Origin of the sequence: Streptomyces sp. NPDC049627, from assembly GCF_044465645.1 — a bacterium.
Classification (GTDB): Bacteria; Actinomycetota; Actinomycetes; order Streptomycetales; family Streptomycetaceae; genus Streptomyces.
Genome location: NZ_JBITLW010000001.1, coordinates 1 through 114283 on the forward strand (window position 1 = coordinate 1; position 114283 = coordinate 114283).

Consider the following 114283-nt stretch of genomic DNA (forward strand, 5'->3'; position numbering starts at 1 on the left):
GGCGGTGTGCTGCTGCCGTTCTTCGCCTTCATGACGTTCCTCATCGCCGTCCCGACAGGCGTGAAGTTCTTCAACTGGATCGGAACGATGTGGAACGGCTCGTTGTCCTTCGAAACACCCATGCTCTGGGCCTTCGGTTTTCTGGTCACGTTCGTGTTCGGCGGCCTGACCGGCGTGATGCTGGCCTCACCGCCGCTGGACTTCCCGACGTCCGACACGTATTTCGTCGTCGCCCACTTCCACTACGTCATCTTCGGCACCGTCGTCTTCGCGATGTTCGCCGGATTCCACTTCTGGTGGCCGAAGTTCACCGGCAGGATGCTCGACGAACGCCTCGGAAAGATGACGTTCTGGACGCTGTTCATCGGCTTCCACGGCACCTTCCTCGTCCAGCACTGGCTGGGCGTGAACGGAATGCAGCGCCGGATTCCCGACTATCTGGCAGTGGAAGGGCTGACGCCCCTCAACACGCTGTCGACGGTCTTCTCGTTCGTGCTCGGGCTGTCCCTCCTGCCGTTCTTCTACAACATCTGGAAGACCGCGAAATACGGCGAGAAGGTCGAGACCGACGACCCGTGGGGCTACGGCCGCTCCCTGGAATGGGCGACGTCCTGCCCGCCGCCACGCCACAACTTCCTCGTCCTGCCGCGGATCCGGTCCGAATCCCCGGCGTTCGATCTGCATCACGCCCCTGCGCCGGAGAGGGAGTTGACCACTCTGTGAGCATCACGGACAAGTTCGTGAACGATGTCGAGGGGCATCTGCTGCTCGCCGCGACCCGCGAGGAAGGCCGTACGGCCGCCGCCCGTTTCAGCGCGCCGCTGCACTGGCTGACGGACGCTCAACGGCGTGAGGTGGAGCGGCGGTTCGAGGCGGAGTACCTCGCACTCGCCCGCGCCTCCTGGCAGCGCACGGCGGCGCGTGCCGGGAGTCTGCGGGACGAGTACGAGGCGGCCTACCGCGGCCTGCGGCGCCGTCTGCTGGCCGGCTGGCTGCTGACGTGCGCCTTGGCTCTCGGTTTCCTTGTCGTGTGCCTTGCCTAGGCCTGCGCTAGTTCACCGTCCACTTCTGGTTGCTCTGGCCGTTGCAGTCCCAGAGCACCAGCTTGGTGCCGTTGCCGGTGGCCGCGCCGTACGCGTCGAGGCAGCGTCCGGCGGCCACGTTGGTGATCGTGCCGTCGCTTCCCAGGTTCCACTTCTGGTTGTTCTGGCCGTTGCAGTCCCAGATGACGACCCGGGTGCCGTTGGCGGTGCCCCCGTTGTAGGCGTCGAGGCACTTGTTGCCGTAGACCACGAGTTCCTTGCGGGTGCTGTTGTACTGCCACACCTGGTTCTGGCCGCCGTTGCAGTCCCACAGCTGGGCGTCGGTGCCGTTGGTGATGGTGTTGTTGTTGATGTCCGCGCACCGGCCGGATCCGGTACCCGTGATCAGCGTGCCGTTCGTGCCGGGCAGCGGACGCACGACGATGCCTTCGAGGGTCGGGGCGCCGGAGAAGGAGATCGTGTTGGCGCTGCCCTTGGCCAGGGAGACGTTGACGGAGATGTTGCCCGGGCCGGAGCCGGTCGGCGGGAAGGAGACCTTGGTGGCGTTCTGGCCGTTGACGGTGAGCGTGGCGGTGCGGGCCGCGTTCGTGTTGTTGGTGTAGGAGACCTCGACCGTCTTCAGACCGGCGCTTTCGGCGGCCACCCCGGAGAAACCCGACGTGCCGTTGTACGTGCTCGCCGCCTGCTCGGTGCCGCCGGTGACGGTGAGCATCACGGAGCCGCCCGCGGGGACGCTGGTGGTGTAACCGGTGCCGGTGGTGGCGACGTTCTGGCGGGCCCACAGGTCGCGGACGGTCGCGGTGGCGTTCGTCAGGCCGAGGTCGGACCAGCGGACGGTCATGTTCTGGGTGGCCGACGTGCGGTTGAGGAGCACGACGGCGCGGTTGCCGGTGCCCGACAGGACCTTGCCGTAGACCTGAAGGCCGGTGGTGTCCTCGGCGACCTTGACGCCCTGGAGGCCGCGCGCGTCCTGGTCGACGGCGATGACCTCGGGGTTCTTGAGGATGTCGGCCGTCTCGGTGGTCATGGTCGCCAGGTTGTTGCCGGCGAGGAGCGGGGCGCCGGAGATGGCCCACAGGTTCATGTGGGTGCGGTTCTGGGCGGCGTTGAAGCCGTTCATGCCGACGATCAGCATGTCGGCGTCGTTGTAGTAGCCGGTGTGCTGGGCGGTGGGGTGCAGGTTCCTGTCGTAGTTGGTCAGGAGCCTGCTCATGGACGCCTGCTCACCGTAGAAGATGATGTCGTCGTTGGTCCGCCACATCGCGCCCTGGCCCGGGGCCCAGTTCCACGTGTTCTGCCGGCCCCAGTTGCACAGCGACAGGGTCATCGGGCGGCCGGTGGTGGCCGTGGCCCTGGCGATCGCGTCGCTGATGGCCTGGTACGTCGACTTCGCGTCGAGTCCCTCCTTGTCACCGCCGCACCAGTCGACCTTCACGAAGTCGAAGCCCCACTTGGAGAACTGCAGGAAGTCCTGGTCGTAGTGGCCCTCGCTGCCCGAGCCGGGGGCGGCGGGGCGGCCGGTCGGGAAGTAGTAGCCGCAGCCGTCCTTGCCGGCGTCGGTGTAGATGCCCGCCTTCAGGCCCTTGCTGTGGATGTAGTCGGCGATGGCCTTCATGCCGCCCGGCCACTCCGTCTCGTCGACGGTGATGTTGCCGGCGCTGTCGCGGGTGCCCTGCCACCAGCCCTCGTCGATGTTGATGTACCGGTAGCCGGCCGCCGGCAGGCCCGCGGCGACGAACGCGTCGACCTGCTGCTTGATGACGTTGTAGTCGATCTTCGCCGCGAAGGTGTTCCAGGACGCCCAGCCCATGGGCGCCGGGGGCACCGGTATCTGACGGGTCGTCGTCGCCGCTTGGGCCGGGGCGATCCCCGCGAACAGCAGGGCGGCCGACGCGACGAGCGCCAGGGCGAGAGCGCGTGCGACCGCGGATCTGAGACGGCGCACGAAAGGCATTGGGGGCGGGGGGTACATGCGGCTCCTAAGTGCGGAAGGAACACCCAGCTTTGTTCGCAATCTCGAACGCTATTCGTGAATCCGAACGTTTGCCGCTGAAAATAGGGCCACGAGTGAGTGAAGTCAACGGACGGCACAGCATTGAATTCGCCCTGTTCTCCCGTGCGTTGACACACAGTGCGCCCCGCGCCGCCATACTGGCCGATGTGCGCGTAGCGATCATGACGGCGGGCTCCCGGGGCGACGTGGCCCCCTACACCGGCCTCGGCCACGCCCTCTCCGCGGCCGGACACGACGTCACCCTGGTCACGCACGGGCGCTTCGAGCGGCTGGTGGCGGGGTCGGGCGTACGTTTCCATCCGCTGCCTCTGGATCCGCGGGCGGAGCTGGAGTCCGCGCGGGGGCGGAGTCTGCACCGCAGTGCGACCGGCGTCGGCAAGCTCGTGCGCGTGGTGGCGATGGCGCGGGCCCTGGCCGGGCGGATGACCGACGACATGCTGGCGGCAGCCCGGGCCAGCGACGTCCTGCTGCTGGCAGCCTCCACCGCACCGCTGGGGCGGGCCATCGCCGAGGGCCTCGCCCTGCCCGGCATCGAACTCCCCCTGCAGCCGCTCGCGCCCACCCGGGAGTTCGGGCCGCCCATGCTCGGCGGCCGCTCCTGGACAGGCCCAGGGAACCGCATCGCCGGACATGGCGTGAACCTGGCCATTGAGCGCGTCTTCTCGGCGGCCGTACCTGATGCGCGGGCGAGGCTCGGGCTGCCGGACCGTCGGGCGCGCGGCACAGGGGCGGGCCGCGTACTGCATGGGTTCAGTTCCCTGGTGGTACCCCGGCCGCGCGACTGGCGGCCGCACCTGGAAGTGGCGGGCTACTGGTGGCCGTACGACGGCGAGGCCCCTCTCCCGTCCGAGCTGCGGGACTTCCTGGACGCGGGCCCGCCGCCGGTCTACGTGGGCCTGGGCAGCGCGACCGTGCCCGACCCCGTGGGGCTGAGCGCCGCGATCACGGGCGCCCTGCGCCGGGCCGGGCTGCGCGGGGTGATCCAGCGCGGCTGGGGCGGTCTGGAGGTGACCGGGGACGACGTCCTGACGATCGACGACGTCCCGCATTCGGCGCTGTTCCCGCGGACGGCCGCCGTGGTCCACCACTGCGGTGCGGGCACCACCGCGGCGGGCCTGCGCGCCGGGGTGCCGGCCGTTCCGGTGCCGGTCCAGTTCGACGAGGGGTTCTGGGCCGCACGCCTGGTCGCGCTCGGCGTGGCGCCCCGGGCCCTGCCGCTGCGGACGTTCACCGCCGAGGCACTGGCGGCGGCCCTGCGGCAGGTGACCGCCGACCCGTCCTACGGCCGTCGCGCCCGGGCTCTTGCCGACGGGCTGCGCGCCGAGGACGGCGTGGGGCCCGTCCTCGATGCGGTGAACAGGCTCGCCTGAATCGGCGTTCAGCTTCGTTCAGCAGGTGTTCAGCGGACGGACCGCATGCTGGAACCGCAGGTCGGACCGCTCGACAGGGCGGGCACCGCACCGCGCGGCACAGGGAGCGGACATGAAGCGCAAGGGCACGTGGATCGTCGCAGGTGTGATCTCGGCCGCGCTCGTCGGCGGCTGCCACGGACTCGCCGTGGCCACCGCGGGCGGCGACGACTCCGAGTCGCCCATCACGGGCAGCGCCCTCGGCAGGGCGAGCGCGGCCGCGCTGGAACACACCGGGGGCGGCAAGGTCACGGACACCGAGGTCGGTGACGAGGACGGGTACTACGAGGTCGAGGTCACGCTCGACCACGGCAAGCGGACCGACGTCCACCTCGACAAGGACTTCAAGGTCATCGGCAGCTCGGCCGACAGCGGCGAGGACGACACGAACGACGACTGACCTCGGCGGTGCCCGCCCCGCCGTCAGGGGCCGGCGAGGCGCGGGTCCGCCGGCTGGAGGATGCCGAGGAGGAGGCGGACGAGTTCGTCGACGACCTCGTCGAGGGTCGCGTCCACCCATCCCGCGCTCCAGTCGTGCAGCAGCCCGTTGACGCTGCCGATGAACGCGGTCACGGCGAGGCGGTAGTCGCGGGGTGCCGCCTCCCCGCGGGCCACGGCGGCCGCCACCTCGGCACAGACGAGGTCGATCCACTGGGCGCGGCGGGCGAGGCGCTGCTCCTCCAGGCGCGGGCTGACGCCGACGATCTCGACGAAGGTGATGCGGATGCGGCGCGGGTCGGCGGTGACGTTGGCGGCGTAGGCGCGGAAGATCGCGGTGGCGCGCTCGGCGAGCGGCAGGTCGGCGGCGTCTGCCGCCACGGCCAGCACCGCCTCCTGCGCCCACCCGTTGACCTGGAGGTGGAGGGCGGCCAGGACGTCCTCCAGGGTGCGGAACTCCTCGTAGAACTGACGGGTCGACAAGCCCGCGGCCTCGCTCAGCGCCGCGACGGTCGTAGCGCGGTAGCCCGGGCTGTCGCCGAAGAGTCGGAGTGCCGCGTCCAGGAAGCGGCGTCGCCGCTCGGCCTGTCGTTCCTCGGCCGACTTGCCGCCGTAGCGACCGGTGGGCGCCTTCAGCCTGCCCGCCACGCTGTCCTCCCGCCACTTCGCCGACTCGACGGCCAATTTTGTCGTGTCCGCGGTCTTGTGGAGAAGGGCACCCCTTCCTTACTTTGCAGTAAGTTGATTCTGAAAGCGCTTGTGTTCAGATCCATCGCGCTGTTCCCGGCATGCCCCACTCATGACGCCCACCTCAGAGGAAGGGAGCAGTCATGCCTGCCATCAGACCCAGGCACCTGTTCTCCGCAGCCGCCGCCCTCGCCCTGACCGTGACCGCCCCCGCGACCGACGCCACCGCAGCCGGCTCCTCCGCCGCCGCGCTGCGGGAGGTGCTGTTCGTCGGCAACAACTGGGACGGCACCGCCGAAGTCATCAAGTCCTCCGGCGACTTCGCGAAGATCGGCCGGGTCGATGTCATCCCCGACAAGGACGAGCGGATGGCGGAGATCAACGCCGATCCGATCAAGTGGATCTACTTCATGGCGATCCGCAACAGCGTCGGCGAGGGCCACGACCAGTTCGTCGACGACATGTACTCCACGCCCGACGGCACGTCGATGGTCGTCTCCCGGCCGAGCTTCGCCGACGTGGTGTCCATCGACCTGACCACGGGTGACCTCAACTGGCGCTTCCCCGTGTCCGGTTACCGCGCCGACCACATGGCGGTCTCCCCCGACGGCAAGCGGGTAGCGGTGTCGGCCTCGACGTCCAACACCGTGCATGTGCTGGACATCGTCACGGGCAAGGAGCTGGGGAAGTTCGCGACCGGCGACAAGCCGCACGAGAACATCTTCACCCAGGACGGCAAGTACATCTACAACATGGCGATCGGCGACGTGAACACGCAGACCGACGCCCCGTGGCTGGACTGGACGAAGGGCGACCGGCGCATCACCGTCGTCGACGCGACGACGTACCAGCAGGTCAAGGTCATCGACATGCGCCAGCGTCTCGACGCGATCGGTCTGAGGGACCACTCGGACGCGGTCCGTCCCGCGGTGTTCTCGCCGGACGAGTCGAAGCTGTACTTCCAGGTGTCGTTCTTCAACGGCTTCTTCGAGTACGACCTGGCCACCGACAAGATCACCCGTACGAAGACGCTGCCGAAGAACCCGGCGACCAGCGACGACCGCACCACTTTCGTCAACGACTCGCGTCACCACGGCCTTTCGATGAGCCCCGACGGCAGCAAGCTGTGCGTGGCGGGCACGATGGACGACTACGCCACCGTCGTCAACCGCACCACCCTCCAGGAGGGCCCGCTGGTCACCGCCTCCAAGCCCTACTGGGCCACGGTCAGCGGTGACGGCAAGTCCTGCGTGATCTCCGAGAGCGGCACCGACCAGGTCACGGCGATCGACTTCGCCACGGGCCGCAAGACGGTGTCGGTCCCGGTCGGCGACCATCCGCAGCGGGTCAGGCTCGCCCACGTACCGGCCAACTGGTCGAGTCCGTCGGCCGGTTGACCGGGCCGTCGGTCAGCCCAGGGCCTTGAGCACAGCGCCCACACCGTCCTCGGTCGCCATCTGCCGCGCGGCGGCCGAGGCGGCACGGGCGTACGTCTGCCGCCGCACGACCTGAGCCAGCGCGTCGGCGAGCCGCTCGGCGGTGAGGGACGCGAAGGGGACGGGTGCGGTGGCCGCGCCGATGGACGCCAGCCGGCCCGCCCAGAACGGCTGGTCCGCCGTCACCGGCACCGGGACCGCGGGCGCTCCGGCCCGCAGGGCTGCCGCCGCGGTGCCCGCCCCGGCGTGATGGACCACCGCGGCCACCCTCGGGAACAGCAGCGCATGCGGTACGTCGCCGATCGTCAGGACGTCGTCGCCGTCGGCCGCGAGTCCGGCGCTGCCCGCCTGGACGAGGCCGCGCAGCCCGGCCCGGCGCAGCGCCTGGACGGCGATCCCGCTCAGCCGCTCGCCGTGACCGGCCGCCATGCTGCCGAAGCCGATGAACACCGGGCGCGCTCCGGCCGCGAGGAAGTCCTCCACTTCTGCGGGCAGCCGCCGGTCCGGCGCAACGTACGGCCACCAGGTGCCGACGACGTCGAGTCCCGCGCGCCAGTCGGTCGGGCGCGGCACCAGCGCCGTGCTGAAACCGTGCAGGACGGGCCAGTTGGTCCGCTCCTGTCGGCGGCGCATTCCGGCGGGTCTCAGCGGTGGCAGGTCGAGACGGGCGCGCAGTTCGGTGACGGCCTCGGTGTAGAGGCGGTCGGCCATGCGCAGCGCGAAGCGGCCGGCGATGCGGTTGCCTGCGCGGCCGAAGGAGCGGACGCCCATGACAGTGGGCGGGAAGTCGCCGGTCGGGGCGGTGGGCTGGAGGTGGGCGCCCATCGTCGGGATGCCCGTGGCCTCGGCGACATGCCAGCCGAGCGGTGCCGTGGTGGCTGACAGAAGGAGCAGATCCGTCCCCTGGTCCACCGCGTCGGCGAATCCCCGGCCGATCTCGGTGACGAACGCGGCGGCCGTGCGCAGGAGTTCCCGTCCGCCCTCGGCTCCGCCCTGGGCCTGCGGGCGCGTGGGCAGACTCCTGAAGCCCAGGCCCGCTTCTCGCGCGAGGGGCGCGAAGGCGTCGGTCGTGGCGAGGGTGACGTCGTGTCCGGCCTCGCGCAGGCCCGCCCCGAGCCCTGTGTACGGCGCGACGTCGCCGCGCGATCCGGCGGCGGCGATCAGGATCCTCATCCGTCCTCCTCACGGTCGGCCCGGCGGGCCGCGTTCCCGTGGACTGCCTTGCGGAGATAGGCGGCGAGGCCCGGCCGCTGCTGCGACGGCGGTACGACGAGCGCGAAGGCGCGCGGGTCGGCGGCGAAGTCGTCCGCGATGCGCCGGTGCATGTCGGGCGGACAGGTGGTGAACCAGCGGGCGATGTGCAGCCGGTGCTCCTCGGCGAGGTCCATGGCCCGCTCGGCGTCGGCGGGCTCCCCCTCGTCGAAGGCCGCGAGCAGCTCCGCACGCCAGGCGGCGGCCTCACCCATGAGCTGCTTCCAGTCCTCCTTGGTGTGGGCGGCGGCGCGCGCCATCGACTCCTTCTGCCCCGCCGAGTCCTGCCACTTGAGCTGTGCCTCGGTGGCATAACTGAGGTCGAAGTCGATCTCGCCGAAGACCTCGAAGCGTTCCTCGGGCGTCAGCTCCACGCCCGTCTGCTGGACCTCGATGGCCTGCTCGGCCACCTCGGCCAGGCGCCGGAGGCGGTCGATCTCCTCCGTCAACCGCCGTACTCGGTCCCGGAGATACTGCAGGGCGTTCGCCTGCGGGTCCTTGAGGATGTCGGCGATCTCGTCGAGGGAGAAGCCGAGTTCGCGGTAGAAGAGGATCTGCTGGAGCCGTGCCAGATCGGCGTCGCCGTACAGCCGGTAACCGGCGCCGCTGCGGCCACTGGGCGAGAGCAGTCCCGCCCGGTCGTAGTGGTGCAGCGTGCGCACGGTCACCCCGGCGAAGGCCGCGACCTGGCCCACGGAGTAGCTCATTCACCTGCCCTTTCGTCGGAGTACAGCGTGCAGCCTGACGTAAGGGGAGGGTCAAACGGCGGTTACTGTCCGGCGCTCCGCGCGGCCCAGGCGGTGAGCTCGGACTTGGCGGCGTTCAGCAGAGCGGCCGAGGGGGCGGTCGCTCCGTTCGTCACCAGCGCGTAGTGCAGGGCCCCGGAGTCGGAGTCGGTCAGCAGCAGTCGGCGGCTTCCCGTACCGCCCGGTTCGGCGGCCACGCCGATCGGGGTCGTCGAGGTGTACGACGGGGGCGCGTACGCCGTGCCCAGGTCGGAGACGACGGTCGTGGAGGCGGTCGGGAAGGACGCCGGGAGGTGCAGTTCGGTCGGTGCCGTGCCGCTGTTCGAGCGCCACAGCAGCAGCCCGTACTGACCCGATCCCACCAGCTGCGCGACGTTCGGCAGCGAGCTGGGCACCGGGTTCCAGGTCAGGGTCGTCGAGCCGTCCCGGGAGCGGTCCTCGTAGGTGAAGGCGACCGTCGTCCCGGAGGTGGCGCTCGGGTAGATCCGGTCGAGCAGCCTGGCGTCCTGCCGCAGTGCCGGGGCTCCCGAGTCGTCGAGGCGTACGGCGGACAGGTCCTCGCCGTTCCAGGCGTCGCCGCCCGTCTGCACCTTGTCCGGGTTGTCGTTCATCAGCTCGTGGTGGCGGCCGTTGTAGATGTCCCACTGCCACTGGGAGCCGGACAGGACGGGACCCGAACCCGCGGGGTCGGACCACCAGTTCGCGCCCTTCACGCGGGAGTCGAGGGCCTGGTACATCGCCTTGTAGACCGTCGGCGCCTTGTCGGAGACGGAGCCGGTGAGCGGGTGGCCGAACTCGCTGACGACGGCCGCCGTCCCGGTGGCCGAGGCCCGGTCGCGTACGGTTCCGAAGTCGCCCGCGTACTGCCCGTCCCCCGCCTTGCCCCACATGAAGACGCCGGAGATGGCCTTCTGGTCGTAGAAGTGGGTGTTGAAGACGTAGCGCGGGCCGAGCGTGCCCGCGTCCAGCAGTCCGCCTTCCTGCTTCTGGAAGTCGAGGTTGGCGTTCCAGAAGAGGTTCGGCTCGACGAAGGCCGGCTTGTCCTGCCAGCCCGCCGCGTCCATACGGGCGCGGAACTTGACGTAGAACGGCCACAGCACGTCCTTCTCCCAGGCCCGGCTGCTCTGGCCCGAGTCGTAGCTGCCCGCGTGCGGCTCGTTCCACGGGTCGAATCCGACGACGCCCGCGAACTGGGCGGCGGTGAGGTTCTGCTTCACGTACGTCATCGTCTTGCGGGCGGTGTCGAGGAAGGCGTCCTGGAGGCCGTACGCGTTGTGCCAGAAGTCGTGCGTCGCCTGCTTCACGGCCTCGTTCGACGTGATGTTCTGGCCCCAGAACGGGCAGATCCCGCAGTACTCGTCCGGGTAGTCGCCGAGGTCGACGGCCCACTTGGGGGCGCCGTCGCCGGTGTACCAGCTGTCCGGGTCGAACAGCCAGCGGGAGTAGAGGTCCTGGTGGAAGTCGGGGTACACGCGGATCCCGGCGTCCAGGAACGCGCGCATCTGGTCGGTGGCCTTCGCCAGGTAGGCGGTGTCCACCTGGCCGCGCACGGGCTCCGCGTAGGCCCAGGAGAGCAGGAAACGCACCGAGTTGCCGCCGCCCAGCGCGCGCAGGGCGGTCGCGGACTTCTTCGCGTCGGCGGTCGACGCGAAGGGCAGGCCGTTGTTCTCCTTGAGTTTCGTCTCGCCGGAGACGTTGTAGCCGCGCAGCACGACCTCGCGGCCGTGGCCGTCGACGAAGCGGCCGTTCTGCACGGTGAGGGGCGTTTCGTCGAACCAGAGGGAGTCGGGAAGGGTGGCGGCGGTGGCGGAAGTGGGGCCCGCCACCGTCAGGGATCCGAAGAGGACGACCAGGACAACCAGCAGACGTGTCCGAATGTTCGGCATTCCACTACCGTCCGGTGATATCAGGACACAGTCAACACCCCTGACTCTTGAGTAAGTTCCGTCTCGGCCAGCTCAGTTGCCCACTCTGCGCGTCAGATTCAACAGGTACTCCTTGCGGTTCAGCGGGTTGAGGTCGGTGCGCCGGCGCTCCGGGACCGTGCCGCGCGGTGCGGGCGCGTAGTGGTCGAAGGCGCTCTCCAGCTCACCCTCGCCGCGCGTCAGCCCCGGCAGGTGCTGCTCCAGTTCGTGCACATGGGCCGCGGGCACCGGGCCCTCCAGCACGCAGGACGCGCCGCGTGTCTCCGTGGTCTGCGGCACCGCGCGCAGCCTCGCGAGCACCGGCAGCAGCGCCGCGAGGGTGTCGGTCGGGGCCTCGATGCGGAAGCGGTGCAGGGGCTCGTGGACCTGGGCGCCCGCCCGGCGCAGGGCCTCGATCAGCACCAGCGGGGTCAGACCGCGGAAGTCGTAGCCGGTGCTGGACATGCTCTTGTCGAAGCCCTGGTGGGCGTGGCTCTGCCGGGGCGAGTAGCCGGAGTGGGTCATGGTGACCGCGCAGTCGGGGATCTGCCAGCCGTGCAGCCCCTGGCCGAGGGTCTCGCGGACGGTGTCCTCGACGGCCTTGAAGAAGGCGTACGGCATGGAGCCCAGCTCCACCTCCAGGCGGAACTCGACGCCGGAGCCGGGCGGCGCGGGGTCGACGCGCAGGCCGACCGTGGCGAGGAACGGGTTCGCGTCCTTCTTGTTGAACTCGACCGCCGCTCCCGAGCCGACCGGCCGCTCGATGCACAGCGGTGTCGTCTCGCGGAAGGTGACGTCGACACCGAACTCGTCGGCGAGGGTGGCCTGAATGACCTCCTTCTGCACCTCGCCGTAGAGGGAGACGAAGGTCTCCTGCCGTACCTCGTCGTGGCGCAGGTCGATCAGCGGGTCCTGCTCGGCGAGCCGGGTGAGAGCGCGGTGCAGGGCGCGCCGGTCGGCGCCGTCGGCCGGGACGACGACCGTTTCGAGGGTGGGCGGGGCGAAGAACTGCCCGTACGCCTTGCGGGGTTCGCCGATCGCGTCGCCGATCCTGATGTCGGCCAGACCCCAGAGCTTGGCGATCCGGCCCGCCGTCACCAGGTCGTCCCGGATGTCCGTGCCCTGGTCGAAGACGCTGATCGCGGTGACCCTGCCCTCGGCGCGGGTGTCACCTTCGGTGCGGGTTGCACCGTCTGTGCGGGCTTCACTGTCGGTGCGGACTTCACCGTCGGTACGGGCGTCACCGAAGGGGATCCGGTCGCGGGTGCGCAGGGTGCCGGAGAACATCCGCGCGTACGCGACCTTCTCCCCCGCCGGTCCCCGCTCCACCTTGAAGACGGTGCCCGAGACCGGCCCGCCGGGGTCACCGCCCGCGGCGGGCAGCAGCTCCCTGATGCCACCGATCAGCGCGTCGACGCCCGCGCCCGTGATGGCGGAGCCGGCGTAGACGGGGTGGACCAGGGCCCGCCGGGTCTGGGCGGCGAGGGCGGCGCGCAGGCGGTCGCCCGAGACCGTGTCCTCGACGTACGCCGTCAGCAGCTCGTCGTCGTGGTCGGCGAGGACGTCGAGGGCCGACGGTGCGAGGGCGGGGACGAAGCGGGCGGCGCGGGTTCCGGCGTCTTCGGCCGTCCCCATCGGCACGACGGCCGCCGTCAGCCGTTCGGAGATCGCTCGCAGGACGGCGTCGTAGCGCGCCCCGCGTCGGTCGATCTTGTTGACGAAGACGAGCGTGGGGATGCGCAGCCGCTGCAGCGTGCGCATCAGGACGCGCGTCTGGGGCTGCACGCCCTCGACGGCGGAGACGACCAGCACGGCCCCGTCGAGCACGCCGAGCACCCGCTCCACCTCGGCGATGAAGTCCGGGTGACCGGGGGTGTCGATGAGGTTGACCGTCACGTCGTCGAGCGCGAAGGAGACGACGGCGGACTTGATGGTGATGCCGCGCTGCCGCTCCAGCGCGAGGGAATCGGTCTGCGTGTTCCCGGCGTCGACGCTGCCGATCTCGTCGATCACGCCGGCCGAGTGCAGCAGGCGCTCGGTCAGGCTGGTCTTACCGGCGTCGACATGGGCGAGGATCCCGAGGTTGAGCAAGTGCACGAAGCGTCATGTCCTTCGATGAGGGGGTCGTTCCTTCCTGGGGGGACATGAACGCAGTGCGCATCGCTGCTCCTTGTGCGTGACGGGACGTGAACCCGTGCAGTGCAGCAGGACCCACCCCGCTCGGGCAATGGATTAACGTTCAACGAACCGTGCCGCAGCGCTCGCCGCCTCCCCGGTGCCGCCATGGCATGACGTACGTCACGCCCGGCCGATGTTTCCCTCTCTCATCCACCCGATCGGCCTCTGCAGGGCAGGGAGCCCGTCTCCTCCTGATCCACTACCTGCGCGACCGCCTCGGTGGCCGCGGCCGAGGGGGACGCCGACCCGGCCGTGGCGACGCTGCTGACGGTGCTGAAGTACCGGGAGGACGCGGAGCGGGCACGGGGGCCGGACTTCACGGCGGTGCTCGCGGCGTGAGGGGCGTGCTCGCCGCCGATGCCGCGTTCCTCGGCTTCGCCCGTGCCTGCGTGCGGCAGGCGTCGACGCGAGCGCGGAGCGGGTGCACGCCTTCCTGTCCGCGGTGGACGTACTGCGGCCGGGGATGCGGGCGGACGTGTACTTGGCGGGGCGGCTGACGCTGTGCGGCGACCGGGACGACCTGGAGCGGTACGACCTGGTGTTCGCGGCGTGCTTCGGCGCCGGGGAGTCCGCCGGACGGCAGGGGGTGTCGGCTTCCGTACCCCGGCTTCGTCGCCGGCGTTGACGCGGCGGTGACGCAGCGGTGACTGGGGCCCGGTCACCATTCCTGGCACCGTCCGGCGGCCCGATGCCGTCGGGTGAGGGGGGGCCGACAGCGCCATGACGACGCAATTCTCCTATCCCGGTGTGTACATCGAGGAGATCGAGAGCCCGGTCCGGCCGATCGCCGGTGCGGAGACGTCGGTGACGGCGTTCGTCGGGCTCACGCTGTACGGGCCGAGGACGCCGACGGCCGTGGAGAGCTGGGCCGACTTCGAGGAACGGTTCGGCGGGCTGTGGACCGGCAGCGAACTGGGCTACGCCGTCTACCAGTTCTTCCTCAACGGCGGCAGCAAGGCGCTCGTCGTCCGCGTCGGCGAGGACGTCAAGTACGCGGAGGCCGATCTGGGCCACGGGGTGAAGCTGAGGGCGAAGCAGCCGGGCAAGGCGGGCGACGGCCTCAAGACGACCGTGACGCACGACGCCAGTGACACCCAGCGCTACACCCTCGCCTTCACCGACGGAACCGTCTCGGAGTCGTACGACGTCTCCGTCGACCCGGCCCTGCGCAGCCGTTGGCCGGACCGCCTGCTCGCGACCTCGCAACTCGTCGAGCTCGCCGCCGACAAGGCCGACCAGCGGCCGGACGCCGTGGCGGACAAGGCGTTCACGCCCGGCACGGACGCCGTCCTGAAGACCGACGCCGTGCTCGGCGGCCTGAAAGCCCTGGCCGAGTCGGATGTCTTCAACCTCCTCGTGATCCCGAACCAGCTGCCGAAGCCCGCGGCCGACCCGGACACCCGCGACAGCTTGTGGGCGCCCGTCGTCGACGCCGCCGTCCTGCTGTGTGAGGAGCGCAGGGCGATGCTGCTGCTGGATCCGCCGTTCGCGTGGGACAGCCCCGCCGGCGCGGCGACCGGCGCGAAGGCCGGACTGCCGGTGGCCGGTGTGGCGGGGCGCAACGCGGCGGTGTACTTCCCGCGGGTCCTGATCTCGGACCCGCTGGGCGGCGCCGACCGCAAGGTCGGCCCCGCCGGCACCGTCGCCGGGGTGATCGCCCGCACCGACACCCGGCGCGGGGTGTGGAAGGCACCGGCGGGCACCGACGACGGAGGGATGCGGGGGGTGCGCTCGCTGCAGTTCCGGCTGACCGACCCGCAGAACGGCACTCTCAACAAACTGGGCGTCAACTGCCTGCGCACCTTCCCGGTCTACGGCAACGTCGTGTGGGGCTCTCGCACCTGCCGAGGCGGTGACGTCCTGAGCGACCCCTGGCGGTACGTCCCGGTGCGGCGGGTGGCGCTGTACATCGAGGAGTCGCTGTTCCAGGGCACCAAGTGGGTGGTGTTCGAGCCCAACGACGAGCCCCTGTGGTCCTCGATCCGGCTCAACGTGGGCGCGTTCATGGACCGCCTCTTCCGCGAGGGCGCCTTCCAGGGGCGGACCGCGAAGGACGCGTACCTCGTGCGCTGCGACGCCGACAACAACCCGCAGGCCGGCATCGACCTCGGCATCGTCACGATCGACGTGGGCTTCCAGCCGCGGAAACCCGCCGAGTTCGTGCACATCCGCATCCAGCAGAAGCGCGACGACGCGCCGGCCCAGGGGAGCTGAGATGGCGCAGTTCACGGTCAATGCCGCCCGCCTGGACCCGTACAAGAACTTCAAGTTCCGGGTGAAGTGGGACAACCGCTATGTCGCCGGAGTCAGCAAGGTCAGCGCCCTCAAGCGCACCACCGAGGTCGTGGAACACCGCGACGGCGGCGACCACTCCAGCGCGCGCAAGTCGCCCGGCCGCACCAAGTACGAGCCGATCACCCTCGAGCGCGGGGTCACCCACGACCCGGAGTTCGAGCTGTGGGCGAACAAAGTGTGGAACTACGCCAACGCCCAGGCCGCGCCCGACCAGCGCAGCCGCGAGGTCGCCCTGGCCGGGTTCCGCAAGGACCTGGTCATCGAGGTCTACAACGAGGCGGGTCAGAAGGTGCTGGCCTACCAGGTGTTCCGCTGCTGGGTGTCGGAGTTCCAGGCGCTGCCGGACCTCGACGCCAATGCCAACGCGGTCGCCATCCAGCATCTGAAGCTGGAGAACGAGGGCTGGGTGCGGGACCTGAGCGTCACCGAACCCGGTGAGCCGAACTTCTGATCTGTGACGTGTGACGGGGAGGGGCTGGTGGCCACATGAGCGCGGTGAGCGCCGCCGAGTTGCTCGACGCTTGGGAGGCGGGCTGGGACCGCGATCCGCTGCGGCGCGGCCTGACCCTGCTGGCCACCGCCCGGCGCACCACGCCGGCCGCCGTCGCGGAGGTGCCCGTGGCCCGCCGGGACCGGGCCCTGCTCGACTTCCGCGCGGCTCTGTTCGGCACGGTGATCGACGCGGTCTCACGCTGTCCCCGCTGTGAGACCGAGGTCGAAGTCGTCTTCGACCAGCGGGAGTTGACTGTGGCGGCCGGGGAGACCCGCGACATGGTGACCGTCCGGGACGGGCACCGGGAGGTGTGCGTCCGTATGCCCACGAGCGCGGACCTGGCCGCCGTACTCGACGCCGGTGTCCCGGCTCCGGAGGAGGCGCTGGTACGGCGGTGCGCTCCCGCCGGGGAACCGGTCCCGTCGGCGGCCCTGGTCGCCGAGACCTGGGTGGCGGCCGATCCGCTGGTCGACCCGCAGGTGGGCGTCGGCTGCCCGGGCTGCGGGACGTCCTGGGAGGAGCCCTTCGACATCGTCGCCTATCTGTGGGCGGAGCTGGACGCCTGGGGCCGGCGGACCCTGCTGGAGGTCCACGAACTGGCGCGGGCGTACGGCTGGACGGAGGCGCAGACGCTGGCGCTGAGCCCGTGGCGGCGGCAGTGCTACCTGGGAATGGCGGGCACGTGAGCGGCCCCTTGGCGCGCCTCGTCGGCCGCAGCCGGTCCCCGGTCGCCGGGCTGCGGCCGCGCCCGGCATCGCGCTACGAACGCCGAGCCCCGGCGGCAGGGCCTCGCCCGCCGGTCCTCGACGCCGGACCGGACGACCGGCACGCTCCCGGCGAGGTCGCGGAACCGGTCCCGGGCGGCGAAATCCCGGTCGCCGACGAGGAGTTCGGCGCAGCGCCGGCATCCCGAGCCGTCGATCCGGTCGCAGCGCCGGCACCGCAAGTCGTCAGCCCGGTCGCCATCCCGAAGGCCGAGCGGCCGACTCACGCCGGTTCCGACGTCGTAGCGGCCGCGGCGCCACGCCCCGAACGGCCCGTCATCAGCGCCCTGGACGCCGAACCGGCTTCGCCCGTCGTACGACAGGATCCGCCTTCGCCCGGGATCGCCGCCGCCGACAGCGACACCGACACCGACCCGGGGCGCCCGGCGACAGATCCCCGCCTGAGCGTCGTACAGGACCCGCCCGAAGACATCACGGTCGCCGCCCGGCTCGACGTCCCGCAGCCCGCCCTCGTCCTCCACCGTGCTCCCTTGCTGCGCGCACCGGAGCCGCCGCCCGCGGTCCCGGCGGCGGAGCCGGAGGTCGTGGTCGAGGTCTCCATCGGACGGCTGGACGTCCGTACACCGCCCGCGCCCACGCCTCCCCGGACCACACCGGTGGCCGTGCAGGCGGACCATGCGAGGGCGCTGGAGAACTATCTGCGCCGGCGTGCGGAGGGGGAGCTGGGATGAGCAACTCCCTCGCCGTCGCGGCCGTGACCCTCACCCTGCGCGCCCGGCTGTTCGCGCGGCTCGGCGGCCCCCGGGTCACCGTCGCCCCGCCGAACAAGGCGCCCGACGCGGCGACCGGTGACCATGTGAACCTCTTTCTGTACCGGGCGGACCTCAACCCGGCCTTCCGCAACGCCGATCCGGCCGGCTGGCAGCCCGGGGAGTCGCCGAAACCCGTGCTTCCGCTGGTGCTGCACTACCTGCTCGCCGTGTACAGCGACGACGAGGCCAAGGCGCACGAACTGCTCGGCGCGGCGATGCTCGCCCTGCACGACGCTCCGATGCTGTCGGGGGACGAGATCCGGGCCGCGACGGCGGCGGCGCTGCCGGGCAGCGATCTGCACCTCCAGCCGGAGCGGGTGAAGATCAGTCAGGAGACGCTGAGCCAGGACGACATCACCAAGATGTGGACGGCGTTCGGCACGCCGTTCCGGATGTCGTCCGCCTACGAGGTGACGGCGGTCCTCATCGACAGCGCCCTGCCCGGCGGCTCGCCGCCGCCCGTGCTGCGCCGGGGCGGCGACGACCGGGGGCCCGGTGTGCGACCCGACACGGGCTCGCCCGCGCTGCTCGGGATCCGCTACCCCGCTCCCAGGCAGGTCGCCGCCGCGCCGGGCGAACGGGTCACGCTGCTGGTGGAGTCCGTGCCGGCGGTCGCGCTGACCGCGCGGTTGCAGCATCTGCGTGTGCGGCAGAGCGTGAGCGTGCCTCTGCCGGCTCCCGGCGCCGGGGCCGCCGAGGTGGCGCTGACGCTGCCCGGCGCGGGGCTGCCCGCAGGGCCGTGGGCGGTGGATCTGGGTCCTGCGGCGGGCGATTCGCCTCGTACCAACGCGCTCGCCCTGGGCGTCGCGCCGGTGGTCACCGCGCTCGCGGCGGGGGCGGCGGGCGGCACGCCGGCGAGGACCGAGGTGACGGTGACGGCCGCGCAGCCGGTGCTGCCCGGGCAGCAGGCCGCGGTGCTGGTCGGGGCGGTGCAGTTGCCCGTGGGGCTGCTGACGGCGGCCGGCCGGTCGGTCGCGGTGACCGCGGTCCTGCCCTCCGGAAAGGCTCGGGTGCGGCTGCGGGTGGACGGCGTGGACAGCGAGATCGTCGACCGGGCGCAGGGCACGTTCCGGACCGGGCCGACGGTGGAGGTGACGATTCCGTGAGCATCGGCGCTCCGGCCGACCTCCGCTGGGAGGAGGCCAACAACCGTTATCTGAAAGCGTCGTTCGCCTGGTTGAAAGCCCGGCTGGAGGCGGTGGCGCGCAGCGCCCCGGAGGACCGGGCGGAGGACGTTGTACGGCGCCGGACACGGCGCAGTCGCCAGCCCGAACTGCTGCCGGCGGCAGCGGACTCGGCGCAGCCGGAGCGGCTGGCCGCCGACCGGCGGGAGGCGGCCAGCCCCGGAGGGTGCGCGCCGCCCGCGCTGGTACAGCTCGCACGGCGGTTCGGGCTGACCGACTTCGAGCGGGACGTGCTCCTGCTGGTGACCGCCCCGGCCGTCGACCCGGGTGTGGGCGCCGCGATCGCCTCCGCGCACGGCGATCCGCGGGCCTCGGCGCCGACGTTCGCGCTGGCGCTGCGGCTGTTCGACGACGCCCGCTGGGACGTCCTGTCCCCGCTGCGGCCGCTGCGGCGCTGGCGGCTGGCCGAGGCCGTACCGGCCCCCGAGCAGCCACTGCTCACAGCCTCGCTGCGGGCGGACGACCGGATCGCCCACCTGATACGGGGCCTCAACCACCTCGACGAGCGGCTCACCACGGTCCTGGAGCCGGTGACCGACCCCGCGGCCGGCCTGGACTCGCCCGCCTCCGTCCGGCGCGCCGAGGACGCGCTGGCGGCGGCCGTGCTCGCCGACACCCCCGACGGCCGGTTCCCCGTCGTCCACCTGACCGGGAGCGACGCGGACAGCGCCGCGCTGGTCGCCGCGCGGGCGCTGGCCCGGCTGGAGCGCGAGGTGTACCGGCTGCGGGCGGGGCTGCTGGTGCGGGGCGGGCCGGATCCGGACACGCTGGCGCTGCTGTGGCATCGCGAGAGCCTGCTGCTGCCGGTGGCGCTGCTGCTGGACGCCACCGACGCCGATCCGGACGAGCCGGGGCTCGCCGACGCCGTACGGCGCCTGCTGTCGCGCACCGGCGGACCCGTCGTGCTGGCCGCCCGTGAGGTGTGGCCGCTGGACGGGCGGTCCTCGGCCGTCGTCGACGTGACCGTGCCGCCCCCGGACGAGCAGCGGGCGCTGTGGGCCACAGCCACCGGTCTGGAGCCGGACGGGGTGCCGGCCGCGCTGGCGGGCCAGTTCCGGCTGGGCCTGCCCGCGCTGCACCGCGTCGCCACCGCCCACCGGCCGGAGCAGGCGGGACTGCCGGCGCAGGAGGGGGCCGGGGACCGGCTGTGGGCCGCCTGCCGGGACACCGCGCGGCCCCGACTGGAGTCGCTGGCGCAGCGCATCGTGCCCCGGGCGCGCTGGGCGGATCTGGTGCTGCCGCAGGACCAGATGGACGTACTGCGGCGGATGGCCGGCCACGTGCGGGACGGCGCGGCTGTGTTCGGGGACTGGGGGTTCGCCGAGCGGACGCACCGCGGGCAGGGCGTGACCGCGCTGTTCTCCGGTCCGAGCGGCACCGGCAAGACGTTCGCCTCCGAGGTGCTCGCCCACGAACTCGGCCTGGACCTCTACCGCGTGGATCTGTCCGCCGTGGTGAGCAAGTACATCGGCGAGACCGAGAAGAACCTGCGCCGGGTCTTCGATGCCGCCGAGTGCGGCGGCTCGCTGCTGCTGTTCGACGAGGCCGACGCGCTGTTCGGCAGGCGCAGCGAGGTGCAGGACAGCCACGACCGCTACGCCAACATCGAGGTGAGCTATCTGCTCCAGCGTATGGAGGCCTACCGGGGCGTCGCCGTGCTGGCCACCAACCTGCGGGCCGCGCTGGATCCGGCGTTCCTGCGGCGGCTGCGGTTCGTGGTGGAGTTCCCGGTGCCGGGTGAGGACGAGCGGCGCCGGCTGTGGGCGGCGGTCTTCCCGGACGCGGTGCCCCTCGCCGACGACCTCGACCTCGGCCCGTTCGCGGAGCTTCCGGCGACCGGCGCGGCCATCCAGGCCATCGCGCTGGGTGCCGCCTTCTCCTCGGCGGCGGCCGGGCGTCCGGTCGACACCGCGATGCTCCTCGCGTCCGCCCGCGCCGAGTTCCGCAAGCTGGACCTGCCGCTGCCCGTGCTCGCCGGGGAGGCGCCATGGGGGTGAGGCGGATCTCCGTGCGCATCGAGCGGGTGGTGATGGACGCGGGGGCGGCGGAGGGCCGCTCGGCGCCGGAGGCGGCCGAGTCGCTCGTCGCCGCGCTGCGGGAGGTACTGCCGGCCCTCGGCGCGGTGCGGGGCGGTGAGCCCGGCGTGGTCGATCGGATGCGGGTGACGGCCCAGGGCAACGGGCTGGACGCGGTCGCCCGGGCAGCGTCGCAGGCGGTCGGGCAGGTGGTGGGGGGCGGTGCCGGAGCGGGCCGTACCGCGAGCAGTGGGCTTGACGCGGTCGCTCGCACGGCATCGCAGGCGGACGGACAGGGGACGGCGCCCGGCGTCGCATCGGACCGCACCCCGGGCAGTGGGCTTGACGCCGTCGCTCACGCAGCACCGCAGGCGGACGGACAGGCGGGCCGTGCCGGAGCGGGCCGTACTGCGGACAGCGGCCTTCACACGATCGCGTCCGCGGCATCGCAAGTGGTGGCGGACGGCCCCGGCCGGTCGCGTGAGCGTCGGGTCGGTCCTGGAGGCGGTGGGCCTCGATGACCTCCTCCTTCCTTCCTGGCACCCCGGCCGTACCCCGCGGAGCGATCGCGCTGCTGGATCCCGCCACGGGCACCGTGCGACGGGTGATCGCCCTGCAGTACAACCCCGACACCGTCACCCGCACCCTCCAACCACAGGGCGTCGGCGCGGAGGCCGGGGAGCGCGGTGAGGCGCTGCGGCTGAAGGGGCCCGCGCAGGAGACGGTGAAGGTGGACGTCGAACTGAACGCCACCGACCAGCTCGAGGACCCGTCCGCCGCGGACGCGGTGGCGCGGCACGGGCTGCTGCCGGTGCTGGCCGCGCTGGAGCTGCTGGTGAACCCGACGGCGCGGGCGCTGCTGGACCAGGACACGGCGGCCCGCTCGGGGGCGTTCGAGATCGCGCCCGTGGAGTCGCCGCTGACGGTCTTCGTCTGGAGCCGGGACCGCGTGGTGCCGGTGCGGATCACGGAGTTCACGGTCACCGAGGAGGCGTTCGACTCCCGGCTGAACCCGATCCGCGCCAAGGTCTCCCTCGGCCTGCGCATCCTCACCGTCGACGACCTGGGCTTCGCCCACCGCGGCGGTGCCCTGTTCCTCGCCCACCAGCGGCGCCGCGAACAGCTCGCGGCACTGCACCGCTCGGTCCCGACGTTCCTCGGTGGAGGCGCCTGATGTTCACTCCCACGAGCCGCTATCACGGCATCGAGGTCGCCCGGTACGAGCCGCCGGACGGCGCGGACCCGGTGCCGTACGTCCGCCGCAGGCTGCTGCCCGACCCGTGCGCCCTGACACCGGCCGGGTTCCACACGGTGGTGGAGGGCGACCGGCTGGACCGGATCGCCGCCGCCGCGTTCGGGGACCCGGAGCTGTTCTGGCGGCTCGCGGACGCCAACCCCGCACTGGACCCGGAGGAGTTGACGGCCCGGCCCGGCCGCCGGCTGCTGATCGCGCTGTCCGCCGCGGCCGCCGGGAGCACGCATGGCTTCTGAACTCCTGCTGGCGCTGCGGCTCGGGCCGGTGCGTGCGGAACCGGTGCCGCGTGAGGTGGCCGACGCGCTGCTGTCGGTCCAGGTCACCGAGGGCGTGGGCCGCTCCGGCGGCTTCCAGCTGCAGTTCGCCGCCGCCAAACGCTCCCCGCTCTTCGCCGAGTTGCTGCCGCGGGGGGCACTGGACCCGCCCGCTCGGATCCAGCTCGTGCTCACCGTGCGCGGCCGGTCGACCGTGCTGATGGACGGCGTCGTCACCCGCCACGAACTCGCCCCCTCCGGCGACCCGGGCCAGGCGAAGCTGACTCTGACCGGCGAGGACGTCTCCCGGATGATGGACGTGGTCGACTTCAGCGGCGTCCAGTACCCGGCCATGCCGCCGGAGGCGCGAGTCGCCGTGATCTGCGCCAAGTACACGGCGTACGGGCTGGTCCCGGTGATCGTGCCGAGCGTGTTCATGGTGGTGCCGGACCCGCTGGTGGAGGTGCCCAGCCACCAGGGCACCGATCTCGCCTACGTCCGGCAGCTCGCCGCGCAGGCCGGCTACCAGTTCTTCGTGGAGCCCGGTCCCGAGCCGGGCGTCAACCTCGCCCACTGGGAGCCGCCGAACCGCCTCGGCCTGCCGCAGGAGCCGCTGCTGGTGAACTCCGACGCGGCGAGCAACGTCGACAGCCTGTCCTTCTCCTTCGACGGCTTCTCCGCCACCCAGTACGTCGTGCTGGTCCAGGACCCGCGGACCAGGTTCCCGGTGCCGGTGCCCGTTCCGGACGTCACCCCGCTGTCCCCGCCCATGGGCCGGCGCAAGCCACTGCCGCTGAGGACCGAACCGATCCGCGGCCTCGCGAAGTACACCCCGCAGCAGGCCGCGGGCGTGGCCCTGGCCCGGGCCGCCGACAGCTACGAGGTGATCTCGGGCCAGGGCAGCCTCGACGTCCTGCGCTACGGCCGCCCGCTGCGGGCCCGGCGGCCCGTGCCGGTGCACGGAGCGGGCGAGGCGTACGACGGGACGTACTACGTCAAGAGCGTCACGCACTCGATCAGACGCGGTGCGTACACCCAGCAGTTCACCCTGACCCGCAATGCCTTCGGACCGCTGTGACGCGGAGGGAACCTGCCATGACCGGCATGAACGACATCGGCCGCGGGGAGTCCCCGGGCTTTCTCACCCCGGCCCAGCGCGCGGACGCCGAGCCGCCGGGCGCGCGGCGCTTCTACGGCAAGTACCGGGGTTCGGTGGAGAAGAACGCCGATCCGCTGGGCATGGGCCGGCTGCTGGTGAGTGTGCCGGATGTGTTCGGGCAGTCTCTGAGCAGTTGGGCGATGCCGTGCGTACCGCTCGCCGGGTTCCAGTCGGGGGTGTTCGTCGTGCCACCCCAACGGGCGGGCGTGTGGGTGGAGTTCGAGGGCGGCAACCCCGATCACCCCATCTGGACCGGCTTCTTCTGGGGTCGCTCGGAGACCCCGGCCACGGCCGGCACGCTGGCCCCCGGCTCGCCCGCCTTCGTGGCGGAGAGCGCGGGCAGGCGCAAGGTCGTCGTCAGCGACACACCCGTCGCCCCCATGAACGGTGGCGGGGTGCTGCTCCAGGTGCCGGGCGCGTCGATCACCGTGGACAGCGGGGGCGTGACCATCAAGGCGGCGAAGATCAACCTGGTCGGCCATGTGGACATCAACAACGGCGCGCTCGTCGTGACGACGGCGTGAGGAGGCCTGCCATGCCGGGGTTCGCCCTCACCACGGCCGCCGCGCTCACCTGCGCGCACCAGGGGCAGGTCACGCTGAATCCCGGGCAGCGACAGGTGCTGGCCGGGGGCGCTCCGGTGCTGACGACGGCCGATCCGAACGCCGTCACCCCCTGCGCGCTGTCCTCGTCCCAGACCCCGTGTGTGAAGGTCGATTTCACCGTGGCCGCCTCCTCGCGGGTCTTCGTGCACCGCCGGCCGCTCGTGGTTCAGCCCACGGGCCCCGGCTCGGGCGTCTGCCAGTCCGCCGCCCAGGTGCCGCAGGGGCCGCCCGTCGTGTCGACGGTCCAGCAGCGGGTGGTGGCCAAGTGAGCCGCCATCTGGACTTCCCCTTCCGCATCGACGCGCGGGGCCGCTCGGCCGGCACCACCGACGAGGACCATGTGCGCGACCTGATCGAGCAGGTGCTGTTCACCGTGCCGGGCGAGCGCGTCAACCGGCCCGACTTCGGCTCCGGCGTCCTGCAACTCGTCTTCGCACCGGGCGGCCAGGAGCTGGCCGGCGCGGTGGAGTACTCCCTCCAGGGCGCGCTCCAGCGCTGGCTGGCCGACCTGATCCAGGTGGAGCGGGTCGAGGTGGCGAGCGAGGAGGCGGAGCTGCGGGTCACCGTCCGGTATGTGCTGCTCTCCACCGGGGAGCCGGGCACGGCGGTACTGGAACAGGGGGCCGGGCCATGACCGACATGTGTCTGCCCGGCGAGCGGGCCGACCGCACCCGGGAGGCCGGGCTCGACGCGGTCGTCGCCGTGGACGTGGACCGCGCCGGGCGCACCTTGCGTGTGCTGCTGCTCGGGGCGGCACCGGATCCGCTGCCCGGCGTCGAGTGCGTACGGATCGACGGGCCGGGGCCTGCGGTCCGTGCGGTGGCCGTACGGCTGGAAGGGGCTCCGCCGCCGACGCGGCAGGCCACGCTGCTCGTCACGCTGGACCGGCTCGGCGACGGCTCCCCGTACACGCTCCGGCTGGTCGACCCGGACCGGCCGGACGCGCCCCTGCCCGGCTTCGATCCCCGGCACAGCGGCGCCGAGTTCACCTTCGCCTGCGCGACGGAGTCCGACTGCGCGCCCGTCACCGACGGTCCGGTCCCGGCGGGCCCTGCGCCCGCCCTCGACCACCTGGCCAAGGACTACGCGAGCTTCCGCCGCCTGATCCTCGACCGGCTCGCCCTCATCTCGCCGGAGTGGGCCGACCGGGAGGTCCCGGACCTCGGGGTCACTCTGGTCGAGCTCCTGGCCTACGTCGGTGACCGGCTGTCCTACCGGCAGGACGCGGTGGCCACCGAGGCGTATCTGCACACGGCACGGCTGCGCACCTCGGTCCGACGCCATCTGCGGCTGGTCGACCACCGTCTGCACGACGGCTGCAACGCCCGCACCTGGGTGCATCTGGAGGTCGAGGAGCGCGCGGTGCTGCGCGCCGGGACGTACTGGTTCGCCACCGCCCTGCGCGGGCGCGGCCCGCTCGTCCCGGCGGCCGAACTCCGGGGCTCCGCAGCCGACTTCGAGCGGTACGAGCCCATGGTCCCGGGCGATCTGACCCTGCGCCCGGCGCACAACCGGATCCGGCTGTGGACCTGGGACGGCGAGGAGTGCTGTCTGCCCGCCGGGGCGACGTCCGCGACCCTGATCGACCCCGGGGACCTGGCCTGCGGCGACGTGCTGATCCTGGAGGAGGTGCGCGGACCGGTCACCGGCGCGCCCGGCGACGCCGACCCGCGTCACCGGCAGGCGGTGCGGCTCACGGCCGTGGAGGAAACCACGGACCCGGTGCGCGAGCAGCGGCTGCTGCGGGTGGCGTGGTCGGACGAGGACGCGCTCGCCTTCCCGCTGTGCCTGGCCGCCGTCGGCGGTGACGGGTGTCTGATCGAGGACGTGAGCGTGGCCCGCGGGAACGTCGTGCTGGTCGACCACGGCAGCAGCGGCACAGCGCCGGTACGGCTCACCGCTCCCGCCGACGCGCCCGTACGGTGGCTGCCCCACCTGACCTCCGAGCCGCTCACCCGGCGCTCGCCCCACCCCGCCCCGGCGCGTACCGCCGCCGCGCAGGCGCGGACGCTGGAGGCGATCCCGGCACGGGCGGCCGCAGCCGTCGCGGACATGCGGCGGCGCGTCACGGCGGGCGAGGCACTCACCGCGGACGATCTCTCGCTGGCCCGCACGCTGTGGGGCGAACGGCAGGTTGCGGAGGCGGACTTGCCCAACCCTGCCGGGCAGAGCGCGGCGCTGACGCTGCTGCGCTCCCGCTCCGCCGCCCTGCTGGCACGCCGCACCGCGCGGCTGGCCCGGCTCGCCGCGCGCGCCCGCCTCGGCACGCCGCTCGACGCCGACGCGGCCGCCGAGGTGACGGCGGGCTGGGGACCGGTCCTCGCCGCAGGGCTCGACCCGACCGACCCCCGAGCCGCCGGGCCCGCTTCGGCCGCGCTCACCCAGGACCCGCGGGATGCGCTGCCGCAGCTGACACCGACGTCGGTCGGCGAGCGCTGGGCGGTGCGCGCCGATCTGCTCGACAGCGGCGGCGACGATCCGCATGTCGTGGTCGAGGCCGAGGAGGACGGAACCGCCCGACTGCGGTTCGGTGACGGGACGTTGGGGCGGGCGGTGACGGGCGGGCAGGAGTTCGTGGCGGCGGTGCGCGTGGGCAACGGGCCCGCGGGCAACGCCGGGCCGGAGACAGTGCTGCACCTGGTGGTCACCGCGCCGACCGACGCCCGCATCATCGCCGTACGCAATCCGCTGCCCGCCGTGGGCGGCACCGCGCCCGAATCCGTCGCCGACGCACGGCGGTTGGGCCCCACGCAGTACCGGCACCGGCTGGTGCGCGCGGTCACCGCGGACGACTACAGCGCCTTGGCCGGGGAGGTGTCCGGTGTGCAGCGGGCCGCCACCGACCTCGCCTGGAACGGCAGTTGGTACGAGGCGGACGTCGCGGTCGCCGCCCTCGGCCGCACGGAACCCGCTGCCGTACTGCTGGACGCCGTGCACGACCGGCTCCAAGGCGTCCGGCGTATCGGGCACGACCTGCGGGTGGACGCGCCGCGCACGGTCGCGGTGGAGGTGCGGCTGCTGCTGTGCCTGGCTCCGGACGCGCGACGGGCGGCGGTGGAGCGGGCGGTGGGCGCTCGGATCACCAGGGGGCTGCTCCATCCGGACCGGCTGACCTTCGGCAGCGACCTCTGCACCGGGCGGCTGGTCGCCGAGGCGATGGCGGTGCCGGGGGTGGTGTCGGCGACGGTGGAGCGGCTGCGCCGTGCGGGGGCCGCCGTACCGCTCGTGCCAAAGGACGGGGTGCTGGCCTTCGGGCCGCTGGAGATCCCGTGGGGCGCCCTGGATCTGGACGTGGTGGGGGGACGGTGACCTGCATGTGCGCCACAGGCGACTGCCGCTGCACGGCCGAGGCGGCGACTCCGCTGCCGACGGACAACCCACCCGGCGCGGCGGCGCTGCGCGCCCGGGTCGGCACGCACGCCGCCTTCCTCGCGGCGATGACCCGGGAGCTGGCCGGCTCCCCGCTCACCACGCGGGACCCCGCCGACCCGGCCCTCGCGCTGCTGGACGCGTGGGCCTGCGTCGGCGACGTCCTGACCTTCTACCAGGAGCGCATCGCCGACGAGGGCTACCTGGGCACCGCCACCGAACGCCGGTCCCTGGTCGAGCTGGGCCGCCTCGTCGGGTACCGGCCGCGGCCGGGCCTGGCGGCCGACGGCTGGCTCGCGTACACGCTGGAGCCCGACCCGGCCGATGTGGAGATGAGGGTGCCGGCGGGCTCGCAGGTGCAGAGCGTGCCGGATCCGGGGCAGCGGCCGGTGGTGTTCGAGACGGCCGCAGACCTGGTGGCACGGCCGTCCTGGGGGGTGCTTCGGGTGCGGACGCGGCGGCCCTCGCCGATGACGCGGATGTGCGCGCGCGGACTGCGGCGGGTGCACCTCGACGGCGTGAGCACGGGCGTCGCGCCGGGCGACCGGCTGCTGTTCCACTTCGCCGGGAAGGAACCGGTACTCAGGATCGTGCAGTCCGTCCGCACCGACCCCGTGACCGTGACGACCGCGGTCGACCTGGTGACGATCGCCGAGGACTACGAGGCGGAGTGCAGGGACGAGGCCGGCAAGACGGAGCTTCCGGTCTTCGAACGGCTCGACGTGCTGCGTGTCAGGACGGCACCCTTCGGCGCCGCCACTCCCCTGCCTCCGCGGGTCGACGTCGAGGCCCAACCGGACTGGCCCTTGGACCCCGACCTGTACGACGTGGACGGCCAGGAGCGACGGCTGCTCCCGCTGGACGGGGACCATCCGCGGATCCTCGCCGGCAGTTGGATCGTCGTCGACCGGCCCGCGGGCGACCCGGAACTCCACCAGGTGCAGGCCGTGCGGAGCAGTGGCCTCGCGTACTACGGCATCTCCGCGCGCTCCACCCTGCTCACTCTCGCGAAGGAGTGGTTCCCCGTCGGGGCCACCAGCCTCAGGGACCACCGCCCCTACACGGTCCACGCCCAGCCCGAGCCCCTCACCCTCGCCCCCGAGCCGTTCACCGACCCCGTCCAGGGCGCCTCCGTGGACCTGGACCGCGTGATCACCGACCTGCCTCCGTCCCGTACGGTCCTGATCACGGGAACGCCGGACGACGGCACCACGCCCACCGGCGAGGTGGCGCGGGTCCGGGCCGTGCACACGGTCACCGACCCCCACCGTCCGGGCGCGACCCCGTACACCGTCCTCGAACTGGCCGCCGCTCTCCGCACCGCCTACCGCCGCGACACGGTGACCGTCTGGGGCAATGTCGTACGCGCCACGCACGGCGAGACCAGGGAGGAGACGGCGCTCGGCAGTGGCGACGCGTCCCGGCCGGGCCAGACCTTCCCCCTCGCCGCGCATCCGCTCACGTACACAGCGGCGCCGGACGCGGACGGCGAGCAGGCCGAACTGACCGTCAGGGTCGCCGAGTCGGCCTGGCACGAGACGGCCGAGATCGCGCGGAGCGGACCGGCCGACCACGCCTATGAACTCCGTACCGACGACACCGGCCGGGCCACCGTCACCTTCGGCGACGGCCGCCGCGCCGCCCGCCTGCCCTCCGGCACGGCGAACGTCGCCGCCCGCTACCGGGTCGGACTCGGCCGGGACGGCAATCTGCGGGCCGGACAGCTGAGCCAGTTGCGCACCAAGCCCCTCGGCATCAGCGCCGTGACCAACCCGCTGAGCACCGGCGGCGGCACGGACGCCGACACGGACGCCGCGCTCCGCGCCCGGGCCCCGCTGCCGACGCTGGCCATGGACCGCCTCGTCGGCCTGCGGGACTACGCCGACTTCACGGTGGCCCGCGCCGGCATCGGAAAGGCGGCGGCCACCCGGCTGGCCGTCGGCGGCCGTGAGGTCGTGCACGTCACGGTGGCCGGAGTAGAGGACGCCGTCATCGGCCCGGACGACACGGTGCTCACCTCTCTTCTCACCGCGTTCCGCCGCTACGGCGACGCGGGCGTCCCGGCCGTCGTGGCACCCCGTATCCGCTGGACCCTCGTCGTCGAGGCCCGCGTCGGCATCGAGGCCGACCGCTCCCCCACGCTGATGGAGCCGCGCCTGCGGACGCGGCTGGAGCGTGTCTTCGGCTTCGCGGCACGGGAGTTGGGGCAGAGCGCGTACCTGGCGGAGGCCGTGGCCGCGCTGCAGGGCGTGCCGGGTGTCGTCTTCGTGGACGTGCGGAGGTTCGGCGCGACGCGGACGGGCACCGTGGAGGAGGTCACGGGCGTCGCACAGCGCGTTCCGGCGCTGCCCGCGCGCGTCAAGAACGACCGGATGCACCCGGCTGACCTCGTGATCGCAGCCCCGGAACTGTCCCGTTCGATCGTCCTGAATCCGGAGGTGGCGCGATGAGCACCCCACCCGTGGACCGCCTGTACGACCTGCTCCCCGCCGTCCACCGGATGCGCGACGAGGAACAGGGCTTCCCGCTGCGGGCGTTGCTGCGCATCGTCGAGGGGCAGGTCCGGGTGATCGAGGAGGATCTCGACGCCTGGTACGCCAACTGGTTCATCGAGACGTGCGAGGACTGGGTGGTGCCGTACATAGGCGCCCTGGTCGGCACTCGCCCGCCGCCGCCCGGCAGTTCGCCCGGAGCCGTCCGCGCGCTGTCCCCGCGCCGTGCCGTGGCGGACGCCGTGGCGAACCGGCGGCGCAAGGGCGGCGCGGCGGCGCTGGAGGCGGTCGCTGTCGACGGTGCCGGCTGGCCGGCGCGGGTGGTCGAGCTGTACCGGCACCTGGTGCGCGCGCAACACGTACGGCACGTACGCCCGGACCGTCCCGCCACGCTCGCCGTACGGGACACGCTCGCCTGCGCCCGGCTCGGCGACCCCTTCGACGAGGCGCCGCACCTGGTCGACGTACGCCGCCCGAACAGCACGACGACCCGCGGACTGCACAACATCCCGAGCCTCGCGCTGTTCGTGTGGCGACTGCGGGCGTTCCCGGTTACTGCGGCGCCGGCCTTCTGCATCGACCAGCGCTACAGCCGCTACCTGGTCAACGTCCTGGGCATCGACACCCAGTTGTTCACCCCGCCCGCGCAGGCCGGCGTGCCGCAGCCGCTGGGGCGGGAGGAGTTCGCGGACGCGGTCACCGAGTACTACGGTCCCGGCAAGAGCCTCCAGATCTGGCGGGACGCCCCCGACACCCCCGTACCGCCGGAGCGGATCGTCGTGGCGGACCTCACAGCCTGGCGCTACCGGCCGCGCCCCGGCCAGGTCGCGGTCGATCCGGTGCTCGGCCGGATCGCGTTCCCGGCGGACGAGGCGCCGGAGGACGGTGTGTGGGTCAGCTGGCACTACGGCTTCGCCGACGCGATGGGCGGCGGGGCGTATCCGCGCCCGGTGAGCCCGGCGGGCGAGCGCCGGGTGTACGCGGTGGGCGGCGCGGACGGCCTCGGCTCGATCACGGCCGCGCTGGAGCGGTGGCGGGCGGACAAAGCCGCGGACCCGTCCCCGCACTCCCTGCACCGGGCGCTGATCGAGATCCGCGACTCGGCCGACTACACGGAGGCGCTGCGGATCGACCTCGACGAGGACGACCGCCTGGAGCTGCGCGCCGCGCCCGGCGTACGCCCGGTCATCCGCCTCCTCAACCGGAAGGCCAACCGCTTCGACGCGCTCACCGTCCGAGCGACGGCGAAGCGGCCGCCGCCCGGCACCGTGGTCGACTGCCCGCCGCCGGCCGCGCGCCGCCCGCGTCTCGTCCTGGACGGCCTGGTGGTGAGCGGCCGCAGTCTCGACGTCGTCGGCCAGATCGGTGAAGTAGTGGTAAGACACTGCACGTTGGTCCCGGGCTGGGAGCTGGACCACGACTGCCGGCCGCGCTGGGGCGCCGAGCCGTCCGTCGAACTACGGCGTACGACGGCCAGGCTGCGCGTCGAGCGATCGGTGATCGGCACGATCGTGGTGGACCAGGACGAGACGAAGGGCAACCCGCTGGACATCGGGATCGAGGACTCGATCGTCGACGCGACGGCGGACGACCTGCCGGCGGTCACGGCCCCCGAGGACAGCTTCGCGCATGCGGCGCTGAGGTTGCGCCGCTGCACGGTGCTGGGTGAAGTACGCGTGCAGACCCTCCCCCTCGGCGAGGACAGCATCATCACCGGCTGCCTGCGCACGGTGCGTCGGGACACGGGATGCCTGAGGTACTCATACGCACCGGAGAGCCACTCGGGCCCGCCCCGCCACCAATGCGCGGCCATCCGCCCCCTGTTCACGAGCACCCGTTACGGCCATCCGGCCTACGCCCAACTGCACGCCGCCTGCGACCCGTCGATCTCGGCGGGTGCGGAAGACGGCTCGGAGATGGGCGCCTTCCACGACCTCTACCAGCCCCAACGCCTCAGCAACCTGCGCGACTTGCTCGCCGAGTACGTGCCGCTGGGCGTAGAGGCAGCCGTCATCACCGCCACCTAGGGGGACGCCGTGCACGGAGACTTCTCGAACATCACCTTCTCGCCGGACCGCGGCTACTCGACGGTGTTCGCACTACAGGGCCGGGTAGGCCTGGACGCCAACCGCAACGAGCAGACGGCCATTCTGCTGCACTACCTGCGCACGGCGATGACCGACCTGGTGGGCCCGAGCGCCGGCCCCGCCGGCCACCTGGGCTTCGAGATCTCCGACATCGGCACCGGCGGCTTCTCGATCGGCCCGGGCCGCTATTACGTCAACGGCATCCTCGTGGAGAACCCGGCCAAGGTCACGTACGCCGAACAACCGTACGCCTACATCGACTTCGACGGTGACGACAAGCTGCCCACGGGCAGTTACGTCGTCTACCTCAAGGTCTGGGAACGCCACGTGACGGAGATCGAGGACCCCTCCCTCCACGAACCGGCGCTGGGCCTGCACCACCCGGACTCGGCGAGCCGCGCCCAGGTGGTGTGGCAGGTCCGCGCGCTCCCCCTGAAGAGGGGCCAGGACGCCCTGACCCGCCTCGCCGCCGAGACGACACCGGACCGGGGCACCGGCATCCTCGACGTCCGCACCAACCGCGACGACGGCACGGCGGACGCCCCCTGCACGGCGGCACCCGACGCCTCGTACACCGGCGAGAACCAGCTCTACCGCGTGGAGATCCGCCGGGGCGGCACGGCGGCGGACGGCGCGACGTTCGTGTGGTCCCGGGACAACGGCTCGGTGATCCACCCGATCAGCCGGATCGACGGCACGAAGGTGAAGCTGACGTCTCCGCCCCGGGACCGGCACATGGCACTGGAGCCGGGTCAGTGGGTGGAGGTGGTCGACGACGGGGTCTGCCTGCGCCGCGAACTCGGCCTGCCGGCCGGGGCGGCTCCCCTCCACCGCATCACGGACGTGGACCCCGAAACCCTGACGATCACCCTGGCCACGGTCCCTGCCCCTCTCCCCTCCCTCGACCGCCACCCCTACCTGCGCCGCTGGGACCACACCGACGCCGAGTCCGACGGCGCCCTCCCGGTAACCGAGGGCACCTGGATCCCACTGGAACACGGCGTCGAAGTCCACTTCCACAAGGCGGCGGAGAGGGGCCCCGCCCACGAGTACCGCACCGGCGACTACTGGACGTTCGCGGCCCGCCGAACGCTCGGCGACGTCATCTGGCCGTATCGCGACGGCAGTCCTCCGCATGGGGTGGAGTATCACGTGGCGCCGTTGGCGGTGGTGGCGCGGGACAAGCTGACGGGCTTGCGCACCTCGTTCGCGGTGCCACTCTCTCCGGGGACGTGAGGAGCATGCCCGAACACCCCCGCCTGCACGGGCTGCGCATGACACATGCGCAAGATCCTGTGGAGCAGCAAGCGGCAGGATTCGCCAGCGGTGACCGGATCCGAGGGGCCCACGTATCCGGCGGCAGGCCGTTGCGGCGGGATGAGCGGCAGGCGGTGCGTGAGGGGACGTACGACGCGGGACAGCCGCTGAGCCCCGCCCTGCGTTCCCGATTCGAGGAACCACTTGGGCTGGACCTCGGTGACATCCGCGTACACAGCGGCGATTCGGCCGCGGTTTCGGCAGCGGTGCTCGGCGCCTCCGCCTATGCGGTGGGCCCGCACATCGTCTTCGGCCGGGGCCGGTTCGAACCATGGAACGCACGCGGGCTCCGCCTTCTCGCCCATGAACTGGCCCACACAGCCCAGCAATCCGCGATGGGCCAGCCGGCAGTGGCGCGGGAAGTGGACACGGCCTCCCCTGGTCCGGCCGATCAGGCGTCGCAGCCGGCGGATCCGGACGCAGAGGTGTCGCTCGGTCCACTCGACGACCGACTTGTCGGACTGGCCGCAGAGCAGACGCTGGGCGAGACGGAATGGACGCTTCTCAGGGAGTTCATGCGCGGCATGTGGGGCGGCATCCAGTCAGCCCCGCCAGAGCAATGGCAACGCATTCAGAGTAAGTGGGAGAGCTTCGGGCCCGGCAACGCGGGACGCTACGCGGCAGGATACGGCCTCGGTCTGGTCGAGGGCCTGTGGATCTCGGTCAAAGGCCTCTTCGAAGCCGTGCTCACACTCGTCAAACTCCCCTACGACGTCAACCGGTTCCTCATCGAAAGGGTCCCGGCACTGGCCGCGAAATACGGTCCGCGGATCGCACAGTTCCTCGCGGAGGGCGATGCCGAGCAGACACGCCTGGCGAAGATGCTGGACGCATTTCTGCGCAACCCCCTCGAATCCGTCCGACAGTTGCAGGCCTTGATCGAGTCGGTCAAGGGAATGGCTCTGGCACAGGTTCGAGCCCTCGGTCGCAGCGCGGCCAACCGACTCCTGGCCTTCGTCGAGGAACCCTGGTTCGAGTACGGCCGGGACATCGGCAAGGTTGTCGGCCAGATCTTGTTCGAGGTCGTCCTCGCTCTCGCATCCGACTTCATCGCCAACATCGTCAAGGAAGCCCTCGCCGTCGCCGCGCGCCTGGGGACCCGCATTCTGGCCGGTACCGTCGAACTGCTCCGCAGCATCGGCCGCCTGCTCGGCCAGTGTCTCGACCTGCTCGAAGGGCTGGGCCGTCGCGCGGTCGGCGAACTGAACGAAGCGATCGCAGGCAGCAAGAACTTCCTGGCCCGTCTGGCGAAACTCTTCGACGAACTGGCACAGGAAGGCGCCCTCGCGGACACCGGCCTGGGCGCCGGCCTCCGCGTCCCGGAAACGAAGGCGGCGACAGTTCTCGAATCCAGGGCTGCCCGGCCTGGATCGGCCTCGTCTGTGACCGCGGCGGATTTGAGGCCACCTAAGGTGCATCCGTCGAAGGCTCAGGCGAAATCCCGAGCCGCAGAAGCACGGCCCGAACTCGATGAGCGTCAGAGGGAAATTTTGGAGGAGTTCGCCGAGCGTCAGCGGGGGGCGAGAGCGGAAGGGACGCTGAAGTCGGAAGCAGCAGAAGGTCACGGTCGGCGTGAGACGGCGCGTCCCGGGCGCTCGGTTCCCGCACAGCTGGAGCGCGGGCAACTCTCTCACGAATATGCAGAACTTCTGATTCCCGAAAGTCAGTTGCCCCGCGGCCTGGCCCGCGAGGTGACCGCGAGGCTGCCCGGCGGCACCGTCAGGCTCGATCGGGTCGACTTCTCGCGGGGTGTCTACTACGAGATCAAACCCTCGGGGGAGCGGGCCCTGGCGATGGGGAAAGAACAAATAGCGCGCTACGCCGAGTACATGAACACCGAGTTTCCGCTCCCCGGGGGAAAGAGCTGGATCGGGGTCGTCGTGCAATACGAAAAGGGGGCAGCCGTAGGCATGTTCGGCATCTGAGCCGTGAACTCAGGGCCGCTGTGGCTCGCACACCGCCAGCCAGTCCCGCACCGACGCCAGCACCGCGTCCGCACCTGCCACAACCGTGGACTCCCCCGGTGCTCGTACGTCCGTGACCCGGGTGACGCGAGCGCGCAAGGTGGGGGTGCAGGGTTCGAGCCACACTGTGATCAGCAAGATGGCGGTGAGAGTCTCCGGGGTGTCGCTCATGTCCGTCCGCTCGTCGGAGGGTCCCGTGGGCCGGCTCCCACACCATGGCACATTCCTGTCACATGGCCGTCAGTCGCAGGTCAACGCGCACGCCGGGAGCATCGAAGTGAAATCCGAGGAAGGAGCAATCCCGAGCTCGGTACGCAGCAGGTCCCGGAACGCCCCGTAGTGCCGCACCGCCTCCCCCACATTCTGCTCGGCCAAATGCACGGCGACCACCGCCCGATGCGCACTCTCCCGCAGCGGCTCGATACGCACGCTCTCCAAGGCGGCCTCAAGGGCCAGAGCATGCCGACCCTCTTCCAGGAGCCGGTAGGCCAGAGCATCCAGGGCATGGAGCCGGAGCTGGCGCAGGCGTTCGCGTTCGAAGAGGAGCCAGTCGTCGTCCCAGCCGGGGAGGAGGTCGCCTGCGAAGAGGAGGTTGGGGACCGGGTCGAGGGACGGCCCGCCGACCACGTGCAGGGCCGAGTCCATCAGGGTCCGGGCGTCCACCGTCACGCCTTCCGCCAGTGCCAGTGTGTCCCCCTCGCTGCACACCAGCGGCTCCCGTCCCCTGTTCAGCCGCCACAAGGCCGTACGGAGGCTCCCGTGGGCCCGTTCCTCCGTGACGTCGGGCCACAGGGTGCCCGCGACGACCGTTCGGGTGCCGTGCCGGCGCAGGCCGAGGTAGGCGAGGAGGCGTTGGGCCGCGATTCCGACGTCCACGGCGGTCGGGCCGTATGTCAGAGCGAAGCGGCCCAGTAGGGACAGACTGAGGACGGGTATGTCGGCGGTGCTGACGGTGCCCATGACGCCTCCCCCGGCGCGTCCTGCGGATCCCCTGATGCAACTGCACGGCGGCGCCCGAGCGCATCAGGGAACTCCCCATATCTGTACGGCCCTTCACGAAGCTCCGAAGCCGGACAAGGATGCTCAATCACCCACGCCGATCACCCCGGCACGGGCACTCTGGGGGCAGTGGGGGCGCGGTGTGGGGCTTCGGGGGGCGTCATGGACGAGACGACGGTCACGGCGGTGTGCAAGCCCATCGGGCGAGAGCGTGAACGTACCCTGATCGACGGCCTGTTGAGCGGCCTCGACGACCGTGGCGGCGCCCTGCTGCTCAGCGGAGACCCCGGAATCGGGAAGAGCACGCTCCTGCGCTACGCGGCCGACCGCTGCCGTACCACCGTCCTGCGCGCCTCCGGCGTGGAGTCCGAGGCCGTGCTCCCCTACTCCCTCCTCGCCGACCTCCTCCTTCCCCTGCGCCCGCACTTCGCCGGACTCCCGACCGGGCAGCGGCGGGCCGTGGAGGGCTGCCTGGCGATCTCCGACCGCGGCGAGCCGAATCCGTACGCCGTGTGCGCGGGCGCGCTCGGGGTGCTCGCCGCCGCCGGAGAGCAACGGCCGCTGCTGCTCGTCGTGGACGATCTGCACTGGGCGGATCCCTCCTCGCGGCAGGTGCTCCAGTTCATGGCGCGCCGGTTGACCACCGAGCGGGTGGCGCTGGTGATGGCCGTACGGTCCGGGGGCGAGGACGAAGGGGCCTGGGAGAGCGTGCCGCGCGCGGCGCTGGGACCACTCGCCGACGACGACTGCTGGGCGCTGCTGCGGCGGCACGGGCTCGACCGGGCAGACGCAGCGGCAGGGCGGCTGGTCCGGCTGTCGTTGGGGAATCCGCTGGTGCTCGTGGAGTACGCGGCGGCTCTCGCCCGGGCAGGCTCCGCGGGAGCAGAGCCGTGGGAGGCGCCCGGACCGTTGGTGGAGCGGGCCTGGAGCGGACAGCTGCGCGCTCTGCCCCGCCGTACGCGCGAGGCACTGGTGTATGTCGCCGCCTCCCGCACCCCCGACCTCTCCCTGCTGGCAAGGGCGTTGGAGCTGGACGCGCTGGATGCCGCCGAGGAGGCCGGGCTCGTACGGATGCGCGACGGGGTCTGTGAGCTCCGGCATCCCGTCCTGCGGCCGGTGGTGCTCGGCCAGTGCTCCACCGCCCGCCGGCTCGCCGTCTACCGGCACCTGGCCGCGCTGTCGTCCGGCGAGCTGCAGACCTGGTATCTGGCCGCCGCCGCACCCGGCCCGGACGAGACGGTCGCCGCGCGGCTCGCCGCGGACGCCGGACAGGCCCGTCGGCGCGGCGCGTTGGCGGCGGCCGCACACGCCTGGCACCGTGCCGCCGAGCTCTCCCCCGACCCCGCCGACCTCGCCCGCCGGCTGTTCGAAGCCGCCCGCGACGCCTTCTACGGCGGTACGACGCGCGACGCCGCCCACTGGTGCGAGCAAGCCCTCGCCCACAGCCGCGACCCTCGCCTCACCGCCGACATCGAGCTGCTGCGCGGCCAGGCCTGCACCTGGCTCGGCGACCCTGCCCGCGCCCACCACCTCCTCGTCGCCGCCGCACGCGCGGTGGAGCCGGTGGACCGCTCCCGGGCCTGTCTTCTGTACGGCGCCGCCGTGGCCCCTGCCACGATGGACGGCCGGCTGCGGCACGCCTCCGACATCGCCGCCCGCTGTGAGGAGCTCGCCGACGACGGCCGGGACCCGCAGCGCCGCCATGCCGCCGTGATGCGGGCCAAGGCGCTGGCGCTGGGCGGTGACGTGCCCGCCGGGCGTGCCGCACTGCTCGCGCTGCTCGACGAGGGCGCCGCGGGGCCCGAGGAACGCCAGGTGGCCACGGACGTGGCCCAGGGCCTGTCCTGGACGGACGAGGGAGAGGTCGCCCGCCGGGTGCTGGACGGTGTGATCGAGGGGACGCGGCGCGACAGTTCGCCGACCCTGCTGCCGTTCGCGCTGCTGGGGCGGTGCGAGGTGGAGATGTGGAGTCGCTGGCCGATGGCGCGCGCGGACGCCGTCGAGGCGCTGCACTGGGCCGAGGAGTTCGGGCATCTGGCGATGGCGGGCTACGCGCTGGTGCAGCTGGCCCGGTTGGAGGGCCTGCGCGGTGACCTGTCCGGCTGCGAGGAGCACATCGCGCAGTACGAGCGGTGGTGCGGCGAACGGCTGCGCGGCCTCGGCATGTTCGCCCGCGGCGCCCTGGGGACGGCCGCGCTCGGCGCCGGGGATCCGGAGGGCGCTCGTACGCATCTGGAGGCCGCGTTCCGGACGGCCGACGAGATGGGGCTGGTCAACCCCAGTCTGATGCCGTGGGTGGCGGACCTGGCGGAGGCGTGTCTGCGCACGGGCGCCCGGGAACGGGCCGTGGCGGTCACGGACTGGCTCGCCGAGCGCGCGGCGGCCACGGCACTCGCGTGGCCCGAGGCCGCACACGCCCGCTGCCGGATCATGCTGGCCCGCACGGGCGAGGAGGCCGCCGACTGGCTGACCACCGCCGAGCGCGCCCACGCCCGCCGGGAGATGCCCTTCGAACGGGCCCGCACCCACCTCGTCGCGGGTGAGGTGCTGCGGCGGTTCCGGCGCCCGTCGGCGGCCCAGGAGCCCTTGCTCGCCGCACAGCGGACGTTCGCCGCGCTCGATGCAGCGCCCTGGGCGGCCCGTGCCTGGGCGGAGATCGCGGCGGCCGGCCACCGAACGCTCCTGCGCCGGGCATCCGGACCACCCTTGGTGGAGCTGCTCACCCCACAGGAATTCCAGGTGGCGCGCGCCATCGGCGGCGGCCTGAGCAACGTCGAAGCCGCGGCGTCCCTGTTCCTGTCCCGCAAGACGATCGAGGCGCACCTCACCCGCATCTACCGCAAGCTGGGCGTCCGCTCCCGCGCGGATCTGGCCCGGTGCCTGGCGCACGCCGGGCTTGTCGGGTGATCACTCCGCGGGAGGCATGCGCGGGTCCCTGCTCCGCCGCCGCACATGACCGTCGCTGGCGCAAGGTCGATACTGCCAAGTGCAGGGGTCCGACGACGTCCGCAGAAGGACGGGCTCGTCTCCGGTCTCACCAGGAGGTACCGGCGACATGCGTGACATTCTCCCGGTGCTCGGCGGCTGGTACGCGGCCCACGTGCCGTTCGGCCTCGCCACAGTCGTCGCCACGAGCCGCAGCGCGCCGCGCGATCCGGGCGCCGCGATGGCCGTCGGCCCGGACGACGAGGTCGTGGGCAGTGTGTCGGGCGGCTGTGTCGAGGGGGCGGTGTTCGAGCTCGCGCAGGAGGTGGTGGCGAGCGGGGAGGCACGTCTGGAGACCTTCGGGTACAGCGACGAGGACGCGTTCGCGGTGGGGCTCACCTGCGGCGGCGAGATCACTCTGCTGGTGCGGCCCGTGACACCGCAGAGCGATCCTGCGTTCGGGGAGGTCGCGGAGTCGGTGGCCGCGGGCCGCCCGGTCACGGTGGCCACGGTGACCGACGGGCCCGCCCCGCGCGGGGCGGCCCTCGCCGTGTGGCCGGACCGGGTCGCCGGCACACTCGGCGCGCCCGGTCTGGACGTGGCGGTCACCGCCGACGCCCGCGGCGAACTCGCCCTGGGTGCCACGGGCCTCAGGCACTACGGCCCGCGCGGTGAGCGCCGCGAGGACGCGGTCACCGTCTTCCTTCATTCCTTCGCGCCGCCGCCCCGCATGCTGGTCTTCGGCGCGATCGACTACGCGGCGGCAGTCGCCCGGATCGGCGACTTCCTCGGTTACCGGGTCACGGTGTGCGACGCGCGTCCGGTCTTCGCCACGCCGAAGCGGTTCCCGGAGGGCGTGGAGGTGGTCGTGGACTGGCCGCACCGCTACCTGAGCGGCACCGGCACCGACGAACGCACCGTGATCTGCGTGCTCACCCACGACCCGAAGTTCGACGTGCCGCTGCTTGAAGAGGCTCTGCGGCGCCCGGCGGCGTACATCGGGGCGATGGGCAGCCGCCGTACGCACGACGACCGGATGAAGCGGCTGGTCGAGGCCGGGCTCGGCGAGGGCGAGCTGGCCCGGCTGCGCTCTCCGGTCGGGCTGGACCTCGGGGCCCGCACGCCCGAGGAGGTCGCCGTGTCCGTCGCCGCGGAGATCGTCGCGCTGCGGTGGGGTGGCACGGGCGCCCCGCTGACGGCCACGGCGGGCGCGATCCATTCATCGTCGTAGCGGCCGGCAGGAGGGTGTCATGGAGCTGCACCCCGAGTCCGCCGTCCCCGCCGGGCCCGGTCGACGACGCACGCTCCGAGGAGTACGACGGCAAGACCTTGACCGGCGCGGTGGCCCGATCACCGTGCCGCACAAGGGCACCGTGGTCTTCGAGGAGCAGGACGAGGCCGCGCACCGCCATGGTGCTGCTCACGAGCGGCCGGTAGACGCGCGGCAAGGGCACCGCACGGGCCAAGGTGACCGGCACACTCGGCGAGCGCGACGGTGGTACGGCGGTGTCGGTGCGCACCGACCTGACCGTGACGGGGCGCCCGGCGCAGTTCGGGCGCAGGGTGATGGCCGAGGTGCGCGACCGGCTGGTCGGGCAGAGCGCCGCGTGCCTCGCGGAGCGGCCGGCCGAGCCCGCGGGGAGTGCGGCGGCGGGCGACCGGCAGCCGCAGGAGCCGCTCGATCTGTTCCGCACGGGCGGAGTGCCGGTGGTCAAGCGCGCCGCGGGGGCGGGGGTCGGTCCGGTGCTGGTGACGGTGTGCGTACGGCGGTGGCGACGGGCCCCCGTGCGTGATCGCGGCGACGATCGCTCACGCATGGCTCGAATCCGCTCGAATCCAGGGGTGTAGGGCGCGCGAGAAGGGGTAGTCGCGGCAGAACGGAGGCCTACGTGGCCCCCTCACCTCACCTCGGAGTGGGAAGGAGGTCCGTGAGAGCGCATTACTCGCAGCGCCCGGGCCGCTTCCCTGCGTATGGAGCGGCCCGGATTTTGTTGCAGTGCACCACCCTTCACTCTCCGGACGTCCCGGGCGCCCGGCGCGGGTGATCCGAAAGCGGCGCCTGGCGCGGCGGCAGCCGGTGCAGTTCCACGTCCGTGAGGCCGCCCTCGGCCACGGTGGCGGTCATGTAGGTGCAGTGGGGCTGACGGCGGCGGTCCGTCGGCGAGCCGGGGTTGAGCAGGCGCAGACCCGAGGGGGCCGTGGTGTCCCAGGGGATGTGGCTGTGGCCGAACACCAGGACGTCCAGGTCGGGGAAGCGGGCGGCGCAGCGCGCCTCACGGCCGTGGGCGGGGCCGGTCTCGTGGACCACGCCGAAGCGCAGGCCGCCGAGTTCGGCGTATGCCACCTCGGGGAGCCTGGCGCGCAGTTCCGGTCCGTCGTTGTTGCCGTACACGCCGACGAGCCGGGCGCAGCGGTGCTCCAGCAGGTCGAGCGTGGCCGTGTCGACCCAGTCCCCCGCGTGGAACACGACGTCGGCGCGCGGGAGTTCGGCGAGGAGCCGGGCGGGCAGTTCCTTGGCGCGTTTGGGCAGGTGGGTGTCGCTCATCAGCAGCAGGCGCACCTGGTCAGGCTACCTGCGCAGCAGGGCTTCGACCGAGGTCGGCACCGCCTGGCGGCTGTGTCGGCCGGGCGCGGCGACTGTGGTTGAGCGGTGGACAAAGGCGATGACGTGGTTAGGATTTGGCCACGAGCGCCGTAATCTGACGCAAACGCACAGCGACCCCTAGGGGGCTCGGACCCGGATGCCGGTCAAGGTCAGCGTCGTCGTCCCCGTGTTCAACCCCGGGGTCTATATCGAGGACTGCATCGAGTCACTGCTCGGACAGTCGCTGCCCCCGGACGAGTACGAAGTGATCTTCGTCGACGACGGCTCCACCGACGACACGCCGGCCCGGCTCGACGCCCTCGCCGCCGCGGACCCCCGGGTGACCGTCGTCCACCAGGAGAACTCCGGCTGGTCCGGCAAGCCCCGCAACGTCGGCATCGCCGCCTCCCGCGGCGAGTACGTGATGTTCGTGGACAACGACGACCACCTCGGCGACGAGGCCCTGGAGCGGATGTACGACTACGGCGTGGCCCACGCCGCCGACGTCGTGGTCGGCAAGATGGCCGGCAAGGGCCGGGCGGTGCCGGTGGAGCTGTTCCGCCGCAACCACCCGCGGGCCACCGTCGAGAACGCGCCGCTGATCGACAGTCTCACTCCGCACAAGATGTTCCGCCGCGCCTTCCTCGACGACATCGGTCTGCGCTTCCCGGAGGGCAGGCGCCGGCTGGAGGACCACGTCTTCGTCACGGAGGCGTATCTGCGCGCGAGCAACGTCTCGGTGCTCAGCGACTACGTCTGCTACTACCACGTCCGGCGGGACGACTCCTCGAACGCCGGTTTCCAGCGCTTCGATCCCGGCGGCTACTTCAAGAACCTCCGAGAAGCCCTGGACGTCGTCGAGCGGTACACCGAGCCGGGACCGTTGCGTGACCGGCTGTTCCGGCGGTGGCTGCGGGTCGAGATGGTCGAGCGGATGCGCGGGCGGCGTTTCCTCGCGATGCCGGCGGACTGGCGCCGGGAGCTGTTCGAGGAGATCCACCAGGTCGTCGTGGAGCGCTTCGGCCCCGGTGTGGCGGCCGGGCTGCAGCCGACGCAGCAGGTCGTCGCCGCACTGATCATCGCGGGCCGGTACGCCGACGTCGAGGCCTTTGCCGAGTGGGAGGCCGGCATCGCCCTCACGGCCGTCCCCGAGCGCGTGGCCTGGGACGACGGCACGCTGCGGGTCGGTTTCACCGCCGAGTACACGTCCGCCGGCGAGCCGATGACCTTCGCCGCCGACCCGGCCCGTACCCCGCCGGCCGGCCCGCCCGAGGACCTGGCCGCCGCCCTCGCCTGGGTGGGCGCCGACACCGTCGCCCGGTTCGGCCGGGCGACCGCCGACCTGCTGCTGCGCGAGCGTGCCAGTGGGGCCCAGTACTTCCAGCAGGTGGAGTTCACCCGGGAGGAGCTGCCGGAACCCGGCGACGACGGCCGCGTCCGCCTGGTTCTGCGCACGGCCGCCGCCGTGGACCCCGCCACCCTCGCGGGCGACGGCCTGTGGGACGCCCACGTCCGCGTCAAGCTGGGCGGCTGGACCAAGGAGTGCCGCCTCGGCCCCGCCCCGCGCGGGGACCGTCCCGCGCCGTACGCCGGTGTGGTCGGCGGCCACGTGGTCCTGCCGTACTGGACCGCACCGCACGCGAGCCTCGCCCTGGACGTCGACCGGGCGACCCACCGCGTCGGCCTGGGCGCGCTCACCCCGGACGACGTCACGGTCTCGGGCAACCGTCTGCACGCGCCGCTCCCCCTCCACGTCCCGGACGCCGGCACCGAACTGCCCCTCCGCCTCACCTCCTCCGGCACCTCGCACGAGGTGCCCGCCACGCTGTCCCCGCACGGGTCCGGCTCCCTGCTGGAGGCGGTGCTCCCCCTCGGTGAGCTGAGAAGAGCGACCTGGCGGCCGGCGCTGGGCATGCCCGGGTCGCGCTTCCTCACCCTGCCGTTCGCCCTGCGGGTCGGGGCGGGCGGGGTACGAGTGGTGCGGGCTCCCCGTGTCAGTGCCCTGCGACGCCTGGTCCGCAGGGCGAGGCGCCGTATGGGCAGAGCCCGATCGGGAGGGAGGTGACGGCATGCGATCCCTCGGCATCGAAGGCGCGTGGGCACTGGAGCCCAAGGTCTTCCCGGACGAACGGGGCACCTTCCACGAGTGGTACCGCGGCACGGAGTTCCGCGAGGCGACCGGCTACGACCTGTCCCTGGCGCAGGCCAACTGCTCGGTCTCGCACCGGGGCGTACTCCGCGGCGTCCACTTCTCGGATGTGCCGCCCGGCCAGGCCAAGTACGTCACCTGTGTGCGCGGCGCAGTCCTCGACGTGGTCGTCGACATCCGCGTCGGCTCCCCCACGTTCGGCCGCTGGGAGGCACTGCGCCTCGACGACACCGACCACCACGCCGTGTTCCTCGCGGAGGGACTGGGCCACGCCTTCATGGCGCTCACGGACGACGCCACGGTGGTCTACCTGTGCTCGACGGGCTACGCGCCAGAACGCGAACACGGGGTGCACCCCCTGGACCCGGAGTTGGGGATCGTCTGGCCAGAGCACATCACGCCCGTACTGTCACCCAAGGACGCACAGGCACCGTCGCTGGCCGAGGCTCGAGAGTCGGGCCTGCTCCCGTCATACGAGATCTGCAGGGCCCACTACGAGCACGGCCGACGACAACGCCCCTAGGGGCGCGGGGAACTGCGCGACCGACCACGACGGCGCCGCAGACGCACAACGACACAGCGCGGCACTACGGATGGCCACCAAGCACTCCCTCAACTGCTTTCCGCAACGGCTCCCACCCCCGAGACCGCCCAACCCCAAGCCGACGAGCCCGCGCCAACGGCCGCCAGAAACTCGCTCCCAGCAGCGCCTCCGGTGCCACCGCCCCCGCCCGATCCAGAATCGTCTCCGGCACCTTCTGCGGATCCGGCACCTCGTACTCGGCCACGATCTCGTCGTACCGATCCCGCAGCACCGTGCTGCGAGGATCGGCACCGAACACCACGAGCTGCCCGGTCGGCTGCGTGTCGACGAGCACGGTCACCAGGTCAGGCCGGTAGCGACCGAGGATCTCGGCGATCTTGTACACGTCACCCGTCCACGCTCCCGTGTGCCGGTCCCGCGCCGCCTCGTCGACGTTCCGCGGCAGCATGTCGTCGAAGACGATCACGCTGGTCCAGTCGGAGTGCCGCTCGATGTTCATGAAGTCGCGCAGCGCGTACTCGAACAGGTGCATGCCGTCGATGAAGGACAGGTCGAGCACGGTACGACGCCAGTACCCGAGCGGACTGCGCCCGCGGCGCAGGTTGCGCAGCGGATGACGCCCGCCCTTGAGATGGATCAGCGGATTGTCGCGGGCGAAGAAGGCGTCGCTGGTCGCCTTGACCAGATGGACGTCGCAGCGGATCTCCGTGACGACCTTGAAGGCGGGGTCGACGGCGATGGTGGGGACGCGGGAGAGCCTGAGACTGCGGCCGTCGTTGACGCCGATCTCCAGGTAGTTGCGGTTGCCGCTGACCTTGTGCAGCTCCTTGAGGAATTCATGGCGTTTCACGAAGGGTCTCCTTGCGGATCCGGGGCAGTGCTTCGTGCAGGGCGGTGCGCCAGTCGCGCGGTGGCGCGAGGCCGAGCCGCTGCAGGCGGCCGTGCGCGAGGACGCTGTACGCGGGGCGGGGCGCGGGACGTGGGAAGGCCTCGCTGGTGACGGGGCGCACCCGGTCGGGGTCGGCGCCGAGCAGCCGGAACACCTCGCGGGCGAGGTCGTACCAGGTGGCCTCGCCGGAGTTGGTGGCGTGCAGGACGCCGGTCGCGTCGACTCCGACGTGCGGGCCGAGGTCGGCGATCGTCGCGGCGACATCGGCGGTCCAGGTGGGCTGACCGCGCTGGTCGTCGACGACGTCGACGGTGTCCAGGCGGGCTTCGAGGCCGATCATCGTGCGGACGAAGTTGCGGCCGTGGACGCCGTACAGCCAGGCGGTGCGTACGACGGCGCTCGCGGCGGGGAGTTCCTCCGACACGCCTTGCTCGCCCGCCAGTTTGGTGCGGCCGTAGACGTTGTGAGGGGCCGGGGGGTCGTCCTCCGTGTAGGGGGTTCGGGCGTCCCCGGCGAAGACGTAGTCGGTGGAGACCTGGATCAGGCGGGCCTCGTGCGCGGCGCAGGCCCGTGCGAGCAGGCGCGGGCCGTCGCCGTTGACGCGCAGGGCCCGTTCCTCGTCCTTCTCGGCGTCGTCGACCGCCGTGTACGCGGCGCAGTTGACGACGAGTCCGGGGCGGTGGGCCGCGAGGGCACGGGCGACGCCCGCGGGGTCGGTGATGTCGAGGGCCTTGCGGTCGAGGCCCGTCACCTGCTCGCCGCGGGTGCGGAGCTCTGCGACCAGATCGCGCCCGAGCATGCCGCCTGCACCGGTCACCAGCCACCTCATCCGTGCTCCTCGTCGACGCGCCGCCTGAGGGGCCCCCACCAAGCCCGGTGGTCGCGGTACCAAGCGACCGTGGCAGCGAGACCCAAGACCAAGCCGTGGCGAGGGCCGTAGCCGAATGCCGAGCGGACCCAGGCCCAGCGGAATTCCTCCACCAGATCGCGCCCGAACATGCCGCCCGCACCGGTCACCAGCCACCTCATCCGTGCTCCTCGTCGACGCGCCGCTTGAGCGGTTCCCACCAGGCCCGGTGGTCGCGGTACCAGGCGACCGTGGCGGCGAGACCCGCGGCGAAGTCGTGGCGGGGGCGGTAGCCGAGTTCGGTGCGGGCCTTGGTCCAGTCGACGGAGTAGCGCAGGTCGTGGCCCTTGCGGTCCTCGACGTGCCGTACCCGGTCCCCGTCGGCTCCGCAGGCCTGCAGCAGCAGCGCGGTGAGGTCCCGGTTGCTCAGCTCGGTGCCGCCGCCGATGTTGTAGATCTCGCCGGGGCGGCCCTGGGTGCGGACGAGTTCGACGCCGTGGCAGTGGTCGTCGACGTGCAGCCAGTCGCGGACGTTGAGGCCCTCGCCGTAGAGGGGGACCTGCTCGCCGTCGAGGAGGTTGGTGATGAACAGCGGGACGACCTTCTCGGGGAACTGGTGCGGTCCGTAGTTGTTGGAGCAGCGGGTGACGCGGACGTCGAGGCCATGGGTGCGGTGGCAGGCGAGGGCGAGCAGGTCGGAGGAGGCCTTCGAGGCGGAGTACGGCGAGCTGGGCCGCACGGGATCCTCCTCGGTCGCCGAGCCGGTCGCGACGGAGCCGTACACCTCGTCCGTCGAGATGTGCACGAAGGGTTCGACGCCGTAGCGCAGGGCCGCGTCCAGCAGGGTCTGGGTGCCGACCACATTGGTGAGGACGAAGTCGTCGGCGCCCGCGATCGAGCGGTCCACGTGGGACTCGGCGGCGAAGTGCACGACTTGGTCGGCCTCGGCCATCAGCTTGTCGACGAGCTCGGCGTCCCGGATGTCGCCGCGCACGAACCGCAGCCGGGGGTGTCCGAGTTCGAGGTTGTCCAGGGTGCCGGCGTAGGTGAGCTTGTCGAGCACCGTGATCCGTGGCGCGTCGGGTGCGTCCGGTGCGTCACGGGCGAGCAGATGGCGGACGTAGGTCGAGCCGATGAAGCCGGCGGCGCCGGTGACGAGAAGGTTCATGTGTGGATCTGCACCTTGCTGTGGTCGCCGAGGACGAGGCGGTGGGCGCTGGGAACGCTGGGGGCCGGGGTGACCTGGACGTGCCGGCCGATGAGCGAGGACTCGATGCGGCCGACCCCGTCGATGGAGGAGTCCCGCAGCACGATGGAGAACTCCAACTCGCTGTCGGTGATACGGCAGTTCTCCGCGATGGAGGTGAAGGGGCCGACGTAGGAGTCCTCGACGACCGTCCCGGCGCCGACGACGGCGGGGCCGACTATCCGCGAGTTGACGATGCGCGCCCCCGCCTCGACGACCACCCGGCCGACGGTCTCCGACGCGTTGTCGACGTCGCCGTCGATGCGGCGCGCGAGGCTCTCCAGGACGGTCCGGTTGACCTCCAGCATGTCGGCGACGTTCCCGGTGTCCTTCCAGTAGCCCTTGATGACCGTGCAGCGCACGTCGGCGTGCGAGTCGATCAGGTGCTGGATGGCGTGGGTGATCTCCAACTCGCCGCGCCAGGACGGTGTGACGGCGCGGACCGCGTCGTGGATCGCGGGCGTGAAGAGGTAGACACCGACCAGGGCGAGGTCGCTCTTGGGGTGCGCGGGCTTCTCCTCGAGGCCGATGACCTGGCCGGTCTCGTCGAGTTCGGCGACGCCGAAGGAGCGTGGGTCCTGGACGCGGGTGAGCAGGATCTGGGCGTCGGGGCGGTTGTCGCGGAACTCGTCGACGAGGTCGGTGATTCCGCCGACGATGAAGTTGTCGCCGAGGTACATCACGAAGTCGTCGTCGCCGAGGTAGTCGCGGGCGATGAGGACGGCATGGGCCAGTCCCAGCGGCCGTTCCTGCGGGATGTAGGTGATGTCGAGGCCGAATCTGGTTCCGTCGCCGACCGCGTCCTGGATCTCCGCGGCGGTGTCGCCGACGATCACGCCGACCTCGGTGATGCCTGCTTCGGCGATGGATTCCAGGCCGTAGAAGAGCACGGCCTTGTTGGCGACCGGCACGAGCTGTTTGGCCGAAGTATGCGTGATCGGCCGCAGGCGTGTACCGGCGCCGCCGGACAGCACAAGAGCCTTCATCTGCTTCACCATAGCCCGGATCCGGCCGATTTGAGGATGGCGGGAATGGCCTGTTCGTCACCGCCGTGCCGCCGGGCGTTCACCGGACTGTGGCCTCAGCCGCCCAGCGCGATCTCGCTCCACACCTGTTTTCCGCCACTGACCGGCACCGTTCCCCAGGCCGCGGACATGGCTTCGACCAGGAGGATGCCGCGGCCGCCGGTGGCCTCCCAGCTGATGCTGGTGGGCTTGACCGGAGTGCGCGGTGAGGCGTCGGCGACGGCGACGCGCAGCCGGTCGTGGACGAGGGTGAGGTCGAGGCGGACCCGGCCGTCGGTGTGCACGAGGGCGTTGGTGACGAGTTCGCACACGACGAGCAGCACGGTGTCCAGGTCCGCGCGCGGCACGCCCCAGGCGCGCAGGGTGCGCCGGGTGAAGCGGCGGGCGTGGCCGACGGCCTCCGGGACCCGCCAGACGGTCCAGGTCTCGCGCAGCGGGCGTACGGCCATGCCGTCGTAGCGCATCAGGAGCAGGGCGATGTCGTCGCTGCGGCGCGCGTCCACGAGCAGGGTGTCGGCGACGAGGCCGAGGTGGGCGGGGTCGGAGCGGGCGAGGTCGTGGGCGAGCCGTTCCAGGCCGGTGTCGATGTCGGCGTCGGCGGACTCGACGAGGCCGTCGGTGGTGAGGGCGACGACGGTGCCGGGCCGGAGCCTGAGCGGGCTCATCGGGAAGTCGGCCTGCCGCATCACGCCGAGCGGCGGTCCGCCCTCCGCCTCCGCGATCTCCGTGCTGCCGTCGGGGTGCCGCAGCACCGGCGGGAGGTGGCCCGCGCGTACGCACCAGGCGGAGCCCTCTTCCAGGTCGACGTCGACGTAGGCGCAGGTGGCGAAGAGGTCGGTCTCCATGTCCATCAGGAGGCGGTTGGCGTGGTGGACCACCACGTCCGGCGGGTGTCCCTCGGCGGCGTAGGCGCGCAGGGCGGTGCGCATCTGGCCCATGAGGGTGGCGGCGGCCGCGCTGTGGCCCTGGACGTCGCCGATGACGAGGGCGACGTGGTTGTCGGGCAGCGGGATCACGTCGTACCAGTCGCCGCCGACCTCAAGACCCGCGGTGGTGGGCAGATAGCGGGCGACGGCCTCGGCGCCGGGCAGCTTGGGCAGGCGGCGCGGCAGCAGCTGGCGTTGGAGCATGCCGACGAGTTCGTGTTCGGCGTCGAAGGCGCGGGCGCGCAGCAGGGCTTGTCCCGCCAGGCCGGCGGAGGCGGTGAGCAGGGCGCGTTCGTCGGGGCCGAACTCGTGCGGGGCGTCCCAGCCGATCAGGCAGGCGCCGGCCATGCGGCCCCCGGCGGGCAGGGGCAGGACGGCCAGGCCGCCGGGGCCGACGTCGGCGAGGGCGGGTTCCAGCGGGGTGCCGGCCGGCCAGATCTGGGCGCGGCCCTCGCGCAGGGCGGAGGCGAGGGTGGGCATGGCGCGCACGGGTGCGTCGGGCCATTCGGTGCGCCACTCCAGGCGCCACAGCTGCGGCCAGGACTCCGGTTCGGGCGGGTCGAGGACGGTGACGACGAGGCGGTCGTTCTCCAGCTCGGCGAGGGCGATGCGGTCGGCGCGCAGCGGCTTGCGCAGGGCGGTGACCACGGCGTGGCTGACGTCGCGGACGGTGCCGGCGGTGGCGAGGGCGGCGGCGAGACGCTGGACGCGGGCCACGTCGGTGATCTCGGCGCGCAGGGTGGAGGCGTCGGCGACGGTGCCGACGAGGCGGGCCGGGAGGCCCTCGCCGCCGGGCAGGAGACGGCCGCGCAGCCTGAGCCATCGGGGCGGGCCGGCGGGCTGCAGGACCCGGAACTCCAGCTCGCGGTCGCCGATGGACATGTGGCCGGACTCGACGACGGACATCAGCGACGGCAGGTCCTCCGGGACGGTCAGGCCCAGCAGGGTCTCCACCTTGCCGTCGAAGTCGGCCGGGCCGAGGCCGAACAGCGCCAGGATGTCGTCGCCCACCTCGACGCGGCCGGTGTCCATCGCCAGGCTGAACGCGTTCGCCGGCAGCTCGCCGCCCTCGGCGACCGCGGCCCGGCCGGGGAGGGCGACGGCCTCGGCGACCAGCTCCAGGCACGCGCGGTCGTCGGCGCCGAAGCCGCCGGGGTTCTCGGTCACGGCCAGCAGACAGCCCCCGTCGGCGCCGTGGGCGGGAAGGGCGGCCAGGTGGAAGTCCCTCGACGGGGCCCGGCGCGACTCCGCCGAGTCGGCGAGCTCCTCCGGGGCGAGCCACACGGGACGGCCGGTGCGGTGGGCGGCGGCGACCGGGGACCGTCCGGCCAGGGCGTAGCCGTCGCGCAGCCCGTACAGGGTGCGGGGCACGCCGGCCGACTCGATCAGGCACAGCAGGTCGGCGTCCTCGCTCGGCGTGTACACGGCGGCGAAGGAGGCGCCGCCGAAGACGAGCGCCTGTTCCAGGACCCGGCGCAGCCGATCGGGTGAGTCCGGCTCGACGGAAAGCGCCTTCAGGGCGGCCTCGGCACGCGGACGCCTCGTCCTGCGTCCCGCAGCGCCCTCACTCACCACGTCCGCCATTACAGCGCTTGTGGGCCACGCGCGCAGCCCCTGTGACCGTTCGATGGAGTCTTGACGTGGGCAGTGCTCGAAACTCTCCGAACATTTCTTGACGCATGCGTTCCGCACGGCGATCTCGTGACAGCCATGACTGTTGATGCCCGCCGGGCCGCTGGAAGTCTCGGCAGCGGGCCAAGGAGGGGGAGGCATGGACAAGCGGTACGAGGTGTACGCGCTCGCCGACCGGCATTTCTACGAGTCGCCCGACCGCATCTCCGCGGGCACGCGGGGCGCCGAGCAGCTCTACGGGACGGCGCGGCGGGCGGTGCCGGAGGGCTGGGACGCGGCGCGGATCGGTGACTGGCTGGCGCTCACGCCGCTCGGCCCGGACGGGGCGCCGGTACCCGGTCCGGCCCAGGGCTGGAAGGTCCATGCCTCGGCCACCCGGGCGAACGCGGAGCGGATCGCGGCGATCGTGTGGGACTACTGCGTGCCGCGCCGCATCCCGTTCAAGTTCGTGCCGGGCCCGCATCTGCTGCATCTGCGCAACACCAAGTACGCCGCCCGGGACAGCAGCGGCAAGTTCGTCACGGTCTACCCGGCCGACGAGGAGCAGCTGCACGTGGTGCTGCGCGAGCTCGGCCGGCTCCTGGAGGGCTTCGAGGGGCCGTACATCCTCACCGATCTGCGGTGGGGCGACGGCCCGCTGTATGTCCGCTACGGCGCTTTCGCGCGCACGTTCGTCGTCGACGACCGGGGTTCGCTCGTGCCGGCGGTGCTGGACGGCGAGGGCAGGCGGGTGCCGGACCGGCGGGCGCCGTCCTTCCAGGTGCCGGAGTGGGTGACGCTGCCGGCCTTCCTGGAGCCGCATCTGGCGGCGCGCAACACGACGACGGTGGGCGACCTGCCGTACCGCATCGAAAAGGCGCTGCACTTCTCCAACGGCGGCGGGGTGTACGCGGGGACCGACACCCGCGACGGACGCCGGGTCGTGCTGAAGGAGGGGCGTCCGCACGCGGGGCTGGCCGCCGACGGGGCGGACGCGATCACGCGCCTGGAGCGGGAGAAGGCCGCTCTGGAGCAGCTGGCGGGGACGGGTGTGGTGCCGGAGGTGCGGGACTGGTTCACGCTCGGCGACCACCGGTTCCTCGTCATGGACTTTCTGGAAGGGCGCCCGCTGAACTCGTTCTTCGCCGAGCGGCATCCGCTGCTCACCCCGGACCCCGATCCGAAGGCGGTGGCCGACTACACGGCGTGGGCGGTGCGCATCCACGGGGCGGTGGAGCGGGCGGTCGAGGCGGTGCACGCGCGCGGGATCGCCTTCAACGACCTGCATGTCTTCAACATCATGGTCGGCCCCGACGAGGAGTCGGTGTCCCTGCTCGACTTCGAGGCGGCGGCGCCCATCTCCGAGCAGGGCCGGCAGGTGGTCGCCCACCCCGGCTTCTTCGCCCCGCCGGACCGCACGGGTGCCGACGTCGACCGCTATGCGCTGGCGTGTCTGAGGCTCGCCCTGTTCCTGCCGGTCACCACGCTGTTCGTGGTCGACCGCGGCAAGGCGGCCCATCTCGCCGAGGTGATCGCCGAGCAGTTCCCTGACGTGCCCCGAGAGTTCCTGGACGAGGCGGTCACGGAGATCACCCGCGGCGTCCCGCTGCCCGCACCGTCCCTCGTGGTGCCCGGGGACTGGCCGTACAGCCGCGACTCCATGGTCAAGGCGCTGCTCGCCTCGGCGACGCCGGAGCGCGACGACCGGCTCTTCCCCGGCGACATCACGCAGTTCTCCGACGGCGGCGGCCTCGGCCTCGCGCACGGTGCGGCGGGGGTGCTGTATGCGCTGGACGCCGTCGGTGCCGAGCGGTACGAGGAGGGCGAGCGCTGGCTGCTGGCCCGGACCGCGCCGCCGCCGACGGGTACGCCGCTGGGGCTGTACGACGGTCTCGCGGGCGTCGCCCACGTCCTGGACCGGCTCGGTCACCGGCAGCGCGCCCTCGACCTGGTCGAGGGGATCCTCGCCGAACGGTGGCAGAACCTCTCCTCCGACCTGCACGGCGGGCTGGCCGGACTCGGCCTGGTCCTGGCCGGGTTGGCGCAGGCGACCGGCGAGACGGAGCTGCGGGACCGTGCCGCCGAGGCCGCCGACATCCTCGTACGACGACTCGCGCAGCCGCTGCCGGACACGCCCCGGCGACGGCGGGCCGGGCTGCTGCGCGGTGCGAGCGGTCCCGCGCTGTTCCTGCTGCGGCAGTACGAACGCACCGGTGAGCCGGGACTGTTGGCGGCGGCCGGCGTGGCGCTGCGGCGGGACCTGGAGTGCTGCATGACGCATCCGAGCGGCTCGCTGGAGGTCGACGAGGGCTGGCGCACGCTGCCGTACCTCGGCGACGGCAGTGCGGGCATCGGGATGGTCCTGGACGACTACCTCGCTCACGCCGCCGAGCCGGACACGGAGTTCGAGCGGGCCCGCGCCGGGATCCTGACCGCCGCCACCAGCCGCTTCTACGTGCAGCCGGGCCTCTTCCAGGGCCGCGCCGGGATGATCCTGCACCTCGCCCGCACCACGGCGCCCGGCGCGACCGGTGAGCGGCTCGCCGGGCAGATCGCCGGGCTCGGCTGGTTCGCGATGGACTACCAGGGCCAACTGGCCTTCCCAGGACACCAGATGATGCGGCTGTCGATGGATCTGGGCACCGGAACGGCAGGGTGCCTGCTCGCGCTCGGCGCGGCCCACGCGGCCCCCGGCGATCCCGCCGCCCCTCACCTGCCGTTCCTGCCGCCGCTCGGGCGGCCCCCACAGCGCGGTTCCGCGAGCTGACGGAGCCGTGACCCAACCCCGTCCCCACGGGTGGACGACACCGATAAGGAAGGAAGACGTCATGGCACTTCTCGACCTGCAGACGATGGAGTCCGAGGACCGCACCGAGGGCGGCGGCGCCAGCACGCTCAGCCTGCTGTCCTGCGTCAGCGCCGCGAGCCTCACGCTCTGTCTCTGACGAGCACCGTGCGTCCACGGCTCCGGGCGGTCCGCTCCCGCGAGGGACGGGCCGCCCGGGGTCCTGCACACGCTCGCGCACACCGAGGGTGAGGGGACAGCGATGGGTGAGGGACGGGCCGTATGACACAAGCCGTCAGGGCGCTCCCCGGACCGCTGGGTCCGGCTCCCGCCCGCTGTCTGGCCCTGTGCCTGGTGAGCACGGCGGCGACCGGCGCCGGTCTGCTGCTGCCCGCCGCGCTGGGCCACACCCTGGATCTGCTGCTGACGCGGGACCCGGCGACCCGATGGGTGCTGTACTGCACCGCGATCATCGTGCTCCTGGCCCTGCTCGACGCGTGCGAGACCGTGCTGGGCGGCACGGTCGACGCCCGCACCACCGCCTGGCTGCGGCGGCGCCTGACCGGGCATGTCCTGGCCGTCGGCCCGCGCGCCGCCGCCCGCTTCGGGCCCGGAGACCTCGTCGCCCGCCTCGTCGGCAACGCCGCCCAGGCCGGCACCGCGCCGACCGCCCGCGCAGCGCTGCTCGCCGCCCTCGCCGGACCGGTCGGCGGCGTCGTCGCCCTCGCTCTGATCGACCCCTGGCTCGCGGCCGTGCTGCTGGCGGGAGCGCCGGTGCTGGCCCTGCTGCTGCGGGCCTTCGCCCGCGACACCAGGGACTGCGTGGCCCGGTACCAGAAGGCACAGGGCCGGATCGCGCAGGCGCTCTCCGAAGCCGTCCGCGGGCACCGCACCATCGAGGCGGCGGGTACCGCCGACCGGGAGACGGCGCGGATCCTGCGGCCGTTGCCCGAACTGTCCGAGGCCGGGCACCGCATGTGGCGGGTGCAGGGTCGGGCCGCGGGCCGGTCCGTGGCCGTGGCCCCGCTGCTCCAGCTCGGCATCGTCGCCGTGGCCGGGGTGCTGCTGGCCCGGCACCGGCTGACGGTGGGCGAGGTGCTCGCCGCCTCGCGGTACGCGGTCCTCGCCACGGGGATCGGCGTGCTGGTCGGACAGCTCGCCGGACTGGCCCGGGCCCGGGCCGCCGCCGGGCGCCTGCACGAGGTCCTGACGGAACCCGCCCCCGGCTACGGCGACCTGGCGCTGCCGCCCGGTCCGGGCCGGCTGGAGCTGCGCGGGGTGACCGCCCGGCGCGGCGGGCGTGCCGTGCTCGACGGGGTCGACCTCGTGGTGCCCGGCGGAACGACACTGGCCGTGGTGGGCCGGTCGGGCACGGGCAAGTCCCTGCTCGCCGCGATCGCCGGACGGCTGGCCGAGCCGGACGCGGGCGAAGTGCTGCTCGACGGGGTCCCGTTGCGCGACCTCACCCACGACGCCCTGCGCCGGGCCATCGGCTACGCCTTCGAACGCCCCGCACTGCTCGGCGGCACGATCGAGGAGGAGATCGCCCTCGCCCTTCCGACCCCCTCCCCCGCCCGCGTCCGCGCGGCGGCCCGCACGGCCCACGCGGACGACTTCGTACGCCGCCTGCCCCAGGCGTACGCCACGCCCGTCGCCGATGCCCCGCACTCCGGCGGCGAGTCCCAACGCCTCGGCCTCGCCCGGGCGTTCGCCCATGCCGGCCGTCTCCTCATCCTCGACGACGCCCTCTCCAGCCTCGACACGGTGACCGAGACCCGCATCACGACGGCCCTCATCGCCAACGGCGCGCACGAGGGCACCCGCCTCCTGATCGCCCACCGCCCCGCCACGGCCGCCCGCGCGGACGCGGTGGCCTGGCTGGACGGGGGGCGGGTGCGGGCGGTGGGGCGACACGCGGAGCTTTGGCAACTCCCTGCGTATCGGGCGGTGTTCGGGGTCGGGGAGCAGCCGTGACCGGGGTCATCGACCGACACGGGCTCCGCCACCCCAGGCTCCGCTGCCTGTTGGGGCGGTGGGGGGCGCCGGCCGGGGGACAGCGCGCGGAACTGTGGGAGCTCCCGAATTACGAAGGACATCGTCGCGCACGGGGCCCAGCCATACCCGAGGACATCCACCGGCCCAGCCTTCGCCTCCCGTCGGACCGGAGGCAGGTGCGGAGCGTGTGGGCGACACACGAAACCACGCCAACTCCCCCAATACCCGCCGGGATTCACACACGCGGGCCAGCCGTCATCGACGACACCCACCGGCACGAGGTCCGCCTCCCAACGGACCGGAAGCAGGCGCGGGCCGTGCGGCGGCACGCGGAGCCGTGGGAACTCCCGGAGGACCGGCCGGTGTTCACACACGGGGAGCAGCCGTGACCGGGGGCATCCACCGGCACGGACTGCGCTTCCTGCGGGACCGGTGGCGGGTCTTGGTGAGGCTGGGCGGCTGGTCCGTGCTGGAGACCGGGCAGACCTTTCTCACGGGGTTCGCACTCGCCCGCGCCCTGGACGAGGGGTTTCTGGCCGGGCGTCCCGAGGCCGGGCTGGCCTGGCTCGGAGTGGCCGGACTCGGTGTGCTGGTCGGGGCGTACGGCACCGCGCGGGTGTACGGCGCGGTCGCCGCGCTGGCCGAACCGCTGAGGGACCGGCTGGTCACGCGGGTCGTCTCGCGTGGGGTGCGGGAGGCGGACGCCGGGGCGCTGTCCGGGCTGACCCAGCAGGTCGAGATCGCACGGGACACCTTCGCCGGGCTGGTGATGGTGTCGCGTTCCTTCGTGTTCACCGCCGTCGGAGCCGTCCTGGGCCTGGTGTCGCTCGACCCGCTGCTTCTGCTGGTCGTCGCACCGCCACTCGCCGCGGGTCTGGGCCTGTTCACGGCGACGCTGCGCCCGCTGGCCCGCCGGCAGGAGACGTTCCTCGTGGCCGACGAGGCGCTGGCCGACGATCTGGGCGCGGTATGCCCGGGGCTGCGGGACATCACGGCGGCCGGGGCGGAGGACCGGGTCGCCGCATCGACGCGGAGCCGTGTCGACGCCGAGCTGCGGGCCGCCTGCTCCCTGGCCCGGTGGGGTGTGCTGCGGGTGGCCTCCCTCGCGCTGGGCGGCCACCTTCCCATCCTGCTGCTCCTCACCTGCGCACCCTGGCTCCTCGACCGCGGCGTCACCCCCGGCGCCCTGGTGGGCGCCCTCGCCTACGTCACCCAGTCCTTGCTCCCCGCCCTGCAGAACCTGGTCCACGGCCTGGGCACGAGCGGCTCACGGCTGGCGGTGGTCCTACGGCGACTGACCCGCCAAGCGTCCTCCGGGGGAGGAGCGGGAGCTGGGGCTGGGGCCAGGTCCGGAGCTGAGGCCGAGGCTGGGGTGGATGCCGGGGCCGGGGCCGAGGCTGACACCGGGGCTGGACGTGAGGCCGGAGCCGAGGCCAAGGCGGAGGGCGGGGGCGAGACCGGGACCGAGGCCGGGGCTGGCGCCAGGGCCAAGGCCGATGGCGGAATCGGGGCCGGAGCCGAGGGCACGACCGATACCGGAACTGATGCCAAGACCGCGGCTGGAGCCGGAGCAGCACGGGATTCGGCGCCTCGCACACGCCCCACCGACGGAACGCCCGCGCTCCGCGAACGCCCCAGCGACGGAACGCCCGCACACCGCCCCGTCGCCGGCCCACACGCACCCTCACCCCACCCCTCCGACGAGCGCAGCCCAACGCCTCCCCACCCCGCCGCCACCCCCTCCGCCCCGCCCGCCCTCTCCCTCACCTCCGTGACCTTCGCCTACGGCCCCGCCGCGACCCCTGTCATCGACGATCTGGACCTCACGCTCCGGCCCGGCGCCCACCTGGCCGTCGTGGGCCCGAGTGGCATCGGGAAGTCGACGCTCACCGCGCTGGTGGCCGGGCTGCTGGAGCCGGTCCGTGGCGCCGTCCGGCTCTTCGGGCGCCCGGTGCCCGGGCCGGAGGCCGCCGCGCTGCGGGTGCTGATCCCGCAGGAGGCGTACGTGTTCACCGGCACGCTCGCCGAGAACCTCGGGCACCTGCGGCCGGACCCCGTGCCCGAGGCGGAGTTGCTCGCCGCGGCCGAGGCGGTGGGGCTCATGCCGCTGCTCGAAGCGCTCGGCGGGCCGGCCGCGACGGTGGACCCGGCGGCACTGTCGGCGGGCGAGCGGCAACTCGTCGCCCTGACGCGCGCCTATCTGTCCCGCGCCCCGCTCGCCCTGCTCGACGAGGCGACCTGCCACCTGGACCCACGAGCGGAGGAGTGCGCGGAGCAGGCCTTCGCGGCCCGGCCGGGCAGCACCCTGGTGGTCGTCGCCCACCGCATCAGCTCCGCCCGCCGGGCCGACCGCGTGCTGGTCATGGACGGCCGGCGCACGGCGTACGGCACCCACGACGACCTCCTGCGCCGCTCGCCGTCGTACCGCGCTCTCGTGGGCGACTGGACACCCATGCAGTCCAAGACGCCCGTTCCCTGAGAGGCCCCCGCCCCGTCAGACCAGTCGGGCCGGTCGGGCCGGTCAGAGCCAGCCCTCGCCCTGCGAGATCCGGATCGCATCGATCCGGTTGCGCGCACCGGTCTTGCGGGTGATGGCCGCCATGTAGTTGCGCACCGTCCCGTGGGACAGGTGCAGGCTCCCCGCGATCTCCGCCACCGAGGCTCCCTCGGCGGCGAGGGATAACACGCTCAGCTCCCGCCGGGTCAGCGGTATCTCGGCGGCCTTGAGGAAGCCGAAGCCCAGCGAGTCGTCGACGAAACGTTCCCCCTGGGCGACGCGCCGGATCCCGCGCACGAGGTTCTCGGGCGACCCCTCCTTGTCCACATAGCCGAGCGCCCCGGCCTCGGCGGCCCGCTTCAGCAGGCCCGGTCTGTTCGCGCTGGCCAGTACGAGCAGCCGCGGCGGTGTCCGTCCCGACTCGCGTGCGCAGAGGTCGCCGAGCGGCGGGATGCCATAGGCGTCCGAGCAGTCGAGGTCGGCCGCGCACACGTCCGGACGCACCGATCGCAGACGGGCGGACGCACCGTGCCACGGGGCGTCGAACACCCCGAGGTCCGGTTCCCGGCGCAGCCACTCCGCCAGGACCGACCTGACCAGACATGCGTCGTGCACCAGCAGCACACGGATCACTGTCCGTCCTCTCGACTCGTCGTGCACCGGTTTCTTGGTGAAGAGCGCGTGCCCCATTGTTGGCGTCCGGCACCGGCACCGGGCGCGAAGAATCGGCCATCAGGGTGCGCGGGGGCGCACGCGAGGCGCCCGTACGCTGCCGCACGCTTCGACTGCGGGGGCATGGTTCGGGGGCACGGGGGTACGCGGCGGATCTCCCCGTGTCGTGGGTACCCGTGCGTCGGTACCCGGACCGGGCCGGTGTCGCCGAGCTCCTCCGGGCCGCTCGCCGTGCGCGAAGCGGCCCGAGGGGGGAGATTTGAGCCCTGGGGCCCGGCGCGCGCGAGCGGCGCGGGTCGCCTCGGGACGCGCCCGTGCGAGGAGGTGGTCGGCGTGTCCGACGGGCAGACGTCCGCCCAGGCACCGGCGGCCGCACGGACGCGGGTCGGCCGGCCCCTGCTGTCGCTGGCACTGGCCTCGATGATGGACGAGGTGAACGCGCACTCCGGCGCGGTGTACCTGCTGGCGGCCGACGAGCCCGTGCTGGAGATGGCGGTCATGGCGGGGCTGCCCCGGGCGTTCGCGGCGCCGTGGGAGCGGGTCGGCCTGAGCGCGCCGATCCCGGTCGCGGAGGCGGTGCGTGAGCGGCGGCTCGTCTGGGTGGCGGGCGAGGAGGACATGGCGGCCCGGTATCCGCGGATCGCCGTCGTCCTGCCCTATCCGTTCGCGCTGGCCGCGCTCCCCGTGGCCACCGAGTCCACCGCCTACGGTGCGATCTTCGTGACCTGGCCCGGTTCGCATCCGTCGGAACTGTCGGACCGGGACCAGGAACACCTGACGGCCGCCTGCCGGCGGCTCGCGGTGCGGCTGGAGCGCGCGAGGGAGGGCAGCCGTCCGCCGCTTCCCGAGCCCGATCTGCTCGCCGGTCCGGCGTTCGGCGGCGCGGCCGGCACGCTCGGCACGGTGGAGGCGGCGCGGATGGTGTCTCGGCTGCCGTACGGGCTGTGCTCACTCGATCTGCACGGCCGGATCAGCTTCGCCAACCCGGCGGCGGCCGAGCTGATCGGCGTCCAGGCCAGCCGGCTGCTCGGCAATCAGCTGTGGGCGTGCGTGCCGTGGCTGAACGACCCCGTGTACGAGGACCGTTACCGGGCCGCGCTGATGAGCCAGCAGACGACGTCGTTCGTGGCGCTGCGTCCGCCCGGCGACTGGCTGTCGTTCCGTATGTATCCGAGCACGACCGGCCTGAGCGTGCGCATCAGCAGGGCCCGCGCGGTGGCCGAGATGGCGCGCGGCGGGCCGCGTCCGAGTGACGCGCCGGCCCGGCTGGTGACCATCTCCCAGGTGCTGAGCCTGGCCGGTGCGCTCACCGAGGCGGCGAGCGTGCAGGACGTGGTGCAGCTGGTCGCGGACGAGATCGTCCCGGCCGTCGGCAGCCAGGCGCTGGTCGTCCTGGGATCGCGGGCGGGTCGGCTGCACGTGCTCGGACACCGGGGCTATCCGGATCCGCAGATCGTGGAGCGGTTCGACGGCATGCCGCTGACCGAGCAGACCCCGGGCACCCGCGCCCTGACCACGGGGGTGCCCGCGTTCTTCGACTCCCGGGAGGAGCTGGAGCGCCTGTATCCGGTACGGGGGCCGGACGGCTTCTCGGCCTGGGCGTATCTGCCGCTGATCGCCTCCGGCCGGCCGGTCGGCACCTGTGTGCTGTCCTACGCCGAGCCGCATCCCTTCCCGGCGGACGAACGCGCGGTCCTGACCAGCCTGGGCGGGCTGATCGCGCAGGCGCTGGAGCGGGCCCAGCTCTACGACGCCAAGCACCAGTTGGCGCACGGTCTGCAGGCCGCGCTGCTCCCCCACTCGCTGCCGGCGCTGCCCGGCGTCGACGCGGCCGCACGCTATCTGCCGGCCATGCAGGGCATGGAGATCGGCGGCGACTTCTACGACCTGGTGCCGACCGAGCAGGGTATGACGGCGGCGGTGATCGGGGACGTGCAGGGCCACAACGTCACCGCGGCGGGCCTGATGGGCCAGATCCGTACCGCCGTACGGGCGTACACGACCGTCGGTCAGGCGCCCGAGGAGGTCATGCGCAGCACCAACCGGCTGCTCCTCGACCTCGGCTCCGACCTGTTCGCCAGCTGCCTGTACCTGCGCCTCGATCCGGCCCACGGGCGGGCGGTGATGGCCCGCGCCGGACATCCTCCGCCGCTGCTGAGACGGCCGGACGGCCGGGTGCGGGTGCTCGACCTCGCCGGTGGGCCGCTGCTGGGCATCGACGGCTCGCCCACCTATCCGACGACGGAGGTCGATCTCACGCCCGGGTGTGTGCTCGTCCTCTACACCGACGGGCTGATCGAGTCGCCCGGCGTCGACATCGAGGACGCGCTCGCCGACCTCGGCCAGGTGCTCACCGAGGCCGGGGAGCGGCCGTTGGACGAGCTGGCCGATCTGCTGGTCCAGCACAGTGCGTCGATGCGGGAACGGGTGGACGACGTGGCGCTGTTGTTGTTGCGGGCGCGGGGTTGAGGGCGCCGGCGCCGGCTCCGGGTCTGGACGCGCGAGTGGTCCGGTCCCCGCCGGAGGACCGGACCACGTGCGTGCGGATCACCGGGATCCGTGCGTCGGGGTGGTGCGTCAGTTGTTCCCGACGCCGTTGCCGACGATCTCGCCCAGGCCGTTGCCCGTGCCGTCGGCGTTGCCGTTGCCGACCTCCTGACCGGCTCCGGCCTCTTGACCTGCACCGGCCTCCTGACCTGCACCGGCTTCGTCGCCGGCCCCGGCCTCGTCGCCTGCGCCCGCCTCGTCACCGGCACCAGCCTGGTCACCCGCGCCCGCGCCGCCCGCGGCGTCGCCGCCGAGAGTCGCGCCGACCGCCTCCAGGGCGGTGGTCACCGGCTGGAAGAACGTCTCGCCGCCGACCGTGCAGTCGCCGCTGCCGCCGGAGGTGAGGCCGATGGCCAGCCCGTCCTGGGTGAACAGGGAGCCGCCGCTGTCGCCGGGCTCGGCGCAGACGTCGGTCTGGATGAGCCCGGTGACGGTGCCCTCCGGATAGTTGACGGTGGCGTCGAGCCCTGTGACCTGGCCGTCGTTGAGCCCGGTGGTGCTGCCCATCCGCAAGACCTGCAGACCGACCTCGGCGTCCGCGGCCTGGCTGATCGCGACGGTCTGGTCGCCGGTGTTGACCTCGCTCGGCGCCTCGGTCGCCGGGTCGTCGTACTTGACCAGCGCGAAGTCGCCGGCGCCGGGGAAGGTGGCCTGGTCGACGGTGGCGATCGGCTGGCCGCCCTCGGCGTCCGACCACTGCTCGGCCGCGACCCCGCAGTGACCGGCGGTCAGGAAGGCGGGGGTGCCGTCACCCGCGGTGACGTTGAAGCCCGCGGAGCAGCGTGCGCCGCCGGCGAAGATGGCGTCGCCGCCGGAGAGGAACGTCTTGAAGGTACCGGCCGACTTCTTGACGGTCGCCATGCCGGAGCCGAGGCTCTGGACGGTCGACTCCAGCTTGTCCCAGTTGTCGCCGGTGACCGTGCTGTCGGCGGTGACGCGGATCTTGTTCGTTCTGGGGTCGACGGCCCACGCGGTGCCCGGGATGGTCGCCTCGGACTTCAGGGTCTGCGCGCCGGCCGCGAGCTCGTCCAGGCTGTTCTCGACCTCGCGGACCTTCGCGCCCGCCTTCTTCGCCTGGACGACGACGTTGTTGTCCTCGCCGTTCACCACGTTGACGACGAGCTGCTTGCTCTCGGCGTCGTAGTACGAACCGGCGAAGGCGTCGCCGAGCAGTCCCGCGAGCTGCGAGGCGAGATCCGGGGCGTCCTGCGCCTTCAGGGTCCTGGGGGCGGCGGCGCCGTCCGACGCGCCGTCCTGGGACGCGTTGGCGTTCGGCAAGAGGATCGCGGCCGCTCCGAGCGCCACCACGCTGCCCGCGGCTATCGCGGCCTTGCGCTTCGGAATTCGCTTGTGACTCAAACTTCTCGACCTCCTGGGGGACGGGGTCTGTGCCGCCTTTGTCCGGCAGCTGTTCGGGGCGCCTGGTTGGCAGTTGGTACGCACGGGTCCGGTGGGGCGTTCAATTCCGTTTGCAAGTGCCCCGTTCGAAACACCGAATCGGCCAAGGAGCGCACCCGAGGGCGCGGCGGCGGGAAGAATCCCCCATATGACGATGACCACCGCCGAAGCCGACAAGATCCTCTCCGCCAACTTCGCCCCCTGGGTCCTTCAACTCGGCCTGGCCGTCGAGGCCGTGGAGGACCGCCGCGCCGTCCTGCGCATGCCCTGGTCGGACGGGCTGGCCCGGGAAGGTGGCGCCCTGTCGGGCCAGGCGCTGATGGCCGCCGCCGACACCGCGACCGTGATCGCCGTGTCGGCGGCGCGCGGGGCGTACGGGCCGATGACGACGGTGCAGCAATCGACGTCTTTTCAGCGCGCGGTGATCGGTTCGGATGTCCTGATCGAAGCGGTCGTGACCAAGCTGGGCCGCCGTATGGCCTTCGCCGACATCACGATGACCGACGAGGCGTCGGGGGACATCGCCGCCCGCGCGAGCACGGTGTACGCGCTTCTGGGCTGACACGATCCGCTACCGGTCGGTAGCAGTCGGTTGTGAACACCGATCGGAATCCTGGCTTCAGCGAATCTGCACATTCAATACTCAACGAAGTCACCGTGGGCCGGGGTTCTCCACAGGGTGCTACCGGCGGTCACCCCCTTGGGGCGGGAGTGTCGGATTCGCCGCCGCAGCGGCCCGCGCACCCCGTAACAGACGCAACAGCTCGCCTGAGCCGATGCTGTGACGCATGTGAAGAAGTCGCCGACGAGACGTGCGCGCGTCTGCACGGATCGATGCCTGTGGGGCTCAAGTGTGCTGGTGAGGGCGTTGGTTGATTGGAAGCGCGCGCCCGCAGCGTGCTTTGATCCATCGCACCGCGGGGGCCGCGAACGGCTTCCGGAAACGGGCGCCGGGCGCCTGCGGTCGCGGCCGTCATCTGTCCCCAGAGGGGGCCGCTCCCCCTTATGAGATATCCATTAGGAAGGGAAGTTCCATCATGAACTCCACCCCCCAGGTTGAGACCGTCGAGATCTCCGACGCCGAGCTCGACAACGTCTCCGGCGGCCTGCAGGTCAACGCCGTGAACGGCGCCCTTGACGCGGTGAACGGCATCGCCCCGGTTTCCGGCCTGGTGGACACCGTCGTCGGCACGGTCGAGGGCACCACCGGCCTGAACACCGCCCCGGTCCAGGGCCTGGTCGCCGGTCTCTGATCGCGCCTTTGCGCCACTGAGTCCCGGAGCCGCAGCCGGCGGTTCCGGGATTCTCCCGTGCTGTGACACCCTCCGACACGGGTGCTGTAACGACCTCTTCTACGGGTGAGGGAAGTTCCTTGCAGTTCCGCCAACAGGCCCTCGCCAAGCTCCAGTCACCGGAGGAGCTCGACCTTCCGGTGCGCTTCGCCCGTCCGCAGGGCTGGCTGGTGCTCTCCGTGACGCTGGTGGTCATGGCCGCCGCGTCCGTGTGGGCGGCGACCGGCTCGGTCACGTCCACGGTCGGCGCGCCCGCCATCCTCACGCACGGTCAGGGCAGTTACCTCCTGCAGAGCCCGGTCGCCGGGCAGGTCACCGCCGTCCTCACCGAGCAGGGCGAGCGGCTCCCGGCGAACTCCCCTGTGCTGAAGGTGCGTACGGCCGAGGGCGAGACGGTCGTCCGTACGGTCGCCGCGGGCCGGGTCACCGCGCTCGCCGCCACCATCGGGCAGATCATCTCCACCGGCGCGAACGTCGCCGCCGTGGAGAAGGTCGCCCATGCCGAGGACCCGCTGTACGCCACGGTGTACGTCCCCGCCGAGAATGCGGCGTCCATCCCCGACAAGGCCGCCGTGGACCTCACCGTCTCCTCCGTGCCGACCCAGGAGTACGGCGTCCTGCGCGGTCATGTGAAGTCGGTGGACCGCTCCGCGCAGTCGGCGCAGCAGATCGCCGCGTTCCTCGGGGACAACCAGCTGGGCGAGCAGTTCACCAAGGACGGCAGGCCGGTCGCCGTCCTGGTGAGGCTGGACCGGAAGGCGGGTACGAAGAGCGGCTACAAGTGGTCGTCCGCGGACGGGCCGCCGTTCGCGCTCACCTCCATGACCATCGCCAACGCCTCGATCCGGCTCGCCGATCAGCGTCCCGTCGATTGGCTGCTGCCGTGAGCGCCGCGCAGGAGACCCGCGGCAGGCGCCGCGCCGCCCCGCCGAAGCGCCCGGTGCCCAAGGGCAGGGCGAAGACCGTCCGCACACCCACCGTGCTCCAGATGGAGGCCGTGGAGTGCGGCGCCGCCTCCCTCGCGATGGTGCTCGGCCACTACGGCCGCCATGTCCCGCTGGAGGAACTGCGCATCGCGTGCGGTGTCTCCCGGGACGGCTCGCGGGCCAGCAACCTGCTGAAGGCGGCCCGCTCCTACGGTCTGACGGCCAAGGGCATGCAGATGGACACGGCCGCCCTCGCCGAGGTGAAGACGCCGGCCGTGCTGTTCTGGGAGTTCAACCACTACGTCGTCTACGACGGCATGGGCCGCCGCTTCGGCCGCCGGGGCGTCTACATCAACGACCCCGCCAAGGGCCGCCGCTTCGTGCCCATGGAGGACTTCGACGGCAGCTTCACCGGCGTCGTGCTGGTCATGGAGCCCGGCGAGGGCTTCAGCAAGGGCGGGCGCAAGCCGGGTGTGCTCGGCGCGATGCCGGCCCGGCTGCGCGGTACCGCGGGCACGATGCCCGCCGCGGTGCTGGCCAGCCTGCTCCTGGTGCTGGTGGGCGCGGCGGTGCCCGCGCTGAGCCGCACCTACATCGACATGTTCCTCATCGGCGGGCAGACGTCCCTGCTGGGCGTGCTGTTCGCGTCGATGGGCACCTGTGTCGCGCTCACGGTCGTGCTGACCTGGCTCCAGCAGGCGAACCTGCTGCGCGGCCGCATCATCTCCTCGACCCTGTCCAGCGCCCGCTTCCTGCGCCATCTGCTGCGCCTGCCGGTGACGTTCTTCTCCCAGCGCAGCCCGGCCGACCTGGTGCAGCGCCTCCAGTCCAACGACGCCGTGGCCGAGACCCTGGCCCGCGACCTCGCGGCGGCGGGCGTGGACGCGGTGGTCGTCGTCCTCTACGCGATCCTGCTGTACACCTACGACCCCCAGCTCACGTTCGTCGGCATCGGCGTGGCCCTGCTGAACGTCGTCGCCATGCGGGTCGTCGTACGCCTGCGCGCGACCCGCACCGCCAAGCTGCGCGCGGACAGCGCGCGGCTCACCAACACCGCCTACACCGGTCTCCAGCTGATCGAGACGATGAAGGCGACCGGCGGCGAGGACGGCTACTTCCGCAAGTGGGCCGGTCAGCACGCCACGACGCTGGAGGAGCAGCAGCGCCTCGGCGTGCCCAGCGCCTGGCTGGGCGTGGTCGCGCCGACGCTCGCCACGCTCAACAGCGCGCTCATCCTCTGGATCGGCGGCATGCGCGCGGTCGAGGGCCACATATCCGTGGGTCTCCTGGTCGCCTTCCAGGCGCTGGTCACCCGCTTCACCGCCCCGATCACACGCCTCAACGGCGTCGCGGGCCGCATCCAGGACTTCGCCGCCGACGTCGCCCGCCTGAAGGACGTCGAGAACTTCCAGGCCGACCCGCTCTACGGCCGCCCCGGCGCCGGTGACTCGACGCGCCGCCTGCACGGCCATGTCGAACTGCAGAACATCACCTTCGGCTACAACCCGCTCGACAAGCCGCTGCTGACCGGCTTCGACCTGACCGTGGGGCCCGGCCGGCAGGTGGCGCTGGTCGGCGGCTCGGGCAGCGGCAAGTCGACCGTCTCCCGCCTGATCTCCGGTCTGTACGCCCCCTGGGAGGGCGTCATCCGCATCGACGACCAGCGCATCGAGGACATCCCGCGCGGCGCGCTCGCGGCGTCGGTGTCCTTCGTGGACCAGGAGGTGTTCCTCTTCGAGGGCACGGTCCGCGACAACGTGGCGCTGTGGGACCCCTCGATCCCGGACGACGCGGTGGTGGACGCGCTGCGCGACGCGGCCCTGTACGACGTGGTCATGCGCCGCCCGGGCGGCATCCACAGCAAGGTGGAGCAGGACGGCCGCAACTTCTCCGGCGGGCAGCGCCAGCGCCTGGAGATCGCCCGGGCGTTGGTGCGCAGGCCCAGCATCCTCGTCCTGGACGAGGTCACCAGCGCGCTGGACGCCGAGACGGAGCTGATCGTGATGGACAACCTGCGCAAGCGCGGCTGCGCCTGTGTGGTGATCGCCCACCGGCTCAGCACCGTGCGCGACAGCGACGAGATCGTCGTCCTCCAGCACGGCACGATCGTGGAGCGCGGCCGGCACGAGGAGCTGGTGGCGCGCGGCGGCGCGTACGCGGCACTGGTCAGGGAGCGGTGAGATGACCTCCGTCCACGAGGGTGACCTCGTCCTCAACGCGCTCGGGCAGATGGGCACGCCCATCGACTGCACCGGGTTCAACCGCCTAGACCTCGAAGGGCCGCAGGTGCTGTGGCTCGTCGCGTCCGGGGCCGTCGACCTGTTCGCGGTGGACGCCGGGCAGCAGGGCCACTGGCACCACCTCGGCCGTCTGGAGGCGGGCTCGCTGCTGCTCGGCCCCGTCGCCGGACCGCAGCACACCCTGGTGGCCCGCCCGCTCAGGGACTGCGTCGTGCACCGCATCGGACTGCGCGAGCTGTACCAGCCGGCCCAGACCCAGACGTGGTCGTACGACGAGTACGGCAACCCGCAGTACGTTCCCCCGACGACGAGCCCGCTGGAGTACGCCCTCGCCCTCGGTGTCGGCCGCAGCCTGTCCATCCTCTTCCAGGCGCCGATGGCGACCGAGGGGTCGGCCGCCGAAGTGACCGACGACGACGTCTTCTGGATGCAGGTCCCGCCGGGCAGCGTGCAGTACGGCTCGCTGTACGGCGCGGAGGCGGCCGCCGACCTGCTGATGGACCCGGCGGTCTGGCAGTCCATGGTCGACCAGCAGTACCGCCTGCTGACCACGCTGGACCGCTGGATCGAGCAGCTGGAGCGCACCCACGAGACGCGCACGGCCGAGGGCATCAAGGCGGGCGAGGCGGTGCGCGCCCAGGCCGACCGGACGCTGCTGGCGTCCATCGGCAAGCGCAGCGACAAGCGGACCACGACCGCCGACGCCGACGCCAGCTACGCGGCCTGCAAGCTGGTCGCCCGGGCGGCCGGGATCACGCTGGCCGAGCCCGCGCAGAGCGGCACCGAGAGCGACCGGCTCGACCCCGTCGAGCGGGTGGCCATCGCGTCGCGGGTGCGCACCCGGGCCGTACGGCTGGACGGGCGGTGGTGGCGGGACAACGTAGGGCCGCTGGTGGGGCACCGGGCCCTCTCGGGCGCGCCGGTGGCGCTGCTGTGGCGGCGCGGCGGCTATGTCGCCGTCCATCCGTCGACCGGCCGTGAGACGCCGATCGAGAAGGCCAACGCGGAGGAGTTCGAGCCGCGTGCGGTGATGTTCTACCGGCCGTTGCCCGACCGGGCGTTGAGTCCGCTGCGGCTGCTGCGGTTCAGCATGCGGGGCACGGGCGGCGATCTGACGAACCTCATGATCAGCGGCCTGGTGACGGTCGCGATCGGCGCGCTGGTGCCGATCGCGACCGGCAAGGTGCTCGGCGAGTTCGTGCCGAAGGCCCAGACGGGGCTCATCGTGCAGTTCTGTCTGGCGGTGATGATCAGCGGCGTGGTGGCGGCGGCCTTCATGCTGTTGCAGAACCTGACGATCCTGCGCCTGGAGGGCCGTATCGAGGCGACGCTCCAACCGGCGCTGTGGGACCGGCTGCTGCGGCTGCCCACGAAGTTCTTCACCGAGCGCTCGACCGGCGAGCTGGCCAGCCAGGCCATGGGCATCAGCGCGATCCGCCGCCTGATGGCCGGAGTCGGCCCGGTCGTCGCGTCGTCGGTGACGGTGGGCGCGATGAACCTGTCGCTGCTGTTCTGGTACAGCGTGCCGATGGCGATGGCGGCGATCGGCATGCTCGTCGTCATCGCGGCCGTGTTCCTGGGGCTGGGGCTGTGGCAGGTGCGCTGGCAGCGGCGGCTGGTGGTGCTGAGCAACAAGCTGAACAACCAGGCGTTCCAGACGCTGCGCGGGCTGCCGAAGCTGCGCGTCGCGGCGGCCGAGAACTACGCGTACGCGGCCTGGGCGGACCGGTTCGCGCGCAGCCGCGAGCTCCAGCAGAAGGCGGGGCGGATCAAGAACCTCACCACGGTGCTGGGTGCGGTGTATCTGCCGCTGTGCACGCTGCTGATGTTCATGCTGCTGGCGGGTCCGGCGCGCGGGTCGATGTCGGCGGCGGCCTTCCTGACCTTCAACACGTCGGTGACGATGCTGCTCACCTCGGTCACCCAGCTGACAGGCTCGTTCGTGTCGGTGGTGGCCGCGCTGCCGCTGTTCGAGGAGATCAAGCCGGTGCTGGAGGCCACCCCCGAGGTGCGCACGGCGAGCACCCGGCCGGGCCCGCTGACCGGGTCGATCGAGGCACGCCGGCTGTCCTTCCGGTACTCCGACGACGGTCCGCTGGTCCTCGACGACGTGTCCTTCGACGTCCGGCCGGGCGAGTTCGTGGCGATCGTCGGCCCGAGCGGCTGCGGCAAGTCGACGCTGCTGAGGCTCCTGATCGGCTTCGACAAGCCGGTCTCCGGCAGTGTTCTCTACGACGGCCAGGACCTGGCGGCGCTCGACCAGTCGGCGGTACGGCGGCAGTGCGGGGTCGTGCTGCAGCACGCGCAGCCGTTCACCGGGTCCATCCTGGACGTCATCTGCGGAACGGAGCCCTACACGCCGGAGGAGGCGATGGCGGCGGCCGAGATGGCGGGGCTCGCGGAGGACATCAAGCGGATGCCGATGGGACTGCACACGATCGTCTCGGGCAGCGGCGCGATCTCCGGCGGCCAGCGGCAGCGCCTGATGATCGCCCAGGCGCTGATCCGGCGCCCGCGCATCCTGTTCTTCGACGAGGCGACCAGCGCGCTCGACAACGAGACCCAGCGCATCGTCATCGAGTCCACCAAGGCCCTCAACGCCACCCGCATCGTGATCGCGCACCGCCTGTCCACGGTGCTGGACGCCGATCGCGTGATCGTGATGGAGGACGGCAAGGTCGCCCAGCAGGGCCCTCCCGCACAGCTCCTCGCGGACACGAACGGGCGGCTGCACGAGTTGGTGCGGCGCCAGATGGCGTGACCGGCCGCCCGGCCGGCGCCGCATCGAAGTCCGGGGAAGTCTCAGGGGTTCGGGCGGCAACCCCTGAGGCACCACCCCGAGGGCGACCCGGACCGTGTCCCGGTGCCTTCCCCGATTCCTGTCCTGACCGGTTGTGGGGCCGGTTGGATCACTGCGAGGTTCGATCATGCGGGCAACGCCCGTGATCGGACGCGCACGATCCTCGGAAGGGACTTCATGCGACCACTCTTCAGGGCGCTCACCGGAGTGCTCACCGCCGGATTACTCGCCGGGTCGGCGACGCCGGGCATGGCGGCGGACGCCGGCCCTCCCGGCGGAAGCTCGACGGCACAGCAGGCGATCGACTGGAAACCATGTCCCCAGGACGCGACGGCGGAGTGCGGGACCCTGCGCCTGCCCGTCGACTGGGCACGGCCGTCGGGCGAGGCGTTCGACCTCGCGGTGGCCCGTCGCAAGGCGACCGATCCGGATCGCCGGGTCGGCGTGCTGCTGGTCAACCCGGGTGGGCCCGGCGACTCGGGTGTGGACTTCGCCGTGCGGCGCGCCCAGGCCCACTTCAGCACGGACATCCAGGAGCGGTTCGACATCGTCGGTTTCGACCCGAGGGGCGTCGGCGCCAGCCATCCGGTGAAGTGCTCCACCGAACTGCTGCACCAGCAGCCGTCGGTCCATCCCCGCGACCAGGCGGAGTTCGACGAACTCGCCGAGTACAACCGCGCGTTGCGCGACGACTGCCGACGGCACACCGGTCCTCTCTTCGACCACGCCGACACCTTGAGCGTCGTGCGGGACATGGACGCGTTGCGCCAGGCACTGGGCGAGCAGAAGATCAACTACTTCGGCCACTCCTACGGCACCTTGATCGGCGAGCAGTACGCGGAGCAGTACGGCGACCGCATCCGGAGCATGGCCCTCACCGCGAACATCGACCACAGCCTGGGCGCCCGGGAGTTCCTGGTCTCCTCCGCGGCCGCCGCCGAGGACTCGTTCCACCAGTTCGTGAAGTGGTGCGACCGCTCCAGCTCCTGCGCGCTGCACGGCCGGGACGTCACCGCCGTATGGGACCGCCTGCTCGCCAGGGCGGACCGGGGGGAGATAACCGATCCGGACAGCCCGGATCGGCTGCTCACCGCACACGCGATCGCTCTGTTCGCCTTCAAGAGGTTCTACGGCCCGGACTGGGACGAACTGGCCACCTATGTGGCGGGCCTCGACGCGCAGGAACCGAGCGAGCGGCGACGGTCCGACGACGCGGACCAACAGACGACATCGGAGCCGTTCTACGCGGTCTTCTGCCAGGACTGGCGCATCCGGCCCAAGGACCACCGCGAGTACGCCGCCCTGACTCGGGCCGAGCTACGGGCCGCACCGCACATGCGCGGCTCACCTCGCGTCCACGCCGCCGTGGCCGGCTGCATCGGCTGGCCCGACGAGGTGAACAACCCGCAGCACCGGCTGCGCATCACCGAGGCACCCAAGATCCTCATGCTGCATTCGCGGCACGACCCGGCGAACCATTTCTCGTGGGCGGCCGACGTGCACCGGCAGACCCGCGGAACGACGGTCCTGGTGCCGTACGAGGGCGCGGGACACAGCGTCTACAACCGCAGTGACTGCACCCGTGACGCCGTGGACGACTACCTCACACAGCTGAGAATCCCGAGCGCCGGGAGCAGCTGCGCCCCGGCCGGGACGGGCTGATCGGGCTAGGCCCTGTCGTCGAGGCCCGGGACCGGGGCGCCGGAGGGGACGCCGGCGGCCACATAGCCGTCGTAGAGCTCCTTCCAGGGCGCCCCGGCCCCGGCATGCGGCCCCTCGAAGCGCTCCCCGCGTGCGTGCGCGTCGAGGGCGGCCAGGCAGACCTCCCAGCCGGCGCTGTTGCGGGCGGCGGTGTTCTCGGCGACGAGCACGTTGGTGAGCGTGAAGCGGGTGCGCTTGTCGTCCAGGGCCTCCAGGTCGAAGTGCAGCTCGTCGCCGCCCCACTCGAAGGAGAGGTGGCGGGGTTCGTCGACGGCGATGACCCGGCCCGTCGAGTCCTCCATGTTCGGATCGCCGGCGAACTTGATCGCGCCGCCGGGGCGCAGGTCGATCTCGGCGCGGGACGGGAACCAGTGGGCCAGTTCGTCGGCGTCGGTCACGAACTGCCAGACGCGCTCGACGGGATGGTCGTAGGTACGGCTGAAGCGGACGGCCGGGCGGCCGTCGTCCAGGGTCACATAGGTGCCGGTGAGGTCGGCGGTCATGGGGATCAGTCCTTCGTGGCGGGTTCCTCGGGACGGTCGGACGCCTCGTCGAGCCGGCGGCCCAGCTTGTCCAGGCCGGCGTTCCACAGCCTGCGGTACGGGGCCAGCCAGGCGTCGAGTTCGGCGATGGGTGCGGTGTCGAGGGCGTAGACGCGGCGCTGCGCGTCCTGCCGGACCCGCACCAGGCCGGCCTCCCTCAGCACTTTCAGGTGCTTGGAGGTGCTCGGCTGGCTCAGCCCGCATGCCTCCACGATCTCCCCGACGGGCCGCGGCCGCTCCAGGAGCAGCGCGACGATGGCCCGTCGGTGCGGATCGGCGAGGGCGGTCCAGAGCGAGGCATCGGCCATGAAGCCAATATGCCTCGGCAGTTATATGCCAGTCAAGGAATGTACACATCCACCCCATCGAAACGTTGCCGTTTCGCTCACGCGGGTCTATCTTCGAAGTGAACGAAACAGTTTCGTTCGCATCCGCAGTACCTTCGTCCGGCTCTCCCTGGAGTTGAATCCCGATGCCTGAGAAGACCCTGACCGCCGACGCCCCTGAGGGCGCGGCCGAGGCCCCGGCGGCGGCCTCGCCGAAGCGATGGTGGATCCTCGCGATCATCGCGCTCGCCCAGCTGATGGTGGTGCTGGACGCCACCATCGTGAACATCGCCCTGCCCTCGGCCCAGGCGGACCTCGGCTTCTCCGACGGCAACCGGCAGTGGATCGTCACCGCCTACGCACTGGCCTTCGCGTCCCTGCTGCTGCTCGGCGGCCGCATAGCCGACCTGTTCGGCCGCAAGCCCGCCTTCCTCATCGGCGTCGCCGGCTTCGCGGGCGCGTCGGTGCTGGGCGGTGCCGCGACCGGCTTCGAGATGCTGGTCGTCGCGCGCGCCCTGCAGGGTGCCTTCGGCGCGCTGCTCGCGCCCGCCGCGCTGTCGCTGCTCAACACCACGTTCACCGACGCCCGGGAGCGGGCCAGGGCGTTCAGCGTGTACGGCGCCATCGCCGGCGCCGGCGGCGCCGTGGGTCTGCTGCTCGGCGGCATCCTGACCGACGCCCTCGACTGGCGCTGGACGCTGTTCGTCAACGTGCCGATCGCCGCGGTCGCCCTGGCCGGCGGCTGGCTGCTGCTGAGCAGCCACCGCGACGCCGCGAACTCCAGGCTGGACGTGCCGGGCACGCTTCTGGTCGCCGGTGGTCTGTTCGGTCTGGTCTACGGCTTCTCCAACGCCGAGACGCACGACTGGGCTTCGCCGCAGACCTGGGGCTACCTGCTCGCGGGCGGCGTTCTGCTGGCGGCCTTCGCCTGGTGGCAGACCCGGACCGCGCATCCGCTGCTGCCACTGCGGATCCTGCTCGACCGCAACAGGGGCGCTTCCTTCCTGGCCGTCCTGGTCTCCGGTGCGGGCATGTTCGGTGTGTTCCTCTTCCTCACGTACTACCTGCAGCTGAACCTCGGCTTCAGCCCGACCAGGACCGGTGTGGCGTTCCTGCCGATGGTCGGCGCGCTGATGGTGGCGGCCCAGCTCGGCACCACGGCCCTGCTGCCACGCATCGGCCCCAAGGTCCTCGTCCCGCTGGGCTTCGGGATCGCGACGGCCGGCATGGCCTGGCTGACCGGCATCGGGGTCGGCTCGTCGTACGTGAGCGCGGTGCTCCCGCAGCTGATCGTGATCGGCCTCGGCCTCGGTCTGGTGATGCCGGCCACGATGCAGCTGGCCACCGGCGGAGTGGCCGCCGAGGACGCCGGAGTCGCCTCCGCGACCGTCAACGCCATGCAGCAGGTGGGCGGTTCGATCGGTACTGCGCTGCTGAACACGCTCGCCGCGAGCGCGGCGACCGACTACCTCGCCGGCAAGGACGCCACCAGCAAGCTGGTGCAGGCCCAGGCGACGATCGAGAGCTACACCACCGCCTTCTGGTGGTCGGCGGGTCTGTTCGCCGCGGGCGCGGTGATCGCCTTCCTGCTCTTCCGTCGCGGGGTGCCCGAGGAGGACGCATCCGCCGCACCGGTCGTCCACATGTGACCGACCCGGTCCGGCGAGACGCGAGGGGCCGCCGTCCGCAGGGAGACGGCGGTCCCTTTGCGCTGCCATGGGGACCGTATGCGCCGTGCGAGCTCCGTGGGCGTGCGGTGCCGTGCCGGTTGCCTCGGCGTGCACCATGGCGCGGCGGCTGATCCTGTTGGCCCGGTCCGAAAACGGGTACTCACGGGCCCATGCGAATCAGCGTGGTGGATGTGGGGTCGAACACGGTCCGACTGGTGGTGGCCGACGCGGAGGACGGTGCACCGCTGCCGGTTCACACCGCGAAATGGCGGCTGAGACTGTCGGAGCAGGTGAAGCCCGGGGGCAGGATCCCGGAAGAGGCCGTCGAGCGGCTCGTCGGCGCGGTCGCCGAGGCGAGCCGCACCGCCGCCCATTGGGGCGCGGCCGAGCCGATGGCGTTCGCGACGGCCGTGGTACGGGCCGCCCCGAACCGTACGGAGGTGCTGCGCGCCGTCCGGGACCGGACGGGGGTGGAGCTGTGCACCATGCCGGGCGAACTCGAGGCCGAGCTGACGTTTCTGGGGGCGCGGCAGTGGATGGGGTGGCGGTCGGGGCCGCTCGCGCTGCTGGACATCGGGGGCGGCTCCCTCGAAGTGGCCTTCGGGCGCGGCCGGTTGCCGGGCTTCGTGGCCTCACTGCCGCTCGGCGCGGGGCGCCTCACCCATGAGTTCTTCGACGGGGAGGACCCGCCTGCGCCGGAACGGGTGCGGGCGCTGCGCCGCAAGGTCCGCCATCAGCTGCGCGACGTGGCGGCCCGGATCCGCTGGGAGGGACCTCGTACCGCGGTGGCCACCTCGCGCACGTTCCAGCAGCTGGGCCGGCTGTGCGGGGCGCCGCCCGGGCGCCACGGACCCTTCGTGGAACGGCGGTTGGCCCGCTCGGACCTGCGTGAGGCGGTGAGCCGGCTGGCCGCGCTGCCCGCCGCCGAACGCTCCCGCCTGCCCGGCATCTCCGCGCCCCGGGCCGCGCAGAGCCTGGCCGGCGCGGTCGTCGGGCACACGGTGATGAAGCTGACCGGTCTGCGGACGGTCACCATCTGCCCCTGGGCGATCCGCGAGGGAGTCCTGCTGCGGCACATCCAGGACGGCCCGTCCTGGTGGGCGGAACTGACCCGGCTGGACGAGGCGCCCGCTCCCCCGGAGCCGGTGCCGCTGCGCATCGCGGCGGCCGGCGTGACCGAGGCGGCGACGGGCCGACGGAGGGCGCGCGATCGCGACCGCGCCCGCTGAACGACGGAAGGAGACAGCCATGGCCGACCACGACAAGCGTCACCGGCAAGAGCCCCGGACCGCCGCTGAGGAAGTACTGCGCGAGTTCGCCGACGCCGAGCACCGCACCCGGGACACCGCCGAGCAGCGCGAGCGCAGGGGCGAGGCCGGCGAGGCCATCACCCCCAACACGCGCGCCCAGGAGGAGTCCGAGGGCGAGTGACCGGGCGAGCGCCCCGGCCGGGCGTGCCCGGTGAACCGCCCTGCGGAGTACAGCGCTGCGGACGGTCCTGGTGGACGGGGCGTCGGGCGATGCGGGCCCGTACGCGGTGCAGATCGCCAAGGCGTACGGCGCGGTGAGCGCGGTGAGCGCTACCAGGAACGCCGACCTGGTGCGCTCTGCCGGCGCGTCCGGGCGACGCCGCTCACGCGCCGCTCCGCCCGGGCGCGCGACCACGGAATCCACAAGGGCGGGTGGCCCGGCGCCCCACGGGTACTCGGCCGCCATGACAGACGACGTCCGCATCGCACGCAGCGGAGAAGGACCGGGGCTGCCGCCCGCGCGGGGCCGTGTCTCCGCCGCCGTCGAGGAGTATCTGCGGGGTGCGGGCCCGCCGCTCGGGCCGGCGGACGTCGCGGGGGCGCCCGTCTACGGCGACGACCTCCAGCTGGCCCTCTACCTCTGCTACGAACTGCACTACCGCGGCTTCGCCGGGGTGTCCGAGGCCCTCGAATGGGACCCGGACCTGCTGCGCGTCCGGGCGGCGCTGGAACACCGTTTCCTGACCGCCCTGCGCGCGGACGCCACCGTCCACGACACCGTCGAGGACTCGCTGGCCGACCTGCTGGTCGAACCCGTCGACGGCACCGGTGTCAGCCACTACCTGTGCGCCGAGGGTGAGTTGTGGCAGCTGCGCGAGTACGCGGCCCAGCGCTCCCTGTATCACCTGAAGGAAGCGGACCCGCACGCCTGGGTGCTGCCGCGGCTGTGGGGCAGGGCCAAGTCCGGCATGGCCGCGGTGGAGTTCGACGAGTTCGGCGGCGGCCGCCCCGACCGCGTCCACGCGCGCCTCTTCGCCGACCTGATGACGGACCTCGGCCTGGACACGACATACGGGCACTACCTGGACGAGGCGACCGCGGAGGCCCTGGCCACGGTCAACCTGATGTCCCTGTTCGGCCTGCACCGGGAGCTGCGCGGCGCGCTCGTCGGCCATTTCGCGGCGGTCGAGATCACCTCGTCACCGGCCTCCCGGCGACTGGCCGAGGCGATGCGCCGCACGGGCGCCGGGCCCGCCGCCGAGCACTTCTACGACGAGCACGTCGAGGCGGACGCCGTGCACGAGCAGGTCGTACGCCACGACGTCATCGGCGGTCTCCTTGCCGAAGAGCCGCATCTCGCCCCCGACGTCGCGTTCGGCATCGACGTCACCGGGTATCTGGAGGACCGGTTCGCCGGCCGGCTGCTCGGCGCCTGGCGCGCGGGACGGTCGTCACTGCACACACCCCCTAGGTCCGAAATCTCCATTAAGTCCTGAATGCCGGGGTACCCGGCCGCCGTGAAACCACTGGTGCCACCGGGCGTCTACGGCCCTCAGGAGGACACCGACCTGCTCGTCGGTGCCCTGCTCGACGAGCCGCTGCCGCACGGCGCGGACGTGCTCGACGTCGGGACCGGCTCGGGCGCCCTGGCGCTCGAGGCCGCGCGGCGCGGCACGCGCGTGACCGCGGTGGACGTGTCCTGGCGGGCGGTGTGCACGGCACGGCTGAACGCCCGGCTGGCCCGGCTGCCCGTCCGCATCCGGCACGGCAACCTCTTCGCGCCGGTGCGAGGGCAGTCGTTCGACCTCATCCTCGCCAATCCGCCGTATGTGCCCGCGCCCGACACCGGCCGCGCGCCGCACGGTGCCGCACGGTCCTGGGACGCGGGCCGGGACGGACGGCTCGTCCTCGACCGGATCTGCCGGGAGGCCCCCGCCCTGCTGCGCCCCGGCGGTGTGCTGCTGGTCGTGCACTCGGGGCTCAGCCGCCCGGGCCGGACGCTGGCCCACCTGCGCGACGCAGGCCTGAAGGCATCCGTGACCCGGCGCCGTGTGATCCCCTTCGGCCCCGTACTGCGCTCGCGCCAGGCCTGGCTGCGGGAGCGCGGCCTGCTGTCCGCTTCGGATCAGTCCGTTCAGAGGGAAGAGCTGGTGGTGGTCCGTGCCGAACTCCCCGTCTGACGAGCCGCGCCGCATCAAGGTCCAGCGTCAGGGCCCCCTGCTGGTCGAGGGCCCGGTCGAGGTGGAACTGGAGGACGGCACGCTCGTCTCGTCCGACCGTTTCCGCGTCGCCCTGTGCACCTGTCGCCGCAGCCGCCGCTACCCGTGGTGCGACACCAGCCATCGCGAGCGCGCGAAGGACCGGTGAGCCGGTCGGCCGGCCAGCCGGTCATGATCATGCCTATGGCCGGCCCGTCGGCAGGACCCCCAGCCGGAGCGTCAATCCCTCTCGGGTGAAATTCACCAGGTCGAGTGAACCAGATCTTGCCCGCGGCGTGGCGGGGATGCTCACGCCCGCCGCCGGGTAACTACCCGGATCAAATGCGCCCTTGCCGAGGTGGAGCGGACATGACGCCGGACGCCGACGACCGCGCCCCCCATCCGACCGAGGACCTGGCCGCGAGCACCTCCCGGTCCGCGCCACCCCCGGCGAACGCCCATGCCCGCACCCGCAGATGCGGCCCGTTCACCGTGGTCGAGGTCCTGGGCGAGATCGATCTGGCCACGGAGGCGCTCCTCGCCGAGCATCTCTACGCGGCGACCGCGAGCGCACAGTCGGATGTGCTGGTCGATCTGCGGCAGGTCGACTTCTTCGACTGCTCGGGACTGCGTGTGCTGTGCCGGGCCGAGACGCGGGCCAGGGACCACGGCGGCCGGCTGCGCGTCGTGGCGGACGCTCCACGCATCCGGCGACTGCTGGGCGGTGCCGGACTGCTGGGTCGCTTTCCCCTCCTGGCCGGGATCCCCGGGGAGGGACCATGAGCCCGTAGCGGTACGAGGTGTCGGCCGGGCGGCCCCACTCCGCCCGGCCGACCCCCGGTGCGAGATCGCGGGGCCCCTCGGCAGGACACACACTCCCCATTCTGTGTGTCACCGCCGAACTGCCACGGGGCCGTGCGATCCCGGTCCTTTAGAACGCGAAGAGGCTCGTCTCGTAGGAGCTCTTCACGCACTCGTTGGCGAAGGTGCGCTCATAAGAGACGCGCTTGCCCTGCCAGACGCCGTCGACCGTGACCAGCACGGGGTCGTACTGCTTGGTGCACAACATGCCGCCCGTCGCCTTCAGCGCATCGAAGTTCCCGCCCACACCGCGCAGTTCGGCACAGGCCGACGCGGCGTCCGGGTGCGTGCCGGAGGCCGTCGGGGCGCAGCTCAGGGTGACCGCACGGACCGGGGTGGCCGTGGCGGCGTCGTCGCCGTAGGCCACGGTGAGCACCAGGGCCGAGGGGGCGTAGAGCGAGGCGGGGGCGGCGTCCTGGGCGGCCAGGGCGGATCCGGTGAGGGGTCCGCAGACGGCGGTGGCCGTGAGGCCGAGGGTCGCTGCCCAGCGCGCGGTGTTCCGCATTGTGTGCATCCTTCCGCTCGAGTTGAGGGTGTGCCGACTCCGGCGCGATCGGTGCCGGAGCGACGAGCGGGAGTCTGCCGAGTCCGCCGCCGAAACTCACATCGACACCACGGGTTTCAGTAACCTTGCGTATTGAATCAGTGGCTCGAAGTAACGGACTTCGAACGTTCCAACGCCGGAACTTGGCGGCTCTTGATCGTTCCAAGTCCGCGAGTGGCCGGATTTCGCACACTGATTAATAGGCCTGAAACATTCCGGTTGGGCCCTCCGGTTGAGCTCTCAGCTGACTCGCTCCAGGCCTCTTGCGTCCACAGAGCTGGCGAGTAATCGTCATTACATGATTACCAGCGAGCAACGAGAGAAGCTGCGCGGCTGGTTCGCCGGCCGCCTGCCCGACGACCTCTTCGAGGAACTGACCGAGGTGACGGTCGACCGCGAGGAGATCACCGTGATCGGCCGCATCCCCGCACCCCACCTGGCCGAGGACGTCTCGGCCGCCGAGCGCGAGGCGGCCGTGGAGGGCCGGATCCAGGAGTTCCGGGAGCGCACCCGGGAGACCCGGATCGGGGTGGCCCGGGAGGCGGAGCACCGGTTCCGCCGGAAGGTCTCCTGGGGCGTGGAGTGCGGTGGTGAACGCGCTCTGTTCACGCACATCGCCGCCCCGGTGATGACCCGGCTGCGTCAGCCCGAGCGTCAGGTCCTCGACACCCTGATCGCCGGCGGCGTCGCCCGCAGCCGCAGCGACGCCCTCGCCTGGTGCGTACGGCTGGTCCAGCGGCACACGGACGACTGGCTCACCGAGCTGCGCGAGTCCCTGGAGAACGTCCAGCGGGTGCGGGCCCAGGGCCCGGACGCGGAGCCTCCGGAGCCGGAGGACGCGCCCGCGGACAACGACTGATGGAGGTTTCGTCCACACACGGCACCGAAGACGGGGAACCGTCCTCTGATACGGATCTTGACCGCCGCCGTACCGTCGGCGCCGCCGTCAGCGCGGCGGCCGTAACTGGTTCGCGCGCGGCTGGAACTGGCGGGGGATGACCTCCTGGTGGGTGGCGGCGCTGATCGGGGTGCCGTTCACCGACATCCCGGGGCAGTTCGCGGGCCCGCTGGGGGATCTCGCGGGCGGCGTGGACATCAGCCTGCCGTTGTCGCTGGTCGTGGCCGCCGTCCTGTTCCTTGCGCTGCTGCGGCTGTTCCCCGAGCCGCGGGCGGTGTACGGGCCCGAGGGGGCGCGGCCGGCCCGGACCGCGGAGATTGCGGTGTCGCCGGTCAGGGGGCCGGGGGCGTTGTCAGTGCCCTCGACTACCTTGCTCTCATGACCAATTACGTTCTGGTGGCGGGTGCGAAGCTGGGTGCGTGGGCGTGGGACAAGGTGGTGCCCGACTTGCGAGCGGCCGGGCACGAGGCGTATGCGCTGACCCTGTCCGGGCTGGCCGAGAAGCGGGGAATACCGGCCGGGCTGCAGACCCACGTGGGGGACATCGTCGAGGAGGTGGAGCGTCTCGACCTGCGGGACGTGGTGCTGGTCGGGCACAGTTACTCGGGCGTACCGGTCGGACAGGCCGCCGAGCGGATCGGTGACCGGCTGGCGCGGGTGGTGTACGTCGACGCGAACGTCCCGCTCGACGGGAAGTCGTTCCTGGAGGGCTGGCCGAGCGACGAAGTGCGGGCGGCGATCGAGGCGAACGGCGGCTTCTGGGCGCCCTTCTCGGCCGAGGATCTGTCGGACCAGGGCCTCACGGACGAGCAGATCGCCCGGATCGTGCGGGGCGCTACGCCCCACCCCGGCGCCACGCTCACCGAACCGGCCGTCCTGACCGGCTCGCTCGCCGAGATACCGACGACCTACGTCAAGTGTCTGCTGGACTGGCCCGAGCCGAGCGACGACGTCGCCGAACTCCTCAAGAGCGACCACTGGAACCTGGTGACCATGGACACCGGCCACTGGCCGATGTTCTCCCAGCCCCGCGAACTGGCCCGCATCCTGCACGAGTCGGTGACCGCCCCCTGATCCACTCCCCCGCCTACCGGTCGGTATGGTCGGCGTACAGCGCGTTCTCAGTGACGAGAGGCGGGGCGTACGCATGGGCAAGCACTGGGCGGACTTCCAGTACGAGATCTATCTGAACGGGATGACGGGTGCCGTACCCCGGCTGCCCACCGATCTGACCCGGCTGGAGGAGCTGACCGAGCAGCGCCTCGGTCCCGGTCCCGTGGGCTATGTGGCCGGCAGCGCGGGCGACGGCAGCACCGCCCGCGCCAACCGGGCGGCCCTGCGGCGGCGCCGGATCGTGCCGCGCATGCTGCGGGACGTGCACGAGCGGGATCTGTCCGTCGAGGTGCTGGGCCGCGCCCTGCCCGCTCCGCTGGCGCTGGCCCCGGTCGGGGTGCTGTCGATCATGCACCCGGACGCCGAGTGCGCGGCGGCACGGGCCGCCGCCGCGCAGGGTGTGCCGTTCATCCTGTCGTCGGCGTCCAGCACCCCCATGGAGCAGGTCGCGGAGGCGATGGGGGACGCCGAGCGCTGGTTCCAGCTGTACTGGCCGAAGGACCCGGAGGTGGGACGGAGTTTCCTGAACCGGGCGAAGGCGGCCGGGTTCACCGCGCTCGTCGTCACCCTGGACACGCCCATGCTGGCCTGGCGGCCACGCGACCTCGACCAGGCGTATCTGCCGTTCCTGCACGGTGTGGGCACCGCCAACTACTTCTCCGACCCGGCCTTCCGGGCGGGCCTGGCCAAGCCGGTGCAGGAGGATCCGAACGCGGCCGTCATGCACTTCGTCGGCATGTTCGCGGACCCCGCCAAGACCTGGCCGGACCTGGCGTTCCTGCGGGAGAACTGGGACGGCCCGATCGTTCTGAAGGGCATCCTGCACCCGGACGACGCCCGCGCGGCCGCCGACGCCGGGATGGACGGGGTCGTCGTCTCCAACCACGGCGGCCGCCAGGTCGCCGGGTCCATCGGGGCGGCGGACGCCCTGCCCCGGGTCGTGGAGGCGGTCGGCGACCGGCTGACGGTGCTGTTCGACAGCGGCATCCGTACCGGCGACGACGTGTTCAAGGCGCTCGCCCTCGGCGCGCAGGCGGTGCTCCTGGGACGGCCGTACGTGTACGGGCTCGGCCTCGACGGCCAGGCGGGCGTCGAGCACGTCATCCGCTGCCTGCTCGCCGAACTCGACCTCACCCTCGCCCTGTCCGGGCACGCCACCCCCGCCACGCTCGGCCCCACCGACCTCACCGAGGAATCCGTATGACCGCCCCGAAGAACGTCCTCGCCGTCATCTCGCCGCACGTGGGCGGCCGTGCCATCGGGGCCGGACTGGCCACCCTCTTCCCCGAGGGTGCGCACGTCACCGTCGTCGAGAGGACCGACGAGAACCCGGCCGCCCTGCGTTCCGCGCACGCCGTCATCACCGCGCTCGCCCCCGTCACGGCCGAACACCTCGCCGCCGCACCGGAGGTGGAGCTGGTGCAGTGCGCCAGCCACGGCTTCGACTACGTCGACGTGGACGCGGCACGCGAGCGCGGGGTGCGCGTGTGCAACATAGGCTCCAGCGGCGCCGAGGCGCAGAACGTGGCCGAGCAGACCTTCGCCCTCATGCTCGCCCTGGCCAAGCAGCTGATCCCCGCGCACACCGCACTCGTCGACGCGGACTGGGCACTCCCCCGGCTGCAGCACTCACTGACCGAGCTGTGCGGCAAGACGCTCGGCATCGTGGGCCTGGGGCAGATCGGACGGCAGGTCGCCCGCCGCGCTGTCGCGTTCGACATGAACGTCGTCTACGCCGGGCGGCGCCGCCTTCCGCCGGAGACGGAGGCCGAGTTCGGCGGTGCCCGCCATCTCCCGCTCGACGAACTGCTGCGCACCGCCGACTACGTCTCCTTGCACGCCCCGCTCACCGACGAGACCCGGCACCTGCTGGACGCGGAGCGGCTGGCCCTCCTCAAGCCGACGGCGTTCGTGATCAACACCGCCCGGGGTGCCCTGATCGACCAGGACGCCCTCGCGGACGCGCTGGAGAAGGGCACCCTCGCCGGGGCGGGCATCGACGTCTTCGACCCCGAGCCGCCCACCCCGGCGCTGCGCCTGCTCCGCGCCCCGAACGTGGTGCTCTCGCCCCACGCCGGCGGCGTCACCCGCGAAACCCTCGTCCGCATCGCTCTCGCCGCGGTCGGGAACGTGACCGCCTTCCTGTCCGGCGGAGCGCCCCAGGACGTCGTGAACTAGGACCGGTCCGGACTACACCCTCTCCTGCACCGACCGCACGGCCCGCGCCCCCGGCGTCCCCCTCTCCCCGCTCGAAAGGGACCCGGGGTTCGCCGAGGTCACCGGATCGGTCGGCCAGCGCTGTGCGTCGGAGCCGTCGCGGACCTTGACGACGATGTCGGCGCCCGCGTCGGCGGTGGTGGCCGCCAGAGCGAGCCGCTCGTCCCAGCGGGGCAGGAACTCGCCCTGCACGGTGAGGTCGTAGCGCACGTCGTCGGCCCGCTCGGAGTCGTCGTCGGCGCACTTGCCGAGGATCACCACACCGGCGTCGACGTGCGAGTCCAGGCACAGATCGGGATCGGCCGCGCTGCGCAGCAGGCCGTCCTTCTCGTACGACCACTGCTGGGTGTCAACGGCCGAGCACTCGGCCAGTTCGGTCCCGGCGCCGGCCTTCGGCTCACCCTGGATGTCCAGGCACAGGCCGGCGGCCGCGTTGCGCAGCCGCGACTGCAGGGGTGCGGTGGGGAGTTGGGCCGTGCCGGGCGGTGAGGCGGACACCGCGGGCGGTACCGGGGATCCGGTGCCGCCGCCGGTGGCGGAGGCGGCCGGGTCGACCCCGTCGTCGTCCGAGAGCAGGCCCGCGGCGAGCATCGCCGCGATCAGCCCGGCGGAGACGAGACCCACACCGGTGAGCAGGGTCCGGGGGGACCGGGGTCCGCCCGGCATCCGTCTGCCCTGGGCGGGGATGCGCGGCAGGAGACGGCGTCGTCCTCGGCCGTGCCGGGCCGCGCCGCGGGGGCCCGTCCCGCCGCTGCGGGTACGGCCCGGACGCGTCTCCAGATAGCGGCGCGCGCCCCAGCCGAGGACCGCCTCGGCGATGAGCACTCCCAACCCGCCCTCGAAATGGCTCAGTTGTTCGGCGGCGTTACGGCAGTAGCGGCACTCCGTCAGATGCTGCTGGACATCCGGCAGCAGGGCCCCGCCGCGGCGAATGGGGACGTCGAGGAGACGGTTGTAGAACCGGCAATCCTTCGTCGGCGCGAGTTCACGATGGGCATGTACACAACCTTCGCGGAATTTATCACGCGCTTGTTCGAGAGCGGCCGAGGCGGTAACGGTATCCATGCCCAACAGTCCGGCGGGGACGCTTAACGGCTCGGCCTCGACCTCGGTATGCCAGAGCAGGCATCGAGCAAGTCCCGGAAGCGCCTGGAATGACCGATCGGCGAGCTTTGGATTTTCGGGCGTCATCGACTTCGCCGTACGCATACCGCGACCGCCCGCGGGTTTCGCCAGCTCCGGCAGAACGCCCGCTATTCGCTCCTCGGCCGACCACTGCCGGACCGTGTCCCGGACGGCGACGAGAAGCCGGGGCCGCAGCGCACCGGCCGGTTCGCCCAGCGCCAGACGGTCGAGGACCTGATGGAAGGCGGCGGCGGTGACCATGTCGGCGATGTCCGCGGGGGAGGCGAGACAGATCACCGCGTATTCATGGACCGGTTGCCAGTGCCGCGCCATGAGCAGCGCGACGGACGGAGCGGCCTCACCGTCCGGGCGGCCCCGCAGCCGGGCGGCGAGGCCTTCGTCGGATTCCTCGGGAACCCCGCCGGGCGGGGGGTAAGGCGGGCGAGGGGGGTGGGGGGTGGGCACTGAACGGATTCCTTCCCGCGCATGGCACAGAAGTTCTGATCGCCGAAAAGGACCGAGCGGCTTGGTGCGCACCTCTTCGGCACGAGCGCGGGGAGCACGAATTCACCCACGGCCATCCGTCCCGGTTCCCCACGGAACGAATGAACCCCGGCCTTTTCCGCCCCCCACGGGTGGTTCACCCTTGCACAGCGCACTCATGGCCAACAAGGCACTTGGGCAACATCCGCACCTTTGAAAGAAAGTCAGATGCGGCAGCAACTCTCCGCACCTGCGCGAGCTTTCGTCATTCCATGCGCCCCGTGTGAAACTCACGCACACGCCGGAGCACCACGCACGCTCCCCGGCGCACGCGCCCGCGTAGTCCACTGGAGACGGCCCTCTCGGAAGGCCCCGCGCAGAACGGCGGCTCTTCTGCGCGTCACGGGCCGCCGACCCCGTTCCTCCCGCCCTCGGTCGGCGGCCCAGAGGGCTGGTGGAACGGGGGCGTCAGATCTGCCAGGAGCGCAGCCGGTCGGCGGCGCCGTACACGTCGGTCTTGCCGGACATCAGGTCACGGGCGAGGTCGACGAGGGCGCCGTAGGGCGGGTCGATGCCCACGCCGCTGACGAACATGTAGGCGACCGCGGAGGCGCAGGCGAAGCGCGCGTTGGCCGAGGGCAGCGGCTTGAGCAGGGCGAGGGTGTGCAGCAGCGCGGCGGCACGCCAGGCCGGGTCGGAGTCGACGCCCAGGCGGGGCGGATCCACGCGATGGCGGGCGACGGCGGCGACCAGCGCGGAGAAGTCGTTGATCGTGGGCTGGTCCGGCAGGACCTCTTCGTGACGCTGGAGCAGCCAGGGCACGTCGATATGGAGGACGGGTGCCATCGGTCAGGCGGCCCGTCCCTCGCCCTTGGCGGACGGTTCGTCGTCGGGGAAGGCTTCCGCGAACTCGTCCGCGTGTGTCGCGAAGAACCGGCGGAACGCCTCGGCGCCCTCCTGCAGCGCCCGGTGCCGGGCTATGTCGGCCGCGGCGGCCTCCCGCACGAGCGCCTTCATCGACGTACCGCGTTCCTTGGCGATCTGCCGCAGGTCCTCAAGCTCGCGGTCGCTGAACTCCACGTTGAGAGCTGGCATGCCCCTCACGGTACCGCTCGGGTACTTGCGCGTAAATACCCGCAGGTCAGATGCGATGCAGGACGGTACCGAGGGGGGCGGAACGCGCAGCCGGACGCGGGGCCGCTCGCGGGATTTTCCGAGACGTGGGTCACATTCGACCGTGGGATGTCACACTCCCGCCCCCGCCGCGCCTCGCAGTGGTGAGCGCGCACTGGGAGGCCCCCGTATGTCCGACAGCCCCGTACCCGTCACCGACGACGCGACCGGTGTCTTCGTCGAGCACCGTGAGCTGATGTTCGGCGTCGTCTACCACATGCTCGGCAGTGTCGCCGACACCGAGGACGTCCTCCAGGAGACCTGGCTGTCGTGGACGGCACGGGGCGGGGGCGTGCCGCTCGACGGGGTCGCCAACCCGCGGGCGTACCTCGTGCGGATCGCGGTGAACCACGCGCTGGCGCGCCGGGCCGCGATCCGCCGCCGCCAGGAAACGTACGTGGGCCCGTGGCTGCCCGAGCCGCTGGTCGCGGACGGCGAGGGGGCCGACGCCGACGATCCGGTGCTGCGCACCGAGTCCGTGTCGCTGGCGATGCTGGTCGTCCTGGAGTCGCTGACGCCGCTGGAACGCGCTGTGTTCGTGCTGCACGAGGTGTTCGGGTACCCCCACACGGAGATCGCGGAGATCATCGACCGCAGCCCGGCGGCCGTACGGCAGCTCGCGCACCGGGCCCGGGAGCACGTGCATGCGCGGCGGCCGCTGTACGAGGCGCATCCGCGGGTGCGGCGGGAGGCGACCGAGCGGTTCGTGCGGGCCGCGCTGGGCGGGGACATCGCCGCGCTGATGGAGATCCTCGCGCCGGACGTGACGGTGTGGACGGACGCCGGCGGCAAGCGGAAGCGGGCGGGGGGACTGCGTCCCGTGCACGGCCGGGACAAGGTGGTCCGGCTCCTCGGTTCGTACGCGAACCGGGGGCGCGGGGGCCACCTGGACCTGCGGTACCGGCGTGTCAACGGCGACGACGCGGCGGTGCTGTTCGAGGGCGAGGAACCGTTCGCCGTCATGGTCCTGGACCTGACTCCGGACGGCGACCGGGTGTCCGGCGTCTACGTCGTGACCAACCCCGACAAGCTCACCCACGTGCGCAGGGAGGACGCATGAGCGCCCGTGTCCTCCTCGACCGCCCGCGCAACCGCCCTGTCCGCACGGGCATCGGCGCGGCCTGGATCAGCCTGTATCTGATCCTCCTGGCGGGCGGCGGCAACGACATCGTGGCGACGCGGCTCCATCTGTCGATCAACACGGTGACGTGGGCGGTACGCGTCGCGGTGTTCGTGGTCCCGGCGATCGTCTTCGTCGTCACCCGCAGGATCTGTCACGGGCTGCAGCTCCGGGACAGGGAACTGGTGGCGCACGGCCGGGAGACGGGGGTCGTCAAGCGGCTGCCGCACGGCGAGTACGTCGAGGTGCACCGGCCGCTCAGCCGGGCCGAACTGCACACCCTGACCGCTCACGAGCGGCCCGCGGAACTCGTGGAACGCGAGCCGTAGCGACCGGCGGACGACCTGGCGCCGAACGCCAGGTGTACGGCCCGTGCATTCCTGGTGGCACCTACAACCCCCGGTGAGGCCCCCGTGTCACACCCCACGACAACAGGCCCCACCACCCACGGAGTCCACGTGCACATGCGCTTACCGGCCGCCCGGCCGACCGCCGTCGCCGCTCTCGCACTGGCCGCCACCGCCGTCGTCGTCGCACCGCCCGCCCACGCGGCGGACGGCGACGACTACCGGGTCACGCTCACCAGCAGCACCGCCACGACCGACTACAAGAACCGCACGGTCGACCTGACCGGCACGCTGACCCGCACCGACGGCACTCCCGTCGCGGGCGCGCCGGTCCAGCTCGAGGAATCGGTTCTCTACAACACCTGGAACCCGTGGGGCGACCCCATCGACCCCACCGAGTGGGAGACCCGCGGCGTGGGCACCGTCCGCACGGACGCCGAGGGGCGGTTCACCCTGGAGGACGTCCCCGCGGACCGCGCGGACGACCGGCCCAGCCCCTATCTCTTCCCCCGTCACCAGGTGATGTTCCGGGCGGTCTACGACACCGACCCCACCGACTTCCACATGGCCTTCGCGGACACCACGGTCAAGGTGCAGCCCGTCACCAGCGCCCTCACCTACCGGGTCAACAAGACCACGGTGCGCGAGGGCGACACGCTCGTCGTGAAGGGCAGGGTCGTCTGGCCCGCCGGGCACGGCCCCATCGCCGGCACCCGGGTGTTCCTGCGGACGTACTTCGAGAGCGCGTACAACGCGCAGACCACCACCGACGCGCGCGGCAACTTCACGGTCCGCGCCAGGATCCGGGACTACGACAACGAGTTCGCGGTCTTCTCCGCGCCCAAGGACTACTACATCGCGGGCGCGAGCAAGAACCTCCCCGTCAAGAACGTGACCCCGTAACCGGGTCACCGGGCAGCAGGAGGCCCGCTGCCGCGGAACCCGGCAGCGGGCCTCCCGACGGTTGTGCTCCCCGTCAGCCCTGGTCGGCCACGAAGGAGGCCATCCGGGTCAGGGCGGAGTTCCAGTTGATCGTGTGCTCGTTCGTCGACCAGGACTGGATGTCGTCGATGTAGCAGAACTGGCCGACGCAGCCCTTGAGTTTGCTCTGTGCGTAGGGGTCCTGAATACCCGAGTTCGGCCCGCCGGCGAGGGTGCCGGCCGGCGGGTTCGGCTGGCTGGGGTCGAGCTGGTGGGCGTACCAGCGGGCGTGCTGGTTGTGGGAGTTGACCTCGCCGTAGCCGGTCACGTACGAGATGTTCAGCGCGTTGCGGCCGAGGAGGTAGTCCATGCTCTGCAGCGCGCCGTCACGGTACTTGGAGGCGCCCGTGATGTCGTACGCGGAGGCGATGACGACGGCGTTGTGCAGGATCTGGTGGTTGGAGCCCCAGTCGTAGAGGTTGCCCTCGGGGGCGTACGGCATCCCGTACGGGTGTGACTTCAGCGTGGTCAGGTAGCGGTCGGCGCCCTTGATGACGGACTGGCGCACCTTGTCCCGGCCGGGCAGCCTGCTCGGCACGGTGGCGAGGTCCAGCCTTGCCGCCGCCGCGGTCCTGGCCCAGTCGTAGCCGATGGGGATGAAGACGTCGGCCCTGTGCACCGGGGAGTTCAGGACGTAGTCCGCGAACTCCTTCTCGCCGGTGCTGAGATACAGCTCCGCCGCGGCCCAGTAGAACTCGTCGGTGACGTTGTTGTCGGCGTACGTGCCGCCGCCGATGCCGTCGCTGTCGGAGGCGTACCGGTCGGGGTGCGCGAGCGCCGCCGACCAGGCCGTGCGGGCGGCGGCCAGGGTCTTCGCCGCGAACTCCCTGTCATACGGCCTGTACAGGCGCGCCGCCTGCGCCGCCGTCGCCGCCAGGTTCAGGGTCGCCGCGGTGGACGGCGGATGCAGTTCGCGCTTTTGCGGGTCGTCGCTCGGCAGCAGCGGCAACCCCGTCCACTGCTCGTCGTGGATCTTGTGGTGGGCCATGCCGGCCAGTGGCCGGCCCGCGGGCACCTGCATCTTCAGCAGGAACTCCAGTTCCCAGCGGACCTCGTCCAGGATGTCCGGCACCTTGTTGCCGCTCTCCGGGATGGCGAGCGTGCGGTCACCGAGCTTCTCCGGCTCGCCGGTGCGGGCCAGCCGTTCGCGTTCGTAGGTGCTCAGCAGTTCCCACACGGAGATGCCGCCGTTGACGACGTACTTGCCGTGGTCGCCGGCGTCGTACCAGCCGCCGGTGACGTCGAGCTTGTAGTCGCACACGCCCGGCTGGCAGGGCACGACGCCGTCGCCCTGGTTCGGCGCGGCGTCGACGTGTCCGGCGGGGCGGGCGTAGCCCGGGCGCAGGTCGTCGCGGATCGCGATGCCGCTGCGCTGTGTGTAGTAGTACTTCAGGGCGTCCACGCGCAGCCGCTCGTAGGCGGCCGTGCCGATGTCGAAGGGACGGCTCGTCTGCCCGTCGGCGACCAGCGTGAAGTCCTTGCCCTGCTTGCGGTAGGCGCCGAAGTCGATGGAGTGGACGTTCTGCCCGGAGGAGACGTCGGTGCCGCGCGGCACGGTCCAGCCCTGGGCGACCACGGCGCCGGACGCGTTCTTCAGCTGCCAGGGCAGCTTCTCGGTGGCATCGGTGACCAGCGTGGCGTTCTTGGGGCCGGCGGGCAGATAGGCGACCTGGTTCACCCGCACCCGCGGCCCGGTGTCCGGCTCGTACACCTCGGGCGGCACACCGCCCAGCAGCGAGGCGTTGTCCATGCAGAAGCGCCATGCGTCCGCGCTGCCGCCGAGTTGGAAGGCGACCTGGCCCTGAGACGTGTCGACGGGCGAGGTGAAGGTGTACGAGTACGAGTTGCCGGAGACGCTCAGCTGAGGCGTCACCTCGAAGTAGGTGTCGTACGGGGCCGCCGACAGGCCGACGACCGCCCGCACGACGTGCCCCTCGGGCGAGCCGTTGGCGGTGAAGGAGAACCGGTACGTCTCCCCCTTCGCCAGGGCGATGTCGTTCTGGCCGACGGCTGCGTCCCACCGGTTGGTGGTGCCGCCGGGCACGTCGGCGCAGAGCTTGCCGTCGGACAGGCCCGCGGTGACGTTGGTGGTCGACCACCAGGGGGCGGTGGTGGTGTCGAAGGTGCCGTTCTTGAGCTGCTCGACCTCGTCGGCACCGGCCGGTGCGGCCGGGAGTGCGGTGAGGCCCGCCGCTAACAGGGCCGTCAGGGACAGCAGGGTGGTTCTGCGTCGTTTCACGTCTGGGCTCCTCGGGTGAGGTGCGGGCGACGCTCGCGGTGGGAGCGCTCCCAGAGGCGGACGCAGCCATGCTTGTCGGCGACATGACACTCCGTCAACGGTCCGGGCAGGACTGGTTTCCGCCCGGACCGCCGATCCCCGGTTCAGCTCGCGGGCACCTCCAGCTTGCTGATCCGCACAGCCCCGCGGGCCTCCCCCGGATGAGCGCTGGTCAGCGTGAGCCGCACCCGGGAGCCGCGTACGGCGTCGAAGGTGAGGACGGTCGGCGCGTCCGAGGCGGCCGCCCAGTCGACAGCCGTACCCGTCACCGGCACATACCGGCGGCCGTCCCACACCTCGGCTTCGACGGACGCCGGCAGGGTGTGCGTGGCGTCCACGGTGAAGGAGACCTCCACCCGGTCGAAGGTCCGCGCCCGCCCGAAGTCCACCGAGACCCAGTCCTCGGGCCGGGCTCCGCCGAAGGCCGGCAGCAGGGCCGTGGCCGCCTTGAGGAAGCCGTTGGACCAGCCGGTGGCCGGGTCGCCGTCGAGCATCGCGGCCGGGAGGGTGTCCGGGCGGCCGGAGTAACTGGCGTCCGCGAAGGGGTGGTCGGGCGGCGCGGGATGGTCCGGTCCGAACACGGCGGCAGGGGTGAGCGCGCCCGACCGGGCCGGAGTCGTCCGCACGGTCACACTTCCCGCCCGAAGCCCTTCGGCCCGTGCGGTCACCTTCAGGGATCCCGCCTCCGTGCCGGACCGTACGATCGCCAGCGCCTTGCCGTGGAAGGCCGTACGCGTACTGGCCTGGTAGCGCTCGGCGCTCTCCTCCCGTCCGTTGTCGAGCCCGGCGAGCGAGCCGCCCGTCACTTCGAATGAGATCAGGTCCTCGGCTTCAGGGACCACCACACCACGGGCGTCGACGACCTCGGCGGTGACGAAGACCAGCGAACGGCCGTCCGCTGCAAGGGACGTGCGGTCAGCGGTCAGGCGCAGGGCCTTCGCCTCCCCGGCCGTGCGCAGTACGTCGGTCGCGACCACCTTGCCGTCCCTGCGGGCCACCGCCTTCAACTCCCCCGGTTTGAAAGGCACCTTCCAGGTGAGGTGGAGTTTGCCCGCGCTGCCGTTCGGGCTGGTGTAGCTGCCGGGATACGGGCCGTCGGTGAAGGTCCTGTCGTCGCCGGTCGCCTCGGTGGTCTCCAGGTAGACCCGGCCGTCGACGGTCTTCTTGGTGTCGAAGGTCCGCGCGCCGAGGGACTTGCCGTTGAGGAACAGCTCGACGGTGTCGACGTTCGAGTACGCCCACACCTCGACCGTGTCGCCCTCCGCGTGGTTCCAGGTCATCGGCAGCAGGTGGACCATCGGTTCGCTGATCCACTGGCTCCGGAACAGGTGGTACATGTCCTTCGGGAAGCCGGCCGTGTCGACCGCGCCGAAGAAGGACGCCTTGACCGGGAAGACGTCGTAGGGCGTGGGCTCGCCGATGTAGTCGATGCCGGACCACAGGAACTGCCCGGCGAACCACTTCCGGTCCCGGTCCTTCTTGTGCCCGTACTCGCCGCTCATGGTCCAGGAGGCGAGGTTGTTGTCGTAGGAGGAGGTCGCCCGCCTGCCGGGCGTGTGGTTCTCGCCGGTGTTCAGGTGCTCGGGTTCCTGGTACGTCCCGCGCGTGGAGGTCTCCGACGACGACTCGGACTCGAAGAGGAACAGGTGCGGGTACGCCGCGTGCAGCTGGTCCACCGACTTGGCGGTGTTGTAGTTGAGGCCGAGCCCGTCCAGCTTGGCCAGCATCAGGTCGGCGGCGGAGCCCTTGGCGGGCGGGCGTCGGTACTTGTCGGAGCCGATGACCAGGGGGCGGGTGTCGTCGGCGGCCTTGATGGCGTCGATGATCCGGTCGGCCATGGCGAGTCCGGCGGTGGAGGTGGAGTCGGGGATCTCGTTGCCGATGGACCACATCAGCACGGCGGGCGAGTTGCGGGCCGCGAGCACCATCTCGGTGGCGTCCTGCTGCGCCCACTCGTCGAAGAACCGGCCGTAGTCGTAGCGCGTCTTGCCGGTCCTCCAGCAGTCGAACGCCTCCACCAGCATCACGATGCCGAGTTCCTCGCAGACCTGGATCATCTCCGGCGAGGGCGGGTTGTGGGAGGTGCGGAAGGCGTTGACGCCCATCGACTTCATGATGGTCATCTGGCGTCGGATCGCGTCGATGCTGACGGCGGCGCCCAGGGCGCCCAGGTCGTGGTGGAGGTCGACGCCCTTGATCTTGTGGTGCTCGCCGTTGAGGTGGAAGCCCTCGTCGGGGTCGAAGCGGAAGGTGCGGAAGCCGAAGGTGGTGCGGTAGGTGTCGGTGGTCCGGCCGCCGACGCGCAGTTCGGTCTTGAGGGTGTAGCGGTGGTGCGGGGTGGCGAAGTCCCACAGCTTCGGTTCGGGGACCGTGAGCTCATGCGGCTCGGTGGTCTTGTCGGTGACCGGGACCGTGGAGGACGTACGGGCGACGGTACGGCCCCTGGGGTCGACGATGCGCGAGACGATCTCGACGTCGGTGCCGCCGCCGGAGGCGTTGACCACCGAGGTCCGCACCCGTACGACGCCCCGCTCCCCGGTGATCTCGGGCGTGCTGACGTACGTGCCCCAGCGCTCCACGTGCACCGGCTCGGTGACGACGAGGCGGGCCTCGCGGTAGATGCCGCTGCCCGAGTACCAGCGGCTGCTGGGCAGCCGGTTCTGCACCTTGACCGCGAGCACGTTCTCGGTGCTGCCGTCGGTGTGCACCAGATCGGTGAGGTCGAAGGCGAAGCCGGTGTAGCCGTAGGGGTGACGGCCGGCCTCCTTGCCGTTGCAGTGGACGTACGCGTCCATGTAGACGCCGTCGAACTCCACCGATATCCGCTTGCCCGCGAGGGCGGGCGGCAGGGTGAAGGCGAGGCGGTACCAGCCGAGGCCGCCGGGGAAGAAGCCGGTGCCGCTGGTGGTGCCGTGCTCGGTGGTCGGGGCGAACTCGATGCTCCAGTCGTGCGGCACCGCGACCTCGCGCCAGCCCGAGTCGTCGTAGCCGGGCTCTGCGGCGCCGGCGTACGCGCCGGTCGGGTCGGTGATGCCGCCGGGGTTCACCAGGGCGAAGCGCCAGCCGTCGCGCAGCGGGACCGTGCGGCGTCCGGACGCGGCGCCGGCGGCCAGTTCCGCGGCCTGCGCGGTCGGCGTGCTCAGCAGTGCTCCGGCCGCCGGGGCGGCCGTGGAGGCGAGCAGTAACGATCTTCGTGTGACGGCCATGGCGGCTCTCCCTCATCAGGGCGCAGAAGTACTCACAACTGATCGTGAACAAACAGATTCTGACGTGGTGGCACGCGGATCAGTCAAGGGTGCGCCCGAGGTTCCGGTACGAGGGGGTGGCCGAAGCACTACGCTGGGGCCCAGCTGACACGCTTGTTCACCGTGAGTGTGCGCGTTGGAGTGGCGACCATGAGCCCGGAGTATCCGTTCGACGAGGCCGCGACGGCCCGGGCGGTCATCGACGCCGACGGCGTGCTCGTCGAGTGGAACGCGGGCGCCGAGCGGCTGCTGGGCCACCCGGCCGCCGAGATCCTGGGGCGCCCCGCGGCGGACCTGCTGGCCGACGGGGCCCGCCGCTCCGGCGCACCGGCGGGCGACCGCTGGGACGGCATCCTCACGCTGCGCCATCGCGACGGCGGCACGGTGGCGGTATGGCTGCTCGCCCACCGGGTGCGGCCCCAGGACGACGGCCGCGACCACTGGCTCGTGGTCACGCCGCTGGAGGGGGACGCCCCCCGGCTGCCCGGCGACCCTCTGGAGAACATCGGGCTCCTCGACTCCCCCTGCGCCATCGCGATCTACGACGACCGGCTGCGCCTGCGCAGGATCAACGGCGTCATGGCGGAGGTCCTCCAGCTCTCCGACGAGCATGTGCGCGGGCTGCGCGCACCCGAACTGAGCGGCAGACGTCAGAGCGTCGACATCGAGCGGCAACTCCTGCGCGTCCTCACCACGGGCCGCGGCACGGACGTACGGACGTACGTGCCGGTCGGCGGTGACAGGACGTACACCTGGCTGGCCCGGATGGCTCCGATCACCGACGCCGAGGGGCGGGTGCGCGGCGTGTCCGTCGCCGCGCACGACTTCACCGAGCAGTACCTGGCCCGGGAGCGGCTGCAGCTGGTGAACGAGGCCAGCGTGCGCATCGGCACCACCCTCGACGTGTCCCGCACGGCCCAGGAGCTGGCGGACATCTGCGTCCCCGCCCTGGCCGACTTCGTGAGCGTCGACCTGCTGGATCCTCCGGAGAACGGCGGCGAACTGCCCACCGGCCGGCTGACCGCCCCCGTCAGTCTGCGTCGGACCGCCGTCCGGTCCGTCAACGCGGGCACCCCCGAAGCCGTGGTGAAGCCGGGACAGGTGGATGTGTATCCCGCTCCCTCACCCCAGGCCGATGCGCTGCTCGCGAGCCACACCATCGTGGCCTCGACGTCGACGGGCGACCTGGAGCAGTGGCTCTCCTGGGATCCGGTACGCGCCGAGCGGATCAGGGCGTACGGCATCCACACCACGATGTCCGTGCCGATCCAGGCCCGCGGGACCACCCTCGGGGTCGCCGTGCTCACCCGGTTCAAGAACCCCGAGCCGTTCACACCCGACGACGTGCTGTTGGCCGAGGAGATCACGGCCCGCGCGGCCGTCTGCATCGACAACGCCCGCCGCTACTCCCGGGAACGCGAGACCGCCCTGGCCCTGCAGCGCAGCCTGCTCCCCCGGTCCCTGCCGCGCACCGCCGCGCTCGAAGCGGCCTCCCGCTATCTCCCGGCGGCGCGGTCGGGGGTGGGCGGCGACTGGTTCGACGTGATCCCGCTGTCCGGGCTGCGGGTCGCGATGGTCGTCGGGGACGTGGTCGGCCACGGCATCCAGGCCTCCGCCACCATGGGCCGGCTGCGCACCGCCGTACGCACCCTGGCCGACATCGACCTCGCCCCCGACGAACTGCTCACCCATCTCGACGACCTGGTCGTGCGGCTGTCGGAGGAGACGGGCCACGAGGGCAGCCCCGGCGAGGTCGGCGCCACCTGTCTGTACGCGGTGTACGACCCGGTCTCCCGGCGCTGCACGCTGGCCCGGGCCGGGCACCCCTCGCCGGTCATGATTGCGCCGGGCGGGGAGCCGGAGGAGATCGAGCTGCCCGCGGGGCCGCCGCTGGGCCTGGGCGGGCTGCCGTTCGAGTCCGCCGAGATCGAGCTCCGCGAGGGCACGGTCCTCTCCTTCTACACCGACGGCCTGATCGAGACCCGTGAGCGCGATGCCGACGCCAGCCACGCGCTGCTGTGCGAGGCTCTGGCGGCCGGCTCCGGCTCGCTGGACGAGACCTGCGACCACGTCCTGCGCGTCCTGCTCCCGCCGGGCGGCGCCCACGACGACGTGGCGCTGCTGCTGGCCCGCACTCAGGGGCTGCCCGCCTCCCGGGTCGCGACCTGGGACATCCCGGCGGATCCGGCGCTGGTCGCGCCCATCCGCAAGCAGGTCGTGGAGCAGCTCGGCACCTGGAGCCTGACCGAGGCGTCGTTCACGGTCGAACTGGTGGTGAGCGAGCTGGTCACGAACGCCATCCGCTACGGCATTCACCCCATCCGGCTCCGGCTGATCCACGATGCGGCGACGCTGATCTGCGAAGTGTCCGACACCAGCCACACGGCACCGCATCTGCGCCGCGCCAAGATCTTCGACGAGGGCGGCCGCGGACTGCTGCTGGTCGCCCAGCTGACCCAGCGGTGGGGCAGCCGGCACACGGCGGACGGCAAGACGATCTGGGCGGAGATCGGGCTCGTCGACGAGCGGGACGAGGGGTGAGTATTCCGCCGGAAAACGGGGAGGCGTGACAGACATGGGACGTGCACGGACACTCCATGCCTTACACCGAGCGACTCCCGTCGTGAGTGCCGTCGCGCTGCTGGGCCTGCTGGCCGCATGCGGCAACGGCGCCGATTCGTCGGGCTCCGTCCGGACACCGGCCGGCACGAGCAGCCGTACGACCGAGTCGGTCACGGCCGGCACCCAGAGCCCCACGAGCCCACCGGGCACGACCGGACCGGCCACGTCCGGCACCGGGAGCCGCACGACCGGACCGGCCGCCTCCACCACCCGCTGTCACACCTCGGAGCTGCGCGCGTCCATCGGCCGCCCCAGCCCGGGTGCCGGGCAGCGCAACTTCCCGATCGTGCTGACCAACACGGCCGGCCGTACGTGCACCGTCCGCGGCTACCCGGGCGCCGCCTTCGTGGACGCGTCCGGCAAACAACTCGGCCCGGACCCGAAGCGCTCCCCCGCCACCCGTACGACCGTCTCGCTGGCTCCGGGCCGGAGCGCCTGGGCGGGGCTGAGCTTCGCCAGCCCCGAGATCAGCGGGGCCCGCACGGCCGAGCCGGAGGCGCTGCTCGTGACGCCGCCGGACGAGCGGGATTCGCTGAAGGTGGCGTGGACGTACGGCGAGGTGCCCGTGGCCGGGAACGAGTCGTCGGTGCGGCTGACGGTGTTCCAGCCCGGCACCGGCGGCTGACCGGCGGTCAGCGGCTGCCGCCACCGCCGTACCCGTAGCCGCCGTAGCCGTACCCCCCATAGCCGCCGTAGCCTCCGTACCCGCCCGAACCCCCGTACCCGCCACCGGACCACCCGTCCTGGCCGCCCCCTGAGCAGTAGGCGGAGCACGGGTCGGTCGGGTACGGGCTCGAGGGCGTCGACTGCGCGGCCGTCGGGGTCGCGGACGGCGTCGGAGTGGGGGTCTTCGACGGCTGGGGTGTGGGGGTCGGGGTCGGCGCGGGTGTCCTCGGTGTGTCGGACTCCTCGACCCGCGCGGCCCAGTTGACCACCTCCATCTGCAGCTCAGTCCTGGACGTGTCGATCACCCAGTGCTGCGCGTCACCCTCGTCGTCGCGGGTCTTGACGACCAGGGCGCCCGAGCCGTCGGTGGCGGCCGGGCTGAGGGCCAGGTCCTGGTTGAGGCGGGGCACCAGCATGCCCTGGAGGGTGAAGTCGTAGCGGACGCTCTCGGTCTCGGAGTCGGAGGAGCCCGAACACGGGGCCAGCCGGACCGAATAGCCGAGTCGGGAGTCGAGGCAGAGGTCGGGGGCGGCGGCGCTGCGCAGCAGTCCGTCGGTCTCGTACGACCACTGTTGGCCTTCCGCGTCGGAGCACGCGGTGAGTTCGGCCTCCGCGTTCTTGACGGCCTTCCCGCCGGCGAGGCCGACGCACAGCCCGGACCCGATGTTGTGCAGCCGGCCCCGCAGATCGCCCTTCGCCGCCTCGGCCGCACCCGCCCAGGACGGGTTGGCAGGGGTGGCGCCCGCGTCGGGGCCGGGCGTTTCGGAGGGGCGGTCTTCGGCGGCCGGCGCGGGGGCGTCTCCGGATCCGAGGGCGGACCAGACGACGAGCGGGATGACGACGAGGGCGCTTACGGTCGCGACGGCCGCGGTGAGGTTGCGGCGCCGGGCGGCACGGCGGGCCGCCTTGAGGGCCGAGCGGCCGGAGCAGGAGCGGGTGTCGCCCGGGCGGGCGGCTGCGGTGGGGTCGCCGGGGCCGGAAGCGGTGGCGGGGCTGGTGCGCGAGGCGGCACGGCGGGCGGCGCGGCGGGCGCTGCGGGGGCCCGGCACCGCGGGCAGGGAGGCCGCGTCCGCGGCTGTGTAGGGCCCGCCCGCGGGGACGGCCGTCCCTCTCGGGGCGGCGAGTGCCTCACCCGTGGGCGCGAACGACTCGGCGGCGGGCGGGAAGCCTGTGCCCGCCGGGACATGTCCCGTGGGAGCGTGTGTCGCGGGACCCGGTGCGGCGCCGTCGGCGAAGAAGGACTCGCCCGCGATCGCCGCCGGGGCCGGCGCCCTCTCCGCCGGCTCCTGCGCCCGGCGTGCTCTGGACTCCACATAGGCGCCCGCGCCCCAGCCGAGCACCGCCTCGGCCAGGGCGACGCCGAGCCCGGCATTGAAGAAGTTGAGCTGCTCGGCGGCGTCGCTGCAGTGCCCGCAGCGGTTCAGGTGGGCACGCAGGTCGGGGTCGATGTCGACGCCGCCGCGCCGGTAGGTGACGTCCAGCATCCGCAGGTAGCGCCGGCACTCCTGCTCGGGGGCGAGTTCGCGGTGGACCTGGAGGCACTCCTCGCGCAACCGGTCGTGGGCGCGGCCCAGTTCGATGCCGGCGGACTCCTCGTCGAGGCCCAGGAGTCCGGCCGGTACCGCCGCCGGCTCCGCCTCGACCTCGGTGTGCCACAGCAGGCAGCGGGCCGACTGGGGAAGCCGCTGGAAGGCCCCGGTCAGCAGCCGGCGGTTCACCGGCGGCAGCAGACGGGCGGCGGCGCGCTCGGCACCGGCCGCCTCGGAGCGCAGCTCGGGGTGGAGCAGCTCCCGTCTGTGGTCGGTGTCCCACTCGGCCGCGATGCGCCCCACGGTGACGAGCAGTTGGGGGCGCCACGCGGCCGTCGGTCCGGTCTGTCGCAGTGTTTCACCGAAAAGCCGGGTGAATGCCGCGGTGGTGAGCATTCCCGCGGACCGGGTGTCCGCGGTGCACAGTCGCGCGTAGGCGAAGCCCGCTTCCCAGTGACGGTCGAGGAGTTCACCCACGGGATGCAGCGCCGGTGTCGCCCCGGTCCACCTCTTGAGTTCGGCGCTCAGTTGAGCGTCGGTCGATTCAAAGAGACGGGCGTCGCGAGGGGAATTCGACTGGCCAGCGTCATGCACGGTGGCATTCCTCCGGAGGGCATGCGGCATTGAAGGTCCATACCAAGGGGTATGCTCCGGGCGTGGCTCTTGTGAAGCGTGGGGCCTGTGGGAGCGTGGCACACCTTTGCACAGGTCAGGGGCAGGGAACAAGGGATTCCGGGTTTTTGTGCATTGCGTAGCCGACCAGCGGCAATTGACGACCGGTCAATAGGCGGGCACGGCCATTGCGACGCATCCGCGAAGGCCATCGGAAATGGTATTCACTCAGCACTCTGCGAGCTCTTCCGAAACCATTGACGGGCCGCACTCACGCTTTTTCGCCTGGTCATGCGCGGGCACCCGCCTTCACCGGGCCTTCACAGGTCATGCGCCAACCATTGAACCTCCCGCCCGGTACGCGCCGGGTGGCATCCCGTAGCGTTCGCGGAACACCCGGTTGAAGTGAAACGGGCTGGCGAACCCCGAGGCGGCGGCCACGCGCTCCACGGACAGATCGGTGCTCTCCAGCAGTCGGGCGGCATGCCGCAGACGCGCCTCACGCAGCGCGCGCATCGGTGACTGTCCGATCTGCCGGGTGAAGAGGTGGGCGAACCGGGAGGGCGAGAGCGTGACGTGCCCGGCGAGCGACCGGACGCTGTGCGGGGCCGCCGGGTCGGCGGTGATCAGCGCCTGGGCCCGGCGGACCCGCGCGTCGACACCCGGGCGGGGCTGGGGTGCCCGTGCGGTACCGGCGGTGAGCAGGACGACCTCCTCCAGTGAGCACAGGGCGAGTTCGCGGGCCGCGGTGCCGTGCGCCACGGCGACCGACTCCTCCCCCGGCACTCTCTCGGGCGGCGCCTCCGTCCCCGTCCAGCGGGCGTCGGCGAGCATCCGGCGAAACGCGGCCTCGACACGGCCGTGCACCGACTCCGGGGTCGGTGTGACGACGTACATCCCCTCACCGGTGTCGTACGGGCGCAGCCAGGTGCGCCAGGAGGGGCGGGCCTCGCAGTGCACCCACCAGAACTCCCAGTGCCGTGCGCCCCGTTCGACGCCGTAGCCGTGCGGGACGCCCGGCGCGAGCACCACCAGGTCCCCCGCCCCGGCCCGCGCCTCGGCGCCGCCGTGCCGGAGCCGGCCCTGCCCGCCGGTCGTCCAGGTGAACAGCCAGCTGTCCGCGCCGCGCGGCCGTTCGATCCGGTAGCCCGGCGGCTGATCGAAATGCCCGACCACCACCAGGCCCGGCGGCGGGGCGGGAACACCCGCTGCAGCAGTCTCGGGCAATTCGTCAGCGCTCACGGTCATCCTCCTGGAAGGCGCAACTGCCTAGCGTTGTGGGGCGAGGACACCTGACCGAGGAGTGGACACATGACAGCCACGGATATCGGCGCCACCGGCGCACCCATCCTGCCCGAGACCGGGCTCGACCAGTTCCGCGAGGACGGCTTCACGGTCGTACGCGGGCTGTTCGGGACCGACGAGATCGACCGCCTCTGCGACCGGTTCACGGCGCTGCACGCGTCCGGGCCGGTGCCCGGGCATTTCGAGCCGCGTCCCGCGGACCCCGACCCTCTGCGCGCGTATCCCCGGGTGATGCAGCCGCACGAGATCGACGAGCTGTCGTTGCGGGTGCTGCTCGACCCCCGGCTGCGCGGTGTGCTGGAGGCGCTGCTCGGAGAGGAGGTGCTGGCGGCGCAGAGCATGTTCTACTTCAAGCCGCCGGGAGCGCGGGGGCAGGCGCTGCACCAGGACAACTTCTATCTGCGGGTGGAGCCGGGCACGTGCGTGGCGGCGTGGATCGCCTGCGATGTGATCGACCGGGACAACGGAGGGCTCGAAGTCGTCCCCGGCACGCACGCGATGGACCTGTTCTGTCCGGACCTCGCGGACGCCGAGGTGTCCTTCGCGCGGGAGTACGTTCCGCCGCCGCCCGGGCTGGCGGCCGTGCCCGTCGACATGGAGCCGGGGGATGTCCTGTTCTTCAACGGGAGCGTGGTGCACGGCTCGCAGCCCAACGGGACGCCGGACCGCTTCCGCCGCTCGTTCATCGGTCACTACGTGGGCCGTTCGGCCGAGAGGATCGGCGCGTACTACCGCACGCTGACGATGAGCGGCGACCGCGTTCCCCTGCCGCGCAGCGAGGGCGCGGGGCCGTGCGGCACGGAGTTCGAGCCGCACGGGCCGCACTGAGCAGGACCGTCGGGATCAGTGACCGATGATCGGATGCGGCGCGTAGGGCGCCTGGAGCTGCTCCAACTCCTTCTCGCTGAGCTCCAGTTCGACCGCTGCCGCCGCGTCCTCGATGTGATGCGGCTTGGCGGCGCCGATGATCGGGGCGGCCACCGTGTCCTGGTGGAGCAGCCAGGCGAGGGCGACTTGGGCGCGCGGGACGCCGCGTTCCTCGGCGACGCGGGTGACGGCCTCGACGACGACCCGGTCGCTGTCGGCGTACAGCCGGCTGCCGAAGGCGTCGGTGTTGCTGCGTTCGGTGACCGTTCCCCAGTCCCGGGTGAGCCGGCCACGCGCGAGCGGGCTCCAGGGCAGCACACCGACGCCCTGGTCGGCGCAGAGCGGCAGCATCTCGCGCTCCTCCTCGCGGTAGAGGAGGTTGTAGTAGTTCTGCATCGAGACGAACTTGGTCCAGCCGTGCCGCTCGGCCGTGTACTGCATCTTGGAGAACTGCCAGGCGTACATCGAACTCGCCCCGATGTAGCGCACCTTGCCCGCCTTGACCAGGTCGTGCAGGGCCTCCATGGTCTCCTCGACCGGGGTGTGCGGGTCGAAGCGGTGGATCTGGTACAGGTCGACGTAGTCGGTGCCGAGGCGGGCGAGGCTGTGGTCGATCTCCGTCATGATCGCCTTGCGGGAGAGTCCGGCGCCGTTGGGTCCGGGCCGCATCCGGCCGTTGACTTTCGTCGCGAGCGCGATCTCGTCGCGGCGGGCGAAGTCACGCAGCGCCTTGCCGACGATCTCCTCGCTGGTGCCGTCGGAGTAGACGTTGGCGGTGTCGAAGAAGGTGATGCCGGCCTCCAGCGCCTGCCGGATCAGCGGCCGCGACGCCTCCTCGTCGAGGGTCCACTCGTGCGCGCCGCGGTCGGGCAGCCCGTACGTCATGCAGCCCAGACAGATCCGCGACACGTCCAGGCCCGTCGAACCGAGCTTCACGTACTGCATCGTTGCTGCTCCTGCCTTCGGGGTGGGGGGTACCAAGGGGAGCGTACGTGCTCTGTTCGTCAACCCGGCCGGGCGGAGGTCACCGCCGCAGCAGTTCCAGCGCCCGCTCCCAGCCGAACTCCGGCCGCCCGCCGCCCTCCCCCGCCTCGCCGGTGTACGGCTCCCCGAAGCGCACGCCCATCCCCCGCAGCCGTATCAGGCTGTCCTGGTACGCGGGATGGGCGGCGAGCGCCTCGGCGACGCAGGGCAGGACGGCGATGGGGACGCCGAGGCCGTGCGCCTCGCACAGGGTGCCCAGGGCGAGGGTGTCGGCGATGCCGGCGGCCCACTTGTTGAGGGTGTTGAAGGTGGCGGGGGCCACGATGACGGCGTCGGGCGGTGGGAAGGGGCGGGGATCGGCGGGCGTGCGCCAGGCCGAGCGGATGGGGCGGCCGGTGAGGGCCTCGACGGCGGCGGTGTCGAAGAAGCCGTTCATGGCGACCGGCGTCGCGATGACGCCGACCTCCCAGTCCCGCTCCTGGGCGGCGGTGATCAGCTTGCTGACGTCCGCGGCGATCCCCGCGGCGCAGACGACGACGTAGAGGAAGGGCGTGCGGGCCTGTTCGGTCACTCGCGAACCCTACTCAACGGGCCTGGCGCAGCGGATCAACAGGCCTGCCGCACCGGACTGAACAGGCTTACCGCACGGGGAAGGACAGCCCGCGCTCGTTCTCCGGCCGCGGACCGAAGATACGCCGCTGCTTCTCCTCGATCGGCACGTCGTTGATGCTCGCCTCGCGGCGGGTCATCAGACCGTGCTCGTCGAACTCCCACAACTCGTTGCCGTACGACCGCCACCACTGCCCTTCGGTGTCCCGGCACTCGTACTGGAAGCGGACCGCGATGCGGTTGCCGTCGAAGGCCCACAGGTCCTTGCGCAGCGCGTACTCCTGCTCGCGGGCCCACTTCGCGCTGAGGAACCCGACGATCTCGGCGCGCCCGGTGACGAAGGTGTCGCGGTTGCGCCACACCGAGTCCTGCGAGTAGGCGAGCGCCACCTTGTGCGGATCGCGGGTGTTCCAGGCGTCCTCGGCGGCCTGCACCTTCTGCGCGGCGGTCTCACGCGTGAACGGGGGCAGCGGCGGGCGGTCGGTCATGGCGTCCTCCAGTTTCCGGAACGGCGGCGAGAGCAACGGAGAACGAGCGTTCTCCACTTCGCTGCTACCGTAGGAGAACGCTCGTTCTCACGTCAAGGAGAGGTCGTCCATGGACAGCGCAACCGCCCGGGAACAGGCACTGGACGCCGCGGAGAGGCTGTTCTACGGGCGCGGCATCCAGTCCGTCGGCATGGACGACATCCGGGGTGCGTCCGGGGTCTCGCTCAAGCGGCTCTACCAGCTCTTCCCGGCGAAGGAGCAACTGGTCGAGGCATATCTGGAGCGGCGCGACGTGCGCTGGCGCGGGCGGCTCGCGGCGTATGTCGAGCGGCAGGCCGACCCCGAGCGGCGGATCCTGGCGGTCTTCGACTGGCTGGAGGAGTGGTTCGGCGAGGAGGACTTCCGCGGATGCGCCTGGATCAACGCGTACGGCGAGCTGGGCGCCCGCTCGGACCGGGTGGCCGGCCAGGTGCGGGCGCACAAGCGGGCGTTCCGCGACCAGCTCGCCTCGCTGGTGGCCGGGGCGGGGCTGCCCGACGCGCTCACCGGGCCGCTGTATCTGCTGGCCGAGGGCGCCATGGTCACGGCGGGCATCACGGGCGAGGCGCGGCCTGCGACCGAGGCGCGCGAGGCGGCACGGGCGCTGCTGGCGGGGCACTGATCCCGGATGTGGTGCGCCGGGCCGGCCCCGCAGCTCCGCCGCCCGGTGTGACGGCGGAGCTGACGGGCGCCCAGGCGGTGCTCGACGCGCCGGGCGTCAGCTTCCCGCTTCGGACACGGTGATGGCGCTGACCGGGCAGGCCCGGGCGGCCTCCCGCACCATCGGGTCGCCGCCGCCGTCCTCCCGGCCGGGGATCAGGGCGCTGAAGCCGTCGTCGTCCTGGGTGAAGACGGACGGGGCGGCGAGGGCGCACTGGCCGGCGCCGATACAGAGGTCGTGGTCGATGTGGATGCGCATGTCGAGCGTTTCGCGCTTCTCGCCTGTTGCGTGGGTTCCGCTTGTTTCGGGGGTTTCGCGGGTTTCGCTTGTTTCCTGCGCTTTGTTGTCCATGACCGGAGCCTCTTACCAGGTCACGGGGAGTTCCAGCATCCCCTGGATCGTGTCGCCGGGTTTGAAGGGGATTTCCTCCGCAGGGACGGCAAGGCGCAGGGTCGGCAGCCGGTCGAAGAGGGTGTGCAGGGCGATCTCCAGCTCGGCGCGGGCCAGGTTCTGGCCGAGGCACTGGTGGATGCCGAAGCCGAAGGCGACGTGATGGCGGGCCGGGCGGTGCCAGTCCAGGCTGTCCGGGTCGGCGTAGACGGCGTCGTCGCGATTGATGACCGACGTCGCGAAGAGCACCCCCTCTCCGGCCCGGATGGTCGCCGCGCCCTCCACCTCGATGTCCTCGACGGCCACCCGCAGCAGTCCGTCGGCGATCGACAGCATCCGCATGAGCTCTTCGACCGCGGCGGGCACCAACCCCGCGTCGGCGCGCAACTCGGCCAGGCGGTCGGGGTGCTGGAGCAGGGTGAAGGTACCGAGGGAGATCATGTTGGCGGTGGTCTCGTGGCCGGCGACCAGCAGGATGGTCGCGAGGGCGATGAGCTCCTCCTGGTCCAGGTCGCCGTCGCGCAGCTGCTGGTGGACGAGTTCGTCCAGGACACCGTCGCCGGGCTCCGGCTGCTTCTGTTTCCGTTCGATCAGTTCGGCGAAGTACGCCTCCAGCCGGTCCCGGGCGTCCATGGTGTCGGCGGCCGTGGGGCCGCGCAGCAGGCGCCGGGACTGCCCCTCGAAGTACTCGTGGTCCTCGTAGGGGACGCCCAGCAGGGCGCAGATGAGCATCGAGGGCACGGGCAGGGCGAAGGCGCTCACCAGCTCGGCGGGCGCCCCCTGGGCGATCATCGCGTCCAGCCGCTCGTCCACGATCCGCTGGATCTGCGGGCGCAGCTCGACCGCACGCCTGAGGGTGAAACTGGGGACCATCATCCGCCGCTGGACCCGGTGTTCGGGGTCGTCGACGCCCAGCAGCGCGCTCCTGCGGTTGCGGAACCCCGCGAACCGCTCGGTGGGCGCGGGGAAGTCGGGTCGGGTGCGGTCGGAGGACAGCCGCGGGTCGGCGAGCAGAGTGCGGGCGAGGGAGTGGCCGGTGACCAGCCAGGCCGGGCGGCCGTCGTACAGGGTGATGCGGGCCAGCGGCCGGGTGTCGCGCAGGGGGTCGTAGGCCGTGGGCGGGTGGTACGGACAGGTGCGGCTCTGAGGGAAGGCGACGGTGTGCGATTCCGTCATGTCCGTCATGGAAGACCTCGCAGACGAAGGGTGCGTCGTGCCGATCTTCATTAGATGCCTTAGGCATCCAATGGGCGATGCGAAGTTCGGCCAGATCAGGCGCACCGGCAATATGGCCGGAGACCGTCGCACAGGGGTCCGGGCGCGGGGGCGTCCGGCCGGCCCTCCGCCGAAATCCGCTTGTCGGCGGAGGGCCGCCACCCGCAGAATCCGGCCATGCCTACGACCACCGCCTTCCTGCCGCCGACCGTCGCCGTTCTCGCCGCGCGGTCCCAGCAGCAGCCCGGCCGACCGTGGGGTCCGACGCTTCCCGCGTCGTGACGGCCGCGCTGGTCGCGGGGCTGCTCGCGGGCTACGGCATCGCCGTCCCGGTCGGCGCGGTCGCGACCTACCTGGTCTCCCTCACCGCCCGTACGTCCCTGCGGACCGGGGTGTGCGCCGCGCTCGGCGTCGCGACCGCCGACGGGCTCTACGCCCTCGTCGCCACCCTCGGCGGCTCCGCCCTCGCCGCCGCGCTGCGTCCGGTGCTGGTGCCGCTGCGCTGGGCGTCCGCCCTGGTGCTGGCGGCCCTCGCGGTACGGGGTGCGGTCACCGCCGTACGCCACCACCGCGACCACCGGCCCACCACCCGCTCCACGCCCCCTCCGCCGGGCCCGGCGCGCGCCTACCTGGCGCTGCTCGGGATCACGCTGCTCAACCCGACCACCGTGATCTACTTCGCGGCCCTCGTCCTCGGCACCCGCACGACGGAGGCCGTACCGCTCCTGGAGCAGGGCGTGTTCGTGCTTGCCGCGTTCGCCGCGTCGGCGAGCTGGCAGCTGCTGCTCGCCGGCGGCGGGGCGCTGCTGGGGCGGGTGCTGACGGGCCGTCGGGGGCGATTGGTGACGGCGCTGGTGTCCAGTGCGGTGATTCTGGCGCTGGCGGTACGGATGCCGGTGTAGTCGCCGTGCGGTCCGGGCCCTGGCGTCACCTTCCCGGCCCAGGGCGCGCAGGCCCGGGCGACGGCGAGGCTGTCCTCGTACACATGGCGGCGGACGACCAGACCGCGCTCCACGGTGAGGTGCAGAGCGAACCTGGCGCGGTAAGGGCGTCCGGTCGCCGCGGCCGTCTGCCGGATCTCGCCGAGTACGACGGCGTCCGGGCCGTCGACCAGGACGCGCTCGATCCGGGTGGCCGCCTCTGCGGCGACGCGGTGGGCGGCCGGCTGTCTGCGAAACCGACTGTGCCGGACGTGACCGGCCGAGGGCGATCACCCATCGGGCAAGGGAGTTGGGGCCCACGGGATTCCGGCTCTGGATGATTCCCACGGGTTCCGGTGTTGTACAAGGGAGTCAGTCAGCACCAGGACACGACGATGGGACCGATGCCATGCCCCTTGAAGGCGAGTACGAGCCCAGCCCGACCAAGTGGGTACGCGACCAGGTGGAGTTGTACGAGAGCTCCGGCGGCACCCAGGGCACGACCCTCATGAACACCGGGATGCCGGTGATCCTGCTCACGACGCGGGGCGCCAGGAGCGGCAAGATCCGCAAGACGCCGCTGATGCGGGTCGAGCACGAGGGGCGTTATGCCGCGGTGGCCTCACTGGGCGGGGCGCCCAAGCACCCGGTCTGGTACCACAACGTCAAGTCCGATCCGCATGTGGAGCTGCAGGACGGGCCCGTGAAGCGGGACATGAAGGCCCGCGAGATCACCGGCGCGGAGAAGGCCGAGTGGTGGGAGCGTGCCGTCGCGGCGTATCCGCCGTACGCGGACTACCAGAAGAAGACCGACCGGGTGATCCCCGTCTTCGTGCTGGAGCCGTTCGACGGAGACTGATCGAGGCTCCGAAAACTTTTTCTCCTCCGGGACGCATGAACCGGCGTTCGCCGGGCACACGTGCGTCAGGCCCCGCCGCGTTCCCCCGTCGCGGCGGGGCTCCCCTGTGCCTCGCGCGCGGAGCGTTCCGTGACGTCGAGGAAGATCTGGTCCGCCTCGGCGACGGTGCGGCCGATGGACCGCTTGATACGGACGGCGACCTCTTCGACCTGTTCGCTGTCGAGGCCGGGCACCAGATCGACCCGGGCCGCCACCAGGGCGCTCTCCAGACCCGTCTTCATCGTGAACAGCGCCTCCACGCTGTCGATCTCCGGCTGCGCCTGCAGCAGGGCGCGGATCCGGGCGGCCGCCTCGGGGTCGGCGGCCTGCCCGATCAGCTGGTCGCGGGCCTCGCGCCCCAGCCGGTAGGCGACGTACACCAGCAGCGCGCCGATCGCCAGCGAGGCGGACGCCTCCCAGACGACCTGCCCGGTGACCATGTGCAGCACCATGCCGGTCAGGGCCAGCGTCACACCCAGCACCGCCGTGGCGTCCTCGGCGAGCACCGTGCGCAGGGCCGGGTCGCGCAGACCGCCCGCGAGGCCGCCCTGCCGGCGGACCTGGTGCAGTGCCCGCACCAGCGACAGGCCCTCGGCGACGAAGGCGACACCGAGGACGACGATGCCCGCCACATAGCCGCTGAACTTCTCCTCGCCGCCGCCGCGCAGTGCTTCGAAGCCCTGGAAGAAGGAGAAGCAGCCGCCCATCACGAAGATGCCGACGGCCGCGAGCAGCGACCAGAAGAAGCGCTCCTTGCCGTAGCCGAAGGGATGGCGGGCGTCGGCGGGACGGCGGCTGCGGCGCAGCGCGGCCAGCAGGAACACCTCGTTCATGCTGTCCGCGACGGAGTGCGCCGCCTCCGACAACAGCGCGGGTGACTGGGCGACGACGCCGCCCACCGCCTTGGCGACGGCAATGACGAGGTTGGCCGCGAGGGCCACCAGGACGGTGACGCGGGTCCTGCGGTCGGTCTTGGGTGCCTTGTTCGTCCTGCTCACCTGTCTCCGACTGCCCAGGGCGGTGCGGATCACACCGTGCGGTCGACGCAAAACGGGGGACCCGTCATACGGGGGAACACGGTGTACGGCACGGAACGCAGAAGACGGTGCACGGCACGGAGCGCGGGGCAGAAAGGAGCGCGGTCATGAGCGGCGGGGGCAACACCGCCTACGGGAGGAAGTCGTTCCAGCGGTCGAAGGCCCACTTCACGGACCGGATCACAGCGGACGGCCGGGACGGCCGGCCGGTGGAGGCGGGCCGCTACCGGCTGGTGGTCAGCCGTGCCTGTCCGTGGGCGAGCCGGGCGGTGATCTCGCGGCGGCTGCTCGGCCTGGAGGACGCGTTGTCGATGGCGATCGCCGACCCGATCCAGGACGACCGCAGCTGGCGCTTCACCCTGGACCCGGACGGCCGCGACCCGGTGCTCGGCATCCGCTTCCTCAGCGAGGCCTACGACCGGCGGGAGACGGACTACCCGGGCGGCGTCAGCGTGCCCGCGATCGTGGACGTCCCCAGCGGCGAGCTCGTCACCAACGACTACCAGCGGATCACGCTCGACCTCGCCACCGAGTGGACGGGCCTGCACCGCAAAGGGGCGCCGGATCTCTACCCGGAGAAGCTGCGGGACGAGATCGACGCCGTCATGGCGGACGTCTTCGAGGACGTCAACAACGGTGTGTACCGGGCGGGGTTCGCCACCGGCCAGGAGGAGTACGAGGGGGCGTGCGCTCGGCTCTTCCGGCGCCTGGAGCTGCTGGCCGAGCGGCTGTCCGGGCAGCGCTATCTGGTCGGCGACACGATCACCGAGGCTGACATCCGGCTGTTCACCACGCTGGTCCGCTTCGACGCCGTGTACCACGGCCACTTCAAGTGCAACCGCTGGAAGCTGACGGAGAATCAGGTCCTGTGGGCGTACGCCCGCGACCTCTACCAGACGCCGGGATTCGGTGACACCGTCGACTTCGATCACATCAAGCGGCACTACTACCAGGTGCACAGTGGCATCAACCCGACCGGCATCGTCCCCCTCGGGCCGGATCTGGCGGGCTGGCTCACGCCGCACGGCCGGGAGGAGCTGGGCGGCCGGCCCTTCGGCGACGGAACACCACCCGGGCCGGTCCCGCAGGCCGAGGAAGTCCCCGCTCAAGGGCGGCCCTGACCATCAAGGAGGCGCACGTGGCCAAGAAGACCAACAAGAAGCTGAAACTCCCCCTCGCCTACAAGCCCCTGGGCTTCGCGCTCGGCTGGTCGAGCGGCTGGCTGGCGGGGCTGGCCTTCCGCAAGACCTGGATGGCGGTACGGCACGAGGAGGACGCCCCCGACGCGCTGGACCGCGACCGCGGCTGGGGGGAGATCCTGCTCGCGGCGGCGGTCCAGGGCGCCCTGTTCGCGGTGGCCCGCAGCGTGGCCGACCGCACCGGCGCGAAGGCCATCGAGCGCTCGACGGGTGTGTGGCCGGTCGGCGAGAAGGGCGGGCGGGACTGAGAGCACGTCCGGGAATCCGGCCGGAGCCTTCCGGGGCCCCGGCCGAACCGGGGAGGGCCCGGCCGAACCGGGGAGGGCCCGGCCGAAACCAGGGAGGGCCCGGCCGAAACCAGGGAGGGCCCGGAGAGAACTAGAGAGGGTCCTGCCAGAACTAGGGGGCCCGGAGAGAACTAGAGAGGGCCCGGCCAGAAATAGGGAGGGCCCGGCCGGAACCAGAGGGAGAACCCGGCCGGAACGGAGAGGGAGAATCCGGCGGGAGCCTGGAGCCGGTCCCGGCCCCTGCCGGGAACCGAGGCGGGAGAACCCGGCGGGAGCCTTCCCCCGGCCCCGGCCGGGAACCGATGAGAGCCCGGCGGAGCCAAGGGGGTTCAGCCCTGCTTCGGCGCCGTCGGGGCGACGCGGCGCAGGGTGAAGGAGTGGCCGGCCGGGTCGGCGTAGCCGCGTACCTCGTAGGGGCCGGGGGCGTCCTTCGCCTCCATGGGGCGGCCGCCGAGCCCGACGATCCTGCGTTCGACCTCGTCCAGGTCCTCCACGACGAAGTCGAGGTGGGCCTGGAGGGAGTTCTCGGGACGCGGCCAGCTCGGCGGGGTGGCGTTCATGTCGCGGCGGAAGGCGAGCCGGGTGCCGTCGGCGCCCCTGATCTCCACGCGGTTGGCGGTCGCCTCCGTCTGCTCGGCCTCCAGCAGTTCCCGGTAGAACACGGCGAGCTTCTCCGGCTCGGCACAGTCGAGCACGACGAAGCCCGCTTTCACCAGTGGCATGACTCCTCCGTTGGGTCCGGGGCGCGGGACGGTCCTGTCCCGCCGCCCTCCATCCCCTCCGGGTGTCCCGGCCAGGCCGTTTCAGTCCGACGCCGGTCCCTGCATTCAGCCCGTCCGGGGGTGCCCGGGGGAGGTTGAGGACGAGGCTCTTTCAGCCCCTGGAGGACGGGACGGGTAGGGGCGGCCGGGGCGAGATCTCCGCCAGCCGAGCCGCCGCGGCGTCGAGCAGCAGGTCCAGGGCCGCCGGATACGAGCTGCGGGCCATCTCCGCCACGAGATGGCGGGCCGTGGCGGCGATGTGCGGGTGGGTGTCGGCGGGCAGCCGCGCGTACGTCGCCCGCCAGACGGCCGCCTCGGCCCGCTGTGCGGCCTGCGGCATCGCCGCGCTCGCCGAGTCGAGGGCGCCGTGGGCGAGGGCCTGGTCGACGAACGCGTGGTAGATCCGCACCGCCTCGGCGTCGGGGAAACCGGCGCCGCGCAGCACGCCGAGGATGGTCTCGACGGCCTGGATCTCGTACACCCGTCCCGTCACCCGGTACGAGCTGAGCACGGCCGCCCGGGGTTGCGCGAGAGCCCCCGCGTGCATGCGCAGGCCGAGGTCGCGCAGGTCGGCGCGCCAGTCGCCGGTGGGGCGCCAGCTGCGCAGCGTACGGCCGATGAGCTCGTCGGCGATGGCGAGCATCAGGTCGTCGGTGTGCCGGAAGTACCGGTACAGCGAACTGGGGTCGGCGCCGAGGGCGCGGCCCAGGCGGCGCACCGAGAGGGCCTCGGCCCCGTGCTCCTCGATGAGCCGCAGGGCCGTCTCGACGATCAGCTCCTCGGACAGGACGACGCCCTGCTTGGTGGGGCGCCTGCGCTGCCGGGCGCCGGGCGGGACGACGCGCTCGCTCATGGACTGCCTCCCTCGGTCGGGTGCCGGCACCTTATGACAACACCGTTGACCTGTTAACCCCCCGGGCAGTTTCATGTCCGCTCATCGGGGCCGCCCAGGCCCCCGGTGCGAGCGGAGACCGGCCATGTCCGACCAGCAGTCCCCCAGCGTCGACCCGCCGGCGCGGCCAGAGCTGCGCAAGTCCCTCGGCGTCCTGGACGGCGTCGCCATCGCCGCGTCCAGCACCGCCGCGACCACCAGCATCGGCATCGGGCTCGGTGTGACGGCCGGCGTGGTCGGCCTGCACCTGCCCGCGATCATGCTGCTGGCGTTCCTGCCGGTTCTCGGCATCGCGGGCGCCTACTCCCGGCTCAACAAGGTCGAGCCCAACGCGGGCAACGGCTATGTGTGGGTGGGCCGTTCGCTGACCCCCTGGCTGGGCTTCATGGTCGGCTGGGTGAACATCGTGGCCGTGGTGGCGTTCCTCGCGTACACCACGGCGGTGACCGGCTCGGCGCTGCTCCAGCTGGCGGGGGACGCGGGGTTGCACCGGGTGGGCGGCCTCGCGCTGGACCCCGGTTCCACCGCGCAGACCACCGCCGTCGGCATCCTGGTGCTGGTGGCGGTCACGCTGACCGCCGTGACCGGTATCCGTACCGCCGCGCGCCTGCAGGCCGGGCTGCTGGTCTTCGAGTACGTCGTCCTGCTGGGCTTCTGCGGCTACGGCATCGTCACCGGCCCGCACGACTTCAGCCTGAGCTGGTTCGACCCGTTCGCGATCCCGTCGGCGACGGCACTCGCACAGGGGCTGCTGCTGTCGGTGTTCTGCTACTGGGGCTTCGAGGCGGCGTTCAGCGTCAACGAGGAGGTGCGCGACTCGCGCGACGCGTCCCGGGCCGGGATCACCACCCTGTTCACCATGCTGGCGCTGTTCCTGCTCGGCTCGGTCGCCTTCCAGCGGGTCCTGTCCGAGGAGGAGCTGGTCGGCCACGGCGCGGAGGGCCTGGCCTTCTTCGGCGACCGGCTGGCGTCCCAGCCCTGGGCGGCGCTCCCCCTGATCGCCCTGATGTTCTCGGCCGTCGCCTCCCTGCAGGCCGGTGTGATCCCCACGGCCCGGGCGATGTTCGCGATGAGCCGGGACCGTACCCTCGGGCCGGTGTGGTCCAAGATCAGCCCGCGGTACGGCACTCCGGCGGCCGGGACGGTGCTCATCGGCGCGCTGGCGGCACTGGTCGCGGCACTGGCGCTGGTCATCCCGCGCCTCGCCGACATGATCATGGCGACGGTGAGCGCCGTGGGCATCGTGGTCGCCCTGTCCTACGCCCTCACGGCCATCGCGGCGGCGGTGCGGTTCCGCTCGCTGCTGCGCGAGGACTGGCGGCAGGGCATTCGGGCGGTGGTGCTGCCCGCGCTCAGCGCGACGGTGCTGCTCGGCCTCGGCGGCTACCTGGGCTGGTCGTTCGCCACCTCCGCCGACCACTTCGAAGTCAGCGCGGACAACGGGTGGTTCCTGCTGTTCACCCCGGTGGCGATGATCGCGTCGGGCTTCGTGGCCGCCGCCTGGGCGAGGTGGGTGCGCCGGTCACCGTTCTTCCGCACCGGCAAGGGCACCGACGCGGACGCGCCGCAGCTTCTCGCCACCTCGCGATAGCCCCCTGAACCCCTACCAGGAAACGGACCATGCACGCAGATCTCCTCTTCACCGGCGGCCCCGTCCTCACTCCCGAGGGCCGCACCGCGACCGCCGTGGCCGTCACCGGCGACCGCATCACGGCCGTAGGACACGAGGAGGTGCACGAACTCGCCGGGCCGCGGACCGAGGTGGTGGACCTGGCGGGGCGGCTGTTGCTGCCCGGCTTCCAGGACGCGCACGTCCATCCGGTGCCGGCGGGGCTGGAGCTGACCCAGTGCGACCTGACCGGAGCGCGGACGGCGGACGAGACGCTCGCCGCGGTGCGGGCGTACGCCGACGCGCATCCCGAGCGGGAGTGGATCACCGGCGGCGGCTGGTCGATGGAGGCCTTCGAGGGCGGTACGCCGACGAAGGAACTGCTGGACGCGGTGGTGCCCGACCGGCCCGTCTATCTGCCCAACCGCGACCATCACGGCGCCTGGGTCAACAGCCGCGCCCTCGCGCTCGCGGGCATCACACGCGCCACACCGGACCCGGCCGACGGGCGGATCGACCGGGACGCCTGCGGTGAACCGAGCGGCACCCTCCAGGAGGGGGCGATGCAACTCGTGGGACGGCTCACCCCGCC

Annotated in this window: 98 protein-coding genes and 3 pseudogenes (1 of these 101 cut by a window edge); 65 read left to right on the forward strand and 36 right to left on the reverse strand. The window is 72.2% G+C overall.

Translation table 11 applies throughout. The features are described 5' to 3' along the window. Positions 1-723 (forward strand): cbb3-type cytochrome c oxidase subunit I (locus ACIBU0_RS00005; protein WP_398809153.1); only part of this gene is annotated, 723 nt, incomplete at its 5' end. Beyond that, positions 720-1043: a hypothetical protein gene (locus tag ACIBU0_RS00010; protein WP_398809155.1), complete on the forward strand. Its 324-nt coding sequence runs from the start codon at positions 720-722 to the stop codon at positions 1041-1043. The genes ACIBU0_RS00005 and ACIBU0_RS00010, both read left to right, overlap by 4 nt. 7 nt (positions 1044-1050) lie before the next feature. On the opposite strand, the gene ACIBU0_RS00015 is transcribed toward ACIBU0_RS00010, so the two are convergent. After that, positions 1051-3015, reverse strand: coding sequence for an RICIN domain-containing protein (locus tag ACIBU0_RS00015; RefSeq protein WP_398809158.1), 1965 nt, complete (start codon positions 3013-3015; stop codon positions 1051-1053). 203 nt (positions 3016-3218) lie between these two features. Between ACIBU0_RS00015 and ACIBU0_RS00020 the strand changes: the two genes are divergently transcribed. Together ACIBU0_RS00020 and ACIBU0_RS00025 are read left to right on the forward strand one after the other, a co-directional pair. After that, positions 3219-4427, forward strand: coding sequence for a glycosyltransferase (locus tag ACIBU0_RS00020; RefSeq protein ID WP_398811688.1), 1209 nt, complete (start codon positions 3219-3221; stop codon positions 4425-4427). Positions 4428-4539: 112 nt separating this feature from the next. Then, positions 4540-4866 carry a PepSY domain-containing protein gene (locus ACIBU0_RS00025; protein WP_398809161.1) on the forward strand — a complete coding sequence of 109 codons (327 nt, stop codon included), beginning with the start codon at positions 4540-4542 and terminating at the stop codon, positions 4864-4866. A 23-nt stretch (positions 4867-4889) separates the two neighbouring features. On the opposite strand, the gene ACIBU0_RS00030 is transcribed toward ACIBU0_RS00025, so the two are convergent. Then, entirely contained in the window at positions 4890-5552 is a 663-nt protein-coding gene (locus ACIBU0_RS00030) for a TetR/AcrR family transcriptional regulator (RefSeq protein WP_398809164.1), read from the reverse strand. A gap of 182 nt (positions 5553-5734) precedes the next feature. Between ACIBU0_RS00030 and ACIBU0_RS00035 the strand changes: the two genes are divergently transcribed. Next, the gene (locus tag ACIBU0_RS00035; protein ID WP_398809167.1) at positions 5735-6988 is read left to right on the forward strand and encodes a YncE family protein; all 1254 of its coding nucleotides are present in this window, start codon (positions 5735-5737) and stop codon (positions 6986-6988) included. 12 nt (positions 6989-7000) lie between these two features. On the opposite strand, the gene ACIBU0_RS00040 is transcribed toward ACIBU0_RS00035, so the two are convergent. The 4 genes from ACIBU0_RS00040 to ACIBU0_RS00055 all read right to left on the reverse strand — a co-directional run bounded on the left by ACIBU0_RS00040 (position 7001) and on the right by ACIBU0_RS00055 (position 13025). Continuing rightward, positions 7001-8200 carry a glycosyltransferase gene (locus ACIBU0_RS00040; RefSeq protein WP_398809169.1) on the reverse strand — a complete coding sequence of 400 codons (1200 nt, stop codon included), beginning with the start codon at positions 8198-8200 and terminating at the stop codon, positions 7001-7003. Continuing rightward, complete coding sequence (locus ACIBU0_RS00045) at positions 8197-8985, reverse strand: MerR family transcriptional regulator (protein WP_398809172.1); 789 nt, start codon at positions 8983-8985, stop codon at positions 8197-8199. The genes ACIBU0_RS00040 and ACIBU0_RS00045 overlap by 4 nt, the downstream gene beginning before the upstream one ends. Positions 8986-9047: 62 nt before the next feature. Next, positions 9048-10910: a cellulase family glycosylhydrolase gene (locus tag ACIBU0_RS00050; protein WP_398809175.1), complete on the reverse strand. Its 1863-nt coding sequence runs from the start codon at positions 10908-10910 to the stop codon at positions 9048-9050. A gap of 72 nt (positions 10911-10982) precedes the next feature. Next, positions 10983-13025 carry a GTP-binding protein gene (locus ACIBU0_RS00055; protein ID WP_398809178.1) on the reverse strand — a complete coding sequence of 681 codons (2043 nt, stop codon included), beginning with the start codon at positions 13023-13025 and terminating at the stop codon, positions 10983-10985. Between the two features lie 502 nt (positions 13026-13527). Between ACIBU0_RS00055 and ACIBU0_RS00060 the strand changes: the two genes are divergently transcribed. The 19 genes from ACIBU0_RS00060 to ACIBU0_RS00150 all read left to right on the forward strand — a co-directional run bounded on the left by ACIBU0_RS00060 (position 13528) and on the right by ACIBU0_RS00150 (position 35093). After that, positions 13528-13731 (forward strand): hypothetical protein, encoded by a 204-nt coding sequence (locus ACIBU0_RS00060; protein ID WP_398809181.1) that lies wholly within the window; start codon positions 13528-13530, stop codon positions 13729-13731. A gap of 95 nt (positions 13732-13826) precedes the next feature. After that, entirely contained in the window at positions 13827-15320 is a 1494-nt protein-coding gene (locus tag ACIBU0_RS00065) for a phage tail sheath family protein (protein ID WP_398809184.1), read from the forward strand. 1 nt (position 15321) lies between these two features. Then, positions 15322-15852, forward strand: a complete 531-nt coding sequence (locus tag ACIBU0_RS00070; RefSeq protein ID WP_398809186.1) for a phage tail protein — start codon at positions 15322-15324, stop codon at positions 15850-15852. Positions 15853-15887: 35 nt separating this feature from the next. Further along, entirely contained in the window at positions 15888-16580 is a 693-nt protein-coding gene (locus ACIBU0_RS00075) for a hypothetical protein (protein ID WP_398809189.1), read from the forward strand. Then, on the forward strand, positions 16577-17350 hold the full coding sequence (locus tag ACIBU0_RS00080) for a hypothetical protein (protein WP_398809192.1): 774 nt from the start codon (positions 16577-16579) through the stop codon (positions 17348-17350). The genes ACIBU0_RS00075 and ACIBU0_RS00080 overlap by 4 nt, the downstream gene beginning before the upstream one ends. Further along, positions 17347-18537 (forward strand): DUF4255 domain-containing protein, encoded by a 1191-nt coding sequence (locus tag ACIBU0_RS00085; protein ID WP_398809195.1) that lies wholly within the window; start codon positions 17347-17349, stop codon positions 18535-18537. The genes ACIBU0_RS00080 and ACIBU0_RS00085 overlap by 4 nt, the downstream gene beginning before the upstream one ends. Then, positions 18534-20612 (forward strand): ATP-binding protein, encoded by a 2079-nt coding sequence (locus tag ACIBU0_RS00090; protein WP_398809197.1) that lies wholly within the window; start codon positions 18534-18536, stop codon positions 20610-20612. The genes ACIBU0_RS00085 and ACIBU0_RS00090 overlap by 4 nt, the downstream gene beginning before the upstream one ends. Next, the gene (locus tag ACIBU0_RS00095) at positions 20603-21151 is read left to right on the forward strand and encodes a hypothetical protein (RefSeq protein WP_398809200.1); all 549 of its coding nucleotides are present in this window, start codon (positions 20603-20605) and stop codon (positions 21149-21151) included. Before ACIBU0_RS00090 ends, ACIBU0_RS00095 begins: the two co-directional genes overlap by 10 nt. Continuing rightward, the gene (locus ACIBU0_RS00100) at positions 21148-21804 is read left to right on the forward strand and encodes a hypothetical protein (RefSeq protein WP_398809203.1); all 657 of its coding nucleotides are present in this window, start codon (positions 21148-21150) and stop codon (positions 21802-21804) included. The genes ACIBU0_RS00095 and ACIBU0_RS00100 overlap by 4 nt, the downstream gene beginning before the upstream one ends. Then, positions 21804-22121 (forward strand): LysM domain-containing protein, encoded by a 318-nt coding sequence (locus tag ACIBU0_RS00105; protein ID WP_398809206.1) that lies wholly within the window; start codon positions 21804-21806, stop codon positions 22119-22121. The genes ACIBU0_RS00100 and ACIBU0_RS00105 overlap by 1 nt, the downstream gene beginning before the upstream one ends. Further along, positions 22111-23217 carry a hypothetical protein gene (locus ACIBU0_RS00110; protein WP_398809209.1) on the forward strand — a complete coding sequence of 369 codons (1107 nt, stop codon included), beginning with the start codon at positions 22111-22113 and terminating at the stop codon, positions 23215-23217. Before ACIBU0_RS00105 ends, ACIBU0_RS00110 begins: the two co-directional genes overlap by 11 nt. A 17-nt stretch (positions 23218-23234) precedes the next feature. Next, complete coding sequence (locus tag ACIBU0_RS00115) at positions 23235-23822, forward strand: phage baseplate assembly protein V (protein WP_398809212.1); 588 nt, start codon at positions 23235-23237, stop codon at positions 23820-23822. A gap of 11 nt (positions 23823-23833) precedes the next feature. After that, positions 23834-24172, forward strand: a complete 339-nt coding sequence (locus ACIBU0_RS00120; protein ID WP_398809215.1) for a hypothetical protein — start codon at positions 23834-23836, stop codon at positions 24170-24172. Further along, on the forward strand, positions 24169-24537 hold the full coding sequence (locus tag ACIBU0_RS00125) for a GPW/gp25 family protein (RefSeq protein WP_398809218.1): 369 nt from the start codon (positions 24169-24171) through the stop codon (positions 24535-24537). The genes ACIBU0_RS00120 and ACIBU0_RS00125 overlap by 4 nt, the downstream gene beginning before the upstream one ends. Beyond that, positions 24534-27212, forward strand: coding sequence for a putative baseplate assembly protein (locus ACIBU0_RS00130; protein WP_398809222.1), 2679 nt, complete (start codon positions 24534-24536; stop codon positions 27210-27212). Before ACIBU0_RS00125 ends, ACIBU0_RS00130 begins: the two co-directional genes overlap by 4 nt. A 5-nt stretch (positions 27213-27217) precedes the next feature. Beyond that, positions 27218-29722: a putative baseplate assembly protein gene (locus ACIBU0_RS00135; protein ID WP_398809224.1), complete on the forward strand. Its 2505-nt coding sequence runs from the start codon at positions 27218-27220 to the stop codon at positions 29720-29722. After that, complete coding sequence (locus ACIBU0_RS00140) at positions 29719-31791, forward strand: hypothetical protein (protein WP_398809227.1); 2073 nt, start codon at positions 29719-29721, stop codon at positions 31789-31791. The genes ACIBU0_RS00135 and ACIBU0_RS00140 overlap by 4 nt, the downstream gene beginning before the upstream one ends. 9 nt (positions 31792-31800) lie before the next feature. Continuing rightward, complete coding sequence (locus ACIBU0_RS00145; protein ID WP_398809230.1) at positions 31801-33087, forward strand: DUF6519 domain-containing protein; 1287 nt, start codon at positions 31801-31803, stop codon at positions 33085-33087. Between the two features lie 5 nt (positions 33088-33092). Beyond that, positions 33093-35093: a DUF4157 domain-containing protein gene (locus ACIBU0_RS00150; protein WP_398809232.1), complete on the forward strand. Its 2001-nt coding sequence runs from the start codon at positions 33093-33095 to the stop codon at positions 35091-35093. Between the two features lie 9 nt (positions 35094-35102). Here ACIBU0_RS00150 and ACIBU0_RS00155 read toward each other — a convergent pair whose 3' ends face one another. Both ACIBU0_RS00155 and ACIBU0_RS00160 read right to left on the reverse strand, forming a co-directional pair. Further along, a complete protein-coding gene (locus ACIBU0_RS00155) occupies positions 35103-35303 on the reverse strand; it encodes a hypothetical protein (RefSeq protein WP_398809235.1) in 201 nt (66 codons plus the stop codon). 69 nt (positions 35304-35372) lie between these two features. Next, on the reverse strand, positions 35373-36092 hold the full coding sequence (locus tag ACIBU0_RS00160; protein WP_398809238.1) for a BTAD domain-containing putative transcriptional regulator: 720 nt from the start codon (positions 36090-36092) through the stop codon (positions 35373-35375). 201 nt (positions 36093-36293) lie between these two features. Between ACIBU0_RS00160 and ACIBU0_RS00165 the strand changes: the two genes are divergently transcribed. From ACIBU0_RS00165 to ACIBU0_RS00175, 3 genes are all read left to right on the forward strand, one after another. Next, positions 36294-39038, forward strand: a complete 2745-nt coding sequence (locus ACIBU0_RS00165) for an AAA family ATPase (protein WP_398809241.1) — start codon at positions 36294-36296, stop codon at positions 39036-39038. A 148-nt stretch (positions 39039-39186) separates the two neighbouring features. Further along, the gene (locus ACIBU0_RS00170) at positions 39187-40287 is read left to right on the forward strand and encodes an XdhC family protein (protein ID WP_398809244.1); all 1101 of its coding nucleotides are present in this window, start codon (positions 39187-39189) and stop codon (positions 40285-40287) included. Between the two features lie 236 nt (positions 40288-40523). After that, a complete protein-coding gene (locus ACIBU0_RS00175; RefSeq protein ID WP_398809247.1) occupies positions 40524-40904 on the forward strand; it encodes a hypothetical protein in 381 nt (126 codons plus the stop codon). Positions 40905-41064: 160 nt separating this feature from the next. Here ACIBU0_RS00175 and ACIBU0_RS00180 read toward each other — a convergent pair whose 3' ends face one another. Next, entirely contained in the window at positions 41065-41616 is a 552-nt protein-coding gene (locus ACIBU0_RS00180) for a metallophosphoesterase family protein (RefSeq protein ID WP_398809250.1), read from the reverse strand. Positions 41617-41797: 181 nt separating this feature from the next. Here ACIBU0_RS00180 and ACIBU0_RS00185 point away from each other — a divergent pair, with 181 nt between their 5' ends. Further along, positions 41798-43705, forward strand: a complete 1908-nt coding sequence (locus ACIBU0_RS00185; protein ID WP_398809253.1) for a glycosyltransferase family 2 protein — start codon at positions 41798-41800, stop codon at positions 43703-43705. A gap of 4 nt (positions 43706-43709) precedes the next feature. Then, positions 43710-44312 carry a dTDP-4-dehydrorhamnose 3,5-epimerase gene (gene rfbC / locus ACIBU0_RS00190; protein ID WP_398809256.1) on the forward strand — a complete coding sequence of 201 codons (603 nt, stop codon included), beginning with the start codon at positions 43710-43712 and terminating at the stop codon, positions 44310-44312. Positions 44313-44376: 64 nt separating this feature from the next. On the opposite strand, the gene ACIBU0_RS00195 is transcribed toward rfbC, so the two are convergent. The 6 genes from ACIBU0_RS00195 to ACIBU0_RS00220 all read right to left on the reverse strand — a co-directional run bounded on the left by ACIBU0_RS00195 (position 44377) and on the right by ACIBU0_RS00220 (position 50850). Further along, positions 44377-45183, reverse strand: coding sequence for a class I SAM-dependent methyltransferase (locus tag ACIBU0_RS00195; RefSeq protein WP_398809258.1), 807 nt, complete (start codon positions 45181-45183; stop codon positions 44377-44379). Further along, complete coding sequence (gene rfbD / locus ACIBU0_RS00200) at positions 45170-46051, reverse strand: dTDP-4-dehydrorhamnose reductase (protein ID WP_398809261.1); 882 nt, start codon at positions 46049-46051, stop codon at positions 45170-45172. The genes ACIBU0_RS00195 and rfbD overlap by 14 nt, the downstream gene beginning before the upstream one ends. Then, on the reverse strand, positions 46048-46251 hold the full coding sequence (locus ACIBU0_RS00205; RefSeq protein ID WP_398809264.1) for a hypothetical protein: 204 nt from the start codon (positions 46249-46251) through the stop codon (positions 46048-46050). Before ACIBU0_RS00205 ends, rfbD begins: the two co-directional genes overlap by 4 nt. After that, positions 46248-47237 (reverse strand): dTDP-glucose 4,6-dehydratase, encoded by a 990-nt coding sequence (gene rfbB, locus ACIBU0_RS00210; protein WP_398809267.1) that lies wholly within the window; start codon positions 47235-47237, stop codon positions 46248-46250. The genes ACIBU0_RS00205 and rfbB overlap by 4 nt, the downstream gene beginning before the upstream one ends. Then, on the reverse strand, positions 47234-48301 hold the full coding sequence (locus ACIBU0_RS00215; protein WP_398809270.1) for a glucose-1-phosphate thymidylyltransferase: 1068 nt from the start codon (positions 48299-48301) through the stop codon (positions 47234-47236). The genes rfbB and ACIBU0_RS00215 overlap by 4 nt, the downstream gene beginning before the upstream one ends. 95 nt (positions 48302-48396) lie before the next feature. Continuing rightward, on the reverse strand, positions 48397-50850 hold the full coding sequence (locus ACIBU0_RS00220) for a SpoIIE family protein phosphatase (RefSeq protein ID WP_398809273.1): 2454 nt from the start codon (positions 50848-50850) through the stop codon (positions 48397-48399). A 187-nt stretch (positions 50851-51037) separates the two neighbouring features. On the opposite strand from ACIBU0_RS00220, the gene lanKC reads away from it, so the two are divergent. From lanKC to ACIBU0_RS00240, 4 genes are all read left to right on the forward strand, one after another. Next, entirely contained in the window at positions 51038-53644 is a 2607-nt protein-coding gene (lanKC, locus tag ACIBU0_RS00225) for a class III lanthionine synthetase LanKC (RefSeq protein ID WP_398809276.1), read from the forward strand. A gap of 61 nt (positions 53645-53705) precedes the next feature. Next, positions 53706-53822, forward strand: a complete 117-nt coding sequence (locus ACIBU0_RS00230) for a SapB/AmfS family lanthipeptide (protein ID WP_398809279.1) — start codon at positions 53706-53708, stop codon at positions 53820-53822. A 122-nt stretch (positions 53823-53944) separates the two neighbouring features. Continuing rightward, positions 53945-55636: an ABC transporter ATP-binding protein gene (locus ACIBU0_RS00235; RefSeq protein ID WP_398809282.1), complete on the forward strand. Its 1692-nt coding sequence runs from the start codon at positions 53945-53947 to the stop codon at positions 55634-55636. A 406-nt stretch (positions 55637-56042) separates the two neighbouring features. After that, positions 56043-58136 carry an ATP-binding cassette domain-containing protein gene (locus tag ACIBU0_RS00240; protein ID WP_398809285.1) on the forward strand — a complete coding sequence of 698 codons (2094 nt, stop codon included), beginning with the start codon at positions 56043-56045 and terminating at the stop codon, positions 58134-58136. 42 nt (positions 58137-58178) lie between these two features. Here ACIBU0_RS00240 and ACIBU0_RS00245 read toward each other — a convergent pair whose 3' ends face one another. Further along, on the reverse strand, positions 58179-58787 hold the full coding sequence (locus ACIBU0_RS00245) for a LuxR C-terminal-related transcriptional regulator (RefSeq protein WP_398809289.1): 609 nt from the start codon (positions 58785-58787) through the stop codon (positions 58179-58181). Between the two features lie 363 nt (positions 58788-59150). Between ACIBU0_RS00245 and ACIBU0_RS00250 the strand changes: the two genes are divergently transcribed. Then, the gene (locus ACIBU0_RS00250) at positions 59151-61295 is read left to right on the forward strand and encodes a SpoIIE family protein phosphatase (RefSeq protein WP_398809292.1); all 2145 of its coding nucleotides are present in this window, start codon (positions 59151-59153) and stop codon (positions 61293-61295) included. Positions 61296-61403: 108 nt separating this feature from the next. Here the strand turns inward: ACIBU0_RS00250 and ACIBU0_RS00255 are convergent, their stop codons facing one another. Further along, the gene (locus ACIBU0_RS00255; RefSeq protein WP_398809295.1) at positions 61404-62732 is read right to left on the reverse strand and encodes a S1 family peptidase; all 1329 of its coding nucleotides are present in this window, start codon (positions 62730-62732) and stop codon (positions 61404-61406) included. A 187-nt stretch (positions 62733-62919) separates the two neighbouring features. Between ACIBU0_RS00255 and ACIBU0_RS00260 the strand changes: the two genes are divergently transcribed. The 6 genes from ACIBU0_RS00260 (at position 62920) to ACIBU0_RS00285 (ending at position 71691) form a co-directional block, all read left to right on the forward strand. Then, the gene (locus tag ACIBU0_RS00260) at positions 62920-63333 is read left to right on the forward strand and encodes a PaaI family thioesterase (protein ID WP_398809298.1); all 414 of its coding nucleotides are present in this window, start codon (positions 62920-62922) and stop codon (positions 63331-63333) included. Positions 63334-63808: 475 nt separating this feature from the next. Next, complete coding sequence (locus tag ACIBU0_RS00265; protein ID WP_398809301.1) at positions 63809-64024, forward strand: type A2 lantipeptide; 216 nt, start codon at positions 63809-63811, stop codon at positions 64022-64024. Positions 64025-64143: 119 nt separating this feature from the next. Beyond that, positions 64144-64950 (forward strand): HlyD family efflux transporter periplasmic adaptor subunit, encoded by an 807-nt coding sequence (locus ACIBU0_RS00270; RefSeq protein ID WP_398809304.1) that lies wholly within the window; start codon positions 64144-64146, stop codon positions 64948-64950. Continuing rightward, the gene (locus tag ACIBU0_RS00275) at positions 64947-67169 is read left to right on the forward strand and encodes an NHLP family bacteriocin export ABC transporter peptidase/permease/ATPase subunit (RefSeq protein ID WP_398809307.1); all 2223 of its coding nucleotides are present in this window, start codon (positions 64947-64949) and stop codon (positions 67167-67169) included. The genes ACIBU0_RS00270 and ACIBU0_RS00275 overlap by 4 nt, the downstream gene beginning before the upstream one ends. A gap of 1 nt (position 67170) precedes the next feature. After that, positions 67171-69990, forward strand: coding sequence for an NHLP bacteriocin export ABC transporter permease/ATPase subunit (locus ACIBU0_RS00280; protein ID WP_398809309.1), 2820 nt, complete (start codon positions 67171-67173; stop codon positions 69988-69990). 216 nt (positions 69991-70206) lie between these two features. After that, the gene (locus tag ACIBU0_RS00285) at positions 70207-71691 is read left to right on the forward strand and encodes an alpha/beta fold hydrolase (protein ID WP_398809312.1); all 1485 of its coding nucleotides are present in this window, start codon (positions 70207-70209) and stop codon (positions 71689-71691) included. 5 nt (positions 71692-71696) lie between these two features. On the opposite strand, the gene ACIBU0_RS00290 is transcribed toward ACIBU0_RS00285, so the two are convergent. Further along, on the reverse strand, positions 71697-72233 hold the full coding sequence (locus ACIBU0_RS00290) for an SRPBCC family protein (protein ID WP_398809315.1): 537 nt from the start codon (positions 72231-72233) through the stop codon (positions 71697-71699). Positions 72234-72238: 5 nt separating this feature from the next. Next, the gene (locus ACIBU0_RS00295) at positions 72239-72580 is read right to left on the reverse strand and encodes an ArsR/SmtB family transcription factor (RefSeq protein WP_398809318.1); all 342 of its coding nucleotides are present in this window, start codon (positions 72578-72580) and stop codon (positions 72239-72241) included. A 164-nt stretch (positions 72581-72744) separates the two neighbouring features. On the opposite strand from ACIBU0_RS00295, the gene ACIBU0_RS00300 reads away from it, so the two are divergent. The 7 genes from ACIBU0_RS00300 to ACIBU0_RS00330 all read left to right on the forward strand — a co-directional run bounded on the left by ACIBU0_RS00300 (position 72745) and on the right by ACIBU0_RS00330 (position 78499). Then, positions 72745-74247, forward strand: a complete 1503-nt coding sequence (locus ACIBU0_RS00300) for an MFS transporter (RefSeq protein ID WP_398809321.1) — start codon at positions 72745-72747, stop codon at positions 74245-74247. 191 nt (positions 74248-74438) lie between these two features. Then, entirely contained in the window at positions 74439-75497 is a 1059-nt protein-coding gene (locus ACIBU0_RS00305; protein ID WP_398809324.1) for a Ppx/GppA family phosphatase, read from the forward strand. Positions 75498-75516: 19 nt separating this feature from the next. Next, on the forward strand, positions 75517-75699 hold the full coding sequence (locus tag ACIBU0_RS00310) for a hypothetical protein (protein WP_398809327.1): 183 nt from the start codon (positions 75517-75519) through the stop codon (positions 75697-75699). Between the two features lie 283 nt (positions 75700-75982). Further along, entirely contained in the window at positions 75983-77014 is a 1032-nt protein-coding gene (locus ACIBU0_RS00315; protein WP_398809330.1) for an iron-containing redox enzyme family protein, read from the forward strand. Then, positions 77015-77698 carry a HemK2/MTQ2 family protein methyltransferase gene (locus ACIBU0_RS00320; RefSeq protein ID WP_398809333.1) on the forward strand — a complete coding sequence of 228 codons (684 nt, stop codon included), beginning with the start codon at positions 77015-77017 and terminating at the stop codon, positions 77696-77698. Continuing rightward, entirely contained in the window at positions 77679-77885 is a 207-nt protein-coding gene (locus ACIBU0_RS00325) for a CDGSH iron-sulfur domain-containing protein (RefSeq protein WP_398809336.1), read from the forward strand. The genes ACIBU0_RS00320 and ACIBU0_RS00325 overlap by 20 nt, the downstream gene beginning before the upstream one ends. Positions 77886-78085: 200 nt before the next feature. Next, positions 78086-78499 carry an STAS domain-containing protein gene (locus tag ACIBU0_RS00330; protein WP_398809338.1) on the forward strand — a complete coding sequence of 138 codons (414 nt, stop codon included), beginning with the start codon at positions 78086-78088 and terminating at the stop codon, positions 78497-78499. A gap of 148 nt (positions 78500-78647) precedes the next feature. On the opposite strand, the gene ACIBU0_RS00335 is transcribed toward ACIBU0_RS00330, so the two are convergent. Further along, complete coding sequence (locus ACIBU0_RS00335) at positions 78648-79082, reverse strand: protease inhibitor (protein ID WP_398809341.1); 435 nt, start codon at positions 79080-79082, stop codon at positions 78648-78650. 337 nt (positions 79083-79419) lie between these two features. Here ACIBU0_RS00335 and ACIBU0_RS00340 point away from each other — a divergent pair, with 337 nt between their 5' ends. From ACIBU0_RS00340 to ACIBU0_RS00360, 5 genes and pseudogenes are all read left to right on the forward strand, one after another. Next, on the forward strand, positions 79420-79980 hold the full coding sequence (locus ACIBU0_RS00340; protein WP_398809343.1) for a hypothetical protein: 561 nt from the start codon (positions 79420-79422) through the stop codon (positions 79978-79980). An 82-nt stretch (positions 79981-80062) separates the two neighbouring features. Further along, positions 80063-80401 (forward strand): annotated as a pseudogene (locus ACIBU0_RS00345) (cytosine permease); the annotation flags it as partial. After that, entirely contained in the window at positions 80398-81093 is a 696-nt protein-coding gene (locus tag ACIBU0_RS00350) for an alpha/beta fold hydrolase (protein ID WP_398809346.1), read from the forward strand. The pseudogene ACIBU0_RS00345 and the gene ACIBU0_RS00350, both read left to right, overlap by 4 nt. A gap of 73 nt (positions 81094-81166) precedes the next feature. Then, the gene (locus tag ACIBU0_RS00355; protein ID WP_398809349.1) at positions 81167-82336 is read left to right on the forward strand and encodes a lactate 2-monooxygenase; all 1170 of its coding nucleotides are present in this window, start codon (positions 81167-81169) and stop codon (positions 82334-82336) included. Next, the gene (locus tag ACIBU0_RS00360; RefSeq protein ID WP_398809352.1) at positions 82333-83310 is read left to right on the forward strand and encodes a 2-hydroxyacid dehydrogenase; all 978 of its coding nucleotides are present in this window, start codon (positions 82333-82335) and stop codon (positions 83308-83310) included. The genes ACIBU0_RS00355 and ACIBU0_RS00360 overlap by 4 nt, the downstream gene beginning before the upstream one ends. A gap of 12 nt (positions 83311-83322) precedes the next feature. On the opposite strand, the gene ACIBU0_RS00365 is transcribed toward ACIBU0_RS00360, so the two are convergent. From ACIBU0_RS00365 to ACIBU0_RS00375, 3 genes are all read right to left on the reverse strand, one after another. Next, positions 83323-84939 carry an RICIN domain-containing protein gene (locus ACIBU0_RS00365; RefSeq protein ID WP_398809355.1) on the reverse strand — a complete coding sequence of 539 codons (1617 nt, stop codon included), beginning with the start codon at positions 84937-84939 and terminating at the stop codon, positions 83323-83325. 486 nt (positions 84940-85425) lie between these two features. After that, a complete protein-coding gene (locus ACIBU0_RS00370) occupies positions 85426-85803 on the reverse strand; it encodes a toxin Doc (RefSeq protein ID WP_398809358.1) in 378 nt (125 codons plus the stop codon). 3 nt (positions 85804-85806) lie between these two features. Then, complete coding sequence (locus ACIBU0_RS00375) at positions 85807-86052, reverse strand: hypothetical protein (protein ID WP_398809361.1); 246 nt, start codon at positions 86050-86052, stop codon at positions 85807-85809. 208 nt (positions 86053-86260) lie between these two features. On the opposite strand from ACIBU0_RS00375, the gene sigJ reads away from it, so the two are divergent. The 3 genes and pseudogenes from sigJ to ACIBU0_RS00390 all read left to right on the forward strand — a co-directional run bounded on the left by sigJ (position 86261) and on the right by ACIBU0_RS00390 (position 88500). After that, positions 86261-87190, forward strand: a complete 930-nt coding sequence (gene sigJ / locus ACIBU0_RS00380; RefSeq protein ID WP_398809364.1) for an RNA polymerase sigma factor SigJ — start codon at positions 86261-86263, stop codon at positions 87188-87190. Between the two features lie 11 nt (positions 87191-87201). Further along, positions 87202-87579: pseudogene (locus ACIBU0_RS00385) on the forward strand (ubiquinol-cytochrome c reductase cytochrome b subunit); the annotation flags it as partial. A gap of 135 nt (positions 87580-87714) precedes the next feature. Continuing rightward, complete coding sequence (locus tag ACIBU0_RS00390; RefSeq protein ID WP_398809367.1) at positions 87715-88500, forward strand: acyl carrier protein; 786 nt, start codon at positions 87715-87717, stop codon at positions 88498-88500. Between the two features lie 73 nt (positions 88501-88573). Here ACIBU0_RS00390 and ACIBU0_RS00395 read toward each other — a convergent pair whose 3' ends face one another. Next, the gene (locus ACIBU0_RS00395) at positions 88574-90817 is read right to left on the reverse strand and encodes a glycoside hydrolase family 9 protein (protein WP_398809371.1); all 2244 of its coding nucleotides are present in this window, start codon (positions 90815-90817) and stop codon (positions 88574-88576) included. A 143-nt stretch (positions 90818-90960) separates the two neighbouring features. Beyond that, on the reverse strand, positions 90961-94062 hold the full coding sequence (locus tag ACIBU0_RS00400) for a glycoside hydrolase family 2 TIM barrel-domain containing protein (protein WP_398809374.1): 3102 nt from the start codon (positions 94060-94062) through the stop codon (positions 90961-90963). 189 nt (positions 94063-94251) lie between these two features. Here ACIBU0_RS00400 and ACIBU0_RS00405 point away from each other — a divergent pair, with 189 nt between their 5' ends. Beyond that, the gene (locus ACIBU0_RS00405; RefSeq protein WP_398809377.1) at positions 94252-96642 is read left to right on the forward strand and encodes a SpoIIE family protein phosphatase; all 2391 of its coding nucleotides are present in this window, start codon (positions 94252-94254) and stop codon (positions 96640-96642) included. Positions 96643-96676: 34 nt separating this feature from the next. Continuing rightward, complete coding sequence (locus tag ACIBU0_RS00410; RefSeq protein WP_398809381.1) at positions 96677-97348, forward strand: DUF4232 domain-containing protein; 672 nt, start codon at positions 96677-96679, stop codon at positions 97346-97348. Between the two features lie 7 nt (positions 97349-97355). Here ACIBU0_RS00410 and ACIBU0_RS00415 read toward each other — a convergent pair whose 3' ends face one another. Together ACIBU0_RS00415 and ACIBU0_RS00420 are read right to left on the reverse strand one after the other, a co-directional pair. Beyond that, positions 97356-99512, reverse strand: a complete 2157-nt coding sequence (locus tag ACIBU0_RS00415) for a ricin-type beta-trefoil lectin domain protein (RefSeq protein WP_398809384.1) — start codon at positions 99510-99512, stop codon at positions 97356-97358. 345 nt (positions 99513-99857) lie between these two features. Then, the gene (locus ACIBU0_RS00420) at positions 99858-100778 is read right to left on the reverse strand and encodes a helix-turn-helix domain-containing protein (RefSeq protein ID WP_398809387.1); all 921 of its coding nucleotides are present in this window, start codon (positions 100776-100778) and stop codon (positions 99858-99860) included. A gap of 63 nt (positions 100779-100841) precedes the next feature. Here ACIBU0_RS00420 and ACIBU0_RS00425 point away from each other — a divergent pair, with 63 nt between their 5' ends. Beyond that, positions 100842-101663 carry a phytanoyl-CoA dioxygenase family protein gene (locus ACIBU0_RS00425; RefSeq protein ID WP_398809390.1) on the forward strand — a complete coding sequence of 274 codons (822 nt, stop codon included), beginning with the start codon at positions 100842-100844 and terminating at the stop codon, positions 101661-101663. A 15-nt stretch (positions 101664-101678) separates the two neighbouring features. Here the strand turns inward: ACIBU0_RS00425 and ACIBU0_RS00430 are convergent, their stop codons facing one another. From ACIBU0_RS00430 to ACIBU0_RS00440, 3 genes are all read right to left on the reverse strand, one after another. Next, on the reverse strand, positions 101679-102647 hold the full coding sequence (locus ACIBU0_RS00430) for an aldo/keto reductase (RefSeq protein WP_398809393.1): 969 nt from the start codon (positions 102645-102647) through the stop codon (positions 101679-101681). Positions 102648-102726: 79 nt separating this feature from the next. Continuing rightward, the gene (locus ACIBU0_RS00435) at positions 102727-103257 is read right to left on the reverse strand and encodes a flavoprotein (protein ID WP_398809396.1); all 531 of its coding nucleotides are present in this window, start codon (positions 103255-103257) and stop codon (positions 102727-102729) included. Positions 103258-103324: 67 nt separating this feature from the next. Beyond that, positions 103325-103783: a DUF1348 family protein gene (locus tag ACIBU0_RS00440; protein ID WP_398809398.1), complete on the reverse strand. Its 459-nt coding sequence runs from the start codon at positions 103781-103783 to the stop codon at positions 103325-103327. Positions 103784-103892: 109 nt separating this feature from the next. Between ACIBU0_RS00440 and ACIBU0_RS00445 the strand changes: the two genes are divergently transcribed. Next, positions 103893-104444, forward strand: a complete 552-nt coding sequence (locus ACIBU0_RS00445; protein WP_398809401.1) for a TetR/AcrR family transcriptional regulator — start codon at positions 103893-103895, stop codon at positions 104442-104444. 96 nt (positions 104445-104540) lie between these two features. On the opposite strand, the gene ACIBU0_RS00450 is transcribed toward ACIBU0_RS00445, so the two are convergent. Together ACIBU0_RS00450 and ACIBU0_RS00455 are read right to left on the reverse strand one after the other, a co-directional pair. Further along, a complete protein-coding gene (locus ACIBU0_RS00450) occupies positions 104541-104741 on the reverse strand; it encodes a ferredoxin (RefSeq protein ID WP_398809404.1) in 201 nt (66 codons plus the stop codon). A 105-nt stretch (positions 104742-104846) separates the two neighbouring features. Then, on the reverse strand, positions 104847-106058 hold the full coding sequence (locus tag ACIBU0_RS00455) for a cytochrome P450 (RefSeq protein WP_398809407.1): 1212 nt from the start codon (positions 106056-106058) through the stop codon (positions 104847-104849). 308 nt (positions 106059-106366) lie between these two features. Here ACIBU0_RS00455 and ACIBU0_RS00460 point away from each other — a divergent pair, with 308 nt between their 5' ends. Continuing rightward, the gene (locus ACIBU0_RS00460; protein ID WP_398809409.1) at positions 106367-106990 is read left to right on the forward strand and encodes a LysE family transporter; all 624 of its coding nucleotides are present in this window, start codon (positions 106367-106369) and stop codon (positions 106988-106990) included. Between the two features lie 50 nt (positions 106991-107040). On the opposite strand, the pseudogene ACIBU0_RS00465 reads toward ACIBU0_RS00460, so the two are convergent. Continuing rightward, positions 107041-107280, reverse strand: a pseudogene (locus ACIBU0_RS00465) (nuclear transport factor 2 family protein); the annotation flags it as partial. 137 nt (positions 107281-107417) lie between these two features. On the opposite strand from ACIBU0_RS00465, the gene ACIBU0_RS00470 reads away from it, so the two are divergent. Beyond that, entirely contained in the window at positions 107418-107867 is a 450-nt protein-coding gene (locus ACIBU0_RS00470; protein ID WP_398809412.1) for a nitroreductase family deazaflavin-dependent oxidoreductase, read from the forward strand. 65 nt (positions 107868-107932) lie between these two features. Here the strand turns inward: ACIBU0_RS00470 and ACIBU0_RS00475 are convergent, their stop codons facing one another. After that, positions 107933-108904 carry a cation diffusion facilitator family transporter gene (locus ACIBU0_RS00475; protein WP_398809415.1) on the reverse strand — a complete coding sequence of 324 codons (972 nt, stop codon included), beginning with the start codon at positions 108902-108904 and terminating at the stop codon, positions 107933-107935. A gap of 146 nt (positions 108905-109050) precedes the next feature. Between ACIBU0_RS00475 and ACIBU0_RS00480 the strand changes: the two genes are divergently transcribed. Next, positions 109051-110064 carry a glutathione S-transferase family protein gene (locus ACIBU0_RS00480; protein WP_398809418.1) on the forward strand — a complete coding sequence of 338 codons (1014 nt, stop codon included), beginning with the start codon at positions 109051-109053 and terminating at the stop codon, positions 110062-110064. 17 nt (positions 110065-110081) lie between these two features. Continuing rightward, a complete protein-coding gene (locus ACIBU0_RS00485) occupies positions 110082-110390 on the forward strand; it encodes a DUF4235 domain-containing protein (protein ID WP_398809421.1) in 309 nt (102 codons plus the stop codon). Positions 110391-110758: 368 nt separating this feature from the next. Here ACIBU0_RS00485 and ACIBU0_RS00490 read toward each other — a convergent pair whose 3' ends face one another. Next, a complete protein-coding gene (locus tag ACIBU0_RS00490) occupies positions 110759-111151 on the reverse strand; it encodes a VOC family protein (RefSeq protein WP_398809424.1) in 393 nt (130 codons plus the stop codon). A gap of 151 nt (positions 111152-111302) precedes the next feature. After that, positions 111303-112043: a helix-turn-helix domain-containing protein gene (locus ACIBU0_RS00495; protein ID WP_398809428.1), complete on the reverse strand. Its 741-nt coding sequence runs from the start codon at positions 112041-112043 to the stop codon at positions 111303-111305. Positions 112044-112167: 124 nt separating this feature from the next. On the opposite strand from ACIBU0_RS00495, the gene ACIBU0_RS00500 reads away from it, so the two are divergent. Both ACIBU0_RS00500 and ACIBU0_RS00505 read left to right on the forward strand, forming a co-directional pair. Beyond that, positions 112168-113673, forward strand: coding sequence for an APC family permease (locus tag ACIBU0_RS00500; RefSeq protein ID WP_398809431.1), 1506 nt, complete (start codon positions 112168-112170; stop codon positions 113671-113673). Between the two features lie 29 nt (positions 113674-113702). Further along, positions 113703-114283, forward strand: the 5' end (the start) of a protein-coding gene (locus ACIBU0_RS00505) for an amidohydrolase (RefSeq protein ID WP_398809434.1). 1054 nt of this gene lie beyond the right edge of the window; the window shows 581 of its 1635 coding nt (coding positions 1-581); the start codon lies at positions 113703-113705; its stop codon lies beyond the right edge, outside the window.

Bases quoted from the DNA above. Each gene is read 5' to 3' on its own strand.
- ACIBU0_RS00185 (WP_398809253.1), top strand. From the start codon at position 41,798: ATGCCGGTCAAGGTCAGCGTCGTCGTCCCCGTGTTCAACCCCGGGGTC.
- ACIBU0_RS00140 (WP_398809227.1), top strand. From the start codon at position 29,719: ATGAGCACCCCACCCGTGGACCGCCTGTACGACCTGCTCCCCGCCGTC.
- ACIBU0_RS00450 (WP_398809404.1), bottom strand. From the start codon at position 104,741: ATGCGCATCCACATCGACCACGACCTCTGTATCGGCGCCGGCCAGTGC.
- ACIBU0_RS00400 (WP_398809374.1), bottom strand. From the start codon at position 94,062: ATGGCCGTCACACGAAGATCGTTACTGCTCGCCTCCACGGCCGCCCCG.
- ACIBU0_RS00285 (WP_398809312.1), top strand. From the start codon at position 70,207: ATGCGACCACTCTTCAGGGCGCTCACCGGAGTGCTCACCGCCGGATTA.
- ACIBU0_RS00070 (WP_398809186.1), top strand. From the start codon at position 15,322: ATGGCGCAGTTCACGGTCAATGCCGCCCGCCTGGACCCGTACAAGAAC.
- ACIBU0_RS00430 (WP_398809393.1), bottom strand. From the start codon at position 102,647: ATGCAGTACGTGAAGCTCGGTTCGACGGGCCTGGACGTGTCGCGGATC.
- ACIBU0_RS00295 (WP_398809318.1), bottom strand. From the start codon at position 72,580: ATGGCCGATGCCTCGCTCTGGACCGCCCTCGCCGATCCGCACCGACGG.
- ACIBU0_RS00095 (WP_398809200.1), top strand. From the start codon at position 20,603: ATGGGGGTGAGGCGGATCTCCGTGCGCATCGAGCGGGTGGTGATGGAC.
- ACIBU0_RS00170 (WP_398809244.1), top strand. From the start codon at position 39,187: ATGCGTGACATTCTCCCGGTGCTCGGCGGCTGGTACGCGGCCCACGTG.
- ACIBU0_RS00155 (WP_398809235.1), bottom strand. From the start codon at position 35,303: ATGAGCGACACCCCGGAGACTCTCACCGCCATCTTGCTGATCACAGTG.
- rfbC (WP_398809256.1), top strand. From the start codon at position 43,710: ATGCGATCCCTCGGCATCGAAGGCGCGTGGGCACTGGAGCCCAAGGTC.
- ACIBU0_RS00305 (WP_398809324.1), top strand. From the start codon at position 74,439: ATGCGAATCAGCGTGGTGGATGTGGGGTCGAACACGGTCCGACTGGTG.
- ACIBU0_RS00100 (WP_398809203.1), top strand. From the start codon at position 21,148: ATGACCTCCTCCTTCCTTCCTGGCACCCCGGCCGTACCCCGCGGAGCG.
- ACIBU0_RS00065 (WP_398809184.1), top strand. From the start codon at position 13,827: ATGACGACGCAATTCTCCTATCCCGGTGTGTACATCGAGGAGATCGAG.
- ACIBU0_RS00110 (WP_398809209.1), top strand. From the start codon at position 22,111: ATGGCTTCTGAACTCCTGCTGGCGCTGCGGCTCGGGCCGGTGCGTGCG.
- ACIBU0_RS00050 (WP_398809175.1), bottom strand. From the start codon at position 10,910: ATGCCGAACATTCGGACACGTCTGCTGGTTGTCCTGGTCGTCCTCTTC.
- ACIBU0_RS00150 (WP_398809232.1), top strand. From the start codon at position 33,093: ATGCCCGAACACCCCCGCCTGCACGGGCTGCGCATGACACATGCGCAA.
- ACIBU0_RS00470 (WP_398809412.1), top strand. From the start codon at position 107,418: ATGCCCCTTGAAGGCGAGTACGAGCCCAGCCCGACCAAGTGGGTACGC.
- ACIBU0_RS00085 (WP_398809195.1), top strand. From the start codon at position 17,347: ATGAGCAACTCCCTCGCCGTCGCGGCCGTGACCCTCACCCTGCGCGCC.
- ACIBU0_RS00375 (WP_398809361.1), bottom strand. From the start codon at position 86,052: ATGCCAGCTCTCAACGTGGAGTTCAGCGACCGCGAGCTTGAGGACCTG.
- ACIBU0_RS00320 (WP_398809333.1), top strand. From the start codon at position 77,015: ATGCCGGGGTACCCGGCCGCCGTGAAACCACTGGTGCCACCGGGCGTC.
- ACIBU0_RS00490 (WP_398809424.1), bottom strand. From the start codon at position 111,151: ATGCCACTGGTGAAAGCGGGCTTCGTCGTGCTCGACTGTGCCGAGCCG.
- ACIBU0_RS00290 (WP_398809315.1), bottom strand. From the start codon at position 72,233: ATGACCGCCGACCTCACCGGCACCTATGTGACCCTGGACGACGGCCGC.
- ACIBU0_RS00130 (WP_398809222.1), top strand. From the start codon at position 24,534: ATGACCGACATGTGTCTGCCCGGCGAGCGGGCCGACCGCACCCGGGAG.
- ACIBU0_RS00495 (WP_398809428.1), bottom strand. From the start codon at position 112,043: ATGAGCGAGCGCGTCGTCCCGCCCGGCGCCCGGCAGCGCAGGCGCCCC.
- ACIBU0_RS00480 (WP_398809418.1), top strand. From the start codon at position 109,051: ATGAGCGGCGGGGGCAACACCGCCTACGGGAGGAAGTCGTTCCAGCGG.
- ACIBU0_RS00205 (WP_398809264.1), bottom strand. From the start codon at position 46,251: ATGAGGTGGCTGGTGACCGGTGCGGGCGGCATGTTCGGGCGCGATCTG.
- ACIBU0_RS00045 (WP_398809172.1), bottom strand. From the start codon at position 8,985: ATGAGCTACTCCGTGGGCCAGGTCGCGGCCTTCGCCGGGGTGACCGTG.
- ACIBU0_RS00135 (WP_398809224.1), top strand. From the start codon at position 27,218: ATGTGCGCCACAGGCGACTGCCGCTGCACGGCCGAGGCGGCGACTCCG.
- ACIBU0_RS00455 (WP_398809407.1), bottom strand. From the start codon at position 106,058: ATGACGGACATGACGGAATCGCACACCGTCGCCTTCCCTCAGAGCCGC.
- sigJ (WP_398809364.1), top strand. From the start codon at position 86,261: ATGTCCGACAGCCCCGTACCCGTCACCGACGACGCGACCGGTGTCTTC.
- ACIBU0_RS00350 (WP_398809346.1), top strand. From the start codon at position 80,398: ATGACCAATTACGTTCTGGTGGCGGGTGCGAAGCTGGGTGCGTGGGCG.
- ACIBU0_RS00105 (WP_398809206.1), top strand. From the start codon at position 21,804: ATGTTCACTCCCACGAGCCGCTATCACGGCATCGAGGTCGCCCGGTAC.
- ACIBU0_RS00300 (WP_398809321.1), top strand. From the start codon at position 72,745: ATGCCTGAGAAGACCCTGACCGCCGACGCCCCTGAGGGCGCGGCCGAG.
- ACIBU0_RS00265 (WP_398809301.1), top strand. From the start codon at position 63,809: ATGAACTCCACCCCCCAGGTTGAGACCGTCGAGATCTCCGACGCCGAG.
- ACIBU0_RS00260 (WP_398809298.1), top strand. From the start codon at position 62,920: ATGACGATGACCACCGCCGAAGCCGACAAGATCCTCTCCGCCAACTTC.
- ACIBU0_RS00075 (WP_398809189.1), top strand. From the start codon at position 15,888: ATGAGCGCGGTGAGCGCCGCCGAGTTGCTCGACGCTTGGGAGGCGGGC.
- ACIBU0_RS00410 (WP_398809381.1), top strand. From the start codon at position 96,677: ATGGGACGTGCACGGACACTCCATGCCTTACACCGAGCGACTCCCGTC.
- ACIBU0_RS00370 (WP_398809358.1), bottom strand. From the start codon at position 85,803: ATGGCACCCGTCCTCCATATCGACGTGCCCTGGCTGCTCCAGCGTCAC.
- ACIBU0_RS00025 (WP_398809161.1), top strand. From the start codon at position 4,540: ATGAAGCGCAAGGGCACGTGGATCGTCGCAGGTGTGATCTCGGCCGCG.
- rfbD (WP_398809261.1), bottom strand. From the start codon at position 46,051: ATGAGGTGGCTGGTGACCGGTGCAGGCGGCATGCTCGGGCGCGATCTG.
- ACIBU0_RS00035 (WP_398809167.1), top strand. From the start codon at position 5,735: ATGCCTGCCATCAGACCCAGGCACCTGTTCTCCGCAGCCGCCGCCCTC.
- ACIBU0_RS00220 (WP_398809273.1), bottom strand. From the start codon at position 50,850: ATGGCGGACGTGGTGAGTGAGGGCGCTGCGGGACGCAGGACGAGGCGT.
- ACIBU0_RS00310 (WP_398809327.1), top strand. From the start codon at position 75,517: ATGGCCGACCACGACAAGCGTCACCGGCAAGAGCCCCGGACCGCCGCT.
- ACIBU0_RS00340 (WP_398809343.1), top strand. From the start codon at position 79,420: ATGATTACCAGCGAGCAACGAGAGAAGCTGCGCGGCTGGTTCGCCGGC.
- rfbB (WP_398809267.1), bottom strand. From the start codon at position 47,237: ATGAACCTTCTCGTCACCGGCGCCGCCGGCTTCATCGGCTCGACCTAC.
- ACIBU0_RS00360 (WP_398809352.1), top strand. From the start codon at position 82,333: ATGACCGCCCCGAAGAACGTCCTCGCCGTCATCTCGCCGCACGTGGGC.
- ACIBU0_RS00330 (WP_398809338.1), top strand. From the start codon at position 78,086: ATGACGCCGGACGCCGACGACCGCGCCCCCCATCCGACCGAGGACCTG.
- ACIBU0_RS00355 (WP_398809349.1), top strand. From the start codon at position 81,167: ATGGGCAAGCACTGGGCGGACTTCCAGTACGAGATCTATCTGAACGGG.
- ACIBU0_RS00390 (WP_398809367.1), top strand. From the start codon at position 87,715: ATGCGCTTACCGGCCGCCCGGCCGACCGCCGTCGCCGCTCTCGCACTG.
- ACIBU0_RS00040 (WP_398809169.1), bottom strand. From the start codon at position 8,200: ATGAGGATCCTGATCGCCGCCGCCGGATCGCGCGGCGACGTCGCGCCG.
- ACIBU0_RS00165 (WP_398809241.1), top strand. From the start codon at position 36,294: ATGGACGAGACGACGGTCACGGCGGTGTGCAAGCCCATCGGGCGAGAG.
- ACIBU0_RS00440 (WP_398809398.1), bottom strand. From the start codon at position 103,783: ATGACCGACCGCCCGCCGCTGCCCCCGTTCACGCGTGAGACCGCCGCG.
- ACIBU0_RS00445 (WP_398809401.1), top strand. From the start codon at position 103,893: ATGGACAGCGCAACCGCCCGGGAACAGGCACTGGACGCCGCGGAGAGG.
- ACIBU0_RS00335 (WP_398809341.1), bottom strand. From the start codon at position 79,082: ATGCGGAACACCGCGCGCTGGGCAGCGACCCTCGGCCTCACGGCCACC.
- ACIBU0_RS00425 (WP_398809390.1), top strand. From the start codon at position 100,842: ATGACAGCCACGGATATCGGCGCCACCGGCGCACCCATCCTGCCCGAG.
- ACIBU0_RS00020 (WP_398811688.1), top strand. From the start codon at position 3,219: ATGACGGCGGGCTCCCGGGGCGACGTGGCCCCCTACACCGGCCTCGGC.
- ACIBU0_RS00115 (WP_398809212.1), top strand. From the start codon at position 23,235: ATGACCGGCATGAACGACATCGGCCGCGGGGAGTCCCCGGGCTTTCTC.
- ACIBU0_RS00235 (WP_398809282.1), top strand. From the start codon at position 53,945: ATGACACAAGCCGTCAGGGCGCTCCCCGGACCGCTGGGTCCGGCTCCC.
- ACIBU0_RS00160 (WP_398809238.1), bottom strand. From the start codon at position 36,092: ATGGGCACCGTCAGCACCGCCGACATACCCGTCCTCAGTCTGTCCCTA.
- ACIBU0_RS00120 (WP_398809215.1), top strand. From the start codon at position 23,834: ATGCCGGGGTTCGCCCTCACCACGGCCGCCGCGCTCACCTGCGCGCAC.
- ACIBU0_RS00230 (WP_398809279.1), top strand. From the start codon at position 53,706: ATGGCACTTCTCGACCTGCAGACGATGGAGTCCGAGGACCGCACCGAG.
- ACIBU0_RS00315 (WP_398809330.1), top strand. From the start codon at position 75,983: ATGACAGACGACGTCCGCATCGCACGCAGCGGAGAAGGACCGGGGCTG.
- ACIBU0_RS00500 (WP_398809431.1), top strand. From the start codon at position 112,168: ATGTCCGACCAGCAGTCCCCCAGCGTCGACCCGCCGGCGCGGCCAGAG.
- ACIBU0_RS00215 (WP_398809270.1), bottom strand. From the start codon at position 48,301: ATGAAGGCTCTTGTGCTGTCCGGCGGCGCCGGTACACGCCTGCGGCCG.
- ACIBU0_RS00420 (WP_398809387.1), bottom strand. From the start codon at position 100,778: ATGACCGTGAGCGCTGACGAATTGCCCGAGACTGCTGCAGCGGGTGTT.
- ACIBU0_RS00405 (WP_398809377.1), top strand. From the start codon at position 94,252: ATGAGCCCGGAGTATCCGTTCGACGAGGCCGCGACGGCCCGGGCGGTC.
- ACIBU0_RS00015 (WP_398809158.1), bottom strand. From the start codon at position 3,015: ATGTACCCCCCGCCCCCAATGCCTTTCGTGCGCCGTCTCAGATCCGCG.
- lanKC (WP_398809276.1), top strand. From the start codon at position 51,038: ATGGACAAGCGGTACGAGGTGTACGCGCTCGCCGACCGGCATTTCTAC.
- ACIBU0_RS00280 (WP_398809309.1), top strand. From the start codon at position 67,171: ATGACCTCCGTCCACGAGGGTGACCTCGTCCTCAACGCGCTCGGGCAG.